At 57.2% G+C, this 115,343-nt stretch carries 100 protein-coding genes, 1 tRNA gene and 1 pseudogene (2 of these 102 cut by a window edge); 48 read left to right on the forward strand and 54 right to left on the reverse strand.

Translation table 11 applies throughout. From position 1 onward, the window contains the following. The 7 genes in view from J2887_RS09925 to J2887_RS09955 are tightly spaced (at most 33 nt apart) and all read right to left on the reverse strand, a layout consistent with a single transcriptional unit that may run on beyond the window. Window positions 1–76, reverse strand: the 5' end (the start) of a protein-coding gene (locus tag J2887_RS09925) for a WecB/TagA/CpsF family glycosyltransferase (RefSeq protein WP_227175841.1). It extends 1,415 nt beyond the left edge of the window; only the first 76 of its 1,491 coding nucleotides appear in the window; its start codon is at window positions 74–76; the stop codon falls past the left edge of the window. A 33-nt stretch (window positions 77–109) separates the two neighbouring features. Continuing rightward, window positions 110–361 (reverse strand): hypothetical protein, encoded by a 252-nt coding sequence (locus J2887_RS09930; RefSeq protein WP_227175842.1) that lies wholly within the window; start codon window positions 359–361, stop codon window positions 110–112. Next, window positions 348–1,430 (reverse strand): glycosyltransferase family 2 protein, encoded by a 1,083-nt coding sequence (locus tag J2887_RS09935; RefSeq protein WP_227175843.1) that lies wholly within the window; start codon window positions 1,428–1,430, stop codon window positions 348–350. Before J2887_RS09935 ends, J2887_RS09930 begins: the two co-directional genes overlap by 14 nt. Next, window positions 1,427–2,668 (reverse strand): glycosyltransferase family 4 protein, encoded by a 1,242-nt coding sequence (locus tag J2887_RS09940; RefSeq protein ID WP_227175844.1) that lies wholly within the window; start codon window positions 2,666–2,668, stop codon window positions 1,427–1,429. The genes J2887_RS09935 and J2887_RS09940 overlap by 4 nt, the downstream gene beginning before the upstream one ends. After that, window positions 2,655–3,941: an O-antigen ligase family protein gene (locus J2887_RS09945; RefSeq protein ID WP_227175845.1), complete on the reverse strand. Its 1,287-nt coding sequence runs from the start codon at window positions 3,939–3,941 to the stop codon at window positions 2,655–2,657. The genes J2887_RS09940 and J2887_RS09945 overlap by 14 nt, the downstream gene beginning before the upstream one ends. Beyond that, on the reverse strand, window positions 3,911–5,329 hold the full coding sequence (locus tag J2887_RS09950) for a hypothetical protein (RefSeq protein ID WP_227175846.1): 1,419 nt from the start codon (window positions 5,327–5,329) through the stop codon (window positions 3,911–3,913). Before J2887_RS09950 ends, J2887_RS09945 begins: the two co-directional genes overlap by 31 nt. Beyond that, the gene (locus tag J2887_RS09955; protein WP_227175847.1) at window positions 5,326–6,585 is read right to left on the reverse strand and encodes a polysaccharide biosynthesis/export family protein; all 1,260 of its coding nucleotides are present in this window, start codon (window positions 6,583–6,585) and stop codon (window positions 5,326–5,328) included. Before J2887_RS09955 ends, J2887_RS09950 begins: the two co-directional genes overlap by 4 nt. A 330-nt stretch (window positions 6,586–6,915) precedes the next feature. Here J2887_RS09955 and J2887_RS09960 point away from each other — a divergent pair. Beyond that, window positions 6,916–8,048, forward strand: a protein-coding gene (locus J2887_RS09960) for an IS3 family transposase (RefSeq protein ID WP_227175848.1) whose coding sequence is annotated in 2 segments (ribosomal slippage) — window positions 6,916–7,186 and window positions 7,186–8,048 — 1,134 coding nt in all. Because the reading frame shifts where the segments join, the coding sequence is not laid out codon by codon here. A 126-nt stretch (window positions 8,049–8,174) separates the two neighbouring features. Here the strand turns inward: J2887_RS09960 and J2887_RS09965 are convergent. Genes J2887_RS09965 through J2887_RS09980 form a run of 4 tightly spaced genes read right to left on the reverse strand, consistent with a single transcriptional unit; the run spans window position 8,175 to window position 11,529 of the window. Further along, window positions 8,175–9,470, reverse strand: a complete 1,296-nt coding sequence (locus J2887_RS09965; protein WP_227175849.1) for an oligosaccharide flippase family protein — start codon at window positions 9,468–9,470, stop codon at window positions 8,175–8,177. A 5-nt stretch (window positions 9,471–9,475) separates the two neighbouring features. Beyond that, window positions 9,476–9,841, reverse strand: coding sequence for an STAS domain-containing protein (locus tag J2887_RS09970; protein ID WP_227175850.1), 366 nt, complete (start codon window positions 9,839–9,841; stop codon window positions 9,476–9,478). Between the two features lie 10 nt (window positions 9,842–9,851). Then, a complete protein-coding gene (locus J2887_RS09975; protein WP_227175851.1) occupies window positions 9,852–10,256 on the reverse strand; it encodes an ATP-binding protein in 405 nt (134 codons plus the stop codon). Further along, on the reverse strand, window positions 10,228–11,529 hold the full coding sequence (locus J2887_RS09980) for a PP2C family protein-serine/threonine phosphatase (protein WP_227175852.1): 1,302 nt from the start codon (window positions 11,527–11,529) through the stop codon (window positions 10,228–10,230). Before J2887_RS09980 ends, J2887_RS09975 begins: the two co-directional genes overlap by 29 nt. A gap of 52 nt (window positions 11,530–11,581) precedes the next feature. Between J2887_RS09980 and J2887_RS09985 the strand changes: the two genes are divergently transcribed. The 4 genes from J2887_RS09985 (at window position 11,582) to J2887_RS10000 (ending at window position 17,347) form a co-directional block, all read left to right on the forward strand. After that, complete coding sequence (locus tag J2887_RS09985) at window positions 11,582–11,866, forward strand: hypothetical protein (protein WP_227175853.1); 285 nt, start codon at window positions 11,582–11,584, stop codon at window positions 11,864–11,866. Between the two features lie 67 nt (window positions 11,867–11,933). Next, on the forward strand, window positions 11,934–12,611 hold the full coding sequence (locus tag J2887_RS09990; protein WP_227175854.1) for a phosphate/phosphite/phosphonate ABC transporter substrate-binding protein: 678 nt from the start codon (window positions 11,934–11,936) through the stop codon (window positions 12,609–12,611). A 97-nt stretch (window positions 12,612–12,708) separates the two neighbouring features. Then, the gene (locus J2887_RS09995) at window positions 12,709–15,759 is read left to right on the forward strand and encodes an ATP-binding protein (protein WP_227175855.1); all 3,051 of its coding nucleotides are present in this window, start codon (window positions 12,709–12,711) and stop codon (window positions 15,757–15,759) included. A gap of 58 nt (window positions 15,760–15,817) precedes the next feature. Then, a complete protein-coding gene (locus J2887_RS10000) occupies window positions 15,818–17,347 on the forward strand; it encodes a sigma-54-dependent transcriptional regulator (RefSeq protein ID WP_227175856.1) in 1,530 nt (509 codons plus the stop codon). A gap of 242 nt (window positions 17,348–17,589) precedes the next feature. On the opposite strand, the pseudogene J2887_RS10005 reads toward J2887_RS10000, so the two are convergent. The 4 genes and pseudogenes from J2887_RS10005 to J2887_RS10020 all read right to left on the reverse strand — a co-directional run. Continuing rightward, window positions 17,590–17,802, reverse strand: a pseudogene (locus J2887_RS10005) (hydrolase); the annotation flags it as partial. 351 nt (window positions 17,803–18,153) lie between these two features. Continuing rightward, entirely contained in the window at window positions 18,154–18,963 is an 810-nt protein-coding gene (gene dkgB, locus J2887_RS10010; protein WP_227175858.1) for a 2,5-didehydrogluconate reductase DkgB, read from the reverse strand. A 3-nt stretch (window positions 18,964–18,966) separates the two neighbouring features. Next, entirely contained in the window at window positions 18,967–19,956 is a 990-nt protein-coding gene (locus J2887_RS10015; RefSeq protein WP_227175859.1) for a zinc-binding dehydrogenase, read from the reverse strand. Window positions 19,957–20,072: 116 nt separating this feature from the next. Next, window positions 20,073–21,245 (reverse strand): MFS transporter, encoded by a 1,173-nt coding sequence (locus tag J2887_RS10020; RefSeq protein ID WP_227175860.1) that lies wholly within the window; start codon window positions 21,243–21,245, stop codon window positions 20,073–20,075. 107 nt (window positions 21,246–21,352) lie between these two features. On the opposite strand from J2887_RS10020, the gene J2887_RS10025 reads away from it, so the two are divergent. Continuing rightward, window positions 21,353–22,243 carry a LysR family transcriptional regulator gene (locus tag J2887_RS10025; protein WP_227175861.1) on the forward strand — a complete coding sequence of 297 codons (891 nt, stop codon included), beginning with the start codon at window positions 21,353–21,355 and terminating at the stop codon, window positions 22,241–22,243. Between the two features lie 74 nt (window positions 22,244–22,317). Here the strand turns inward: J2887_RS10025 and J2887_RS10030 are convergent, their stop codons facing one another. After that, window positions 22,318–22,818: a lactoylglutathione lyase family protein gene (locus tag J2887_RS10030; RefSeq protein WP_227175862.1), complete on the reverse strand. Its 501-nt coding sequence runs from the start codon at window positions 22,816–22,818 to the stop codon at window positions 22,318–22,320. A gap of 98 nt (window positions 22,819–22,916) precedes the next feature. On the opposite strand from J2887_RS10030, the gene J2887_RS10035 reads away from it, so the two are divergent. Further along, window positions 22,917–23,810: a LysR family transcriptional regulator gene (locus tag J2887_RS10035; RefSeq protein WP_227175863.1), complete on the forward strand. Its 894-nt coding sequence runs from the start codon at window positions 22,917–22,919 to the stop codon at window positions 23,808–23,810. A 542-nt stretch (window positions 23,811–24,352) separates the two neighbouring features. Here J2887_RS10035 and J2887_RS10040 read toward each other — a convergent pair. Next, window positions 24,353–24,697, reverse strand: a complete 345-nt coding sequence (locus J2887_RS10040) for a hypothetical protein (RefSeq protein WP_227175864.1) — start codon at window positions 24,695–24,697, stop codon at window positions 24,353–24,355. Between the two features lie 352 nt (window positions 24,698–25,049). Here J2887_RS10040 and J2887_RS10045 point away from each other — a divergent pair, with 352 nt between their 5' ends. From J2887_RS10045 to J2887_RS10055, 3 genes are read left to right on the forward strand one after another with little or no spacing between them, the layout of a single operon-like run. Further along, entirely contained in the window at window positions 25,050–25,634 is a 585-nt protein-coding gene (locus J2887_RS10045) for a TetR/AcrR family transcriptional regulator (protein ID WP_227175865.1), read from the forward strand. 21 nt (window positions 25,635–25,655) lie between these two features. Further along, complete coding sequence (locus J2887_RS10050) at window positions 25,656–26,810, forward strand: efflux RND transporter periplasmic adaptor subunit (protein WP_227175866.1); 1,155 nt, start codon at window positions 25,656–25,658, stop codon at window positions 26,808–26,810. 1 nt (window position 26,811) lies between these two features. Then, on the forward strand, window positions 26,812–29,862 hold the full coding sequence (locus J2887_RS10055) for an efflux RND transporter permease subunit (protein WP_227175867.1): 3,051 nt from the start codon (window positions 26,812–26,814) through the stop codon (window positions 29,860–29,862). A 210-nt stretch (window positions 29,863–30,072) separates the two neighbouring features. Here J2887_RS10055 and J2887_RS10060 read toward each other — a convergent pair whose 3' ends face one another. The 3 genes from J2887_RS10060 to J2887_RS10070 all read right to left on the reverse strand — a co-directional run bounded on the left by J2887_RS10060 (window position 30,073) and on the right by J2887_RS10070 (window position 35,441). Then, a complete protein-coding gene (locus J2887_RS10060; protein WP_227175868.1) occupies window positions 30,073–31,671 on the reverse strand; it encodes a GMC oxidoreductase in 1,599 nt (532 codons plus the stop codon). A gap of 48 nt (window positions 31,672–31,719) precedes the next feature. Beyond that, entirely contained in the window at window positions 31,720–33,177 is a 1,458-nt protein-coding gene (locus J2887_RS10065; protein WP_227175869.1) for a coniferyl aldehyde dehydrogenase, read from the reverse strand. Between the two features lie 326 nt (window positions 33,178–33,503). Next, window positions 33,504–35,441 (reverse strand): acyl-CoA synthetase, encoded by a 1,938-nt coding sequence (locus J2887_RS10070; protein ID WP_227175870.1) that lies wholly within the window; start codon window positions 35,439–35,441, stop codon window positions 33,504–33,506. Window positions 35,442–35,722: 281 nt separating this feature from the next. Between J2887_RS10070 and J2887_RS10075 the strand changes: the two genes are divergently transcribed. Next, entirely contained in the window at window positions 35,723–36,595 is an 873-nt protein-coding gene (locus tag J2887_RS10075) for a LysR family transcriptional regulator (protein ID WP_227175871.1), read from the forward strand. Window positions 36,596–36,677: 82 nt separating this feature from the next. Here J2887_RS10075 and J2887_RS10080 read toward each other — a convergent pair whose 3' ends face one another. Next, window positions 36,678–37,907, reverse strand: coding sequence for an NADH:flavin oxidoreductase/NADH oxidase family protein (locus tag J2887_RS10080; protein WP_227175872.1), 1,230 nt, complete (start codon window positions 37,905–37,907; stop codon window positions 36,678–36,680). A 230-nt stretch (window positions 37,908–38,137) separates the two neighbouring features. On the opposite strand from J2887_RS10080, the gene J2887_RS10085 reads away from it, so the two are divergent. The 6 genes from J2887_RS10085 (at window position 38,138) to J2887_RS10110 (ending at window position 42,933) form a co-directional block, all read left to right on the forward strand. After that, window positions 38,138–38,599 carry a hypothetical protein gene (locus J2887_RS10085; RefSeq protein ID WP_227175873.1) on the forward strand — a complete coding sequence of 154 codons (462 nt, stop codon included), beginning with the start codon at window positions 38,138–38,140 and terminating at the stop codon, window positions 38,597–38,599. Between the two features lie 26 nt (window positions 38,600–38,625). After that, window positions 38,626–39,015 (forward strand): tautomerase family protein, encoded by a 390-nt coding sequence (locus J2887_RS10090; protein ID WP_227175874.1) that lies wholly within the window; start codon window positions 38,626–38,628, stop codon window positions 39,013–39,015. Between the two features lie 222 nt (window positions 39,016–39,237). Further along, window positions 39,238–39,870, forward strand: coding sequence for a hypothetical protein (locus J2887_RS10095; protein WP_227175875.1), 633 nt, complete (start codon window positions 39,238–39,240; stop codon window positions 39,868–39,870). Window positions 39,871–39,986: 116 nt separating this feature from the next. Next, window positions 39,987–41,261: an OmpP1/FadL family transporter gene (locus J2887_RS10100; protein ID WP_227175876.1), complete on the forward strand. Its 1,275-nt coding sequence runs from the start codon at window positions 39,987–39,989 to the stop codon at window positions 41,259–41,261. Between the two features lie 99 nt (window positions 41,262–41,360). After that, window positions 41,361–42,122: an SDR family NAD(P)-dependent oxidoreductase gene (locus J2887_RS10105; RefSeq protein ID WP_227175877.1), complete on the forward strand. Its 762-nt coding sequence runs from the start codon at window positions 41,361–41,363 to the stop codon at window positions 42,120–42,122. Between the two features lie 10 nt (window positions 42,123–42,132). Beyond that, complete coding sequence (locus J2887_RS10110; RefSeq protein ID WP_227175878.1) at window positions 42,133–42,933, forward strand: SDR family NAD(P)-dependent oxidoreductase; 801 nt, start codon at window positions 42,133–42,135, stop codon at window positions 42,931–42,933. 46 nt (window positions 42,934–42,979) lie between these two features. On the opposite strand, the gene J2887_RS10115 is transcribed toward J2887_RS10110, so the two are convergent. After that, window positions 42,980–44,041: a helix-turn-helix domain-containing protein gene (locus J2887_RS10115; RefSeq protein ID WP_227175879.1), complete on the reverse strand. Its 1,062-nt coding sequence runs from the start codon at window positions 44,039–44,041 to the stop codon at window positions 42,980–42,982. A 289-nt stretch (window positions 44,042–44,330) separates the two neighbouring features. Between J2887_RS10115 and J2887_RS10120 the strand changes: the two genes are divergently transcribed. Both J2887_RS10120 and J2887_RS10125 read left to right on the forward strand, forming a co-directional pair. After that, window positions 44,331–45,257, forward strand: a complete 927-nt coding sequence (locus tag J2887_RS10120; RefSeq protein ID WP_227175880.1) for a TauD/TfdA dioxygenase family protein — start codon at window positions 44,331–44,333, stop codon at window positions 45,255–45,257. A 946-nt stretch (window positions 45,258–46,203) separates the two neighbouring features. Further along, window positions 46,204–47,472, forward strand: coding sequence for a tyrosine-type recombinase/integrase (locus J2887_RS10125; RefSeq protein WP_227175881.1), 1,269 nt, complete (start codon window positions 46,204–46,206; stop codon window positions 47,470–47,472). Window positions 47,473–47,511: 39 nt separating this feature from the next. Here J2887_RS10125 and J2887_RS10130 read toward each other — a convergent pair whose 3' ends face one another. Then, on the reverse strand, window positions 47,512–48,105 hold the full coding sequence (locus tag J2887_RS10130) for an NADPH-dependent FMN reductase (RefSeq protein WP_227175882.1): 594 nt from the start codon (window positions 48,103–48,105) through the stop codon (window positions 47,512–47,514). 333 nt (window positions 48,106–48,438) lie between these two features. On the opposite strand from J2887_RS10130, the gene J2887_RS10135 reads away from it, so the two are divergent. Next, complete coding sequence (locus J2887_RS10135; protein ID WP_227175883.1) at window positions 48,439–50,454, forward strand: TonB-dependent receptor plug domain-containing protein; 2,016 nt, start codon at window positions 48,439–48,441, stop codon at window positions 50,452–50,454. A 52-nt stretch (window positions 50,455–50,506) separates the two neighbouring features. Here the strand turns inward: J2887_RS10135 and J2887_RS10140 are convergent, their stop codons facing one another. From J2887_RS10140 to J2887_RS10170, 7 genes are all read right to left on the reverse strand, one after another. Continuing rightward, the gene (locus J2887_RS10140) at window positions 50,507–51,307 is read right to left on the reverse strand and encodes a citrate/2-methylcitrate synthase (protein ID WP_227175884.1); all 801 of its coding nucleotides are present in this window, start codon (window positions 51,305–51,307) and stop codon (window positions 50,507–50,509) included. Beyond that, window positions 51,304–52,134, reverse strand: coding sequence for a citrate/2-methylcitrate synthase (locus J2887_RS10145; RefSeq protein WP_227175885.1), 831 nt, complete (start codon window positions 52,132–52,134; stop codon window positions 51,304–51,306). The genes J2887_RS10140 and J2887_RS10145 overlap by 4 nt, the downstream gene beginning before the upstream one ends. A 44-nt stretch (window positions 52,135–52,178) precedes the next feature. Then, window positions 52,179–53,906 (reverse strand): thiamine pyrophosphate-binding protein, encoded by a 1,728-nt coding sequence (locus J2887_RS10150; RefSeq protein WP_227175886.1) that lies wholly within the window; start codon window positions 53,904–53,906, stop codon window positions 52,179–52,181. 39 nt (window positions 53,907–53,945) lie between these two features. Beyond that, complete coding sequence (locus J2887_RS10155; protein WP_227175887.1) at window positions 53,946–55,652, reverse strand: GGDEF domain-containing response regulator; 1,707 nt, start codon at window positions 55,650–55,652, stop codon at window positions 53,946–53,948. Continuing rightward, window positions 55,645–56,121: a response regulator gene (locus tag J2887_RS10160; protein ID WP_227175888.1), complete on the reverse strand. Its 477-nt coding sequence runs from the start codon at window positions 56,119–56,121 to the stop codon at window positions 55,645–55,647. Before J2887_RS10160 ends, J2887_RS10155 begins: the two co-directional genes overlap by 8 nt. 62 nt (window positions 56,122–56,183) lie before the next feature. Beyond that, the gene (locus tag J2887_RS10165; protein WP_227175889.1) at window positions 56,184–57,638 is read right to left on the reverse strand and encodes an ATP-binding protein; all 1,455 of its coding nucleotides are present in this window, start codon (window positions 57,636–57,638) and stop codon (window positions 56,184–56,186) included. After that, window positions 57,635–58,186, reverse strand: coding sequence for a YfiR family protein (locus J2887_RS10170; protein WP_227175890.1), 552 nt, complete (start codon window positions 58,184–58,186; stop codon window positions 57,635–57,637). The genes J2887_RS10165 and J2887_RS10170 overlap by 4 nt, the downstream gene beginning before the upstream one ends. Window positions 58,187–58,402: 216 nt before the next feature. On the opposite strand from J2887_RS10170, the gene J2887_RS10175 reads away from it, so the two are divergent. Further along, on the forward strand, window positions 58,403–59,338 hold the full coding sequence (locus J2887_RS10175) for a DUF2914 domain-containing protein (RefSeq protein WP_227175891.1): 936 nt from the start codon (window positions 58,403–58,405) through the stop codon (window positions 59,336–59,338). Between the two features lie 140 nt (window positions 59,339–59,478). Further along, window positions 59,479–61,284 carry a diguanylate cyclase gene (locus J2887_RS10180; protein ID WP_227175892.1) on the forward strand — a complete coding sequence of 602 codons (1,806 nt, stop codon included), beginning with the start codon at window positions 59,479–59,481 and terminating at the stop codon, window positions 61,282–61,284. Here J2887_RS10180 and J2887_RS10185 read toward each other — a convergent pair. Then, window positions 61,250–61,840 carry an ACP phosphodiesterase gene (locus tag J2887_RS10185; protein WP_227175893.1) on the reverse strand — a complete coding sequence of 197 codons (591 nt, stop codon included), beginning with the start codon at window positions 61,838–61,840 and terminating at the stop codon, window positions 61,250–61,252. The genes J2887_RS10180 and J2887_RS10185 overlap by 35 nt on opposite strands. 147 nt (window positions 61,841–61,987) lie before the next feature. On the opposite strand from J2887_RS10185, the gene J2887_RS10190 reads away from it, so the two are divergent. Continuing rightward, window positions 61,988–63,403 (forward strand): TrkH family potassium uptake protein, encoded by a 1,416-nt coding sequence (locus J2887_RS10190; protein WP_227176095.1) that lies wholly within the window; start codon window positions 61,988–61,990, stop codon window positions 63,401–63,403. 39 nt (window positions 63,404–63,442) lie between these two features. On the opposite strand, the gene J2887_RS10195 is transcribed toward J2887_RS10190, so the two are convergent. The 3 genes from J2887_RS10195 to J2887_RS10205 all read right to left on the reverse strand — a co-directional run bounded on the left by J2887_RS10195 (window position 63,443) and on the right by J2887_RS10205 (window position 65,887). Continuing rightward, window positions 63,443–63,808, reverse strand: a complete 366-nt coding sequence (locus J2887_RS10195; RefSeq protein ID WP_227175894.1) for a PilZ domain-containing protein — start codon at window positions 63,806–63,808, stop codon at window positions 63,443–63,445. Between the two features lie 195 nt (window positions 63,809–64,003). Beyond that, a complete protein-coding gene (locus J2887_RS10200; RefSeq protein WP_227175895.1) occupies window positions 64,004–64,666 on the reverse strand; it encodes an alpha/beta hydrolase in 663 nt (220 codons plus the stop codon). A 12-nt stretch (window positions 64,667–64,678) separates the two neighbouring features. Continuing rightward, window positions 64,679–65,887, reverse strand: a complete 1,209-nt coding sequence (locus tag J2887_RS10205) for a 1-acyl-sn-glycerol-3-phosphate acyltransferase (protein WP_227175896.1) — start codon at window positions 65,885–65,887, stop codon at window positions 64,679–64,681. 243 nt (window positions 65,888–66,130) lie between these two features. Between J2887_RS10205 and recQ the strand changes: the two genes are divergently transcribed. Then, a complete protein-coding gene (gene recQ / locus J2887_RS10210) occupies window positions 66,131–67,981 on the forward strand; it encodes a DNA helicase RecQ (protein WP_227175897.1) in 1,851 nt (616 codons plus the stop codon). 1 nt (window position 67,982) lies between these two features. Here recQ and J2887_RS10215 read toward each other — a convergent pair whose 3' ends face one another. Continuing rightward, window positions 67,983–68,528: a YiiD C-terminal domain-containing protein gene (locus tag J2887_RS10215; RefSeq protein WP_227175898.1), complete on the reverse strand. Its 546-nt coding sequence runs from the start codon at window positions 68,526–68,528 to the stop codon at window positions 67,983–67,985. 117 nt (window positions 68,529–68,645) lie between these two features. Here J2887_RS10215 and J2887_RS10220 point away from each other — a divergent pair, with 117 nt between their 5' ends. Then, the gene (locus tag J2887_RS10220; RefSeq protein ID WP_227175899.1) at window positions 68,646–69,623 is read left to right on the forward strand and encodes a transporter substrate-binding domain-containing protein; all 978 of its coding nucleotides are present in this window, start codon (window positions 68,646–68,648) and stop codon (window positions 69,621–69,623) included. On the opposite strand, the gene J2887_RS10225 is transcribed toward J2887_RS10220, so the two are convergent. Further along, on the reverse strand, window positions 69,620–71,509 hold the full coding sequence (locus J2887_RS10225; protein ID WP_227175900.1) for a methyl-accepting chemotaxis protein: 1,890 nt from the start codon (window positions 71,507–71,509) through the stop codon (window positions 69,620–69,622). The genes J2887_RS10220 and J2887_RS10225 overlap by 4 nt on opposite strands. 218 nt (window positions 71,510–71,727) lie before the next feature. Between J2887_RS10225 and J2887_RS10230 the strand changes: the two genes are divergently transcribed. The 8 genes from J2887_RS10230 to J2887_RS10265 all read left to right on the forward strand — a co-directional run bounded on the left by J2887_RS10230 (window position 71,728) and on the right by J2887_RS10265 (window position 80,801). Continuing rightward, on the forward strand, window positions 71,728–73,248 hold the full coding sequence (locus J2887_RS10230) for a bifunctional GNAT family N-acetyltransferase/carbon-nitrogen hydrolase family protein (RefSeq protein WP_227175901.1): 1,521 nt from the start codon (window positions 71,728–71,730) through the stop codon (window positions 73,246–73,248). A 168-nt stretch (window positions 73,249–73,416) separates the two neighbouring features. Beyond that, entirely contained in the window at window positions 73,417–73,815 is a 399-nt protein-coding gene (locus J2887_RS10235) for a hypothetical protein (RefSeq protein WP_227175902.1), read from the forward strand. A gap of 107 nt (window positions 73,816–73,922) precedes the next feature. Next, window positions 73,923–74,615, forward strand: a complete 693-nt coding sequence (locus J2887_RS10240) for a helix-hairpin-helix domain-containing protein (protein ID WP_227175903.1) — start codon at window positions 73,923–73,925, stop codon at window positions 74,613–74,615. Next, window positions 74,615–76,891 (forward strand): selenide, water dikinase SelD, encoded by a 2,277-nt coding sequence (gene selD, locus J2887_RS10245; RefSeq protein ID WP_227175904.1) that lies wholly within the window; start codon window positions 74,615–74,617, stop codon window positions 76,889–76,891. The genes J2887_RS10240 and selD overlap by 1 nt, the downstream gene beginning before the upstream one ends. Window positions 76,892–77,011: 120 nt before the next feature. Continuing rightward, window positions 77,012–77,881, forward strand: a complete 870-nt coding sequence (locus tag J2887_RS10250) for a putative selenate ABC transporter substrate-binding protein (RefSeq protein WP_228752853.1) — start codon at window positions 77,012–77,014, stop codon at window positions 77,879–77,881. Next, on the forward strand, window positions 77,881–78,531 hold the full coding sequence (locus J2887_RS10255) for an ATP-binding cassette domain-containing protein (protein WP_227175905.1): 651 nt from the start codon (window positions 77,881–77,883) through the stop codon (window positions 78,529–78,531). The genes J2887_RS10250 and J2887_RS10255 overlap by 1 nt, the downstream gene beginning before the upstream one ends. Window positions 78,532–78,534: 3 nt before the next feature. After that, window positions 78,535–80,001, forward strand: coding sequence for a PhnE/PtxC family ABC transporter permease (locus J2887_RS10260; RefSeq protein WP_227175906.1), 1,467 nt, complete (start codon window positions 78,535–78,537; stop codon window positions 79,999–80,001). A 197-nt stretch (window positions 80,002–80,198) separates the two neighbouring features. Further along, a complete protein-coding gene (locus J2887_RS10265) occupies window positions 80,199–80,801 on the forward strand; it encodes a hypothetical protein (protein WP_227175907.1) in 603 nt (200 codons plus the stop codon). Window positions 80,802–80,906: 105 nt separating this feature from the next. On the opposite strand, the gene J2887_RS10270 is transcribed toward J2887_RS10265, so the two are convergent. Beyond that, on the reverse strand, window positions 80,907–81,203 hold the full coding sequence (locus tag J2887_RS10270; RefSeq protein ID WP_227175908.1) for a hypothetical protein: 297 nt from the start codon (window positions 81,201–81,203) through the stop codon (window positions 80,907–80,909). A gap of 62 nt (window positions 81,204–81,265) precedes the next feature. Then, window positions 81,266–81,733: a hypothetical protein gene (locus J2887_RS10275; RefSeq protein WP_227175909.1), complete on the reverse strand. Its 468-nt coding sequence runs from the start codon at window positions 81,731–81,733 to the stop codon at window positions 81,266–81,268. A gap of 178 nt (window positions 81,734–81,911) precedes the next feature. On the opposite strand from J2887_RS10275, the gene J2887_RS10280 reads away from it, so the two are divergent. From J2887_RS10280 to J2887_RS10290, 3 genes are read left to right on the forward strand one after another with little or no spacing between them, the layout of a single operon-like run. Beyond that, entirely contained in the window at window positions 81,912–82,832 is a 921-nt protein-coding gene (locus J2887_RS10280; RefSeq protein WP_227175910.1) for an ABC transporter ATP-binding protein, read from the forward strand. Between the two features lie 26 nt (window positions 82,833–82,858). Then, on the forward strand, window positions 82,859–83,620 hold the full coding sequence (locus tag J2887_RS10285; protein WP_227175911.1) for an ABC transporter permease: 762 nt from the start codon (window positions 82,859–82,861) through the stop codon (window positions 83,618–83,620). Window positions 83,621–83,622: 2 nt separating this feature from the next. Further along, window positions 83,623–84,204: a DUF192 domain-containing protein gene (locus J2887_RS10290; RefSeq protein WP_227175912.1), complete on the forward strand. Its 582-nt coding sequence runs from the start codon at window positions 83,623–83,625 to the stop codon at window positions 84,202–84,204. Between the two features lie 40 nt (window positions 84,205–84,244). On the opposite strand, the gene J2887_RS10295 is transcribed toward J2887_RS10290, so the two are convergent. Continuing rightward, a complete protein-coding gene (locus tag J2887_RS10295; protein WP_227175913.1) occupies window positions 84,245–85,069 on the reverse strand; it encodes a DUF2059 domain-containing protein in 825 nt (274 codons plus the stop codon). Window positions 85,070–85,310: 241 nt separating this feature from the next. Between J2887_RS10295 and J2887_RS10300 the strand changes: the two genes are divergently transcribed. Then, window positions 85,311–87,275 (forward strand): PA14 domain-containing protein, encoded by a 1,965-nt coding sequence (locus tag J2887_RS10300; RefSeq protein WP_227175914.1) that lies wholly within the window; start codon window positions 85,311–85,313, stop codon window positions 87,273–87,275. A 460-nt stretch (window positions 87,276–87,735) separates the two neighbouring features. Next, window positions 87,736–92,313 carry a kelch repeat-containing protein gene (locus tag J2887_RS10305; protein ID WP_227175915.1) on the forward strand — a complete coding sequence of 1,526 codons (4,578 nt, stop codon included), beginning with the start codon at window positions 87,736–87,738 and terminating at the stop codon, window positions 92,311–92,313. Between the two features lie 159 nt (window positions 92,314–92,472). On the opposite strand, the gene J2887_RS10310 is transcribed toward J2887_RS10305, so the two are convergent. The 3 genes from J2887_RS10310 to J2887_RS21840 all read right to left on the reverse strand — a co-directional run bounded on the left by J2887_RS10310 (window position 92,473) and on the right by J2887_RS21840 (window position 94,281). Then, the gene (locus J2887_RS10310) at window positions 92,473–93,372 is read right to left on the reverse strand and encodes an alpha/beta fold hydrolase (protein WP_227175916.1); all 900 of its coding nucleotides are present in this window, start codon (window positions 93,370–93,372) and stop codon (window positions 92,473–92,475) included. Between the two features lie 307 nt (window positions 93,373–93,679). Next, a complete protein-coding gene (locus J2887_RS10315; protein WP_227175917.1) occupies window positions 93,680–93,979 on the reverse strand; it encodes a hypothetical protein in 300 nt (99 codons plus the stop codon). 41 nt (window positions 93,980–94,020) lie between these two features. Continuing rightward, window positions 94,021–94,281 (reverse strand): DUF2442 domain-containing protein, encoded by a 261-nt coding sequence (locus J2887_RS21840; RefSeq protein WP_227175918.1) that lies wholly within the window; start codon window positions 94,279–94,281, stop codon window positions 94,021–94,023. Between the two features lie 263 nt (window positions 94,282–94,544). Here J2887_RS21840 and J2887_RS10325 point away from each other — a divergent pair, with 263 nt between their 5' ends. Beyond that, a complete protein-coding gene (locus J2887_RS10325; protein WP_227175919.1) occupies window positions 94,545–95,498 on the forward strand; it encodes a replication endonuclease in 954 nt (317 codons plus the stop codon). Continuing rightward, window positions 95,428–96,560, forward strand: a protein-coding gene (locus J2887_RS10330; RefSeq protein WP_227175920.1) for an IS3 family transposase whose coding sequence is annotated in 2 segments (ribosomal slippage) — window positions 95,428–95,698 and window positions 95,698–96,560 — 1,134 coding nt in all. Because the reading frame shifts where the segments join, the coding sequence is not laid out codon by codon here. Before J2887_RS10325 ends, J2887_RS10330 begins: the two co-directional genes overlap by 71 nt. A 285-nt stretch (window positions 96,561–96,845) precedes the next feature. Here the strand turns inward: J2887_RS10330 and J2887_RS10335 are convergent. After that, window positions 96,846–97,313 (reverse strand): Lrp/AsnC family transcriptional regulator, encoded by a 468-nt coding sequence (locus J2887_RS10335; RefSeq protein WP_069185031.1) that lies wholly within the window; start codon window positions 97,311–97,313, stop codon window positions 96,846–96,848. Between the two features lie 147 nt (window positions 97,314–97,460). Here J2887_RS10335 and J2887_RS10340 point away from each other — a divergent pair, with 147 nt between their 5' ends. Next, window positions 97,461–98,501 (forward strand): zinc-dependent alcohol dehydrogenase family protein, encoded by a 1,041-nt coding sequence (locus J2887_RS10340; RefSeq protein WP_227175921.1) that lies wholly within the window; start codon window positions 97,461–97,463, stop codon window positions 98,499–98,501. A 256-nt stretch (window positions 98,502–98,757) separates the two neighbouring features. Here J2887_RS10340 and J2887_RS10345 read toward each other — a convergent pair. Together J2887_RS10345 and J2887_RS10350 are read right to left on the reverse strand one after the other, a co-directional pair. Then, window positions 98,758–98,844: transfer RNA gene (locus J2887_RS10345), tRNA-Leu, on the reverse strand. A gap of 91 nt (window positions 98,845–98,935) precedes the next feature. Further along, entirely contained in the window at window positions 98,936–99,562 is a 627-nt protein-coding gene (locus J2887_RS10350; RefSeq protein WP_227175922.1) for a class I SAM-dependent methyltransferase, read from the reverse strand. A gap of 188 nt (window positions 99,563–99,750) precedes the next feature. Here J2887_RS10350 and J2887_RS10355 point away from each other — a divergent pair, with 188 nt between their 5' ends. The 4 genes from J2887_RS10355 to cydC are packed head-to-tail and all read left to right on the forward strand — an operon-like array spanning window position 99,751 to window position 105,575. Continuing rightward, entirely contained in the window at window positions 99,751–101,181 is a 1,431-nt protein-coding gene (locus J2887_RS10355) for a cytochrome ubiquinol oxidase subunit I (protein WP_227175923.1), read from the forward strand. Window positions 101,182–101,183: 2 nt separating this feature from the next. After that, on the forward strand, window positions 101,184–102,188 hold the full coding sequence (gene cydB / locus J2887_RS10360) for a cytochrome d ubiquinol oxidase subunit II (protein WP_227175924.1): 1,005 nt from the start codon (window positions 101,184–101,186) through the stop codon (window positions 102,186–102,188). Between the two features lie 14 nt (window positions 102,189–102,202). Beyond that, window positions 102,203–103,915 carry a thiol reductant ABC exporter subunit CydD gene (gene cydD, locus J2887_RS10365; protein ID WP_227175925.1) on the forward strand — a complete coding sequence of 571 codons (1,713 nt, stop codon included), beginning with the start codon at window positions 102,203–102,205 and terminating at the stop codon, window positions 103,913–103,915. Beyond that, window positions 103,908–105,575, forward strand: a complete 1,668-nt coding sequence (gene cydC, locus J2887_RS10370; protein ID WP_227175926.1) for a thiol reductant ABC exporter subunit CydC — start codon at window positions 103,908–103,910, stop codon at window positions 105,573–105,575. The genes cydD and cydC overlap by 8 nt, the downstream gene beginning before the upstream one ends. Window positions 105,576–105,583: 8 nt before the next feature. Here cydC and J2887_RS10375 read toward each other — a convergent pair whose 3' ends face one another. Next, complete coding sequence (locus J2887_RS10375) at window positions 105,584–106,819, reverse strand: saccharopine dehydrogenase family protein (RefSeq protein WP_227175927.1); 1,236 nt, start codon at window positions 106,817–106,819, stop codon at window positions 105,584–105,586. A 34-nt stretch (window positions 106,820–106,853) separates the two neighbouring features. Then, window positions 106,854–107,273 carry a hypothetical protein gene (locus tag J2887_RS10380; protein WP_227175928.1) on the reverse strand — a complete coding sequence of 140 codons (420 nt, stop codon included), beginning with the start codon at window positions 107,271–107,273 and terminating at the stop codon, window positions 106,854–106,856. Between the two features lie 266 nt (window positions 107,274–107,539). Here J2887_RS10380 and J2887_RS10385 point away from each other — a divergent pair, with 266 nt between their 5' ends. Together J2887_RS10385 and J2887_RS10390 are read left to right on the forward strand one after the other, a co-directional pair. Beyond that, window positions 107,540–107,863, forward strand: coding sequence for a hypothetical protein (locus J2887_RS10385; protein WP_227175929.1), 324 nt, complete (start codon window positions 107,540–107,542; stop codon window positions 107,861–107,863). A gap of 9 nt (window positions 107,864–107,872) precedes the next feature. After that, window positions 107,873–108,316, forward strand: a complete 444-nt coding sequence (locus J2887_RS10390; protein WP_227175930.1) for a hypothetical protein — start codon at window positions 107,873–107,875, stop codon at window positions 108,314–108,316. Between the two features lie 76 nt (window positions 108,317–108,392). On the opposite strand, the gene J2887_RS10395 is transcribed toward J2887_RS10390, so the two are convergent. Next, window positions 108,393–109,328, reverse strand: coding sequence for an electron transfer flavoprotein subunit alpha/FixB family protein (locus J2887_RS10395; protein ID WP_227175931.1), 936 nt, complete (start codon window positions 109,326–109,328; stop codon window positions 108,393–108,395). Then, on the reverse strand, window positions 109,329–110,078 hold the full coding sequence (locus J2887_RS10400) for an electron transfer flavoprotein subunit beta/FixA family protein (RefSeq protein ID WP_227175932.1): 750 nt from the start codon (window positions 110,076–110,078) through the stop codon (window positions 109,329–109,331). Between the two features lie 754 nt (window positions 110,079–110,832). Between J2887_RS10400 and J2887_RS10405 the strand changes: the two genes are divergently transcribed. Further along, a complete protein-coding gene (locus J2887_RS10405; protein ID WP_227175933.1) occupies window positions 110,833–112,485 on the forward strand; it encodes an electron transfer flavoprotein-ubiquinone oxidoreductase in 1,653 nt (550 codons plus the stop codon). A 155-nt stretch (window positions 112,486–112,640) separates the two neighbouring features. Here the strand turns inward: J2887_RS10405 and J2887_RS10410 are convergent, their stop codons facing one another. The 5 genes from J2887_RS10410 to J2887_RS10430 form a co-directional block, all read right to left on the reverse strand. Next, window positions 112,641–113,102, reverse strand: a complete 462-nt coding sequence (locus J2887_RS10410; protein WP_227175934.1) for an FKBP-type peptidyl-prolyl cis-trans isomerase — start codon at window positions 113,100–113,102, stop codon at window positions 112,641–112,643. A gap of 188 nt (window positions 113,103–113,290) precedes the next feature. Further along, complete coding sequence (locus tag J2887_RS10415; RefSeq protein WP_227175935.1) at window positions 113,291–113,842, reverse strand: DUF1285 domain-containing protein; 552 nt, start codon at window positions 113,840–113,842, stop codon at window positions 113,291–113,293. Between the two features lie 31 nt (window positions 113,843–113,873). Next, window positions 113,874–114,770: a radical SAM protein gene (locus J2887_RS10420; protein WP_227175936.1), complete on the reverse strand. Its 897-nt coding sequence runs from the start codon at window positions 114,768–114,770 to the stop codon at window positions 113,874–113,876. A gap of 68 nt (window positions 114,771–114,838) precedes the next feature. Next, entirely contained in the window at window positions 114,839–115,288 is a 450-nt protein-coding gene (locus J2887_RS10425) for a SixA phosphatase family protein (RefSeq protein WP_227175937.1), read from the reverse strand. A gap of 19 nt (window positions 115,289–115,307) precedes the next feature. Continuing rightward, window positions 115,308–115,343, reverse strand: partial view of an NAD(P)H-dependent glycerol-3-phosphate dehydrogenase gene (locus J2887_RS10430; protein ID WP_227175938.1) — the final stretch only. It continues 1,029 nt past the right edge of the window; the window shows 36 of its 1,065 coding nt (coding positions 1,030–1,065); its start codon lies off the right edge, out of view; its stop codon occupies window positions 115,308–115,310.

The raw sequence follows: 115,343 nt of genomic DNA on the forward strand, positions 1-115,343 counted from the left end.
TGTTCAGTAATCGGTCGGTTGCCGGCTCTGCTAAATAGAGCAAACTGGAGCTCATTCTTGATGATGTTGGAGTCATGCTGTTTCCCTCCGGTTACCTCTGGACTGGTGCTCATGAGGCGTTGGCTTGGTTGTATCTTATCTCGCCAGCAGCCTTTACGTTTGGTACTACAGTAAACATGCCAACTTTAGGGATTGAAAAGGGTATTTTTAGGGCTTGAAAGCGTTTAATGGCAGGATTTTCTGTTTTATAGGGCGAAGCTACGGAGAGGTTTTCAGGTTGTGATAACGCATTTTGAGAAGCAGAACCAAACGCTTTGCAATTTGCAAAGCGTTTGGCAAAGATGATTTCAGGCGTTCGCAATATCTCGCTGAATTTGCCGATTCTGGAACTTGCCAATGTTTGTCGACGCCTGAGTTTCTATAGCTCGATACAACCCGGGGGAAATAAATAGAAGGTGTGCAGCGACACCAGTCAACAGCGTTCGAGCAAGCTCGTGTTTCAGAGGGTGCAAGCTGCATTTCAATGACGCGATAAACAGATTGCGTGCCTCGCGACCGTCCCTGAGGCGTATGGCTTGCCGCGACAGGTATCGCAGCTGATAGGCTTTCGCGTACTTGTAGTTCTCTGCGACAAAGGTGGGGCGGTACCGTCTGGTTCTGTCCGCAACTGTCTCCCAGGATTCCAGCTGTTGGTATAGATTGGCGGAAAGTCCACCGGCGTTGAGCCGGTAATAGGTCAGCGGTTCGGGTATTCCCTCGATAGTCCAGTCGGTTATCAGGGCGATGCGCAGCCAGCATTCTATGTCTTCGGATCGCCGCAGATCCGAATCGAAGAATCTTATTTCAGTTTCACCCATGAAGTCTGCGAAAAAACAGATGTCCTTGAACACCTCTTTACGAATCACCGGGGCTGAGCCATTGCCAACCGGGTTTCTGCAGAACAGGTGATCCGGTGTGATGCCGGTCAGACGTGGCATCTGGTAAAATCGGGTCGGATTACCCTCCGGGTCGACGAACGCGGAACGGGAGAAAGACACACCAACGCCGGGATTGGCGTCCAGATGGGCTTTATGCTTCTCCAGTTTATGAGGGTGCCAGAAATCGTCAGAATCCAGGAACGCCATGTAATGTCCTCTGGCTGAGAGTATGCCGGTATTTCTGGCGGCAGCCAGACCACGGTTCATTTTATGCTCGACAATCTTTATTCGGGGATCATGAAATCGCCGGCAGATCGAAACGCTGGCATCAGGAGAACAGTCGTTGACGATGATTAGCTCGAAATCTTCGAAGGTCTGATCTAGCACCGACTGGACCGCCTGGGCAACAAACGCTTCTACATTGTAAATGGGCATGACCACACTGATTGCAGGCATCATCTCGTTCCTCTCATCTCTCGCGTTCATCTCATTATTGTCTGTGCTGTTTGTCATAGCATCGTCTCCTGGCTGTTAAGGCGTGGATTCTCGATAGCAAATCGATAAATGATTTCGTGACGCTCGATGATGGAAGGCCACGAGTACCTCTCAGAAACTGTTTGCTGACCGTTGATACCGAGGCTAATGGCTTCCTCGGGATAATCGAGCAGGTGGCAGATGGCGTCGCCGAGATTGGTGGACCCGCTCTTAACCAGCAAGCCATCCACGTTGTGAGTGATTACGGTTCTGAGCAGAGGGATTTCCAGGGCGATGACGGCCTTTCGGTAATGCCAGGCCTCTAGATAAACGACACCCAGTGACTCCAGTGATGACGGCACACACAGAAAGTCGCACAAGGCCAACGCCGCATTTTTGTCAGCCTGGGAGATGTGCTCAATCATGGTGACTCTCGAATCCGACAGGTTGTGGAATGACTTTGCAGATTCTGAGGTCTGTGGGCCGATGAACAAAAACTGGGTCTCAGGATGGTGTTTCCAAACCAGGGGCATTACCTGCTGAACTCGCTGGTAGCCTTTGTGTTGATCGTGCCGGCCAAGGAAAAGGACTACCGGTGAGTGGGTCAGCCCGTATCGGCGGCGGAATTCCGTCTGGGAGGCTGGGGCCTCGACCATCGGTCCCATAGGACAAACAAAAGTTCGCTCCGGATCCGCACCCTGGCAGATCAGCCAGTGACGTTCGTGGTCGGTCAACGCAATGACAGCGTCGGCCTGCCGGTAAAGCTTGCGAAACCTCATTGAAGACCAGCCGGTGCCGTTGGGCAGCGTGGTGCAGGCCAGCGGAGTCCAGATAAACGGGATGCCGAGTTCGCGTGCAGCGGCGAGCGATGACTCGGCAGTGGATGTTAGGCCGTTATAGATCGAGTGGATGACTTGGGCGTTGGAAGATGAGCGCACAATCGATTGCCGACTCAACCTGCGGACCAACACATCGAACATTGGGCGGACAATCTTGCAACTTGCATGGTATTTTGCAATCCGTTGCAAAATGCACCTTAGTCGACCGCTCGCACACACACGATGTATGTCGTAAAGCCCACTGTCGTTGATGCTCTTCGATGTCTGTTGGGTGAGAGCGAGTTCTGGCGTCGTTTTGTCATCCGATGAGTGACAGACTACCCGCAGCGAATGACCGGACCTGGCTAGTCCCAGAGCCAGGCTCCGAGAATGCATTTCCGATCCACCTCGTGCCGGCCAGAAGCGGGACACCACAATTGTCGTGTTAATCGATACCATGCGCGGACTCTCTCTGATCGCCGATATTCTTTATAGATGCTGTCTTCAATGTTTCAGCATGTGCCATGCCAATTGCCATTAATCCGGGCCAGATCAGATACGCAAGAATTTCCAGGTTTTCGCCGAAGGTGTAGAAGAACAGCAGGCCACAGCTCAGGCAGCCAGTGCGGGCAATGTCGGATGTGTGAATCTTGGGGATCAATAAGATAAAGGAGACAAACAGCGGAATTGCCAATGCAGTAAAGCCAACCACACCTTTCACAAACAGCAGCCCGTACCAACTGTGATGACTACCAATAGGCATGTATTCCACCAAGTGAGGACCGCGTTCGACGATTCCGTGGCCCCAAACGGGGGCCTCGCTTCGCCATCGCTCGATTGCAATTCGGGCAAGGGCCTCGCGTACTCGAGTAGAGTCGGCCCGTGCAGCCTTGATGTTTTCATAGACAGTGCCGATCCCTTCGATCAGCCATGGCCCGATAAATGCGAACACCTGGAAGACGGCCGCTATCATGGCAATCAGTATCCATCCCCGGAAATAGTGCAAGGTGAGCATCACGCCGATAATGAATAGCAATACGACGATTGCGAGTCGGGACTGGGACATCAAAATCATAAGAACGCTTGCGATCATGCCGATCGAGCGCCAGCGGGCCTCTTTTTCCGCCATCGCGAACAGGAAGAAGATATTGGCCACAAAGCCCAGCGCCGGCGCCCAGGGTGTAAAGATGCGCCAGCGTGGCAACCCTGAACCCGGATCGAGCTCATACAGAGATACGGCAAAGAATTCCGGCCCCGGCCCTCCAATGGCTTTGAGTGGCGAGACATAGGCAGTTTCTGGCAGCCTGAGCACCCAAGCTCCGATAAATAGCGGAAGCAGCAACAAAGTGTGAAGGCAAACCTTCATGGTGGCTCGTACGATCAGCTCCTGACGGATGTTGAGGCAGGAACCGGCAAGCATGAATAAAGCCATCAATGCCCAGCCCTTGGCCCAGCCGATAGAAGATTTGATCAGCTGTGCAGTGCTCAGATGCTGTTGCAGGTGGCCAACCACCACACAGAACAACATCACGATCATGCCCACGATCCAGATCAGAACCGGAAAAGGGAGCGCCCGTCCCTGATCCTTCCGCAGGTAGCGAAGTAACACAACTGCGAACAGAACCCAACCCAGCACCGGGCCGACAATGTAGAGGGCGCCCAGAAAGTAGAAGACGTACATCTTCGTAAGGGCAAACCAAACTATACGTTCTTCAAAATTTTCTGGAGCCATGGCTTACGAATCCACATCAGAAGGAGTCCAAAGGACGTTGCCAGAGAGGCGCCGATGCCACCGACCAAGGCGAGCTTGGTGTGGAGCCTGTCGGGGGTTTGCGGCAGCGTGGGACTAGCGAGCATCTGCACAAGAGGGTAGGAGGAGAAGCGGTCTGCGCTGCTGATATCGAGCTTGGCCAACGCTGTTGAAAACACCGCCGTGGCGACTTGCTGTTTACGCGAGAGGTTTTCCAATGCCACCGAGTCCTCCGCGCTTTGGCGAATTTTCTCCTGTAATTCGTTAATAAATTCGTTTTCCGCTTCAATCTGCTGCTGCAAACCATTCATCTCCGAATACAGTGTAAGGAGCTCGATCAGCGGCTGGTTCTGGCCGGACTGGCTGCCGAGTTCAATCAGCTCAAATGTCGACAGCAAGGCGTTCCGAGTGGTTCGTCGACCTTGTCGCATCAACTGGCGCTCGATCTCGCGGTGGGCAGCTTTCAACTGCGCCATCTGCGGGTGCTTCTCGCCCCAGATACCGTTCATTGCGGCAATTTGAGCGTGGATCTCTGCATGTCGCGCAAGCTTTTTCTGAAAAATAGTATCGTTTCTCAGAGCAATCGCTGCACGAAGGCGAGCCTCGTCCAGATACAGTCCCTCGCCGAGGGTGTAGATCCTCGCCTTAATTGCCCGATGTTCGGACGACATTTGCTGATAGTTGTGCTTGCTTTGCTCAAGGAGGGTAATCAGGCCCTCGTACTGCTCAAAGGAGACAATCTCCGATTGCACTTGGAATTTCACTTTCTCCTGCTGGGCCAATTCCAGCTTCTGATTGAAGTCGGCCAACATTGCCATGCTCGCTGCGCTGAGATGGTGGGTTTCGTCATCGCGCAATAGATCCAGTTGGGACTGCAGGGCTTCGTAAAGCGCATAGGCTTTTTGTTGCGCCTCTTCAGCGTTGGTGGCGGTCATCCGGAAATGCATCAGGGATGTTTGATCCACCAGTTTGATTTTCGGCAGACCAAACTCCTCGAGGGACATACCAAGCTGGTCCGCTGCGACCGACAGTACCGGCATGCTGCTGGCAATTGATTTGTAGTTGACCACTGGATCGACCGAACTGTTGGTGTAGGGCGATGATGATGAGGCGGTCGCCTGTCCGATGTTTTCCAGGTTCAGTGCCAGGCCATTACCAGTGCCCGGTAGAATAAGTGTCCATTCACTGGTGTACTTGGCCTGTTTGAAGGTGAGGAATGCCGTAATAGGCGCCCAGACGGCCAGCAGGCAAATCATGAGTACGCACATATAAAGCAGGTTTCGCTTCAGCGGCGTCAGTGAGGTGCCATACACGAAAAACCGGTAGATGAGACCATGTTGTTTTCCGGCCTTGACAATTGGCTGACTCATCTCAGAATCCTCGTGATCGGGGACAGTAAGTCACTGATAGTGCGTCCGATGTCGCGAACGTTGCTGATCCGGGAGTCGTAGCAAACCACACTATCGTTGGGCATCAGGTAGGGGTTGACAGAGACGTCACCGGCCTGGCTCAGGACCTGTTCGATTCGGCGCTCAACTGTGATCGGACGCTGGGTGATTGGATCTGAAGTCACTAGAACAGCGTAACGATTGCTGTTGGTCGACACGGCCCCGCCGGCGCAATTGCCGGAAACTACTGCAGTATGAAGCTGCGAACCGTAGGGAAGGCTGGTGGCATGTCGGCCAAGGGCCGAGCTGGCGTTGTTCTGCGCCGGCATTGTCAGGTTGGAAATGAAGATTCGGATGCCCGGAGCCGTGATCGCGGTTGGGCGAATGATCCGGCGATCCGGCAAACCGCGACTATGAACCCGGATGTGATCGCCGTGAACTAAGGGAATGTTAGAGGTCTGGTAACCGGCGACGGCTCCCCGCAGATTAATCACATGCACACGCTCCCCGCGGATCAGCTCAACGGCGTCAATGTTCGCATCCGGGCGCACGCCGCCGGCGGTTAGAATTGCCTTTGTCAGCAACCGGCCCAGCGAGGCGCTGCCGCCTCGCAGACTCATTTGGTCTGCTGACGCTTCAGGCAGACGGGGGTTTACGGCAAGAGTGCCGGGGAAGAACACCGCACCGGAAACCGCTACCTGAATTGGCGCCCACTGCTGGATGGAAATGTTCAACCTGGCCATACCGAGACGAAAATAGCCAGATTGCTCCAGGGTTTTGTTAACCAGCTCCTCGATTTGATCTAGAGGCTTGCCCTGAACCGGAATCGGGCTTACGTAAGGGAGCTTCAACGTGCCGTCGAAACCGATCTCGTAGACGCCGGTGAATGAGTCATCAGAGGTCTCGAACACCCCCTGAAAAAAATTCTTAGGCGGCAGATCAACCCGAACCCGATCTCCCGGTGAGAGCAGTGGCATAGAGGGCAAGTCGGTTGTGGCGGTGAGTGAGACTTCCGGCGGAGGCTCGGCAGCGCTGCGAGACCCAATGCCATAACCTACAACCGGGTCCCGAGGGCTGACGTAGGAAACGGACTTGCCGGAGACCCGAACGGCGTCCGCGAGCCAGTGCTCCTGCTGAAGCGCGGCTTCATCGGCGGTACTGCCCAAGCCGGGGGCTGCACAGCCTTGCACGAACATTGCCAGTATTGGTGCGCAAAGTATGTCTTTGGCTCTCAGCACAGATCACTCCTGGGACACGGTGTCGAACGCGTGTTGTCAGTGGTGTTTTATGGACTGATAAACAAGAGCCGTGCCAAAGAGTTTAATGCTATAAAAAATAGTGTGATACGGGTTATCTAGTGAGTGTCTGCTGGTTATTCAAGACGACGATTCGCATTATGCAAAGCCGTTTGCAGATAGCCGACTCTTAAATGCGGAGCGCGGGTTCAGTGCCGCAATTTGCGAAAGGCTTGCGATTCTATGCTCGTAACGACTTGTATAGTGAAGTGGACCCCAAATTTTGGACAGGTGCCTAAGCTCTGATTCATCATCTCCACAAGGAGGAGAATCATGAGCAAGAAACGCAAGCAATACAGCGCATCATTCAAGTCCAAAGTCGCTCTGGCCGCGCTCAAGGGTGACCAGACCACATCTGAAATCGCTGCCCGGTTCGAGATTCACCCGACCATGGTCAGCACCTGGAAACGCGAGCTGCTGGAGAATGCCCCGGACCTCTTCGAAGGTAAGAAGAAGACCGGCAAACAGTCCAGCGAGCCCAGTTCTGACGAGCTTTATCGCGAGATTGGCCGACTGACAGTGGAACGCGATTTTTTGTCGCGCAAGCTCGATCAGTAAGCCGTCAACACCGGTTGGCGATGATCGAGCGTGGTCATCCCCAAGTCAGCATTGTGCGCCAGTGCGAGCTGCTCAAACTGAGCCGTTCGTCGGTGTACTACGTCCCTTGTGAACAGCGTCAGGAGGATCTGGATCTGATGTACCTGATTGACCAGCAGCATCTGGAAACGCCGTACTATGGCTCTCGTAAGATGCGAGTCCACCTGGAACGCCAGGGCCACCGGATAAACCGCAAGCGGGTGCAGCGGCTGATGCGCACCATGGGCATTCAGGCGGTGTATCCAAGGCCCAGGACCAGCATTCCGGGTGATGGGCACAAGGTTTATCCGTACCTGCTCAAAGGGCTGAAGATCGACCGCCCCAACCAGGTGTGGGCGACTGACATCAGCTACGTTCCGCTGGCTCGGGGCTTCATGTACCTGGTCGCCGTCATCGACTGGTACAGCCGCAAGGTGCTGTCCTGGCGGGTCTCTAACACCATGGACACAGACTTCTGCATCGATGCTCTGGAGGAGGCCCTACAGCGCCATGGAACGCCGGAGATCTTCAACACCGATCAGGGAGCCCAGTTCACCAGTGAAGCCTTCACAGGCGTTCTCAAAGATCATGACATCCGGATCAGCATGGACGGCAAGGGCTGCTACCATGACAACATCTTCGTGGAACGGCTCTGGCGCAGCGTCAAACACGAGTGCGTCTACCTCACAGCTTTTGAGGATGTCCGACACTTGAAGCAAGCGCTCCACCGATACTTCCGGCATTACAATCAGACCCGGTACCACCGAACCCTTGAATACCAAACGCCCGATGAGGTGTACTACGGGCAACCCATCTCTCTGGCAGCCTGAGCCAGGGAAACAACCGAATCATAGCTTAGGGACACCATCAGGTTGTCCAACTGATTGGGTCCACCTCATAGGATGTGGCTCAACAGCTTGATAAGGTGACTTGCGCAGCTAATGTATGACAAGGCGTCAGCGGGTTTGGCGCGGTGGCCGCAGGCAATACCTGGCCATCACAACGGCACCGACCAGATAAGCTCCAAGCACCCCAACCGCTACCCCCATGAGCCCGTGGCTGACTCCCGCGAGTACGGTGGCAAGGAGGGTCACTGTCAGCGTGATATGGGCCCAAATGTCCTGAATAGGGCGATCAAGTGCTCGGAGGTACTGGCTTCCGGAATCGAACAAAGACTTGGGCAGGGCCGCGAGGCACAGGATTGCGATGAGAGGGACGCTGCCTCGGTCAGCCCAGTCCTGGCCAAAGACGATGGGAACGTAAAGGAATGCCGATGACGCCTGAACCAGCACCAACCCACCTACCAACAAGGCCACAATCTTGAGACTCGACAGAAATCGGTGTTTCACTGCATCGCTGGAATGCCTGTTTTGGCAAAGGTGGGGCAACAGGGCGCTGTTCATGGCTCCGGCAAAGGAAGTGGCGATTCCCAGGCCAGCATTGAAGGCAAAGAAATACAATCCGAGGGCTTCGATACCCAGAACGTAGCCAATGACCAGATAATCTGCGTTCTGTCTGACCACCTGCAGCGCATCAATGAGCAGCAGGCCAGAGCTGTACCGGAGGATTGGTCGCCAGGCTGCCGTCCTGCCGGTTTTTTTGTAGTTCCATTTCCTGGCGTATCGATGACCTAGAACCCAGACCATGCTCACCAGTGTCTTTGGAATGACCAGCGCCCAGATCTTGAAACCGAGCGCCAGGAGAGCTGCTATGACGCCCAGTTCAAAAAATGTCTGCAATACATCTATTCGGGCAACAATGCCCAGCTTCCCAGCGCGAATGTTCAGTGCACACTGCACCATTGCCATCGGCATGATCAGGTGGGACAGTCCCAGGACGCTGATGGGAAACCATAGTTCCGGCTGCTCATAGATGTGCGAAACAATGAAGCCTGCAAAGCACTGAGCGGCAAACAGCCCCCAGCCAAGAAGCCAGTTGAGCAAATAAATGGAGCGACAGAAATCTGGCAGTTCACGGGCGGGTGCCTGAATCAGTTTGACGGTGGTACAGCGCTGCAACAAGAAGGAGACGATCTCATGCACTGTAAAAATGAGTGCGATCTGGCCAAAGGCGTCTGGCGCGAAGTTACGGGCAACCATGATGGTGATGCCCAGTCTTATCACGCGAGTGGCCAACATACCGAGGCTCAGCCAACCGACGTTCTGCAAGAACCGGTTGCTGCGGGTAATCTCAAGAGCTCTTCCTATTACTGCCTGAGCCCCATTCATTGCGCTTGCGCTATGCCGGATCATGGAAGTTACCTGGTTGCTTGTTCGATTGCGTCGTTTACGTCTTCGTATATTTCGAAAAGTTCGTGAAGGCGGGTCAGTTCCAGCAGCGCCCGAACGGTTGGCGTCGGTTGAGCTACGAGCATAACGCCTCCGGCCTGCTGCACTTTTTTCCACGCTGATATCAGCACCGCCAAGCCGCTGGAATCCATAAACGCCGTTTCTGTCAGGTTGATTACCCAGATGTGCTCGCCTTGGTCGATTCGGCTAAGAAGCTCAACGCTAATTTCGTCGGCGTTGTTCATGACCACTTTTTCAGGCATAGATAGCACCGAAGGTGGTATCACAGTGGCATTACTACGAAGACCGGTTTTAATGGCGTTTGAAGATCGCATGGTTGTCACCTCACTTGATTGATTTGTTCCCAGGCTGAACGTTTTTGAACAGTGTCAGCTCATTGATCTCACCCAGCCGCCGAAGCCTCACGCTATCGGTCCAGGCCTTAATGATTGGCCATCCTCGCCCCTGTAACGCAAGGGGCTGGGATCTGTTATGCGAAGGGATCACATAACCTTTGCCGTTGTCTCGACACCTGAATCCGATCCAGGGTTGTCCCTGTCTTTCAAAGGCCCTCAGCCGAATGGAGAAGGTAGTTGCTCCCGAGTGTTCGACGACATTGTTCAGTGCTTCCCGAACACTGAAGAGCAATTGATGACAGAACTCCTGATCTCCCTTATGGCTGTCGAGCTTCGTGATCACCCATTCCATGGCTGCTTCAATGTCATCGCAGGTCGCTGAACGTGCTTTCACTGGCAGCTCCAGGCGGTCGGATTGAAGAACTGGGGGAATGGCGTTCGATCACTAGAACGGACACATCATCAGTCTGTTTTTGACGGTCGAGGATGTCATTCAATGAAGCTTCCCAGCGAGGTTGCAGGTTCTCCTGGCCTGCCGCCTTGAGGCGATCAAGTAGCGCAGCCACATGTCCCAGCGACATCGGCAATCCCTGCTCGTAGTAACAATCGATTAGACCGTCGGAGGACACGATAAAACGTTCGCCAATCTTCAGTTCGAACGGGTAATCTCGAAAAGTGGCCTGCTCGAGAATACCTACTGGGAACCCGCCTCCACCCAATACCTGAAAGGGGCTGGGGTCGTCGCTGGAGGGACAGATGACCGGAGCCGGATGGCCCGCCTGACACAACATACCAATACCTGTTTCGACGTTGATCGTGCCGTAGATCATGGTCATGTATTCCCGCCCATTGAACTGGCGTAGAAAGAGTGCATTGAGCCGGGATACAAGGCGGCTTGGAGTTTCCGGAATCCGCCTGCCTGATTCGGGATCCTGACGCCAGAGCAGGCTGCCGGAGAGCATCTGGGTTGCGTAAAAGGACAACATGGCAGCACGGACGCCATGCCCGGAGATATCAATTAAGTAGAAGCCGACAACGCTGTCGGTCAGGGGAATGACGCTGTAGGCATCACCGTTGACGCCTGTAGCCCCGCGGAAATAGTGGAGAAGCCTAAGCCCGCCGGGCAGCGCTTTCGGTATAGAAAGTGTGGAACGTTGCAGCTTTTCTGCTGATGCCAGATCTATTCTCAGTTGGTCAAGGATGGTGCTTTCGCGAGCCAGGGAAGACATTAGTTCGCTGTTCTGATTCGCCAAAGTTTGCCGCCCTTCTATCAGTCTCAAACCTGCATTGATGCGGGCGCGCAGTTCTTCGCCTGCAAAAGGCTTAGCAATGAAGTCATCTGCCCCTGCATCCATCGCAGCAGCAAGATCCAGCACTGTGTTCTGGCCAGTCAGTAATATGATGTAGGGAGGATAGTCCCAATCTGATCGAATGTTCTGGCATAGCTCGAAACCGGACATGTTGGGCATCCGCCAATCACTGATAACCATATCAACCGACTGGCTCTCGACAAATGCCAACGCTTCAGCGCCATCCGAAGCTTCAAGGACCTGGTGGCCAAGTTTGGAGACAATGGCGGTAAGTCGGAGACGCTCGGAGCAATTGTCTTCGGCAATGACGATTGTCTTGGACGTGTTGTTGATGTTCCTGTTTAGCTCTGCCCACATGACGTTCTCCTTCAGGCATGATGCTCAAGATCAAATCTGAGGCAATGAAAGCGTGAACAATGCCAAGGTAAAAAAAAGCGAGATAAAACAAGGAGTAATAAGAATAGAACCGGGCGGCTTGGCAATGATGTTTCATAACGCATTGCAAAATGCAAAGGTCAATGCAGTTTCTCTCTTTTATTCGCTTTTTCTGAGCATTCTGCGAATGGGTCAGCAAAGTTCTGTCACGACTGATGACAATGAACTGAATTTTAAAAGAAATTTCTTTCGGCGTGGCGTTTGCTATTTATTTTGCCCAACTGTACTAAACTCTCTTCAACATTGGAAAAAGGTATGAACCGAGTCCTCATCTCTCTGATTGCGCTTGTCTGGGGCTCCAAAGTGTTTTCCGTAGAAGAGAGCACATGCGAACTCATATTAGGTGTAGTTCCCCAACAACCAGCCAAAAAGCTCGCACAAGCCTTGGCTCCGCTGGTACGTTATCTGGAACAAGAAACCGGACAAGGCATACGGAATCGACGGCTCCATCGGTTCCGGAGTTCAAGCGACGAGTGGCCGAGGGGGTTTACGACATCGACTATATGAATCCATATCACTGCACCGTAATTAACGAAGTTCCGGGTTACCAGGCAATAGCCCGCCAGAGCGAACATTCGATTCAAGGGATTGTCATTGTGGCGAAGGATTCTGAGTTTTCAGATCTGAGCGACCTTGCAAGCTCAACAGTGGCCTTTCCCGCACCCCATACATTCGTAGCAACCCTGATCGCCAGAGCGTCTCTTGTTCAAGGCACTCCGGGTCATCGTACCGCTTTTGTGCGTTCGCACGATTCAGTTTATCGAGCCGTGTCTAAAGGGCTGTTTCCTGCGGGTGGAGGCATTTTCAGAACATCCAGTGAGCTGGAATTTGAGGTTCGGAATTCATCAAGGATTTTCTGGGTTTCCGCTCCATATGCGGGGCACGCCATTACTTCACATCCTTCCTTGCCACCAGGCATCCGGACAGTCATTCAGACTGCCATTGTCGGGTTGGCGAAACATGCGGAAGGGCAGGAGCTTCTGGCCAAACTTGGAATGAAATGATTTGTTCGGGCCTCTGATAAAGACCGGGACGATGTTCGCGCTGAATATTCCGTCTAACTTGGAATAGTATGATATTGGCTTTACTGGGAGGTTAAGCATGTCTTTCCGATGGAAGACCATTGCTGGAATAGGGTTGATCGAGGTGTTTTTCCTCTCAATTTTGGTATGGCAAGCCATATTCTTTATCCGAGAGACGTTTAATGACTCCTTGGAGCATCGGGCACGAGATACGCTGATGCTTGCCAGTTCAGTGGTGGTGGACGACCTGGTCACGAGCGATATTGCTTCTCTCAACGAACAGATTGAGAAAATACAAACATTGCAAGGCGTTGAGTATGTGCGTGTCAGTGACTATGAGCAATTGGTGGTCGCGAGCGGGATCGCTGATTCAGCAACCATTACTCCCGATAAGGGGATAGATAGTATTGATGACGGTATATACGACCAGCGCCAGACTATTGTTGTCGGTGGGCAGCAATTCGGATGGATCGAGATTGGAATGTCCGTCCGGGAATTGGAGCAAACGCTGGCCCAGGCCAAACTCCGGTTTTACAGCATTGCCGGTCTGGAGCTGGTTTTGGTTGCGCTCACATCCTTTCTGTTTGCTCGTTACCTGACTCACAAGCTTATAAAGTTACGGGATACGGCCAATCAGGTATCCAACGGTGAGGACTCGCCCCCCATTGAGGTGAATGGTACCGACGAGTTGTCGCAAACAGTACAGGCTTTCAATTACATGCTGGCAAAAGTTCAAAAACGGGAACAGAGTCTGAAAGACCTGAACGCCAAGCTAATCGAAGTAAATGCAAGGTATCAGCGAAAGGATGCCGAAACCACGGCGTTGCTCCAGGCAACACCGGATGCGATGGTGATTGTCAACAAACGCGATCAGGTCGTGTTTGCAAACCAGGCCATGGAGCTGCTTGTCAACAGACAGGATCACCCGATTCATGGCAAGCCAGTCGTTGAGTTGCTAGGAGAAAATGCGGCAGAGTTCCGCGGTTCACTGCAAAGTGACGATCCACAAATCGATGGCTGGATTGATTTTGGCTTTTATAGAAGCGATGGCTTCTGGGCGCTTACTTCAGTCAGGATCTTGTCGTTTGACTCTTACGAGGAGGGCAGTTACCTCCTAGTCATTCGGGATCGTACAGACGCCGCCAGGCTTGAGAAAAGTGCCCGGGTCAGTGAACGACTGAAATCAAGTCTGATCGACTCCAGCCTTGATGCGTTGGTGACCATTGACAAGCACGGACGGGTGACGGATTTTTCCCAGTCCGCAGAGATAATGTTCGGCTGGCGAAAAGGTGAGATGCTTGGCGAGGAAATGGCGGAATTCATTATCCCTCCGGAATTTCGAGATGCTCATCACAAGGGCTTTTCTCACTTTCTAAACACGGGTGAAGGTCCGCTCATTGGTCAGCGCATTGAAACGTTCGCGCTGAAAAAAAGCGGCGATAAGTTCCCGGTTGAGCTTGCGCTGACCGCGGTTAGGATTGATGAGGAAGTGTATGTGACCGCCACGATCCGTGATATCGCGGACCGCAAGGCAAAGGAAGATGAATTACTGGCCGCAAAGGAGAACGCAGAGGATGCGTCCCGGGCCAAATCGCGGTTTCTGTCCCACATGAGTCATGAGATTCGTTCGCCACTGACGGCGGTTCTGGGCTCCCTTTCATTGCTTGATCATCGGGTAACGCTCGCTCGCGAGGATCATCGCTTCCTACAGATGGCCCGCCGATCTGGTGATTCCTTGCTTCAGGTAGTCAATGAAATCTTGGACTTCTCCCGCATTGAAGCGGGAGAGACCGAGTATCAGAAGATTCCGTTTTCTCCGCTCCATCTCGTTAAAGAGGCTATATCGGGTATTGAGGTTCACCGTCAGAAAGAAGAAGTTTTGATTACATCCCAGGCTGCCCGGTATGTACCTGATTTGGTCATTGCTGACCGTGACCATTTGAGGCAGGTGCTCACCATCCTGTTGGATAACGGAGTGAAATTCACTGAAGAGGGCACGGTTCTGGTCGAGCTTGACTCTCTGGATGATGATGATTCGGGAAGTTGGCTGAAGATTCAGGTTCGGGACACTGGTCCTGGGATTCCAGAAGAGCTTGTGGAGTCGGTTTTCTCTGAGTTCGGTCAGGTTGATGCGGCTCGGGATCGCGGTTTCGGTGGCTCAGGGCTCGGGCTGGCGATCGCCAAACAACTAATTTCAGGGATGAACGGAACCATCAGTCTGAAAAGCTCGCTTGGGCACGGTTCGACGTTTTCTGTGACGATACCTTATACCAAGGCCACGGAGGAAGACCTGGTGAACTACCGGGATAAGGTCAATAGTGACGAATCCGCCGACCCAGCTCTATCGCCTCTGGACCAGTGGTTTATCGAAAAGCGTAAGGTTCTGTTGGTCGATGACGTAGAGGCTAACCTTGTGATCGGGGCAGAGATGCTGAGATCAAGGGGGTTCTTGGTGGAAACGGCTAAGGATGGTCGGGAAGCGGTTGCCATGGCAGCCAACGAGCCATTTGACGCCATTCTGATGGATTTGCGCATGCCGGTAATGAATGGTTTGGAAGCGACGCAGCACATCCGACAGTCAGGTGGAGTGAATGCGCAAACCCCGATAATAGCGGTCAGTGCCAACGCGGAAAAGTCTGAAATGGACCGCTGTAAAAGAACGGGTATGAACGACTTTGTCAGCAAACCGTTTAATCTTCAGAGACTGGTTAAAACCGTAAATCACAGTATTGATAACACGCTACCACTGCCTGAAGCCAATCAAGCCATTGATGCAGGTGAGCCTCTGCTGAGCAAAGTAGTTCTCAAACAGTTGTCTAAAGATACCTCCGAATCTTCAATTCCATTGATGCTTTCCGTTTTCATGAATGAAGTTAAGAAAAGATCTCATCTTATTGATATAGCGATTAACGATGAAGATTATCTGGAGTTAAGGGAGCAAGCACATGCCCTGAAGAGCTGCTCCGGAACGTTTGGTGCCATGAGGCTCCATGTCAAGGCCAAAGACTTAGAACTGGCTATCGTTAATGATCAGCTTGATGAGGCTCTGGCAATGATGAATTCTCTGAAGACTCTGATGGATAGCACCATTGAAGAATATGCTTCTCACCTGAAATCACTTACAAAGTGATCTGTGGCAGGATGATTAGACATTGGCTTGTAAAAAAATTTCGGAAGCGGAGGTGCTAGTGACGGCGCAAGAGTTACCTAAAGTTCTGTTGGTGGAAGACAGTGCATCAAACGCCCTTGTGTACCAGAGCTATTTGAAGGGGAAGTGCAGAGTTCTGATAGCCGAAAACGGTCAGTCTGCACTGGATCTTCTAACTTGTGAAACGATCAGCCTGCTGATTACTGATGTTCGGCTTCCTGATATGAGCGGGATGGACATTCTTGACCACGTCCGCTCCAGTATTCCTTCGATCCCAGTGATTGTGATCACCGCTTTCGGGTCTGTGGATTTGGTTGTTGATGCCATGCGCCGTGGTGCCACTGACTTCCTATCAAAGCCGTTTGACAAGGCCCGGCTGGAAGTAACTGTTACCAACATTCTCAAGCGACAGCATCTACAGTACGTTGTTGACGAATACCAGAAAACGTTTGAGCGGGACCGCTTCCATCAAATGATTGGCGCGTCCCTGCCTATGCAAGGAGTTTACCGAATTATCGAGAGCTGTGCCGCCAGCAAGGCCAGTGTTTTCATCACCGGTGAGAGTGGTACCGGAAAGGAACTATGCTCTGAAGCGCTTCATGAAGAAAGTAATCGATCTGGCAAACCATTTGTGGCAATTAACTGCGCCGCAATACCCCGGGAGTTGATCGAGAGTGAAGTTTTCGGTCATGTCAAAGGAGCATTTACCGGAGCGGCGTCAGCGAGGGAGGGAGCAGCCCTGCGGGCATCTGGAGGTACACTTTTCCTTGATGAAATTGGTGAAATGCCGATGGATCTTCAGAGTAAACTTCTGCGTTTTATTCAGTCTGGAACTTTTTCTCCTGTGGGTAGTAGCAAGGAAATAAAAGTCGATGTTCGATTTATCTGCGCCACCAATCGTGATCCTCTTTTAGAAGTCCGAGAAGGGCGTTTTCGAGAAGATCTTTATTATCGACTCCATGTTATTCCACTGCACATGCCGCCCTTAAGGGAGCGGGGAAAGGATGTATTGCAGCTTGCCGGAGAATTTCTTCAGCAGTACTCCAAGGATGAAAATAAGTCGTTTCGAGATTTTGATGCATGTGTTTGTGACTTTTTCATGAAGTACTCCTGGCCGGGCAATGTCAGAGAGCTTTCCAATGTGATTCGAAATATTGTGGTATTGAATGAAGGAGCCACAGTCTTACGCTCGATGTTACCGAGCACACTCGCCCAATCGGCCGATGGCCTTGGATCTAGTTATAACTCAGCACAACTTATTTATGCTAATTCATCTCATTCGAATCACACTCCAGAGACTGATACCTTAGAGACCGACACGGTGCTGAGTAGCGATCCACTAGTGGATATGAGCGGGTCGGACTCCACTGATCTGAGGCGGGATGCCGGCACCATTCTCCCGCTCTGGAAAGAAGAGCGAAGAATTATTGAGTCTGCTATCGAGAAATGTGGGGGAAATATTCCTAGAGCAGCCGCGTTACTTGAGATCAGTGCGTCGACCATCTATCGAAAAAAGCAAGGGTGGGAAAAATCAGCTTCGAAGCCTGAAAGAGAACTTGGGAGCCTCTGATTACTAATGGGGAACAAAGTAGTCGAACACTTAAATATTTCGGTAATGCATCGTCAATCAAAAAATAAAGTCAAAAAATATCAATTACTTATGGTTATCCTGCCTTTATCGGCCATTGTGTTGAGCTGTGTTCGGATACAAAGTTTCGCATTAGTAACTGATCAGTGTTAAACACGAAGGTGCCAAAAAACCATACCCACGATCCCTATGGGTATGGAGGGCAGTGCTGTTTCGATTAAGCCTTTTTGGGCCATGTAGCTCTGCATCAGGTTGACGTAGTGGCGCAGGTGATTGGCGAGAATGCCACCGAAACCTTCGATGTCATTGCGCCAATCCCGGTGCAGTTCGCAACCGACACTGAACCAGTTCATCAGTTGGGCGCCGGCCTGTTCCATGTGGCTCCAGGCCGCGTCCCGAGTGGTCTGGATAGCCGCATCCGATGCAATAGTGGCCAGAACGCCTGAACCAAAAGCACCAAAGCGATGGCCTGAAGTTCCGGAACTTCCTCCCGGGGGCCCGCGACTAAAAATCCTCACAGTGCTGCGTGGTGTGGGCCAGTAATTGGTTCTGGTTATTTATTGTCAAGTCCGAATCGCCTCTGCGCGATCTGAAGGCTGTAGATGCTAGGCGTGGTTCGCAGCCAATGGCCGCAGCCCTTGACTAGATCAAACGCCCAATGCAGACACTCATAGTGTGCTCTTCGGGGCCTTCAGGGCGATCTACACTCGCCGTTGTAACTTTTGCAAAGGCAACCGGCCTTGCTGCAAAGCCACGTTTTGAGTGTGAACCGCTTTTTGCCAGTGCCTCTAACGATCCCAGATCGGAGCAAAATCCGGATCCGCGATGCGCTCGTCGCGATCCAGCGTTTCTATTTCGGAAATTTCGTTCTCTGAGAGTACCAAATCAACACACTCCAGATTTGACGCAAGGTGCGCTCGCTTAGTGGATGATGGAATCACCACGATTTCGCGGTGCTTCAACCATGCGATGACCACCTCGGGAATACTCGCACTGCGTTGTTCGGCAATTCTGGCAAGAGTTTTATCTTCCAGCACCTTGCCGACAGCTAATGGCATGAATCCGGTAACCACGATGTTATTGCGCTGGCAGAACTCCACCACGGCGTTGTTTTGCAGGAAGGGGTGAACCTCCACCTGATTGGTCAGGATTTCACCTTCTCCAGCGATGTGAATGGCTCGTTGCATCTGCTCAATGGTGAAGTTGGAAATGCCAATGTTTCTGGCCAGCCCCAGCTGCCTGGCTTCGAGCAGCTGGCTGATGTATTCCTCCATCGGAACTTCATCATCGGGAGACGGCCAGTGGATCAGTAACAGGTCGACGTAGTCTGTCTTCAACTTGGCCAGGCTCTCTCGCACACTGGGAATGAATGCGTCCCGTGTGAGATTGGTGTACCAGACCTTGGTAGTTATAAACAGCTCGGAGCGATCAACGCCTGAGGTTGCCAGGAGGTCTCCGATTTCAGCTTCGTTTTCGTAGATCTGGGCGGTGTCGATGTGACGATAACCCAGATCAAGCGCTTCGGTGACCGCAGATTTGAGGTCCTCGCCTTTCAGTCGGAAGGTGCCAAGGCCGGGATTTGGAATAGCAGTTGTCATGGTTTACTCCTCGTTTGTGAAGTGACGGACGTCGATGACCGTCTTGAGTGGACGATCCTGAGTTGTTAGTTCCTCCAGCGCCTCAGGAAGCGCTGTCATGGGTTCGATGTGTGGTTCCGGGGCTCTCAGTTTTTCACGGGCCACCATGGTGAGAAGGTCCTCTCCGGCTTGGCGGAATTGAGCCCATTGCCGATCGCTGCCTGCCCGGAAAAGCCCGTTCAGGGCCACTTCATGGAGGGAGAGGGCCTTGTCGAACGCTGGCAAAGGCGGTGTTTCCAGGCGGTCCTGTATGCACACGATATGGCCATTGGCTTCAACCAGACCGGCCATTGACGAGGCGTGCTGCGCATTCACGGTGTCAAACACAGCGAAGAATTCGCTGTCAGACTGCTGGGTATTCCAGCCGATCGTTGTTTCTGCGCCCAACTGACGAAGCGTCTTGTGGTGCCGGGCCGATGCCATGGCTGTCACCCGGTAATTCCGCTGCACGGCCAGTTGAACCAGAAAACGGCCTACCATGCCGCCGGCACCGGTAATGAGTACATCGGCCTCTGGCATGCGTGGGATTTTTTCAATTGCCTGCCAGGCGGTCATCAACGGGCAGGGTAGCGCGACGGCTAGTGACAGCGGCAATATATCCGGGACTCTCAGTAGCGTTTTTTGAGTCACGACCGTGTGGCTGGCAAAGCTGCCATTGCGGTGCAGGTCCTGGTGATAAGCGATTCTCTGGCCGGGAACAACCCCTCTCACGTTCTCGCCCACCTCAACCACTGTGCCGGCGCCATCAACGCCGGGTATGTGTCCGGTCGCCCAGGAGACGGGCCAATTTTGGATCACTTTCCAGTCAACCGGGTTCAGCCCGATGTACTCGTTCCGGATGACGACGTCATCTGGCCCCGGAGTGGGTATTGCGTCTGTGCTTTTCTGTTGGAGAGCCTGGGTTGGCGTGCTCTTGTCCTTCACGCCCCAGGCCATAAACGTTTCAGCTTTCATGATGAAATACTCCCAGAACATCTTGAGCAATGAGCCGTAATGACTCGTCGACCGGCGCCTGATTGCGCCGCATTGGCCCCCTTCTGGGGGCCTTTGACATTTCATTCGATTAGGTGTTACGCGACTGCTGGCTGGCGGTTATCCAGCAAAGCTGAAAGTCGTGTCAGCAGCAGTGCCGCGATGACGATAACGCCGCCAATCCACGGGGTGTTCATCAGCCCCATATCGGCCACGACGTGGCCGCCGAGCCAGGCGCCCACGGCAATACCGATGTTGAATGCGGCGATGTTCAGGCCGGAGGCCACATCCACTGAATGCGGGGTGTAGCGTTCAGCCAGCTGGACGACGTAGACCTGGAGGCCGGGGACGTTGCCGAAGGCGAAAGCGCCCCAGATCAGCAGGGTGATGACTGCGGCAATCGGGTTATAGGCGGTGAACGTCAGCACAAAAAGGATGACTGCCAGCCCGCCGAAAATGATGTATAGGGCGGAGGTTGGCCCCAGTCGATCGGCCAGTTTGCCGCCCCAGATATTGCCGGTTGCCACAGAGACGCCGTACACCAGCAGCAGCAGGCTGACCATGCGGGATGCGAACCCGGTGACATCCTCAAGGATGGGCGTAAGGTAGGTGAACGCCGTGAAGGTGCCGCCGTAGCCGATGGCGGTCATCGCATACACCAACAACAGCCGTGGATGGGTAATCACCTCGAACTGCTGACGGAGGGTGGCCGGCTTGGATTGCTTCAGGTTCTTCGGCAGCAGAAGTGCGCTTCCGATCAGGGCGATTGCGCCGAGGGCGGCAACAGTCAGGAAGGTGGCTCGCCAGCCAAAGGTCTGGCCGATAAAGGTGCCCAGGGGAACACCGGTTACCAGGGCAACGGTGAGCCCGGTGAACATGATGGCGATAGCACTGGCTTCTTTTTCCTTCGGCACAAGGCTGGTGGCGATGGTTGAGCCGATCGAGAAGAACACACCGTGGGCAAGGCCGGTGAGAATACGGGCGGTAATCAGCGATCCGTAATTCGGCGCCAGCCAGGCAAGGAGATTACCAACGATAAACAGACTCATCAGCGACAATAAGACCAGTTTTCGGTTCCAGCGACCGGTCAGTGCTGTCAGCACCGGAGCGCCGACCGCAACACCGAGGGCGTAGAGACTGACCAGCAGGCCAGCGGATGGCAGGTTAACGCCCAGATCCTGGGCAATGGTTGGGACCAGACCAACGATAACGAATTCGGTGGTCCCAATTGCGAAGGCGCTCAGCGTGAGCGCGAAAAGTGCAATGGGCATAGCGGACTCCAGTTCATAGAGGAGGATTGATTGACGCTGGTAAGTGTGAGGCCGCATACTTTTGCGATAAACAGTCGTTTTCGAAAATAACTTTTGCGGTAAATGAAATGAAAAGCCGGTCGGACGATCTCAATTTCCTACTGTCAGTGGTCGATAGTGGGAGCTTCAGCAACGCGGCGGAACAGCTGGAAGTATCGGTAACGCGAGTCTCGAGGGCCGTCACTCGTCTCGAACAGTCCCTGAATACCACTCTGCTGAATCGAACCACCCGAAAAGTGGGACTTACAGAAGAGGGACGGCTGTTCGTTGATAAGGTTCGTGAGGGGCTTGCTTCCCTGGAGCAGGCAGAAGAACAGCTGGCTGTTCGAAAGCAGAGGCCGGCGGGGCGATTGCGTGTAGACGCCGCGAACCCTTTTCTGCTGCATCAGATTGTGCCCCACGTTCGGAAATTTCGGGACACCTATCCAGATATTGAGCTCGAATTAACGGCCAGCGATCAGATCGTCGATCTTCTGGAACGACGGATCGATATCGCGATCCGGATTGGCCCCCTGGACGATTCGACGCTTCATGCCAGAGCGCTCGGCCGCTCGCCACTGTCCGTGGTGGCTTCACCGGAATATCTTCAGCGTTGTGGGCAGTGCCGTTCTCTTTCAGAACTCGCCCAGCATGAAATCATCGGCTTCACTGCGCCAGAATCGCTGAATCTGTGGCATCTGGGGGAAGGCTTGAAAGTGAGCCCGACCCTTCGTGCCAGCAGCGGAGAAACCGTGCGCAAGCTCTGCCTGGAGGGAAACGGACTGGCCTACCTGTCTCATTTCATGATCCGGGAGGATCTAGCCTCGGGCAGATTGGTGGAAGTGTTGAGCGATCAACTGGTCCGTCCTAATCCCCGTGAACTGGTCAGCGCCGTTTACTATCGGAACACCTCGCTGTCGTCGCGCATTCAGGTATTCCTCGACTTCTTTGAGGAACATTGGAATGCCTGCAACGACTGATCAGGTTTCTGAACCTTGACGCTTGGTGGCGGGTCGGATCTCTCCAACCAGCCGTTCGGCGATTGCCAGTCCGGTTAATAGGCACCGGCACTGTAGATCAGCTCATAGCTGTGGCTATAGATCTCTAGAATGTTTCCGAAAGGATCTTCCATGTAAATCATGCGGTAAGGTTTTTCACCGGGATAGTAGTAGCGGGGCTCGGACATGCGTTTTTTGCCACCGGCAGCCACAATACGCTCTGCCAGGCCTTCCACGTCTGGGTCCTGTACGCAGAAATGGAAAATGCCGGTTTTCCAATACTCGAAGTTGTTTTCCGGGTTTTCCTGCCCCTGAAACTCGAATATTTCAACGCCGATCCGGTCTCCTGTGGAGAGATGAGCAATCCGGAAGCGTTCCCAGCCTGCGCCGAAAACATCGGTACACATTTCGCCAATGGCGCTGTCGTCTTCCTCAATCTCGGTTGGTTCCATGATCAGGTACCAGCCAAGCACCTGGGTATAGAACTCGACTGCGCGTTCCAGGTCCGGTACTGAAATTCCAATGTGAGAAAAGGTTCTGGGGTAGGGGTGAGTCATCGTTTGGCCTCTCCGTGTTGTAACGTGTTGCAGCAGTGTGCAACGGGCTAACGATCACGTAAAATTATCATTTAAACTAAGAGTGAGTACGAAATGTAATGATAAACCCCGTCTGGCTCAGAACTTTCTGCACCCTGGTTGAGACCGGCCATTTTACCCGCACTGCAGACAAACTGTTCATGACCCAATCCGGGGTCAGCCAGCACATTCGCAAACTGGAAAACTCGCTGTCGGTCACCCTGTTGGTCAGGGACAAAAAACGCTTCACGCTGACCGATTCAGGACGGACGCTGTACACGCGGGGCTGCGACATTCTTCAGTCGATGACAAACCTGGCGACGGAAGTGGGAGAGGACCCAGCCGATGCCGGAGAGGTTCGCCTAATGTCCCCGGGGAGCGTTGGCTTGAAACTCTATCCGCGCTTGTTGGACCTTCAGCAAGCGCATCCGCTCCTGGCACTGGACTATCGATTCGCGCCCAACCCGGATATCGAGCGAGCCTTGCTGGATGATCGTATCGATATCGGGCTCACGACCCGAAAGCCCAATGAACCCGGTTTGCATTGGGAAGCGGTTGGAGAGGAATCCCTTTTGCTGGTGATGCCAAAAAATCTGCCCCATCCCGATTGGGCAGCATTGCAGACACTGGGGTTCATTGATCACCCGGACGGCCAACACCACGCTGAGATTCTATTGGATGCAAACTTCGAAGAGTTCTCACAACATTCATTCAACTCGTTGCCACGACGAGGTTTTTCAAATCAGATCGGTCTAATTCTGGAGCCCGTCAGCCGAGGGCTCGGTTTTACCGTACTGCCTCGACATGCCGTCGAAGCTTACCCTGCACGGTCGCTCGTCTGCGTGCATGAACTTGCGTTTCCGGTCATGGAGACCCTGTATCTGGTCTCGTTGTTCGGGCGAGAACAACCTGCTCGCATTCACACCATAGCCACCGAAATCAAAAAGCAGTTAGGAACACCCCTCGAGGCGTGAACAAATCCTTGTTCCGCAGTGCCGGATCAAAGATTAGTCACATTTGGCAGCCTGTTTATCCGCACCAACAACCGCCACTCAATGCAGTTAACGCCTATCTCGATCTCGCTGCTGCCTGATCATGAGTGGCCCGGGCAGCAGCTAGCAGACATTCGTGAAGAGGTTCATTAAAGCTGGAACTCAGGGTGCCAGCGGTGATGATGTCCATGGTCAATTGCCTCTGCCCCAGCAGTTGGTTCAGTCGAACCGGGCGGACTTTGGGCGAGATTACAGAGGATTCGGGGAGTAGGGCCGATTCCACTGCGGCGTGATGCCCTAATTGCTACACGCCAACAGTCTATGCCCCAGATGCTCTCCATAGTCTGGAGAAGGCAGTATTCCGGTGGTGGCAAAAAAATACGCTCTGCGTGATGTTGTATATGCCCAGGAGGATTTCATGGCCAAACGCTTTTCGGGCAAACTGGCGATTGAGGTCGCCAATCAGAATCTCTGACCAAGAGATGAGCGAGTCCGGCGAACCTTGTGGTTGCCGGACCGAAACGTTAACGCTTTGAGGGGCCGACCAGCTCTTCGATAGCCTTAACTATCGATGCGCACTTCGCTTCATTCAGTGCGTCCGGATGCGGCGGGCCGAACTGTCCCCTGTCGTTGTCGAAATAAAGGCCTGAGGCACCGGCAAGCTCTTCTGAAAGCGCCGCTCGAACGAGGACATCTGCTCCGATCGACAGGCTTTTCCCCGCAACGCCGAAGCCCTCTTTAACCATTTTGGATGCCAGCAAGGACCCCGGATTAACGGCCACGAATACCGGTCCCTCGTGGCCGTATGATGCGGCCAGAGCGTTGTTCCACATCGTTAATGCCAGCTTGCTTTGGGCGTAGGCCTGCATGTCTTTATCGATTTTCTGGTGGAGAAGATCGGACGGGAGCCGCCTTGGCTGAATAAAAAAGATGCGGCAAGAAGCTGAAAAACGCCCTATTTGTCCATAGGATTCTGGACCGGTCCCGGGTTATCTGGCCAAGGTCAACTTCGGTTCAAATGGAGTCAGCTCTTCAGCCTCAGATATCTGGTCGCCGGATGGTCGGGTGGTTGCAAAGAGCCTGGAGACCAACCTGATTTTTGGTTGGACCCGGCAGATCCTAATGGGGCGCATACTTCGGTATGCGCCTATAATTTTGGTTTGAAAATAAGTGAACATTCATTTATTTTAGGCCGGCAAATTTGAAGCGTTGAGCAGACAAATGCGGCAAAGAGACGATTCGAAACGAATAGCTTTCCTGGAAGCTACCGTTAGGGAAGTGGCAGAACACGGTTTTTCAGCAACCTCGGTTGGCAAGATAGCCAAGGCTGCGGGTTTGTCACCAGCCACGCTGTATATCTACTACGAAGATAAAGAACGGCTTTTGCTGGCGACATTTTATTACGTCAGCGATCAGGTCATTGATGCCGCCCTGGACAGTTTTTCTCTCGGGAAGGATTTGCGTGAGGGACTGAGGCGCCAGTGGCACACACTGTTCCGGCTCGGCCTTGAGCGTCCGGAACTATTCCGCTATCACGAGTCGTTCACGCATTCTGCCCGGATGACTCCCGAGATTCAGGCGCGAAACGAAACACGAGCCGCAACGCTTTTGAAGGCAGTTGACCAGGGGAGGCAATCCGGGTTGATTAAACCGGTGCCTTTTCCTCTTCTAGAAACTTTTATGTTCCGCCCTATCTACCATCTCGTTCAACGGTGCCTGCAAGGATCGTTTGAGGGGACCGATGACCATATCGAATTAGCCTTCAATATGGCGTGGGATGCGGTTGCCGATCGTCGTAATACCTGATTTTTTAGAGAGTTACGGGTTATGAAACTAAAAATATTCAAGACAGCCGCGCCTTTGAGCGGACGGGAAGTGATTGCGATGCTTTTGAGCCTCCTGGTGATGGGGTGTTCGGCGGAGGCGCCCCCTCTGACCCAGCAAACCGTCTACCCAGTTAAGCTCATGACACTAGAGCAGGCGCAGTCAGGTACGCTCAAGCAGTATCCGGGCAGAGTCTCGGCGTCTGACCATTCAGAGCTCTCTTTCCGAGTGGGGGGAGAGCTAACAGAGCTGGCCGTTAAAGCAGGCGACACTGTAGAGAAAGGGGAGGTTGTTGCCCGTCTGGACGATCGGGACGCAAGAACCAGCCTGGAGAATGCCCAGTCAAATTTCAATCTGGCACAGGCCACCTTTGAGCGAATGCGCATATCACTGGAGCGACAGGCCATCAGTCGGGCCCGCTTCGATGAGGCCGAAGCCGAGTACCTTTCTGCCAGGGCGCAATTGGCCAGCGCTCAAGACCAACTTTCCTATACCATTCTCAAGGCACCGTTTGATGGTGTCATTTCGCGGGTACCGGTGGATGTTTTTCAGGTTGTATCAGCCCAGCAGGCCATTGCCGAATTGCAGCGGCCCGGCTCCATTGACGTCTCGTTCCAGATGCCGGAGCAACAGGTCCGCCGCCTTCAGCCTCAGAAATCCAGGAACGTTCGTGCTAATGGCACCACCATCGCCTGGGTCCAGTTCCCAGAGGTTCCAGACAAACGCTACGCCGCTAGTTACAAAGAGCATGATAGCAATGCCTCTCAGGGGTCGCTCAGTTACGAAGTCACCGTAACTCTTCCTGAACCCGAGGACATTACCGTGCTTTCGGGCATGAGCGCGACCGTTCTGCTTGATTACGGCGCATTGGCTGGAGAGAGCGCTCCGTCCTGGCTGATACCATCTGCGGCGCTGGTAACGCCTGACACCCAACCTGGAACCAGCGTGGTTTGGCGATACGTGGCTGCTGCGGACGGTGACGAAGGCGATAACACGGGTAGCGTCGAGCCAGTCGATGTCGAACCGGGCAAAAAAATGAACGATGGCGTGCTTGTTCGGGGAGAGCTCAGCCCGGGCGACAGAATCGTGGTTGCCGGCGCTCACCGGATGAACAGGGATCGTTCGGTCCGTCCCTGGGAAAAAGAGGGTGGGCTCTGAGATGGTCGATTATTTTCTTGACCGGAAGTCCATCAGCTGGATGGTCACGCTGTTGCTTGGGGTTGGGGGCATGTTCGCGTTTCTGGGGCTTGGCCAGCTTGAATTCCCCGAGTTCACGTTACGTTCCGCTTTGGTGACCACCCAATATCCCGGGGCAACGCCTCTTGAAGTCGAGGAAGAGGTCACGCTGCCTCTGGAAAAAGCGATCCAGCAGATGCCCGGAATCGATGACATTACCTCGGTGAACTCGGACGGCTTGTCGCAGATTACTGTCCAACTCAAGAAGACGGTCAGAGAAGGGGAGTTAGACCAGTATTGGGATATCCTTCGGCGAAAAATTAACGATGCCCAGGCTGGTCTGCCTCCAGGCGTGAATACATCTATCGTAAACGATGACTTTGGCGATGTCTTCGGCCTGCTGCTCACGTTGCGTGGTGACGGCTACTCACTAAAAGATCTTGGTGACCATGCAGACCTCATTCAGCGAGAACTGCGATTGCTGGAGGGCGTTGCAAAAGTCAGCATCGGTGGCCGTGTTGACGAGCAGATGATCGTGTCACTGGACCGCGACCGTATGCGTGCTCTTGAAATCTCGCCAGAGTACCTGGCCAGCCTTCTGAATGCCCAGAATACGGTGGGCAACGCGGGCCACCTGCGTAGTGAAGGGCTGTCGTTATCAGTTCAGCCAACCGGTCAGCTTGATTCCGTTGACGCCCTTGAGCAACTGGCGGTTGGAAGCGCTGATTCGGGTATTATCCGGCTCAGCGATCTGGCCGAAGTTCGCAGGGTGACCAACGACTCACCCGCCTTGCTCTACCATTCCGATGGATTGCCAGCTTTGACCATCGGCGTGTCATTTGCGGCCGGCACCAACGTTGTTGATGTAGGCGAGCGCCTTAGCGATACTTTGAAACACCTTGAAAAACAGCAGCCTATCGGAATGACACTGACCACAGTGTATAACCAGCCCGAGGTCGTCGAGGAGGCAGTATCGGCTTTCCTCATGAATCTCGCTCAGGCGGTGGGCATTGTCATAATCGTTCTACTGTTGTTCATGGGGCTGCGAAGTGGTCTGCTCATGGGGCTGATCCTGCTGGTTACCATCATGGGTACATTCGTGCTTATGGCAATACACGGTATTCAGCTCCAGAAAATTTCATTGGGTGCGCTGATCATCGCGCTGGGGATGCTGGTCGATAACGCCATCGTCGTCACCGAGGGCATGATGATTGGCCTATCCAAAGGCAAGTCCAAAAGGCAGGCAGCCAAAGAAGTGGTCTCGCAGAATCGCTTCCCACTGCTAGGTGCTACCGTGATTGCCATAACGGCCTTTGCTCCTATCGGCCTCTCACCAGACACCACCGGTGAATTCATCGGCTCCCTGTTCTGGGTTCTATGCTACTCGCTTTTCCTGAGTTGGCTGACGGCACTGACTCTGACCCCGTTTTTCTTTGATATGTTCTATCCCGACAAGCTAGAGAATGTCGATCAGTCATCCGATAACGATCCCTATAAGGGCATTGTCTTCGTCATCTTCCGCCGCCTGCTGACCTACGCAATTCATTATCGCCTCGTGACAATCACGCTCGCTATCGCGCTACTAGCTGGGGTTCTATCGTTCTCGGGACAGGTGAAGAATGCTTTCTTCCCGAACGCCACAACGCCACTCTTTTTTATTGATCTGTGGTTGCCGGAAGGCACCGACATCTTGCAAACCGAAGAGACCGTCAAGCGGCTGGAATCGCGCGTGAATGACATGGAACAGGTCGTTCAGGTGACCAGTGTCACCGGCGGCGGAGCCCAGCGTTTTACGTTGACGTATTCACCGGAGCAGCGATACGCCAGCTTTGGCCAGTTAATCGTAGAGACCCGGGACAAGGCGTCGAGAGAGGCTCGTATGGAGGAAGTCATTCAGCAACTGCGCGCAGACTTCCCGAACGTGCAGTACAAAGTGCAGGCATTACAGGTGGGGCCCTCAGCCAAAGCCAGTCTTGAAGCTCGTATCTTCGGAGAAGACCCCGAAGAGCTCCGGAAAATTGGTGCGCGCGTACAGGCGGTTTTTGAAAGTGAACCTCTGGCCGACAGCGTGCGATTGTCCTGGGCCAATCGGGAAGCCGTGATCGTACCGGAGTTCCTTGAAGAACAGGCAAGGCGCCTTGGCGTATCTCGCGAGTCACTGCACCAGGCGTTATTGCTGAACAATCAGGGGCAGCGGGTTGGCGTGTACCGTGAGGGGAGCGACCTCATCCCGATCATTATGCGGTCAAGAGAGGAGCAGCGATTTGATATCGAAAACCTCACGTCGATCAATGTATGGAGTGAAGAGCAGAGCCGTTATGTCAGCGCGGGCAACGTCATCAATGCCATCAATACGGAACTGCGGGATCCGTTGATAAAACGCAGAAACCGGGAGCGGATGTTGGCGGTTTATGCCGAACCCATGCCTTTGTCCGGAGAGACGGCGGCGAGTGTACTGGAAAGGATCCGCCCGCAGGTCGACGCGCTGGAGCTTCCCCACGGCTATTCCATTGAGTGGGGTGGGGAGCACGAGACCTCAACCGAGGCTCAGACCTCGCTTTTTTCCTCGCTGCCTCTGGGGCTGCTGGGCATGTTCATTATCTCAATGCTGTTGTTCGGCAGCTTCCGACAGGCTCTGTCTATCTGGATGATTGTTCCTCTCATGATGATTGGAATCATTGGTGGACTGGTATTGCTCGGCGCACCCTTCACATTCATGGCGCTGCTAGGGACTCTGAGTCTGATCGGTATGGTATTGAAGAATGCCATTGTGCTGGTTGAGGAGATCAAGATTCAGGTAGAACAGCAGGATGATGCATTCACTGCGGTGGTTGAGGCATCGGTGAGCCGGGTCCGACCTGTGCTCATGGCGGCCGTAACTACCATGTTGGGGATGATTCCTCTGTTCAGTGATGCCTTTTTCGCAAGTATGGCGGTGGTTATTGTGTTCGGCCTGGGCATTGCAACCATTTTGACGCTCGTAGTTCTGCCAGTGGTGTATTGCACACTGATGAGAATTTCATACCATCCTTAATCTGGAATTCTTAATCCGCAATCGGGATTCGAAAAACATCTCTGCCCACATCGCTGCTTGTTCTGGATGATCTGGAGCAAGCGACGATGTGCGAGGAGCGAGCCCGGTAGACGACCACAGAAAGTCCTAAACTTTCGCTTTCGCTCTATGGCATCGGCAATAAAGCTCCAATAATGTTGAATTAGGACACCGGTTGCCTTGGGGAGTAGGTCAGTTCCGGTGGGGAATGTGGCTCATCGCCCATTCGGATATCGCGGTAATGCTCAAAGACGGATTAACCCCGGGATTGGCAGACACCGCAGACCCGTCACACACCCACATATTGCGGTAACCATAGACCTCGCATTTATCGTTGATCACCCCTTCTTGAACAGTGGCGCCCATCACCGCCCCTCCCAGTATGTGGGCGGTCGACGGAGTGCCGAACAAGGCCTCCGTTATACCGGTGGTTGCCTTTCCATCGACCAGTTGCTCCACTTCCCGGGTGACTGCCTGCGATTCCGGGATTGTGCGTGAGGGAACGGGGCCATCACCTTCCGAGCTCTGGAGGACACCGCCAAAGCCGCGCTTCAGTTTGAGGGTGCTGTCCAAGTGCTGCATAAACAGCAGCATGATCGTCCGTTTGCCCCAATTTCTGGCAAACAACACCCGGAAATGTTGTCGGGGCTCCTTCATCATTAAGGCGATGAATGAGGCGAGCCTGGCGATAAAGCTCTCTCCCTGAACACTCGGCGCACTCAGGAACCTCATGAAGCCCGATCTCGAATTGTGGTTAATGGGCTCTACGTGGCTGTTTTCGTCGATATTCAGCACCGAGCCAATGGTCACCCCCTGGGCAAAGTTTAGGTTTTCATTGCTGGAAGTGACATTGGTGACTGTCTCGTTATTGGTCCGTATGTCGGCGCCCAGCTGAGGAGATAAATGGCGAAGGGAATGGGAGGCTTTCAAGTTAAGCAGTAGAGGGACGGTGCCAAGCACGCCACCCGCGAATACAACGCCTTTCGTGAGGATGACATCAGAGTTCAGTTTTCCATACGGTTTTGAGCTTTTTAAGGACACGAAATAACCATCGCGGCCGTCGGAGCTGCCGGCAGGCATGACGTCGGTCACCTCGCGTTCAGCGGCAATCTTGGCACCCAGCTTTTGAGCCAGATACAAGTAGTTTTTGTCGAGGGTGTTTTTTGCATTGTGCCGGCAGCCGGTCATGCAGCCGCCGCACTCTACACATCCCTTGCGTTCGGGCCCCTCGCCGCCAAAGTAGGGGTCGGCCACGAAGCTGCCCTGTTGACCCTTGTCCGAAAAGAATACGCCGACACGGCTGGGCTGAAAATTTTTTTCCTTTCCAAGCTGGATAGCCAGGTCTTCAATCACGCGATCGGCATCGGTAAGCGTCGGATTGGTGGTGGCGCCCAGCATCCTCATGGCCTCGGCGTAGAACGGCTTCAGTACCTGTTCCCAATCCTGCAGCTCTGACCAGGAGCCTGACTTGAAGAAACTGGATTTGGGTGTTGGCAATGTCGCACCATAGGTCAACGAGCCTCCACCAACGCCCACTCCCGAGTAGACAGTGACGTGGCGCAGCACGGTCATCTTCATGATTCCCCGGAGGCCGAGACGGGGCATCCACAACCACTTTCTCAGGTTCCAGGCATTCTTGGCGTAGGTGTTGTCCTTGAACCAGGCGCCTTTTTCAATAACCAGCACCCGATAGCCTTTTTGACTCAGACGCAAGGCGCTGACCGATCCGCCAAAGCCGCTTCCAACAATGACAAAGTCATAGGTTGGATGATTGTTTTTGTTATCAACCATATCAGTTCTCTTAAATTGGTCGTCAGTAATCGTCACTCCAGGGCCAACTCATCGGCGCAGCGTTTTGAATTTGAACCAGAGAAGCTTGACCAGCAGGTTGTAGGCAGGTTTATTCCATGGCGGCGCCACAAACTTGGTAGTATTGATGCGTCCTTTACGCACCACGGTTTTGGCTTTGCTGAAATTAATGAAGCCTTCTTTGCCATGGTAATGGCCCATGCCAGAAGGCCCAATGCCGCCAAATGGGGCGTCGTCTACGGTGACATGACTCAAGGTGTCATTGATACAGGCACCGCCTGAATGGGTCCTGGCCAGGACTTCGTCCGACCGCTGCTTATCCCAATCGAAGTAGTAGAGCGCCAGAGGCCTGAGGCCATGGTTTACGTACTGAATGGCCTCATCCAAGCTGTCATAGGCCTTGATCGGCAAGATCGGCCCAAATATTTCTTCTCGCTCGACGAGCATGTCCGCCGTGGTGTCGAGCACAAGGGTCATCGGGAACTTTCGGGTGCTCTCGAAGGTTTCATCCGCCGGGTTGATGGTGATGATCTGAGCACCTTTTTCTTTCGCGTCCTGCAAGTAGGATTGCAGTCTCGTCAGTTGTCGGGCATTGATAATGGCGGTGTAGTCTTCGTTGGATCTCAAATTTGGATAGTTGCGGCTCATGGCTTTAACAAAGGCTTGAGCGAACGCATTCACTTTATGGCGTGGACACAGAATGTAATCGGGCGACACGCAGATTTGCCCAGCGTTCATGCCTTTGCCAAAGGCGATCCGCTCTGCAGCTTCTTCGATCGGAAATGATTCGTGAATGATGGTTGGTGATTTTCCGCCCAGTTCGAGGGTGACCGGTGTCAGGTGCTCCGCTGCCGCCCGCATGACAATCTTGCCGACAGGGGTTGCTCCGGTGAACACAAGGTGGTCGAAGGGCAGCTTAGTGAATTCGCTGCTCACGTCCACTTCGCCAGTGAATACAGCAACCTCATCGATGTTGAATTCCCTGTCAATAATGTCCTTGACCAGGTCGGCTGTACGGGGCGCGAACTCGGACATCTTAATCATCGCCCGATTGCCAGCGGCCAGCGCCGAGACCAGGGGCGAAAGCCCAAGGAACAACGGAAAGTTCCAGGGAACGACAATTCCAATGACACCCAGCGGTTGATACATTACCGACACGCTGGCCGGCATCACCGTCATAGGCACCTTGCGCTTTTGCGCCTTCATCCATTTTTTAATTCGGGCCTTGCTGTATTCAATCGCATCAAGCAAGGGGAAGATTTCGGCCAGCAGCGTCTCTGACTCGGAGCGATTGCTAAAATCCATGCTTATGGAATAAATAATGGCATCCGAGTTGTTTATGATAATGCGCTTGAGCTTATTTAGGCTTTCAATACGTTGCTGAGCGCTCGGCATGGGGTTGGCGAGAAATGCGGCCTGCTGCGCGATCAACCGGTCATTGAGGTAGGAGTAGTCTTGCTCAATAGGGAGTTTCTCAATGGTGCTCATAATGTTACCTGACGTATTTTAGTGGCTTGACCTATGGGTCTGGTCTGGTCTGGTCTGGTCTGGTCTGGTCTGGTCTGGTCTGGCGTCTATCGTTCGTGCTTGTCTAGGGTAAGTAAAAGAATTATCTGGCGATAATTATTAGTTTGCCGAAGGGGTACGAAGAAATAGCATATCGGGCGCAGGGTACGCCGAATTCGGGGGTAAAGGTTGGGGCGGGGGATGAATTATCAGGCTGGCTCGAAAAAGGCGCCCGCCGAGATCACTGGCAGGCGCAAAGCTCCCCGTACAACCGGGCACTGCGTTGGGCGGGAAGAGATGGTTACGATTTAGTTGCAGGATGATCTGAAGGTGTACTCGCCGAGACGCTTCGCGAAGTTAGTCTTGATCTCCTCATCGGCGTTGGGCAGAGCAACTGAGGCCAGAACCCCGTGTTTCGGATCCTGCTTCACTTTGATCTCAACGGCTTGTCCAGGAATCTCCTGTTGCGCCAGCGCGGCAATGCACTTTTCAATTTCTTGCATTTCAAGTTGAGGTTTGTACACCTTGCCAATGGCCGTAACAGGCAGTTCAGGAACAATATGGACCTCCTTGGGAATCGCCGCTCTTTCTGCGATGTGCTCACCGGCAAACGCCAACAGCTCGGCCGATGTTGCCGGGTGCCCTGGTCTCGTCTGTACGTAACACACCGGAACCTCACCGGCATGGGCATCGGGTTTGCCCACTGCCGCGGCCAAGGTAACCGCGGGATGCCGGCAAAGGATTTCTTCGATCAGCTTAGGTTCAATGTTGTGGCCGCCGCGAACGATCAGCTCTTTTTTTCGTCCCGTCAGCCAGAAATAGCCGTCGGCGTCCTGCCTGGCCAGATCTCCGGTGTTAAGCCATCGATTACCCAAGTCATCATAAAGCCATAGGCCTGCATTCTGGTGATCCAGATGATACCCCTGGAACACATTGGCTCCGCGGATGGCCAGCACGCCGATTTCATCTATTTCGCACCGTCGAACGATTTTTTCGCCATCCACTTGGACGCACTCCATGTCCTGAAACGGAACACGCACGCCGATTGAGCCTACTTTTTGCTCGCCATGGACGGGGTTCAGGCTGCTGACGCAGGTGCCCTCCGTCAGTCCATAGCCTTCGAGAATTTTAATACCCGTTTTCTCCTGAAAAGTCTTGAAGGTTTCAACCGGCATTGGAGCGGCGCCACAGATTCCCGCCTCCAGAGAGCTGAGGTCCTTGCCCTCGGTCGGGTAGTTCATCAAGGCCGAATAGACCGTTGGCACGGCACTGAACGCGTTTATTCTGAAGTGCTCGACAATATCCCAGAATTTTTCCAGAACCTTTGCCCCCCGATAGCCCTGGGGCGTCGCCATGACGACGGTCGCGCCAAGAGAGAAGGGCAGTAAGCCCGTTACCAGAGCACCGTTGACGTGAAATAGCGGCAGACCCCCGAGGATCACTTTATCTTTGGTCAACAGCGAACGGTTCGCAGTGACGACAGAAAGGACATTCGACAACTCATTCTGGTGGGTTCTCCGGGCGATTTTCGGCAACCCCGTTGTGCCGCCGGTGCAGAAAAGCGAGGAGATGGTTTCGGGCGTGTAGGCCCTCTTGAAATCGAGGCCTTGCTTGTTTTGGTACCGAATCGCTCCGGTAAAGTTGTGGTAGCATTTCCCGGCAGACATTTTGATTCCAGAGCGCTTCTGCCACTGAATCGCTTTTGCAGCAAGACCTTTCACGCCCCTCACATAATGGGCGATATCTACCCCTACGACATGTTCGATCGAACTAAGCGCCGGCAGGATCTCCTGCAACTTGTCCCACAGATCAATATTGGTTATGGGGTTCATGGTGACTACGGCTTTGGCACCAACTGAGTTGACCAGTTCTTTGATCTGGCCCGGTTCCAACAAAGGATTGATTGCCAGAATTTGACACGCTGCTTCGCCTCCCCAGATCACGTAGTGAGCCTCGGGCACATTGGGTAGAATCAGGGCCACAACATCGCCACTTCCTAGGTTCAGGGAATGAAAGAAGTTTGCTGTCTGGGTAACCTTCTCTATTAACGTTTGATAGGTTATATGGTGAGCTTCCTGATACGAATCGCCGCTCAGGAAAAATGAGATGGCCGTTTTGCCTGGATACTGTTCCGCGCTGCCTCTGATGGCAGAGTAGGTACTCTCGTGCACCGGTACCTCATCTTTTGGATAGGTGCGTACGAGACGCTCTTGATCGCTGGTTGACTTCATCCCGTTGCGGTTCATCTCTGTTGTGTTCCTTGGCCTTGCCAAGCGAAGCAGTGCATGGCCTGGCTTAATTGTTCGTTAAGCAAACAATAATTTAGGCTTGGTTTAAAATTAAATGAAAAGTTTTTCCTGCAGGGGGCAAGGAATCGAATAGGTGCGGGTGTATGATTTAGCCCAGCATAGGACGCACTATTCCTCGCTGGGTAGGTCCTTCGAGAGCATTGGCACTTGGTATCCGGATATGCAGAACAACAATTTGATCAGGGTATTTTTAGGTGATTGATATATCAGACATAACAATGATTCGCGTGATCAGCGAAGTCGGTAGCATCAACAAGGCTGCGGAGCTCCTCAACGTCTCCCAACCAACGCTCAGCAAGAAAGTCAGCCGCCTGGAGCACAAGATCAACATGGAGCTTTTCAGCAGGGACAGTGCCGGTATGGCGCCTACCGAGGCGGCCAGGTTCCTGCTTCGTGAAGGGGATGAGTTGAGAACGCAGCTCAGCATCATTGAAAGAAGACTGGAATTGATGGCGAACAAGGTTGGAGGCGTTGTCAGGATAGGGGTGGGCCCGATCATCTCCCAGATCATGTTGCCCAAGGTATTGCTGGATTTTTCGGAACAGAACTATCAGTTCCGAGTGTCAGTGGTCACCCTGTCACAACAGGCACTCCTAAACCAACTCAGGCAGAGCGAGATTGATATAGCGATAGGTCCTTTCTCCGATGACGAGATTCCTGATGAGTTTTCAGTTCCATTATGCACTTCGGATAAAATTGTGGCCGCCGTCCGTGAGGGGCACGAATTGGCCTCACAAAAAGTGATCAGTCTTCAGGATGTTGTACGCTTCAAGTCTGTGCTGCCAAATATCCCTAAAAGCCTCGGCCAACAGATCTCGCCTCGGGTTCAGAGGACCAGTCTCGAGCCAGATATCCTCTGTGAAAACTACAGCACAGCTAAATCCATAGTGGCAAACTCCGATTACATAACAGCGGGCCCTGAGACACTGTTTAGGCAGGAATTCGCCAGTGGAGAACTGGCACAACTGGAGTTTCAGACTGAAGTGCTCTGGCAATGCAAGTGCCTGGTCAAACCGGAGATTTTGCTTTCGCCCATTGTCAAAGAGATTGTCGCCATCTTCTCGCAATACATGCTGCCACACGACAGGTAGGAGAGTGACGCCTGGCCAGGTCATATGCTCTGAAGCCCCGGACTCTTGCGCCCGGGGCCAGCGACAGGCGACACGCCTTTCGCTACGCTCGGACACGCTTAACCGCCTGGCCACGCCTCCAGAACTGGTAAATCGTCGCGACGGCAGAAAATGCACCGTAGACTTTGGTCTTGGGTTTGAGGCCTTCGCTCATCCGGCGAATCTGATCGGTGTACCAACTAATCTCCATAATCGCCATGTCATCAATTTTCTTGATTCCAGTCGAAATGGGTTGAACGGAGGACACATAATTGCGGCCCTTCAACAGTCTGTTGGGCATGTTTGGGTCGACCGCGAGCGGTCGTGCGAGACCGACAACGTCAATAGCCCCTGATTCAATCGCGTCATTCATTGCTCGCTGGCTTCGGAAGCCACCGGTAACCATGATGGGTGCTTTGACTGCTAGCTTGAGTTGTTCCGCAAACTCGAGGAAGTATGCTTCACGCTTCTTGGTGCTTTCCTTCAGGTTGCCTTTCCGATTGACCGGGTTCTCCCAGCTTCCGCCGGAGATCTCAATCATATCGATGCCAAGCTTGTCCAGACTCTTGCACACCTCAATGGACTCATCATTGGTGAATCCGCCTTTCTGGAAGTCCGACGAATTCAGTTTGATGCCAACGGAGAACTTCTTGCCCACTTTGGTGCGAATGGCTTTATAGATCTCGGTAACAAACCTCATTCGGTTTTCCAGAGAACCGCCCCAGTCATCTTTGCGCTTGTTGTGGTTTGGTGACAGAAACTGGCTGATCAGATAGCCGTGAGCGCCGTGGAGTTGGACACCATCGAAACCAGCCTCTTTTAGAATACTCGCTGTCTTGGCGAACCGATGAATGATGTCGTGAATTTCGGCTTCTTTCAGCTCCCTCGGAGGAACAAACATCTCACTGGCCAACGGGATCGCGGAAGGGGCAACGGGCTCGCTGTTTAGAAAACTCGGAGATTGCTTTCCCGGATGATTCAGCTGAGCCCAGATTTGCCCCCCATGTGATTTTGCTGCTTTCGCCCAGAGTTCCAGCAGCAAGGAGTCACGCCGATCCTCAACAGCCACCGCAAGCGGCTCGTTGGCATGGCGCTGATCCACCATGACGTTACCAGTCACTAACAATCCGGCGCCGCCTTCAGCCCAGGTGCGATAAAGCACTTCGAACTGACGAACCACTCGGCCTTCGCCAGTGGCGATGGCCTCATTCATGGCCGATTTGCAGATCCTGTTTTTCAGTACTGCGCCTGAACGTAGCTTCAGGTGTTTAGAGAGTGGACTGTGGTTCGACATTTTCGTTGTGTCTCCAGGTAATTGCCGTCCTGATAAAAATACCGATTAACGCTGACACCTGGGTAATGAACTTGTTTTGGTTGTGTGACAAAAAAACGGAATCTCTCGGTCTGTGGATGCCTATTCTCGAATTTTTGAGGGGGAGTAAACTTATTTCATTGTTTTTTTTGCTCTCATGGGATTTATGATGAATCCATGCTCTTACCAAATCGGACTCAAGGTCGGCAAAGATGAACATTATTCCGGTCACTTGCTCAATTCAGGATGGCTCTATTGGGCACAACAAGATAAAGCAATTGGAATCGGTGATTACGAGCACCTATCAGACACATTTTGGTTCGGGAAATAAACTGGTCTTTTTCTGGCTGAAAATCCCCTATGAGCAGTCTTATCTGGCAGGGAAGTTGTCAACCGCATCCACTGTTCAGATTCCCGTCAAGAATGGCATGCCGAATGAAATGCGACATCCATTCATGGCGGAAGTGTGTGCAAAATGGCAGCACGTCACCGGGTGTAGCAAGAATGAAATCATTCTGGCTGTTTCCGATATGTCTCAGTCAAAGGCCTTCACGAAATCGATGGCTACCCGATTTGAAAAATCAGCAAGAACCAAAACCCAAATAAAGATCCTTACGGGGTTGATCGCCGGAAAAATCAAGAAAGGGTATTTGAACTCTAGTGTAAATCTCTAATTTGAAATATTTATAAGGAGGCCATCATGCCCCTATATATGGTTTCAACGCAAGCCTCAATTCCTGTACCAAAGCGACAGGAGTTGGCAAGCCTGATCATGAATGTGCACTGTGGAATTACCGGCGCACCGGAAACGTTTGTAAATGTATTGTTTATGGAAAATGTACCGCTGGCAGGCGGAATCACATTAAATATCATTGGAAATGTAAGGAAAGGGCGAACAGGGGAGATGAATAACACTCTACGTCAGGAACAGATAAGTCAGATATCTGAGTTGATGAGAGTTCCCGAGCATCAAATGGAACTATCGCTGTTCGAGGTGCCGGCCAGTTGGATTATGGAGGGCGGAGAGGTGCTTCCCGAACCGGGTGAGGAGGACCAATGCCAATGGTTGCAGGCGGGCCATAACGCCTAGTAGTAGGCGCTATGGCTTTCATAACTTTTTAATATCATATGATATTAAATGGTGATGAAGGCTCCCCGACACTATTTTCAGGATTTCTTGTAAAAGTCGCCGGGATGGAAAAACGAGCATCTTAATCAGGGTGTCAGATGTCGGGTAGATGTTTTTTTGACCTTTCCATTTATTTGATTGCAATCTTTAAAAAGCCGTTAATGGCTATCCGGAGTAATGATGGTGAATATAATTCATAGAATAAGATTTACTTTATTGATCTTGTTTTCTTTGCCAGTAATTGGGCTTGCTCAAAGTCTGAACGTAGATAGCCTGAACTACGAGAATGTCTATAGATCTGATCAGCTTTCAATAGATCTTGCTCACTCGGGCGATGAGCAATTTGTTAGAACTTATCTTGAGACGGTAGTGCCGAACTCAAAAGTTAGCCAAATTAAAGACTTGATTTTTAATCTGGATGGTATGCCTAACTGGTTGGGTGGTGTAATAAATGCTGAGCTTATCGTGAAGATAAATGAAAGTAGTCAGGTGGCCACTCTAGTCAATGGAATGCCTTTCCCGCTTAATGATCGATATATAGTGATGATTCAAGAACTTGTTCATGAGTCACCTGATGAAGTACGGATTCGCCTAACTTCAGATTATTCTTTTTTAGAAGATTCCATGGAATTGGTGAGGGTAGACCCATATAACGGGCAGTGGACGATTAAGCAACATGGTAATGATGTTAAAGTTGAACTAAGCGATGTTTGGAATGGAAAAACAGCAGGCTTGCCTGAATTTGCTGTTGTCAATCATATAAAGTCAGTTTGTCTTGACACTATAAATCAGATGTCAGAGCTGGAATTTAAATAGCACTGAAAATAGTAATATGACCTTTTAAAAGCACCTTTTTTGATTGTAATCATACAGGTAATCTCTGTTGTCTATCCAGCAACTCTATGCATAATTCTCAGTTTTTAGGACAATCAATGAATCGTCGTAATTTGGCCTATGCAGCCACAGCATTTTTGACAGCAAATACAGAAGTAACTGCAGCTGGTTTTGAGTTGAAAGAACATAGTTCCAATGGGCTTGGAAGAGCCTTCGCAGGCCAGGCTGTAATACTGGAAAACAGCAGTATTCTGCCATCCAATGCTGCGGCAATCGCTATGTTCGATGCCAGTGAGCTAAGTCTGTTTGGCAGCTACATCGACCCAAATATCGACTCCGAGGGCGAGGTTACAAACACTGTTGGTCCGAACGAAGTCACTACGGATGCGTCGGACAGTGAAGTGTCTGACGGTGCCATTGTGCCGGCTGTTTTTTACACCACACCGCTGAACGACAAATGGAGCCTGGGACTCGGCATCTTTGCCAACTTTGGGCTGTCGACCGAATACAGTGAGGATTACAACGCCCTGCATTTTGCAGACCGGTCAGAGATTACCAGCACCGTCATTAACCCGACGGTGGCTTACAAGGTTTCTGATGATCTGAGCGTCGGTTTGGGGGTGAGCGCTACGTATGCGGAGGCCAGTTTGTCCACGTCGGTTCCTGCTTCGCTGGCTGCCGCGACTGGGGGATTGGTGCCATCGGGCGGGAAAATCGTTGATATGGAAGGCGACGATTGGGGCGTCGGCTGGAACGTTGGCGTCTTTTGGCAAGCCCTCGAGTCTACATCCCTGGGACTGAGCTATCGTTCGAAAACAAAGCTCAAGCTTAGCGGCGAGATCGAATCGGACATTGTCAGCGATTATAACCAGTCGGCGTCACTGGACCTGGAACTGCCCGCGATGGCCGAGCTGGCGATTAACCATCATCTGTCGTCATCCCTGTCTGTCCAGTCGAGTGTGGGCTGGACAGAATGGAGCAGCTTTGACCGCCTGGATATCGATCTGTCGGACGGAAACCTGCTGCCATTGCGGGAAGAAAACTTCGACGACAGCTTCCGTTACAGTGCCAGCGTGACGTACAGGCTGAACGACCTGATTACGCTCCGGGGAGGGTACGCGTTCGACGAAGGGGCGGCACCGGAAGACCATCGTTCATTGAGCATACCGGACACGGACCGCCAGTGGCTTACAGCCGGTGCGACGTTTGACCTGGATTCGGCATCCAGCATTGACGTTGGCGTAGCCTACATTAAAGGGAAGGGCACGGTGGTCAATGAGCATGCGGCCTTGGGGCCCGAAACATCGAGAGTTGAGGCTTCTCAGTCCTCAAAAGCCAACATTTTCAGTGTCCAGTACAACACCCGGTTTTAAGGGAACGCTCCGACGTTTTAGTCGCAGATGAGTATTCTTTGGGCGGGATCGGCTGGACCAACAGGAAACACCCATGCGTGCATGAGGAGTGAAAATCATATGGTATCAGAATCTGCCGTGATTATTGGAGTTGGTGCACGCCTTGGCGTTGGCGCAGCCATTGCGGTCAAAGCCGCGCGCGAAGGGTTGCATGTATTTATCGCAGGGCGAACACCCGCAAAGCTGGATTTGATTGTTGATGAGATCGTTGCTGCCGGAGGGCAGGCCACGGCGGTGATCATGGATTGCACCATAGATGAGGATATCACCGCGCTCTTTGAGCAGGTCAGCAATTCCGGCACCGTGCTCCGGCTGGTGGTTTATAACACCGGAAGGAACCTGCCCGCGCCGTTTATGGAACACGATGTGCGGTTGATTGAAGGCCATTGGCGCCGTTGCGTTTTGGGCGGCATGTTGGTGGGCCAGGCTGCGATTCGCCTGATGCAGCAACACATCGATGAAAACCACGGCGATCAACTCGGCACGATCCTGTACACCGGCGCCAGTGCCTCCATGCGAGGAAAACCGTTGTTCTCTGGATTCGCGTCAGCTAAAGCAGCGCTGCGCGCCATGGTTCAGTCGATGGCGAGGGAATTTGGCCCTCAGGGCATCCACATTGGCCACATCGTGATTGATGGCGTCATCGATGGCGACGTTATTAGAAGCGTAAAGGGACTTGGGAAGCTGGCGTTGAAGCTCAAAGGCGAGGATGGCGCGTTGCGCCCGGATGAAATCGCCCAGGCGTTCTGGATGCTTCATCGGCAGCAGCCGAACTCTTGGACCCATGAAATAGACCTACGTCCCTTCAAAGAAGCATTTTAAGGACACGGCAGTGATTATTGAAAAGATCCTGAAAAACGCGCTGAAAAACAAGGTTCGCGAATTCACGCCGGCCGCAAGAAATTCGCCCCGAGCGGCATTGATTTTTGGTGGCGGCTCTCCCTCGGGCATTGGGGGCGCAGTTGCGCAGCGCGTTGCAAGAGAAGGCATCAAGGTGTATGTCGCGGGGCGAAATAAAGAAAAGATCCAGGCAACCGCTGAAGCCATACGTGCGCAAGGTGGGGACGCGACGGCGGTCGTTGCCAACGCGACAAGCAAGGAGCAGATTGAAGGGGCATTCGAGCAAGTTAAACAAGACGGTTTTGCCCTGGATTTGGTGGTGCATAACGTTGGTACAAATCGCCCGGGTAAATTTTTGGATGTAACGGCGGAGCACCTCGAAAAAAACTGGCGTGCGGATTGTTTGTCCGGCTTCCTTATTGGTCAGCAGGCCATCAAGTACATGCAGCCCAATGGCAGGGGAACGCTCATTTTTACGGGCGCTTCCGCCTCAATGAGAGGAAAGGCCGGCTTTGCCAGTTTTTCAGCCGCCAAAGCTGGGTTGAGAAGCCTGGCCCAATCCATGGCCAGGGAATTTGGTCCCCATGGCATTCATGTGGTTCACGTAGTTATTGATGGCATGGTGAATGGCGATCGTTTGCGGAGTGTGCTGCCGGGTATGCTTGACAGCAAAGGGGAAAGTGGGAGCCTCAACCCTGACGACATTGCCGAAACCTACTGGCAGCTCTATCAACAGCACCGAACTGCCTGGACACACGAAATCGATCTTCGGCCGTGCAAGGAAGTCTGGTAGGTCAGATGGAAAGTGCGCAAAAGCCTCATCGAAACAGATACATCAACTAAGGCAGAAACTTGGCTGATTGATACAGTTTCCGGAAGTCGGCCGGAGGCATTCCAACAGCCGATTTAAAGGATTTGGAGAAGTTGGACGAATTGCTATACCCCAACTTTTCGGCAATAAACTCAAGAGTGCTTTTGCTGAACAGCAAGTGGTGTTTGGCGCATTCGATTCGCTCCTCATTTTTGATCTCCTTGAAATTCGTCCCTTCTTCTCGCAGCCGTCTTTGTAGGGTGCTAACAGAGATATTAAGTTCGGATGCAATACGCTCAATGGACGTATGATCCCAGCCAACGTGGCGAACAATGTATTTCGCGTGTTCCGTCAGGCTTTCATTTGGACCGGTAGCGAGTTCTTTCTTAAGGAGGAGTGTGAGCTCCTGAAGTTGCGTGTGGTTGGAAAACTGTATTCTTGAGTCGCCGATGTATCGTGGTATGCGGATGGCGTTAACCGATACGTTCTGTCGAACGTAGATGCCCTGGCCGCAGTCCAACGTATCGAAGTCATCCAGTTGACCTTCAATGAATAACTGAGAATCGAAGCTCTTGCTGCCTGATTCCACTGATTTCTTTATAAAATAGATGATATTAAAAAGGCTCGTTAAAACCAGAAAGTGCTCTATCGCCGGTTCGGTAAATTCTCCCAAGCCTTCATTTGGCTTCACAAAACAGTAGATGAATTCAGCATCTTTGTGAACGGAATAGAGCAGGGTGTTGGTTCTGGTCTCGCTGAACTGTTCGAGAAGTGTGATCGCGTGATAGACGTCGGGCGCATTTCGCATGGCCAACCCCAGTCGCCCATGGGCATTTTTAGACGCCAGCTGCCGCCCAAATGCCTGCCCCGTGGCGAACGGGTGGCTGGATATTTCCGCAATGTTTGCACAAATGCTGCTGAACAGTTCAAGCGGAATATATAAAGGTGGGTTGAGTACCAGGTCAGTGGACTTCCCGGCGTGAGTCAACGCAGTCATGAAATCAAGGTTGTTGTCGAAACAAAAGTCTCTCAAGGTGAGCAAATAATCTGCTGCATAGTAATACTTGGATCGTTCGGAAGCCGGGAGCATTCAACTTTCTCTTTTATAATTTTCGGACAACTTTTCCGCCGATTATAGCAGAACCCAATGCGCCCCGGTTTGCTGAATTCCGGTTGGCAGTGAGGCGGATGACGGGCTTGCCGACCACCAGGGCACCCCACGCTGACCTCAATTCACTGAATTACGACGCCTGGCCACATTCTCTCTTTTCAGCACCGTTAATAGTATGGATGTACAAGGTTTCCTGACTCGTTCAGCGGAAATCTTCGGGCTTCAGATTGCTAATAACAACATTCTTTGAGACGCATAGAGGTCAAACATGTTCAACATTCCATTGTCGATGCTGATCGCGCCAAACGCAGAAACCAACTCAGTAAAACGAGACTACCAACACATTCAGGTCAAACCTTATGCTTCGGCATTGGGGGCTGAGATTTTCGGTGTGGATCTGGCCAACCTAACCGACGAGCAGACTCAGGAAATCAAGTGGGCTCTGGCAGACCACAGTGTGGTGTTTTTCCGTGAACAGGATCTGTCCATCGAGGACCAGGAACGTTTTTCACTCCGGTTTGGCGAGTTCGGTTACGACCCCTTCGTCGACGGTATCAATGGCCACCCCAACGTTCTCCGTCTGGTCAAGGAGGCGGATGAGAAGACCGGCGCGGTATTTGGCGGCGTATGGCACACCGACTGGAGCTTTCAGGAGGCGCCGCCGTCATACACCATCCTGGTCGGCAAAGACATTCCGCCCTATGGCGGTGATACACTGTTCGCGAGCCTGTCGAATGCCTACGACTCCCTGTCACCGGCCATGAAGAAAATCTGTGAGTCACTGAAACTGATGCATAGCGCCAAGAAGGGCTACGACGACCAGATGGCCGGCGTCTACAGTGCCGTGCTGGAAAACATGAAGGTGAAAACCGGCACCGAGGACGCCAAGTCGTCGAAGCTTCACCCGCTGGTGACCGTGCATCCGGAAAGCGGGAAAAAAGTACTTTTCCTCGGCGGCGTCTATTCGATCACGATTCAGGGCATGCACTTCGACGAATCCGAAACGCTGTTGAACTACCTGCAGGAAAAAGTGGTCCAGGATCCGCTCAACCTGTGCCGTTTCCACTGGGAGAAGGGCTCCGTGGCCATGTGGGACAACCGCTGTACTCAGCATTACCCCATGGCTGATTACAAAGGGATGAGACGGGAAATGCAGCGCACGATTATTGCTGGCGAACCCCCTGTTGGCGTTTAGAAGTACGCATTGATCACCCGGGTGAGGCTCCAAGACTCCCCCGGGTGACGAGGGAGCCTCTGATTAACTCCTGAGCCCGATGGTAAAAAATCACAGACTCGGGAACAGAGAGCATCACACGAGACAGGGAATAGCACCGCTCTGGCAAGGATTGGTGTGTTCTCAAAGGCACTATTTAACATAATATACATTATGCGTAGTGTGATGGTGTAAGCCCATGTCATAAACTTGGCAGATGGCAGGCCAATCTCTTCTGGGTGTAATTCACCTACTCAGGTGCGCAATCGGTGTAGAAGGAATCCTCAGCGTCAACGCAGGCTTCTGAGCCAAGGCCTGCCTGGGTTCTATGAGTTTTGGACAACGGAGTGTCTGGCTCGAAAGCCCTCCTGGGTCGTTGGGCTGTTTTTAGATGGTGGCTCGAGCCTGTCTAGCCGCTCCAGCAGGCACGGCAAGTCATTTTTTGTTCCTTGTGTTCGGTCAGGAAGCTCCCTGTATTCGGTAAAGCTGGCCTGCGCTCGATAAAACCGGCAACGTGCACCGCACCTGCTCTTCAAGGACCTTTGGTTCTGTTGAGTTCTCCCCGCGGCTCGAACGACATGCGCTCAGAGTGTTTCTCCTGGTTGATTCGGCTAACTTCAGCGCTGGTTCTGCTGCCCAGAGAGCCGGAGCAGTCCATTGTTGAGTTGCCGGTAGATCCCGAGCGCGATGGCGGAAGTGTCGGCAGTATTCACGGGATACGAGACATGGGACATGGGTGCGGACGGCGGAGCTTGTTGTGGCTGTCAGGGCTGTTAGCGATCTCGGCGGGTACGGGGCTGTATTCGCGCATTTCGCCAATGTCCAATATTTAGGAGTATTGGGCATTGCGTGTCACCTTCATAAGTCCTTTATATTCCGTGCCTTAATCTTTAAAGTTAGATCTGAATCTAGTTTCAGGTTGTTCTTGATGAGTCACTCCACTGGTTTCCCGGGCTTTCCACTATTCGATACGGCGGAACTGATCCACGATCAGGCCACGCTTGACCGTTATCCCGGGCTGAGTTCCGGGCTCAGTGCCCTGCCGCTTGAGTTGGAATTGGTGCGTAAGGATTTTGATGTCTGTCGCAGCTTCCTGGTGAAATACTCCGATGTTTCAGGAACCTATGGCCGTTTTCGCAGCGAGGTCCAGCGCTTCCTCAATTACACCTGGGTCATTGCCCGTCGTCATCTTCATCAGGCCGATTCGGATCTGGTCACCAGTTATTTCACCTTCCTCAAGAATCCGCCGAACCATTGGATTTCCCGTGGTATTTATCCGGCCTTCCTGGACCAGGATGACTTGCGTATTTCCAATCCCGACTGGCGGCCGTTGGCGCTTCGTTCACGCGATGACGACGGCCCCTACTCCGTCAGCCAGGCCAGTCTGAACGCCAGCCGTACCGCGTTGCAGACGTTCTTCAAGCATCTGATGATTCGTGGTTATCTGGATCGCAATCCGTTGCTTGATGTGCGTCGTCGGGATCGCAGTGCCAAGCCCCGACTTGAGGGAAACGAAAGTACGGATGTCCGGCGGCTGACGGATTGGCAGTGGTCGTTTCTGCTGGAAACACTGACCGATCTGGCGGACCGGGATGAACGTTACGAGCGCCATTTGTTTGTGATTGTGACGATGAAAAGCCTGTTCCTCCGTGTCAGCGAGCTGGCTCCCCGACAGGCGGATCAGGGGCAGTGGCGGACGCCGACATTCGGTGATTTCCGGCGCACCATTGTGGATGGCGAGCCGTACTGGGTGTATACGGTCTTCGGCAAAGGCGACAAGGCCCGCCAGGTAACCCTGCCGGATGCCTATCTACCCTACCTGAAGCGCTGGCGAAGTGTGTTGGATCTCCCCTCACCTCTGCCCGTACCGGGCGATTCGATGCCGATTCTGCCATCCCGCAAGGGTGATGCGATTGGCAAGCGTCAGGTGCAGCGGCTATACGAACAGGCGATGGTGCGCACAGCGGACCGTATGGAGGCCGAGGGTTTTTACGATGAGGCCAAACAACTGTTGGCGATCAAGTCTGAAACCCACTACCTGCGTCACACCGGCGCGAGTCAGGCGATTGAAGCCGGTGGGGATATCCGCCATATCAGTGAGGAGCTGGGGCACGCCAATGCCACCTTTACGGAGTCGGTGTACGTCAATGCCGAGCAGTCCCGTCGCCGCAATGCCGGGCGTAAGCGCCGGGTCTGAACCCCGGGGAACCTGTGAGCTCCAGATCACTGTGGCGCCTCAATCGCTCTGTTCCTGTTCCCGCAGGATGGCCTCCAGGCTCACCTTGGGACAGATCGCGTCATTGATGTAATCCAACAGATTGGTAGCCGCGCGGCGGATGTTTTTTTCGGCGTTGGCGTCGGTGCAGCGGCCAGTATCGTCAAACGCCTGCTGAACATGGGCAATGGATACCGCCAGTGGCAGCGGTACCGCGCCAACATGGGCGCAGATGGCGCGTATCTGTTCCGTGGACTTGATAGCACCAATCATGCCGGCGGCAACACCAAGGATGCCGACTGGCTTGCCCGCGAGCATGCTGGGGAACCCCAGGTTGTCGATGGCCAGTTTCATCGGGCTGCTGATGCCACCGTGGTACTCCGGTGAGGCGATAAGAACCCCCGTCGCCTGTTCCACGGTCTGATGGAACTGCTTGATAGCCTCAGGGTTTCTGGCTTCCAGGCCGGGTAGCGGCAAATCCAGGCTGGTCAGGTCAATGTGGTTGACGGTGACCTGGTTGTGACGGCGCAGCTCGTCTTCCGCCAGGGCCAGGGCCATGGCGGTATAGTTACCGGGGCGAACGCTGCCACACAGGGTTACGATGTTCACAGTCATGATCGGAGCCTCCTCAATTGGCCGTGGGCTGTATAGAGAAGGTAGCGTATCTGGTGGAGCTGTGGGCTCGGAGGCGACAGCGGCGGTTCCAGGAATCTGTCAGGTGGTCGTTTTTGCTTAAATTTCAGATGGTACTAGACTGCGAGTAACTGGAATGGAACCTGTGCTACCAGGACCCGAGACCAGGAATCGGTCATCAAGGAGCTGATTCGCCTCATGCCAAGTTACTTTACTCCCCTGCCGCTGCGAGCACCTGCTTCCCTGCCCCTGGTCGTCGCTGCATCGTTGTCACTGATGCCTGCTACTGTGTTGTCTTCGGATATGGGAGACAGTTTGTGGGACATATCACTGGAGGAGTTGGGGCAGATTCGGGTGGTATCGATCGCGTCGGGCACCAGCACGCCACTGGATAAAGCCGCCGCCGTTACCTCGGTGATCCAGGCCGACGATATCGCGGCAATGGGAGCAACCGATCTCGATCAGGTGCTGGAAACGGTACCGGGGCTCCACGTCAATCACTCCGACCAGGCGTTCTCGCCGAAGTACGTATTCCGAGGCATCACCTCCAGCTTCAATCCCCAGGCGCTGATGCTGATCAATGGCATTCCCGCCACCACGATGATGTTTGGAAATCGGGGTAACGCCTGGGGGGGCATGCCGGTCAAGGCTATAGAGCGTATAGAGGTCATTCGCGGGCCAGGATCGGCATTGTACGGTGCCGATGCCTATGCCGGTGTGATCAACATCATCACCAAGCATGTTCAGGATATTCCGCAAACGGTGATTGGTGGCCGGGTTGGCAGCTTTGACACCCAGGGTGGCTGGCTGGAATCGGCCACGGAGGTTGGCGACATCGGCCTGAGCCTGGTGCTGGAGTATCAGACCACCGACGGCTGGGATGAGACCATCGATCACGATGCCCAGACCAATTTTGATTCCGTCTTCGGCACCACCGCCTCCCTGGCGCCGGGACCTGTGAATACGGGCGTCGACCAGATCGATCTGCGGTTCGAAGCGGGTAACGAGCGCTGGACCTTTCACATGGGGCTGCAGGACCGCAGCGATGTCGGTACCGGTCCGGGTATTGCCCAGGCCCTGGACCCGGAAGGGAAGTATGGTTCGACCCGGGTCAACGCCGATTACAGCTATTCCTGGATTGATGTGATGGATGGCCTGGACCTGGAAGCACGGCTCAGCGTGTTCCATATCAGCCAGGACCCGGAGACAGACATAGTGCTCTACCCCGCCGGTGCCTTTGGCGGCGCTTTTCCCGACGGTCTGATTGGCAGCCCCGGGTACGAGGAGAACCAGGCCCGGTTTGATCTGAGCTCCATTTACAACGGCTTTGATCACCACCGTGTTCAGGCCGGCATCGGCGCCTTCTGGGCCGATCTGTACGACGTGTCTGAACGCAAGAACTTCAACCCCGACCTGAGTCCCAAGGGGCATGTGGAAGATGTCTCGGATGACCCGAGCCAGGTCTGGATGCCGGAGGAAGACCGGGTCAACTACTACCTGTTCCTTCAGGACGAATGGCAGTTCGAACAGAACTGGCAGTTGGTCAGTGGCGTTCGCTATGACTATTACACCGATATCGGCAGCACGGTGAATCCGAGGATCGCGCTGATCTGGGCCACCACCGATTCGCTGACCACCAAGCTGCTGTACGGACGAGCCTTCCGGGCCCCCTCACTCAATGAGCTGTATGTGGCCAACAACCCGGTTACCGTTGGCAATCCGGATCTGGACCCGGAAACCATCGATACCCTGGAGCTAGCCTTCTCTCACCAACTCACCTCGTCGGTGTCGTACGGAGCCAATCTGTTCTACTACCGGATTGATGATCTGATCACATCCATGGCTCAGGTTGGTCAGGTTGCGGCAAAGTATGCCAATGTCGGCGAACGTGAGGGTTATGGTGTCGAAATGGAGACACTTTACGAACCACGGACCGATCTGACTCTGGCTGCCAACTACGCCTATCAACGGGCCACCGATCAGGATACCGATGAACCGGTGGGCGAAGCGCCCAACCATCAGCTTTACGGTCGGATTCAATGGCGTTTTGTGCCGGATTGGCAGCTCTCCAGCCAGGTCAACTGGGTGGGGGAACAAAAGCGGGTAGCCGGTGACAGCCGCAAACCAGTGGACGACGCCGCCACCTGGGATTTGTCTCTAAGAAGATCGGATCTTGGCTGGGTAGGGTTGGACGCCTCGCTGACCGTACGCAATCTGCTGGATGAAGACGTGCGTGACCCCAGCCCGTTCGCCAGTCCGGTGCCCTCAATTCCCAACGACTTCCCAATGGCCGGCCGCAGTGTGGTTGGCGAGTTGCAGTATCGGTTTTAGTGTCCCGTCTGGTTAATTCGTTGACTTCCAGACGGGACACTAGGCCGTTCGCCTACTCTGCGCCCCACTCCCGCTTGTCCGGACCATGGTAGACCACGCTGTCGCAGCGTACGGGCAGAAAACAACCCTCGGCCTGGTCCCGGGCGTCCAGGTAACAGGGCACCATGCCGGCGGTAAACGCCAGTGAGGCGAACAGCTGGTACTCCTGGCAACTCAGTCCCATGTCGGCAGAGAGTGCCGCATTAACGGCCGCAACGTTCATTGAGTAGCCGAAGCGGTTCTCCAGGTGGCGATGGACATCAAACGCCATGCGCACAAATCGGCCATGGGCGAGTCCCAGTTCCTGGGCCTTGTCCATGGTGTGGGCGATCCGCTCATCGGTCTTAGCCAGTGGCCGGCCGTAGCCATAAAGAATGCGGCCGGAGGCCTTCTCAGCGTCCACAAACGCTTCCAGTTCTTTCCCCTCGTCACACCAGCGCCCGGCACGGTAAAAGAAATCCAGTGCTTTGACTTCTGGCCGGCGGCCATAGATGGAGGCTTCGGAAACCGCAATGCCGGCCACCAGAGAGGTGGAGGCCGTGGCCCTTGCGCTTGCCGCCAGTGCGGTCACATGGTTGGGCCAGATCGAAGGGTCCGGGTAACTGGTGGCTACCCAGAAAAAGTTCAGCATGGCCGCGACCTGCTCACCCGGGTCCCGACCGAGGATGCTGTACAGCCAGAGACGATGCCAGTGCCAGTCCCCGAGTTCGTGGTGCAGATCCCGGCCATGCATGATGACCCGCTCAGACAGGTAAGCCTTGCCACGGTGGGTTGGCCAGGTGGATTCCGTGGCCAGCAGGCGTTGATGGCTCATGGTGAAACTCCTTCCCGGGTCGGGTCTGGCGTGTTTGGATCGTTCAGTAGCTGGATGGCGGGGCCGTAGTACGGAAACAGCTTCCAGCCGAGTCGCTTCTGCTCCAGGGCATGGACCGCCGCCCCGGGCAGACGCAGGATCAGGTACAGCATGGTGGCCTGGTCCGGCTCCAGCCCAAGATCCGCCAGGGCGGCAGACGCTACACCGACCATCGCCAGGGGGTAACCGGTTGCCTGTTCAAGGGCCTGGTATTCATTAGAGAGCCACGTCACGGCACCCTGGGCTGGGGCCTGGGTGGCAAGCGCGTCCAGGGCCTGGCAGACCGGTGTCGGTGTGCTGTCGCCATTGGGGTCAAAGCCCGGGCAGTGCTCCATTGGCAACCAGATATCAGGAATCTCCTCCACCTCCGGGTTGGCGATGCGCGCCTGCCAGGCCGGCAGATCTGCACCCAGAGCCTGCCACCACTGTAGCCAGACGGTCACTTCCTGGCCTCCGCCATACTGGCCGGAACCCGCCGCCAGGGCAGCGATCAGGGCAGAACTCGGCGTGGTGCCGGATACGCCTGCGTTCATCGCTGCCCGCACGCTGGCGTCCCGGGGACCGGGGTTGGCAAGCACCTTGGCGAGGGTTGCCAGCAACCGGCACTGCTCAGGACTCGGTCGCTGGCCCTGAAACAGCAGCAGCAAGTATTCAAACCACCCCGCCCGGGTGATCACCTGGCCATAGACATCGTAGCCATGGCAGTAGCAGTGGCGGGCGGCAAAGGGGTTGTCCGGCTCGGGTTCTTCCAGCCAGAAATGGGAATGGTAGACAAACTCCGAGGTCATCGGTGGGCCTCCCTCTCGCAACGTTTGATTTCCGGGCGGATGGCTTACGGTGTTGCTCCAGTGAGCACTTTCATGCGGGAGCCCATCGGTGGCAACTCATCCCGGTCGATACGGATATCCAGCAGACAGGGTCCAGGGCGAGTGAAGATGGCCATCAGGTCGAGGGCCAGCAGTTGCTCTGTCGATTCCACCCGATAGGACTCAATGCCCATCGCCTCGGCGATCCGGGCGTAGTTGATGTCAGGCAGATCGTGGGCAATGGACTCCCCGCCGCCGAGGGACTGGCCATGGCGCACCATACCGAGTGACGAGTCGTTCAACACGATCATCAGCAGGTTCAGGTTTTCCTGCAGTGCGGTTGTGATCTCCTGCCCGGCCATCAGATAGGAACCGTCTCCGGTGACGCACACCACAGGTTGCTTCGGATTGGCCGCGGCAATGCCAACGGAGGCACCAATGGCCCAGCCCATAGTGGCAAAGCCAATCCCCAGGTGGACCAGGCAGGCGGCGGCCGGGAGGTTGTGGGGGCGGGAGACGTTCCAGTAATGGATACCCCAGAGAAAACTGGTACCGCTGTCCAGCGCGACCCGGGTGCCAGCCGGGCAACTGCGGGCAAGGTGTGTCACCAGGGCCTGGGGTTTGATGGCGCCGGGTTGCATGTCGCATTTGCCGCGGTCGTCGTAGCTGACATCCGCTGGCAAGCCGTCATCCTCTATATGGGCGACTGAGGGCGTACGCTGGGGATCGTTGGCCAGCATTTCAGCAAACGGCTTGAGCATAAGTTCCGGTGATCCCAGGATGACCAGCCGGGCCATGTTGGATCGGGTCAGGTGTTCGGGATGGGGAGACAGATGAATCAACCGGTCGGAGAGGATGGCCGTTGGGTCCCAGCCGGCGGTGGAGACCTCGTCCAGCCCGGTGCCAACGGCAATGACCCGCTCAGCCTGGTTGACCTTGAGGGCTTCGGCGGCGCTTTCATGGCCAGCGAAGCCGAAGATGCCGCGAAACAGCGGGTGGAAATGGTCCACCAGGCCTTTGGCACGAGGTGTGGCCACGAACTTCCAATGGCGCGCTTCTATCAGCGCCATCAACTCTGACAAAGCACTGGCGGCACCCTCACCGATCACCACGGTGACCCGGTCGGTTTCCGCCACTTCCTTGAGCAGCGCCTGCAGGCAGGTTTGACTCGGCGCCACGCTGTGGTTGGTGAAGGCGCGGAGATTACCGGTATCGAGGTTTTCCGGAACCGGCAGCCGCATTACGTCGATGGGAATGCTCAGGTGGACCGGCCCCGGTGTATTGCTGAAACTCTGGCTGATGGCCTGAAGCAGTTTCGGCTCCAACTGCGCCGAGTGGGACACCAGGGTGTTGTAGCGGGTACAGCGAGCGAACATTTCGACGGTGTTGATACCGGTGCAGGAGGTTTCCTGCAGCGAGCCCTGGCCGAACTTTTCCAGCGATGTCTGGGCGGTGATGACCAGCATGGGAATACCGTCAGCGTAGGCGGACGCCACGCCGGTGATCAGGTTGGTGGCACCGGGGCCAGCGGTGGCGCAGCAAACCCCGAGGGTGCCGGTTTCCCGGGCATAGCCCTCGGCCATCAGGGCGGCCCCGGTTTCGTGGCGGGCGGTGATGGCACGAATGCCTCCGCGCCGCTGACTCCTGGCCAGGGCGTTATAGAACGGTTCAATGCTGCCGCCAGGAACACCGAAGACGCAGCGTACTCCCAAACGTTCCAGGTAGCGGAGGATGAGGTCTCCGTTCTCGAACATGACGCACTCCTTGTGCCCCGACAGGCAAAGCGCCGGGGCTTATTCCAGCATTTTGGGTTTGGCGATACCGTATCCTTGGGCGTAGTCCAGCCCCAGCTCCTTGAGGCGTTGTTTGATGTCGTCGTTCTCCACGAACTCGGCGATGGTTTTCAGACCCGCCGCGTGCCCTACCCGGTTACAGGCATCCACGATGCCAAGGTCGATGGGGTCTTCCAGCAGATTGCGCACGAAACTGCCGTCTACCTTGAGATAGTCCACTGGTAGGGTTTTGAGGTAGGAAAATGAGCTCATGCCACAACCAAAATCATCCAGTGCGAACTGGAACCCGTCCTGACGGGTCTGCTGGATGAAGCCCAGGGTGAGGTTCAGATGGGCAATGGCTGCGGTTTCTGTGATCTCGAAGCAGATCCTCGGTGGCAGAATATTGTACTGGCGTACCAGAGCTCGAATGTAATCGAACAGATCCGCCTCGCCGAGGGAGTTGCCGGACAGATTGATGAAATAGGTGCCGGTCGGTTCCCGTCCCAGGCCGGTCTGGTCCAGATAACGGAAAGCCATTTCAATAACCTGTCGGTCAATCTTCGGCATCAGGTTGAAGCGCTCTGCGGCCGGAATGAAGGCGCCGGGCGGGATGATGTCATTGCCCTGCCTCAGTCGAACCAGGAACTCGGTACGGAAACCGTCGGCGTTCTCCGGTTGCAACGGCACCATCTCCTGTTGGCAGAGGCAGAAACTCCGGCTGTGCAGGGCCTGCTGGATGCGACTGGTCCACTGCATGTCGGTCTGGCGTTGCTGCATGTCCTTGTCGTTGGACTTGTAAACCTGCACGTTGTTGCGTCCACGATCCTTGGCGGCGTAGCACGCCAGGTCGGCGTGGCTGAGCAGTTCGGCGGTAGTGTCGTAATCCCGGTTGATCACCACCATGCCGACGCTGAGGGAAACCGAGAAGGGTTTGTTCTGCCACACAAAGCGATATTCGCGCACCTCCTCACACAGCGCCTCGGCCACTTTGGCGGCATGCACTGCATCGCAGCCCCGCAGCAGCACGCCGAATTCATCGCCGCCCAACCGCGCCAGGGTATCGTCAGAGCGGATGTGTTGTGCCAGTCGCCCTGAGACCTGTTTGAGCAGTTCGTCGCCGGCAATGTGGCCGCAGGTGTCGTTGATGATCTTGAACTGGTCCAGGTCGAGATAGAGCAGCACGTGCTGGCGCCCGGTCTCGCGGGCATCTTCCAGCGCCGTGGCCAGCCGCCGCTCAAACTCCCGCCGGTTGGCCAGGTCGGTCAGACTGTCATGGAAGGCCATGTGCTCCAGGGTGGACTCGGCCTTGCGCTTGGCTTTGCGTACATAACTCTCACGAACTTCCCGATCGATGGCCGGGATCAGCCGCGACAGGTTGTCCTTCATGATGTAGTCCTGGGCCCCGGCTTTCATGGCGCTGACCGCCACACCTTCGCCGATGGTGCCGGAGACAATGATCACCGGCAGATCGTCGGAAAAGCGGCGAGTCACTTCCAATGCCTGGAAGGATGAAAATCCGGGCATATTGTGATCGGTGATCACGATGTCCCAGGGTTGCTCCTTGAGGGCGTCGGCCAGATCGAGTTCGTTATCCACCAGCTTGTAGTCTGGCTTCAGCCCTCCCTTACGAAGTTCCCGCAACAACAGCAGAGCATCGTCTTCCGAATCATCGACCAGCAACAGTTTCAGATATTCCTGATTCCGGTGTTCTTGAATCTCAGCCACTGAAGATACCTTTCGTTTGTGGCGTTTTCGGCACCAGTTCCGGTGGTGGCAGGCGATTCACCTGCAGCCAGTAGCTGGCCAGAATCCGCATGTGGTTGGTGAACTCCGAAAAATCAACGGGTTTTCTGACGTAGCTGTTGGCGCCGAGACGGTAGGCCTCAATCTGCTCCCCGGGTTCGTCCGACGACGTCACCATAACCACGGGCAGCCAGTTGGTTGTGGGTTCGGAACGGATGGTCCGCAGAACCTCAAGGCCATTGACCCGAGGCAGCTTGATGTCCATCAACACTACCCCAAGCCTGAGTACAGCGTCTGGGTCGCAGTTGGGACCAAAAAGGAAGTCGATGGCCTGTTGGCCATCCTCAAGAACAATGATCTCACTGCCGTTGCTGGCCTGTTTCAGGGCCCGTACGGTCAGAACCTGATCATCGGGATTGTCTTCTACCACCAGGATCGAGTATTCATCCATGCCCGAGAGTGTCCTTATCTGGCTAGAGAGACGACGTACTCACCTCTTCGAGCATAGTTCGCCTAAGCCGGGAGTGGCAAATTGACATGGAACGTGGCGCTCTCTCCCAGCACAGAATCCGCCGAAACGTTGCCATGATGGCGCCGAATAACCCGATACACCGTGGCCAGACCAATACCGGTGCCGGCAAACTCCGCCGGGCTATGTAGCCGGTTGAAGGCCGTGAAGAGTTTCTCGGCGTACTTCATGTCGAAGCCGGCGCCGTTATCACGGATGGAAATGGTAATGGCATGCTGGCCGGGTTCGGCGGTGATCTCGATGCGTCGCTCCGGTTTCTTGGCAGAGTACTTCCAGGCGTTCTCCAGCAGGTTCTGGAACGCAATCCTGAGCAGACGGCTGTCTCCCCCAACCCGGATATCCGGCTGGATATCGATTCTGGTCGGCGGATCTCCATTCATTTCAACCAGTTCCCGGCAGATTTCGGACGTCATCGCACTGATGTCCACGGTCTCATAGTTCAGTGGTTGGCGGCTGACCCGGGAGAGAATCAGCAGGCCGTCGATCAGATGCCCCATTCTGACGGCGGCCGAGCGGACCCGGCTGAGGTAGTCCCGGGCGGTCTGGTCCAATTGGCCCGCGCAGTCCTCCTGCATGGCCTGGGAGAAACCGTCGATTGCCCGCAGCGGCTGGCGCAGGTCGTGGGAAACGGAGTAGCTGAAGGCCTCAAGTTCGCGGTTGGCTAGGCTCAGCTCGGCAGTCCGTTCTTCTACGGTGCGCTCCAGTTCCCGCTGGCTGTTGAGGATACGGCGGTTCTGGCTTTCAATGGTGCCAATCATCTCATTGAACACCTTGCCGAGCTGGCCCAGTTCGTCGTTGCCGGCGACCGGCGCCCGCAACGAGTAGTCGTGGGCCTGGGTGATCTGGCCCGCCGTGTCCGACAGCGCGAGAATCGGCTGGGCAATCACCCGCTGCAGGCGAATGGCAACAATGGCAACGAACACCAGAATGACCAGGCCGATGCCCAGTGCCGCCAGGGCGAAGGTGCGGATGTGGTGATCCAGAACCTCCAGGTGGCACTTCAGGAACAGCTGGCCGATGGTGTCATCGTCCACGGTGATGGGGGCCAGCAGCTGGTAGTGATCGTCAGTAAAGCCAAGGCGCTGCGGCATGGCGAGATCGGGGCAGGAACCGGCGTTGCTGGTCTGCGCCAGCTCGCTGAGAAGATTGCCCGCGGTGTCGTAGATACAGCCCAGCTGAATGGTGTCGATGCGCTGCAGGCTCTTGAGAATGTTGTTGAGCTGTCCCCGGTCCTCGAACAGCACCGCAGCGGCGGATTGTTCGGCGAGAATGGAGGCGATGGTATCCAGCTCCGAGGCCATCTGGTTGCGATAGTTGCGGCTTTCCAGCGTTGCCAGGCTGAAACAGACAAGCGCAATGCCCAGAGCGCTGGTGGAGAGCGTCAGGAACAGCAGTTTTGCCTTCAATGGCCAGTCGCGCCAATGCCAGCTGAGACTCATTGGATTACTCTCACGGCCAGTTCCAGCAGTCGGGAATCGATGGTCAGATTCGATGCCTCGGCAGCCCGAAGGTTGATTTCGAAACGGATGACGTTGCCCTGCTGAACGTAGCCGATAACGCCGCCCTGGCGCGCGAAATCCGGTATATCGCTCACCGTGAGCTGATCACTTTCGCCTGCTGCGGTTATCAACTGGGGCAATCTTCGAACCTCAGACTGGCTGACAAAAACAACGCTACAGTCCGTAATATCAATAAGTTGGGATGGGTATTTGAGGTTAATTGTGCGACCCTGAGCGGAGCGCCCCTCGATCGGAGCGAGCAATTCCTCGAACGGATCGTCGCCAAACACACAGAGGTTCAGGTCCGTCTCCGCGCCATCAGGGCTCCGTTGCCAGCTGACGAAGCGGGTGAAGTTGTAGAGGAACGCCGCCTTGAGCTCATATTCCGAGCGTACGGAAGCCTGCGCGTGGGTCTGAAAAACCACCGCTAACGCACTGACCAGCAGAAACAGGCTGGCGGGTTGCCAAAGGGGGAGATGTTTAATCAATCGCTCTTCCCTGACCAAGCGCCTGTGCCAGACATGAAAAGCGCAGGCTCGACAAAAGATTAGCACTCAACCCCTTGCCGTCAATGTTCAGCCGATACGGCCATTTCAGCGTACCGGATTCCCAAAGCGTTAACGGCGGCACTGAGCCGCTGGTGGTACATATGTTCTAATCCTCACCCAATCATGATCCAACGAGACTCAGGACCCAATCCCCCAATGACACGGCAAGACGAAGCCCAGACTCAACCGCAACCTCGCCATTCTGGCAGCGCAACGATCCGTTCCAGCAAGTCCGGCTCCAACGCCCAGGACTATGTGGTCTATCACTGGGAGCGAATACTCGGAGCAATCGCTCTGCTGGTTGTGGTGGTCGCCCTCGTGACCTGGGGAATCATGCACCTGATCTATCCATCACCGGCCCGACCAGGCAGAAGCGAGAGCACCCCAGCCCCAGTGGCGCAAGCTGAGCCAGAACCGGTTGCTGTGGCAGCACCGCCGGAAACGCCGAAACCGGCGGCGGAACTGCCAGTTGCGGCCGCGGCGCCCCCGTCCGAGCCGGACTCTGAAGAAGCAGTGACTGAAGATTCAGGGACTGAGAAAACAGCAACTGAGAAAACAGCGACGGAAAAAACAGTGACGCCGCCACTGGTGGAACACGACACCGTGGATGACAATGTGTCCGAAGCCGAAGCCGAAGCCGAAGCCGAAGCCGAAGCCGAAGCCGAAGCCGAAGCCGAAGCCGAAACTCAGTCCGCTGTGGTGACGGCGACGGCGCCGGAGATTGGCCGGAACGACCAGGCACCCTCCACGGTTACTCTGCTGTCGGACCATATTGTCCGGGCCCGCCTGACCTTGGCTCTGGACAACAAGGAGCCGACCGGGGCGATACCGGCGGTGCTGCCGATGAACGCCGACGGCCTGATGCGGGTTTATCTGTTCACCGAGACCCGCAACCTGAATGGTCAGCTGCATTTCCATGACTGGTATTGGGAGGGCGAACGGGTCGCCCGCGTGCGGATCATGCCTTTCTCCGATGCGATGCGTGCCTCCTCGGGCAAGTTCATCAATGGAGACATGACCGGGCAATGGCGGGTCGAGGTGGTGACAGAAGCCAGCGAAGCCCTGGCTGAGGCAGAGTTCGAGGTGAGATGACAGGCCTTCGGAGACTGCTTTGTTTGCTACAAAATGCGCTCAAAGGTGGCTAGACTGATCGGTTTGAAGCGACAACAAAACAAAACTCGGGTGCGGCTTTCTGGCGGCATCGGTTCCAGAAGGGATACGGCAGAGACAAGATGGACGCGGATCAACGACACAACAACCGATCCGACCGCCAATGGCCGCTGAACGCGGCATTGACGGTGCTATTGATGATGCTGGCTTCGATGGTGGTGGCGGATGATGTCACCACAGAGCCCCATACACCTGGGGCCCCGGTGGTTATCGAGGATCAGCAACGGATTGATCTAGCATCTGCATTGTCGCTGTTGGAAGACCCGGAGCGCCGGTACACCTTTGAGCAGGTGAGGCTGGGCCGGACGCTGGACAGCTTCTCGCCCCTTGGTGAGCGCTCGGCCAACTTCGGGTTTACGGAAGCTGCCTGGTGGGTCAAGTTCACCCTTGCCAATCCCAGTGATCAACCCAAGCGTCTGTTCATCCGCCAGGATTACCCACTGATTGACCATTTGGACTTCTGGGCGCCGGCCTCGGACAAACACTGGCAACTGGTGTCTACCGGCGATATGCGCCCGTTTCACCTGCGGCCTGTGGAACACCGTCTGTTCCTGTTTCCGGTCACCCTGCCCCCTCAAAGTGAGTCCACCTACTATCTGAGGTTCGAGTCTCAGGGCTCAATGAACATCGGCCTGTTCGCCCACAGCCAGGTTGATCTCATGAATCTGGTCACCAAGGAATATCTGGCCCTTGGGGTGTACTACGGTGGCTTCATCGTGTTGCTGTTCTACAACCTGTTCATGTTCCTGACGGTGCGGGAACGGGCGTTTGCCTATTATCTGGTGTACCTGACCAGCTACGGCCTCTACATGTCGCTGCACAACGGCCTCTCCTTTCAGTTGCTGCTGCCGGACCTGCCGCTGGTTGCCAACAAAAGTCTGCTGGTCTTGCTGTCGATCTCCCTGTTCGGCGGTGTGCTCTTTACCCGAACCATCCTCAATACCCGTGCCCAGTCGATCCGGGCGGACCAGTTCGCCGTGGTGCTCCAGTGGGCGTCGGCGCTGATGATGCTGATCTCACTGTTGCTGAGTTATCGCTGGGTTATTGTGCCGTTGGCGGTGCTGACCGTCATCGCGTGCGTGCATATGTTTGTGTTGGGGCTGATGGCGTTGGCCCGGGGCACAGGCACCGCCCGCTACTACATGATTGCGTTCTCTGCGTTGTTGATCGGCGTCTACATCTACATGGCCAAGACATTTGGGCTGCTACCCCACAACGCGTTCACCCAGAACGCCTTCCAGATCGGTTCGCTGCTGGAGATGGTGCTGCTCAGTCTGGCCGTCGCCAGCCGGCTCAATGAGCTCAAGACCGAGTCGTTCACCGACGCCCTGACCCAGTTGAAGAACCGCCGCTTCTTCAACGAGCAGATTGCCCAGGAGTACGCCCGCGCTGGCCAGACCGATGCCCCCCTGACCCTGGCGGTGATCGACATTGACCACTTCAAGGCGTTCAACGACAGCCGTGGCCATTCCCGCGGTGATGCCGCCCTGAAGATGGTGGCCAGCCTGCTCAAGGACCGCGTACGCAAGCCCAACACCGTGTGTCGCTACGGTGGCGAGGAGTTTGTGTTGATTCTGCCGGATACTTCCGACCAGGAGGCGGCGGTGCTGACCGAGCGGGTTCGCGCCACGATTGAGAAAGAAACAGCATTTGGATTCAGCCTGACCGTGAGCATTGGCTTTGCCACCATGCATCCCGGTGAATTCGAGGACACTGATTGCCTGTTTGTGGCGGCGGACTACGCCCTCTATACCGCCAAGGCCAGTGGCCGGAACCGGGTGGTGAACTATCGCGAGTGCGATCTGAAGCGGGCGCTGGACAATGCCCACCGGCTTACCGGAAACCTGATGGCTCAGCCGTCTGACTGAACGCCAGCAGTTGGGGAAAGAATGTCAGGAAATGGGCTTCCAGAGTAGCGTCCAGGGGGCGTAGTTCCTCGATCATTCCCTCAAAACGGTTACTGAAGCGAATACGCTGGGCAATCCGGTCCAGTGCCAGGCCCACCTGGTCAAGGTCCCGGTAGGCGTTGAACCAGTCCTGCTGGACCATGCGGGCGGTGGTCCGGGCCATGGTGTCCGGCATCAGGTAGCGGCCCCGTTCCAGGTCCCGGTAGACCTCATGGATAAAAACTTCGGACGGCGTGTCGCAGAACCTGTCCCAGTGCCGCAGCAGGTAATGATCGAACAGCACGTCCAGGGCGATGCCGGCAAAGCGGCGGCGCTGGGCCGAGAAACAGCGCTTGCAGGCCAGCACCTCCGGGTGGCGATCGGTAAAGCCATCCACCGCCAGGTGGTGTTGCCAGCCAAGACGGACCTGTGTTGGCAGCGTGTCCGGGTCCACGCCACGGGCAAAATCGCCCAACAGGTTACCGATGCGGGCCTGCTGGTCGGGCGGAGACAGGAACAGGTGAGCTAGGTGGTTCAACTATGTCCTCCTGGAGCGCTGTGTTTCCGGGGCTCGCGAGTGATTGCAGAAGGGTAGCGCCAAGGGTATTCTGGCGCACGTCTTAAAGCTGGCCAATTAGGGCATCCCTTGAGAAACCTCTATCCCGTCATATTCATCATCAGCGTGATGTTTGTGCTGCTGAGCATTTTCATGACGTTGCCTCCCCTGCTGCTGTTCGGTAACGATGCCCCCAACGCCGTCGCCTTCGCGGAATCGGCCGGTTTGGTGTTTGCGCTCGGCGTGCTGGGTATTCTGCTTGCGTATGGCAAGCCAAGGGATCTCAAGCCCCGCTATATGTTTGTACTGACGGTCAGCAGTTGGCTCATTATCTCACTGATCTCCTCCTTGCCCTTCTATCTCAGTGACAATGCCGGTATTTCCCTGACCGATGCCATCTTCGAGTCTACGTCGGGCATCACCACCACTGGTGCCACGGTGCTCACCGGGCTGGATACCATGGATCAGGATCTGCTGCTCTGGCGCTCAATCCTGCAGTGGATTGGGGGGATCGGTATCATCGGCATGTTCGTGGCGGTGTTGCCGTTCCTGCGGGTGGGCGGCATGCGGCTGTTTGCCACCGAATCCTCGGAGTGGACCGACAAGGCCCTGCCGCGGATGAAAACCCTGAGCCGCGGGCTGTTGCTGGTGTACGTGGTGTTCTCCATCCTGGCGGTGCTGACCTATTGGGCCTCGGGGATGAGCCTGTTTGACGCCTTCAACCATGGCCTGACCAGCATTGCGACGGGGGGCTACTCCACCTCCGATCTGTCGATGGGCAAGTTCAATTCCGACCTGATTCTGCTGGAAGCGACCTTCTTCATGATGATTGGCGGCATGCCGTTCTTCCTGTTCGTGCGCGAGATGCATGGCCAGCATGGCGTGCTGTGGCGGGATCAGCAGGTGCGTCTGTTTGTTGCCATCCTGCTGTTGGTGCCCCTGTTCCTTACCCTGTACCGCTGGTACATCAACGACGACTTTGATCTGGCGTCCGGCTACATTTCCACCCTGTTCAATGTGACCTCAGTGGTGACCACCACGGGCTACGCCTCGGAAGATTATGCGGCCTGGGGATCGTTCTCGTTCGTGTTGTTCTTCTTCCTGATGTTTATTGGTGGTTGTTCCGGTTCCACCTCCGGGGGGATGAAGATCTTCCGCTTCCAGCTGTCGCTGATCGTACTGCGGGAGCAGTTGATGCGGTTGCTGCACCCGCGGGCGGTGCTGACGCGCAACTTCAATGGTCGTGCCGTCAGTGATGAGATCATCGCCTCAATGATCGCCTACACCTTCATTTTCCTGCTGTGTTTCATGCTGATCACCCTGGCGCTGGCGAGTCTGCACCTGGACTTCACCACCAGTCTCTCCGGGGCCCTCACATCGCTCACCAATGTGGGGCCGGGCCTGGGCAGTGTGATTGGACCGGCCGGGAACTTCGCGTCCATACCGGACGCGGCCAAGTGGATACTGTGCGGCGGGATGCTGCTGGGCCGGCTGGAGATTCTGAGTGTGGTGGTGGTGCTGTCACCGGCCTTCTGGCGGAGCTGAAGTGGCCCATTGAGCCGCTCCCGTCACCGTCAGCCGCCGTCATTCGAGGGCGGTATGGCGGCGCAGGCCCGACGGGATCAGGAAGTTGGTTTCCCGCACCCAGCGCAGCAGGGAGCGTAGCTCGGGGCCGGGGTTATCGCCCTGTTCCTTGAATTCGACGCCCAGGCCATTCGGGCTGCAGCGGACCAGCGTGGCGTCCACGCGCTGATAACCCCGGACTTCTGGATCATGAAGGTGGAACTCGATCTCGACGTCCTGATTCAGGTCGAGATTGGGGTTCCGGGTCGAGATGAACAGGCCCTGTCTGCTGATGTTTCTCAGCATGCCTGAGGCAACGAGCCGGCCCTTGCGGTAGATGAGCAGTGTCAGCCTGCCCGGAAACCGTTTGCTCTGACGTAACTCCATCGAATCCCCCCTGCCCGTCTGCCTTTCTACTTTTTATAGTTCGATCAAATCTGCGGGCATATGATTCAGGTCAAATATTGTACAGTTGACTTGGGGGAAAGGAAAAGCACTTCGCCAGGTTGTTGAAGCGGCTGGGGAAAACCGGCCGCCGCGTAGGTGCGGCCAGTCGGGGGCAAGGGACGTCTTAGGCTGGCGCTATAGCGACAGGCGCTCACCAAAGAACCGGCCAATCTCGATGATCTCTTCCAGGCACACGCTGTGATCCATCGGGAAGGTGCCGTACTCGACGGCATAGCCAAGCTGGCTCAGCTGCTCGGCGCTGCGTCGACCAAGTTGCTCCGGCACCACCGGATCGAACTGGCCGTGGTAAATGCGGATGGGAGTTTGACGATTGGCTTCGGATGGTGTCAGGGTGCCGGCGGTAGCGAAATAGGTCGACAGTCCCAGCACACCGGCAAGCGGTTTGGCGTAGCTCAGGCCGAGCTGGTAGGCAACCGCCCCGCCCTGTGAGAAGCCAGCGACGATGATGCGCTCGCTGGCAATTCCGCGTTCGATCTCCCGGTCAATCAGCCGGCCGACGGCATCTGACGACGCACAAAGTTGCTCGGTATCGACCACCCGGTCAATGTCCATTGCCTTGATGTCGTACCAGGCCGGCATGGCAACGCCGCCATTGATGGTCACCGGCATCACCGGAGCATGGGGGAAGATGAAGCGGATGGCCGCGTCGTCGGGCAGCCCCAGTTCCGGGATCACCGGCTCGAAGTCGTGGCCGCTGGCGCCCAGGCCGTGCAGCCAGATGACGGCGGCGTCGGGATTGGCTCGGGTTTCCCGTTCAATGACCTCAAGTTCCAACATCGGTTTCTCCTGTTAATCCTGTGTCGCCGGACCAGTGGCTGATTCCGGTTCGCGAGTGTTCAGCGCACTGGTGACCGGGTTGGCGTACATGTCCAGCAGATAGCTGTGGAAGGGTTCGTCGCAGCTGTTCAGGCGGCGGCTCAGTTCCTGCTCAGCAGCGTCCAGCTCGGCGGGGCTCCAGGTTTCCGCCGTTACCAGCGTGTCGGTGGTCTCCCGCAGACTGTTGTGGGAATCCGGGTGCTGGCTGCGAAGCTCATAAGCGGCAAGATTGGAGGCATGCAGGTGATAGTTGGCGTGCATGTCGGTGTCGATACGGGCAGCCAGCTCCCTGGGGGTTTCCGGGGCGTCCTTGATGGGATCGCTGAAATGCACATGAACGTGGCCCTTGAAGCCGGTGAGCCCCTTGATGATCTGGTCGGTATCCTCGCCGGGCTGCTTGGTGTAGTCGCCCGTGCGGGCACGGGTTTCCAGTTCCCGGGCCTTGTCGGTATCGCATGGATCATACTCGTAGGCGATGGACACCGGCACGATGCGCAGCCGGTCCATGGCGTCATTAAACGCCAGGCCCTGCTTCTTCAGGCTCATATAGAACATCTTGATGATGGCCGGATCGGTCAGGTCCAGGCCGTCTTTGGCGCGCCCTTCCCGTTGAGCAATCCAGACGCTGTGGCCAGTTTCAATGCTGTGACTGATGAACGACGACAGCGTCAGAAAGGTGTCCCGCATTTCCCGGGGGCTAGAGACATTGCGGCGCACCACGAAGCTCTTGTTCATCCGCATTAGCTCGGCGAACACCCGGTTCTGCAGCAGATTGTCGCCGATGGCGATGCGGGTGGTGGCAAAGCCGTGGCGGAACAGCAGGTAGTTGACCACCAGCGGGTCGAAAACAATGTCCCGATGGTTGGACAGGAACAGATACGGGGTGTTCGGGTCCAGCCTGTCCAGCCCGGTGTGGGTCACCCGAGTGGTGGTGTGGTCAACCAGTTGCTCTACGTGCTCGTAGAGCCTGGCCTGGATGTCATCAATACGGGTCAGCCCGCCAAAGGTGTCGCGCAGCCAGTTCCGCACCCGGCCGCGGATCAGGCCGGGCAGCCAGCGACTCAGGGTGGGCGATTTGAATCGGGCGATCAGGTCGAGAAACTCGGCGTCCCCCAGCAGACGTTGAATGGCTTCCTCGGTTTCCTCATCCGAGTAGGGGCGTATCGCGTCAAATTCCTGCATGGATATCCTGTAGTTGGGTTGTGCTCTTTATCGCGCTGATCCGTAACTGGTTGTGGTGTGGATCAGCGGCTGGCGGCAAGCCGTTGCGGCCAGCAAAATGCCGCTATTGTAGCCGGTTACCTATCGCAATACCTCAATTGCCTCACCCTTTTCTGATATGATAACGCCGCTTCTGGCCGGTCGCTTTCCGGTTGCCTGGAAGCCGCGCCTTTCCACCCATCGTTCAACGAAGCACAGCGCCGCATGGATTTTCAGCAACTCTCCCCCAGCCGGCCCGACTCGGCCCAGCAGTCTCCGGAACAGGTTCTTCACCAGGTCTTCGGTTACGAGCAGTTCCGTCCCTTGCAGGGGGATGTGGTGGCCGAAGTCGTGGCGGGACGCAACGCCCTGGTGCTGATGCCCACCGGTGGCGGCAAGTCGCTGTGTTACCAGGTGCCGGCGTTGGTTCGGCCAGGCACCGCGGTGGTGATATCGCCGCTGATCGCGTTGATGCAGGACCAGGTTGCAGCCCTGCAACAGCTTGGCGTGCGGGCGGCGTTTCTCAATTCCACCATGGATTTCCACGAGGCACGGGCAACCGAGAATGCCCTGATGACCGGCGAGCTGGACCTGCTCTACTGTGCGCCGGAGCGGCTGTTGCAGCCCCGTACCCTGGAGTTGTTGCACCAGGCTTCCCTGGCATTGTTCGCGATTGATGAGGCGCACTGTGTGTCCCAGTGGGGCCATGATTTCCGGGCCGATTACCTGGGCCTGACGATGCTGGCCGAGCAGTTTCCGAACGTTCCCCGGATTGCCCTGACGGCCACCGCCGATGAGCGCACCCGCCGGGAGATCGCCGAGCGCCTGTCGCTCACCGAGGCGCGGCACTTCATCAGTGGCTTTGATCGCCCGAACATCCAGTACCGCATCACTCCAAAAGTTAACGCAAACAAGCAACTACTGGATTTTATTAAATCAGAACATCAGGGTGATGCCGGCATCGTCTACTGCCTGTCACGGAACAAGGTGGAAGCCACCGCGAAGATGCTGGCGGACAAAGGCTACACGGCCCTGCCCTACCACGCAGGCCTGCCGGCGGAAGATCGGGCCCGCCACCAGGAGCGTTTCCTGCGGGAAGACGGTGTCATCGTGGTGGCCACCATTGCCTTCGGCATGGGGATCGACAAGCCGGATGTTCGCTTTGTTGCGCACCTGGACCTGCCGAAAAGCCTGGAAGCCTACTACCAGGAAACCGGTCGTGCCGGCCGGGATGGCAGCCCGTCGACGGCTTGGATGGTGTACGGTCTGCAGGATGTCATCAAGCTCCGCCAGATGCTCGAGGGTTCCCAGGGCAGCGACCAGTTCAAGCGCATCGAGCGACAGAAAATGGATGCAATGCTGGGGCTTTGCGAAGTCACCGGCTGTCGCCGTCAGGTGTTACTGCGCTATTTCGGAGATGAGCTGGATCAGCCGTGCAACAACTGCGATACCTGCCTGACCCCGCCTGAAACCTGGGACGGCGCCCTGGCGGTGCAGAAGGCCCTGTCCTGCGTCTATCGGACCGGGCAGCGGTTTGGCGTCACCTACCTCATTGACGTGCTGAGGGGCAGCGAGAACGATCGTATCCGGCAGTCTGGCCACCATAAGGTGTCGACGTTCGGTATTGGCGAGGAGCTCAGCGCCAACGAATGGAAGTCGGTGTTCCGGCAACTGGTGGCCAACGGCTACCTGCGGGCGGACCCGGAGGGCTATGGCGCGCTTCAGCTCACCGAGGCCTGCCGCCCATTGCTGCGCGGGGAGCAGCCCATCCGGCTGCGCAAGGACCCGGTGGCCAAGCGCACCCGCGGTGCCGGCGGCTCAGGCTCCAACAAAACCACCCACCACGTTACCGACCCGGAAGGCTGGGAGGCGTTACGGGCCTGTCGCAAGACCCTGGCCGAACAGCAGGGTGTGCCTCCCTACGTCATTTTTCATGACACCACATTGCTGGAGATCCTCGAGCGACGACCGGCAACCATGGCAGAACTGGCCGAGGTTAACGGCGTCGGCGCCGCCAAGCTGGAAAAATACGGCGAGACCTTCCTGGCCGAATTGGCAAGACTTGGCGCCGCCTGAATCAACGGTGCCCTTTCTTGCGGACCCGATAGTGGGCGATGGAGGTGGCAACTTCCTCTCCCCTGTCGTCCCGCATTACCCCCTCCAGAGTGAAGGCGGTCTTGCCGTCACGATCGGCCTCGGCCTGCAGACGTTCAATCTGTTCCCTCGATAGCTCAAATTCTACCGTCACATCGGAGTTTGCCGGTTGCTTGAAGCGCAGGGTCATCTCCTTGAGGATTGGCACATACGCAGGCCCCAGGTCGAACAGGGTCAGTACCCCGCCGGGGATCTCAGCAACCAGAAAATAGGCGCCGGCGTACAGACTGCCAAAATGGTTACGATTGCCCTTGAGGGTGATGCGGGCCCGTACATAGCCCGGGCGCAGCTCCTCCACCCGAAACCCGTTGCGGCGAGTGAACGGGATTGCACTGGCAATGATCCGATTGATGGCGGCGTAGCCGGAGGTTTTCCGTAACCAGGCTGTCGGGCGGGTGATGGGCGCTTTCGGATCGCTGCCGGCAACCCAGTGGCCGGCAGCGTCGATCAGTTGGTCAATCAGAGCCATACGATGTCCTTTTTAGCTGATTTGTCATTGTTTTATGGTTTTTTTACACAACTGCACTGACTTTGTCACCGAAAGCTCTAGACTGGTCGTTGCACGTGGAGACAGGATGACGGTGGAATGAGGGCAAGACGCCAGGGGCGACAATGGGCTTGGCAGAGCTGGCTGGCTTACCTGGGTGGCTTCCTTGCGCTGCTGATCACCTGCGCTCCCATCCACGCTCTCCCCCTTACACCGGAGGGATTGTCGCCCGCCGATGAACGCACCATCACCCTTTGGTACCGCAATTACGACAGCCCCGCCATTCGCGCCCTGGTGGCGCTGGCGTTGTCGAAGACTCCCGAATACGGCCGTTTCCGGCTGACCCGCAGTATTGAAATGGTTCAGGGCCGGGCCCTGCTTGAGTTGACCCGGGACCACCCCCGGGTTCTGGATCTCGCTGCGGTGGCAACATCCGTGGAACGGGAAAAGGATCTGTTGGCCATTCCGGTGCCAATCGACGGCGGGCTACTGGGATTCCGGGTCTGCGTGGTGATGGAAGATGCGCTGAGCCGGTTCGAGGGTGTGGCCTCCCTCGACGATCTTCGTGACCGCGGGCTGCGCATTGGCCAGGGCCTGCACTGGCCGGATGCCACCATCCTGCAGGTGAACGGTGTTCAGGTGGTGACCCATTCCCGTTACGAAACCCTGTTCAAGATGCTGCGGAACGACCGGTTTGACTGTTTTGCCCGGGGCGTCAGCGAAGTGCTGTTTGATCTGGAGCTGGAACAGGACCCGGAGCTGGTGATTGAACCGTCCCTACTGATTGCCTACCCCATGCTGTCCTATTTCTTTGTCGGCCCAGAAGACCATGTTCTGGCTCAGCGACTGCAGCTGGGAATGGATCGGGCGATCCAGGATGGCAGCTTCTCCCGTTATCTCAATCGATACTACGGCGAAGCCCTTGAGGTGCTGGCGCTGGACCGTCGCCAGGTTCTTCTGCTGAACAACCCCTATCTGGGGCGGGAGTCCAGTGAGATCGGGCGCAGGGCACTGGAAACGCTGCGGGTCCGGATGGGCCAGCAGCGCTCCAGCGTAACGCCGGTTAAGACGCGCTAAACCTTAAAACGCTCCACATTGTGATGCAGGGTCTGGCCAACCGTTTCGATCTGGCCGCTGTAGACATCGTTCTCGCTGGCCGCCGCTGCCGCTTCCTGGCCCTGGTCGGCGATGCGGGTGATGGAAGCATTGAGCTCTTCGGTCACCGATGTCTGTTCCTCGGACGCGGTGGCGATCTGCGTGGTCATCTGGCTGATGGAGGTAATCGCCTCGGCAATGCGGTTGAGGGTTTCCATTGCATCCTGGGCTTTCTCCATGCTGACGTTGGATACAGCCGTGGAGGCCTGCATCACGTCGACCGCGTCATTGGCCCCTTTCTGCAGCCGTTCGATCATATTGTTGATCTCCTCGGTGCTGTCCTGGGTGCGCTTCGCCAGGTTACGGACCTCATCCGCCACCACCGCAAAGCCACGACCGGCGTCCCCGGCCCGGGCCGCCTCAATGGCGGCGTTGAGCGCCAGCAGGTTGGTCTGTTCGGCAATGCCCTGAATCACCTCCAGCACGGTGGTGATTTCAGACACGTCCTTACCCAGGGTGTCGATGACATTCGCCGCCGAGGAGATCTCCTCGGACAGCCGCTGCACCGCATCCCGTGAGGCGGCCACCGTCTCCAGTGACGCCCGTGAATCCTCGTCGGCGTTGTTGGCGGCATCGGCGGTCTGCTGGGCGTTCTGGGCAATCTCGCCGGCGGCGGCAGACATCTCGTTGATCGCGGTGGCGATCATGTCGATCTCGGCCTGCTGGCTTTCCACGCTGTGGCGACTGGCGCTGGCGGTCTGACGCAGTGAGCCCACGCTGCCCCCCAGTTCCTGGGTGCCTTTCTGGACGTCCCGCACCACTTCCTGAATGTTGGAGACGAAGCTGTTGAAGTTGTCTGCAAGCTTGCCGATTTCGTCGTTGCTGCTGACTTCCAGACGCTTGGTGAGATCGGCGTCGCCGCTGGCAATATCCGCCATGGCATCGCCCAGGTTGCGGACCGGCTTCATCAACACCCGAATGCCAATGTTGAGCAGAATCAGCGTCACCACCAGGGACACGATTGCCACGATAATGCCGGTAACCCGGGCATCGTAAAGCGGACCGTTGATCAGGTCCTCATTGGCGAAGGTGCCGAGATACCATTCCACGGCCCGGGCGTCCTTGATGCGATGGAAGCTGGCCAACCAACTGGTGCCTTCAATATCATAGGCCACCTGGTCACCGCTGAGGTCCGGGTCTTCGCCCAGCAGCTCGCGGATGTGCTTGCCCACCAGTTCCCGCTGCGGGTGGTACAGCACCGTACCGTCTTTGGCGATCAGGGTGGCGTAGCCGGTGTCGGCAAGGGTAACGGTGGACAGCATGGCATCGATGCTCTCCAGGGTGACGTCGGCGCCGACCACGCCAGCGAAGTCGCCGCGGGGGGACGGCGCCAGGGACGAAATGATCACCTGGCTGGTACCGGCGTCAATGTAGGGTGCGGTGAACGACGCCCGGCCCAGGCTCTTGGCAAGCTTGTACCAGGGACGCTGGCGTGGATCGTAGTCATCCGGCAGGTCTGCGGAAACTTCGTCGTTACGCATCAGCATCACGCCGTTATCCTGGCCGATGTAAACGTCCTTGAATCCGACCCCTGCCGTGGCAGACTGCAGGATCGCCCTCACCTGTTGCTGGTTCCTGGCCGTGGCCAGGGCATCCGCAACCGCTTCCGTGGTGCTCAGGCGGGTGTTTAGCCAGTCGGCAATGCTTGCCGTACTCTGGGCAACGGTATCTTCAATCAGCGCGTTGACATAGGTATCTGTCGTGTCCTCGAGGCGCGAGTCGCTGATCAGGGCGTAGGCGCCGATGACCAGCACCAGCAGGACGCCGAAAGACGTTAACAGTTTTTGGCCAAAGGAAAGGCGATTCATGGAGGTTCTCTCTTGTTCAGGAACGGACTTCTTTATGAACGCTGCGTTCATATTTCCAAGCTAGACTATTTTTTTACGTCCGGTTTGAATTACGACGTCTGGCGGGAAATCTTTACCGGATTCCTGGAAAAAAGTTGTAAAACCTACACAAAGTGACAGTTCGTCACTTTTCTCGACCGTTTTAGCCCGATATTTGAACAATCACGGAGTTTGCATCGATGGCTCATGAAGAACTGCACCTCAACCTGCGCAACCTGACTGTGGGGGACTACAGCCAGTTGCAGACGCTGATGGATCAGATTTACGACGACATCGGCGGGGCCTGGCCTGAGGAGACCATCGAAACCCTGGTGAAACAGTTCCCCGAGGGCCAGATCTGTATTGAGGACAACGGCCAGCTGGTTGCCGTGGCGCTCACGGTGTGCGTGAAGTACGACCGTTTCAGTAACCCTCACACCTACGACGATCTGATCCTCCGCAACGAGAAAATCCTCCACAACGCCAAGGGGGATTCGCTGTACGGGCTGGATGTGTTTATTCATCCGGATTACCGGGGCTATCGCCTGGGACGGCGGTTGTACGAGGCCCGCAAGGAACTGTGCCGGTCGATGAACCTGCGGGCGATCCTCGCCGGCGGTCGCATTCCCGCCTATTACCGGTACGCGGACCAGTACACCCCGGAGGAGTACATTCAGCGGGTGGACCGGCGTGAGATCTATGACCCGATTCTGACGTTTCAGTTGGCCAACGACTTTCAGGTCACCCGGCTGATGCACAAGTACCTCCCCGAGGACGAAAAGTCCCAGGGCTATGCCACCCTGCTGGAGTGGCGGAACATTCTGTACACGCCGCCGTCAACGGTGATCAACACCCGCAAAACCCAGGTGCGGATGGGGGCGGTCCAGTGGCAGATGCGGGAGTTCACCTCGGTGGAGGAAGTACTGCGGCAGGTGGAGTACTTTGTGGACGCGTTGTCGGACTACAAAAGTGACTTTGCCCTGTTCCCGGAGTTCTTCAATGCCCCTCTGATGGGGCTGACCGATCAGGTGGACCAGACCCGCGCGATCCGCTTTCTGGCCGGTTTTACCGAACAGTTCCGGGATGAGATGTCGGAAATGGCGGTCAGCTACAACATCAACATCATCACTGGCTCCATGCCGTTGCTGGAAGATGACCGGGTCTACAACGTGTCCTACCTCTGCCACCGGGATGGTCGGGTGGATGAACAGCGCAAGATCCACATCACGCCCCACGAACGTCGAGACTGGGTCATTGAGGGCGGTAACCAGTTCGAGGTTTTCGACACCGACGCCGGGCGCGTTGCCATCATGATCTGTTATGATATCGAGTTTCCCGAGTTGGGGCGGATGGCCGCTGCGGCCGACGTCGATATCATCTGTGTGCCGTTCTGGACCGATACCAAGAACGGCTACCTGAGGGTCAGGCACTGTGCCCAGGCCAGAGCCATCGAGAACGAATGCTATGTGGTCATCACCGGCAGTGTCGGTAACCTGCCCAAGGTGGAAAACCTGGATGTGCAGTACGCCCAGTCCTCGGTATTCTCGCCCTCGGATTTCGCCTTCCCCCACGATGCCGTCATGGCGGAGACGACGCCCAACACCGAGATGATCATGTTCTCCGACATGGATCTGGAGAAGCTCAAGCTGGTCAGGAACGAGGGCTCGGTCACCAACCTGAAGGACCGCCGCCCCGACCTGTACCGCTTCGAAACCTCCTGATGGAGGCCGGTGCTGGCACAAGATGAGTTCCCGCTTGAAGCGCGAACGCTATAGGATTGACCGCGTTGCAAAATGTGGACGTGCTGTTTATTGTTTACACAGCTGTGGCAGGGCTGACAGAACGGTTTACCGTCTGACCTGCCTTCAAGGACTTTGGATGTTGATTCGATGAAAGAAGCCATACCTGACCTGATTGCCCGATTCCGAATCAAGCACGGGCTCTTCCGCAAGGAGCTGGTGGAAGCGCAGGTCTTTGATCTTGATCAGTTCGGATGTGTCCTCAAAACCGATAAAATCTTCAATCCGGGCGATACGCTGCCGTTGGATCTGGTGATGACCATGCCGTTCGACAACATCCGCGCCAAAGGGGTCAGCGGTCTTGTGACCGAACGCAGAAAGCATTGCAGCAATTTCTTCTACTCCGTTGATTTCAATATCAGTGAGTCTCCCCAGCCAGCCCTGCTGGCGGAGCAGTTGGAACGAATTCGCGAGGTGGTGGGCAAGAAGCAGTCGCTGCGCTCCCGTCGGTCCGGCGGACCGGGCCGGCGCTCAAGTCCCGCCACCTGAAGACCGCGATGGGCGGCTGGCGGGATCTGGCATTCAGTTCCGCAAATCACGAAGAAAGCCGATGCACAACGGCTCAAAACACGGATAGACCAAGGGGAACCCTAGTTATGGCGAAAAAAGAGTCAAAGAAGGACAAGGCAGGCGTCGACAAGGTCGTCAAAAAGGTGAACAAGGAGATCGAGAAAACCTCCTCACAAATCGAGAAGCTGATCAACGACGCCCTCAAGCAGTTCGACACCCTGCAGAACCAGATCCAGGAACCGGTGCGGAAACTGCTGCGGGAAGTGGACGACCTGCGTGAGCGGGAAATGCGCCGATTCCACGAAGAAATGGACCGTCGCCTGGGTGAGCTGCATGATCTGCAAAACACCGTGATGGAGCGACTTGGCCTGGCCACCAACGAAGGCGAGAGTGCTGCCAAAAAGGTCTCCAAAGACGCTGCCAAGGCCGCCAAGACCATCGAGAAAGCCGCTGAAAAGACCGCTGAGAAGACGGCCGCGCCGGCCAAGAAAAAACCGGCTGCAGCCAAGGCCAAGCCGAAAGCCAAGCCTGCCTCCAAGGGCAATGGCAAAGCGGCACCCAAGGCCGCCGCAGCCAAGGCGCCGAAAGCCGTGAACAAGAGTGACCTGACTCTGGTCAAGGGCATTGGTCCGGCTACCGCCAAGAAAATGCAGGATGCCGGCATTACCAGCATTGAGCAGATTGCCAACCCTTCCGCCGCCGAGCAGGAGAAGCTGCAGGCCTTCGCCAAGATGAAAGGCTTCAGTGACTGGTCAAGTGAGGCCAAGAAACTGCTCTGATGCGAACGACCGAGCAACCTGTTTTACAGGATATAGTCCTGGTTGGTGGCGGTCACAGCCATGTCGGGGTTCTTCGGCGATTCGCCATGAGCCCCGTTCCCGGAGTGCGTCTGACACTGATCTGCCGGGATACCCACACCCCCTACTCTGGCATGCTGCCCGGCTACGTTGCCGGGCATTATTCGTTTGACGACGTCCACATTGACCTGAGTCGCCTGGCGGAGTTCGCCGGTGCCCGCTTCTACCGGGACGAGGTGACCCTCATCGATCGGGCGAACAGTCAGGTCCAGTGTCGGAACCGTCCGCCGGTCCGCTACGATCTGCTGTCCATCAACATCGGCTCCACCCCCAGCGTCGCCCACATCCCTGGTGCCCTGGATCGCGCCGTTCCGGTTAAGCCGATCCACCGGTTTGATCGCCACTGGCAGGCTCTGCTGGGTCGCGTGCAGCAGAATCAGGCTCCGCAGGCGATTGCCGTGGTAGGCGCCGGCGCCGGCGGTGTCGAGTTGGTGCTGGCCATGCAGTACCGGCTGCGGCGGGCGCTGGCGAAGCTGGGGCGGAGCCCCGATGCGCTCCGTTTTCTGCTGCTGGACGCGGCTGACAGCGTGCTGCCAACCCACAACGACAAGGTCCGGCAGCGGTTCACCTCGGTACTGGCGGAGCGGGGAATCGAGGTTCACCTCAACACCCGTGTGGTGGCCGTGGACGACGGGGCGCTGGTGACCGATGCCGGTCAGCGCCTCGCCACGGACGAAGTGCTGTGGGTGACCAGTGCCGGCGGACCATCCTGGCTGGCCGACAGTGGTCTTGCCGTGGACGAGCGGGGCTTTGTCCGGGTTCGGGATACCCTGCAGACCGAAACCGATGAGCGCATTTTTGCCGCCGGCGACATCGCCCACATGATCAACCATCCCCGGGAGAAGGCCGGGGTGTTCGCCGTGCGCCAGGGACCGCCGCTGGCGGACAACCTCCGGCGCCTGGCGTTGGCACAGGCACCCCGGCCCTATCGCCCCCAGCGCAATTGGTTGGCGCTGATCAGCACCGGGGATCGCTATGCGGTCGCGTCCAGGGGCGGCTGGTCGGCCAGCGGCCGATGGCTATGGCGCTGGAAGGACTGGATTGACCGCCGCTTCATGGCGCGCTTCAACGAACTGGAACCGATGGCGATGGATTCGGCGGCGGCGGATACCCGTGCGGCCCGCTCCGAAGCCGATGCCCAGCAGGCGATCTCGGCGCTCGCCATGCGCTGCGGTGGTTGTGGTGCCAAGGTGGGCGGCACCGTGCTGTCGCGAGCCCTGGCGAAGTTGCAGCCAGTGGAACGGGACGATGTGCTGGTCGGCCTCCATGCACCGGATGATGCCGCCGTACTGACGGTGCCGCCTGGCAAGGCAACGGTGCACACCGTTGATTTCTTCCGGGCATTTATCGATGACCCCTATCTGCTTGGTCGCATCGCCGCCAACCACAGCCTGGGAGACATCTTTGCCATGGGGGCCGAGGCCCAGAGTGCCACCGCCATTGCCACGATTCCCCAGGGTATCGAATCGAAAGTCGAAGACGTGGTGTTCCAGATGATGTCCGGCGCGGTCGAGGTGCTCAATGAGGCCAACTGCGCCTTGGTGGGTGGCCATACCGGCGAGGGCCAGGAGCTCGCTCTGGGGTTTGCCATCAATGGCCTTATTGACCCGCAGCAAGTAATGAGCAAGGCCGGTCTGGCCGTGGGCGACAGCCTCATCCTGACCAAACCCCTGGGCACCGGAACACTGTTTGCCGCCCATGCCCAGTTGGCCGCCCGTGGTCGCTGGATCGATGGTGCCCTCGCGTCCATGGACCAGTCCTCCCAGGCGGCAGCCCAGTGCCTCCGGGCCCACGGTGCCCGGGCCTGCACCGACATCACCGGTTTTGGCCTGCTGGGCCACCTGGTGGAGATGGTGAAACCGTCAGACGTGGATGTTGAGCTTGAGATTGATCGCCTTCCCCTGCTTGAGGGCGCCGAGGAAACCGTTGCCGCAGGCATCCTCAGCTCACTGCAGCCCGCCAATACCCGGTTGCGTCGAGCCATTCGCGATCAGCAGGTCTGGCTTGCCCATCCCCGTTACCCACTGTTGTTTGATCCCCAGACTGCAGGCGGCCTGCTTGCCGGGGTGCCGTCTGAACACGCCGAGGCCTGTGTGACGGAACTCCGCCGGCTGGGCTATCAGCAGGCCACCGTTGTTGGTCAGGTTGTCGCCCGGTCTGGCGAACCGGAGCCGGTGACGCTGCTCTCTCGTACCTGACGGCTGGGCCGGCTGTACCTGTCATCGGCGATTCCGTGTATCCTTTGCGCACTTGAGCCCATCCCCGGAAGCGGACCCGAGGACCCTGTCCCGGGCCCAAAAAGAACAAGGAATCTTTCCATGCTGATTCGACATCTCCGCCGGTTCGCCTGCGCGCTGGCCATGACCGCCCTACCCCTGGGCGCCGCCCAGGCTGACACCTTCGTCTTCACCGCCATCCCCGACGAAGATGAGACCAAGCTGATTGAGCGTTTTCAGGGAGTTGCCGATTACCTGGCCGAGGAACTCGATGTCGAGGTCCGCTACGTACCGGTAAAATCCTACGCCGCCGCGGTCACCGCCTTCCGCAACAACCAAGTGCAGCTGGCCTGGTTTGGCGGGTTGTCCGGGGTTCAGGCCCGTCGCCTGGTACCGGGCTCCGAAGCGCTGGCCCAGGGCGCCGAGGACGAGAGCTTCCAGACCTATTTCATCGCCCACAGCAGCACCGGTCTGGAAGCGTCCGACGAACTGCCGGCAGCGATCAGGGATCGTACCTTCACCTTTGGTTCCAAGGGCTCCACCTCCGGCCGACTGATGCCCGAATTCTTCCTGCGGGAAAGCTTTGGTGAGGCACCTGAAGACATCTTTGCCCGCGTTGGCTACAGCGGTAACCACACCCGCACCCTGCGACTGGTGGAAGCGGGCACCTACGAAGTGGGTGCGCTCAACTTCGCGGTGTGGGAGAAGGAACTGGCCGATGGCAACATCGATACCAATGCCGTCAAGGTCATCTGGCGTACCCCCGGCTACCCGGATTACCAGTGGACCGTGCGTGGTGATGTCGATGAACGGTTTGGCGAGGGCTTCAAGGACCGGGTCCGCACCGCCCTGCTGGAACTGGATGATCCGGAACTGCTGGCAAGCTTCCCCCGCGAGGCCTTTATTCCCGCCGACAATGACGACTATGAACCGATCCGCAAGGTAGCTGAAGAGATCGGTATCCTGCAGTAATGTCTGGCCTGGAACTGTCCAATCTCACGGCCGTCTTTGACGGCCGTGCTGTCTTGGGGCCGCTCTCCCTGACGGTGGCCGAGGGTGACCGTGTCGCCCTGGTTGGCAAGAGCGGTGCAGGCAAGTCCACGCTGCTGAAGCTGGCGTTCCAGCACGGTGCCCGGCATGCCGCCCTGGTGCCCCAGGATCTGGGGTTGGTCCAGCCGTTGCCGGTGTTCCATAACGTGTTCATGGGGCGCCTGGATGAACGCTCGCTGTGGTACAACACCGCAACCCTGTTCCGGCCTTTCCGCAGGGACCGGCAGGAGATTGGCGATCTACTCGATCAGGTGGCGATGGGCGACAAGCTGTGGCAGCCCGTTGCGGCGCTGTCTGGCGGCCAACGTCAGCGCACCGCCATTGCCCGGGCACTCTACCACCGGTCCCGTACTCTGCTGGCGGATGAGCCGGTATCGGCTCTGGACGGCCCCATGGCTGCGCGAGTGATGGAGCTGCTGCGTGCCCGCTTTCCCACCAGCCTGATCGCCCTTCACGACATCGATCTGGCGCTGGCTTATTGCAACCGCATTGTCGGTATCCAGGATGGTCACATCGCGCTCGATCGGCGGGCCGATGAACTGTCCGAGTCTGACCTGCTGGCGCTGTACTGACCCATGACCCTGGCGCCCACGCTTCGTACCAGCCTGATCTTCCTGGCCATTGCCCTGGCCGGCCTGATGGTGGCCGACATATCGATCACCGCCGTAAACCCCTGGCGGGATCTGGGGCGCTTCTTCCTGGGCATGGTGACCCCGGATTTCTTCTCCTACCAGGGGCTGGCAACCGCGCTGCTGCGAACCGTGGCCTTTGCCTTTGTCGGCGTCAGCCTGGGGGCAACCTTTGGTTTTCTGCTGGCGTTGGCGTTCCGCTGGCGTGCGGTGCGAATGGGCTGTGCGTTTGTGCGAGCCATCCATGAGCTGTTCTGGGCGCTGATCTTCCTGCAGTTCTTCGGTTTTCACCCGCTGACCGGGGTATTGGCCATTGCCATTCCCTACACCGGCATCTTCGCCAAGGTGTATTCCGAGATGCTGGACGAGACCGACCCTGAACCAGGCCGGACCCTGCCGCCAGCCACCGGCGCCTGGCTGACCTTCCTCTACACCCGGGTGCCCCAGTGCTGGCAGCAGCTGTGCAGTTACACTGCCTATCGGCTGGAGTGTGGTCTGCGGTCCAGCGCTATCCTCGGCTTCGTCGGTCTGCCGACCCTGGGGTTCTATCTGGAAGCCTCGTTCTCCCAGGGGCTGTACTCCGAAGCCGGCGCAATGCTGATCCTGTTCTACGTGCTGATCGCCACCATACCGCTGTGGTTACGGCGACCGCTGTTGCCCGCCTACATCGTGGCGGCGCCGTTCTTCCTGGGAGACGGTTTTCCGATTGTCTGGGGCAACGTCACCCGGTTCTTTACCTCCGACATCGTGCCGGCACCGTTGCGTCATGGTGAGGGAATGGATGGACTGCTGGTCTGGCTGGCGGATGTGGCAGTCAGCGATGCCCTGCCCGGGCTCTGGCATACCCTAGTGCTGACTCAGGTGGCGCTGGTGCTGTCCGGTATCATCGCGCTGGTCTGCTTTCCGCTGATATCAAAACACTTCGCCGGGCCGGTGCGACGGACCGGGGGGCATGTGATGCTGGTTATCCTGCGCTCCACACCGGAATACGTGCTGGCCTACATTCTGTTGCAGCTGTGGGGGCCGTCGATGCTGCCGGCCATTGTCGCCCTGGCGCTGCACAATGGCGGTATCATCGCCCACCTGGTCGGTCGCCAGTCGAGTACGCTGCAGTTGCGGCCCGATGCACCCCGGGGCTTTGGCCGCTACAGCTACGAACTGGTACCGCGACTGTACCGCTCGTTCCTGGCACTGCTGTTCTATCGCTGGGAGATCATCATGCGGGAGACCGCCATTCTCGGCATACTGGGTATCTACACCCTCGGTTTCTACGTCGACAGTGCCATCCAGAACATCCAGTTTGATCGGGCGCTGTTGCTGATCGTCTTTACCGCCCTGCTGAACCTGGTGATCGACAAACTCTCCCGAACCATTCGGGCACGGCTGGCGCTGCAGACCCTGCCAACCTGCTAGCGCCTATTGGTTGATACGTTGACTTAGCTGCGCCACTTGCCGGCTCAGCAGTAGCGTCACGTTCTCTCTGCCACCTGGTTCACAGTTCCACACATGAGGGCGGATTCCCGCCCCAAATGGCCCCCTCGTTCGCTTGGCTGAAAGTTACGCATTGTTACAATGCAGGTAACTAATGTTACGCGGTGGGTTTAAGAGCAATGGTCGAATATCTGGCAGTGGCCATGGAACTGGGACTGGCGACCCTGTTGGGGGTATTGGCATTCAGGATGACAACTCTGGCCAGAGCCGAAGGGCCGGCCTTTGGCCGTTCGGTGGCATTGGACAACGCCGGCGTCATGTCGATGCCTTCCGCGCCTTCGTATCCGACAGCCACCAGTCAGCCCCCGGCTCGCACAACGCGCCGCCTCGGCGTGGACCGCACGGATCTGCTGACCCAGCTGCACATCCTCCTTGGCCTCCAGGATCGGGTCTGTCGTGAACAGGGAGTGGATCTGGGCGACGCCCCTGAGGCATTGCAGAGCTATGCCCTGGCCTGGCTGTACGGCGCGGCCGTGGCGTTGTGCGCGCCTCAGGATCGTCACAGCGAGGCCATCGCCGGCCTCACGGCGCAGTTGATCCATCGCAAGACTGGCCTGGCGCCGGTTAGCGCCCACCAGGCTCTGGCCACCCTCACCTATTCCTCAGTTATGCTGGCCTGCTTCCGACATGGCCTGGACGGTGCCAGCCACTGGCGTGACCATCACTTTGTCCCTTCCGACGACGCCTTGATGACCGCCATCACCAGCTACGCCTTTGTCTGAGGGTGTGACCGGTTACGTTGCGGTTTGAACGGCGGCTAAGGTGATCTGCGTACGCGGACCAAACGGGCTCTGGCGGGATTAGGGGTTGCCGGGCTGGGCTGAAGGCTATTCGGCGGCAACCAGGGTCCACTGATTGCCCAGTGGTTGCGGTGGGGTCTGGGCGGGTTCGCCCTTGGGGATGCCTGACAGAGAGGGCCGGGTGTAGCTGCCGTCGGCCTGGTGCGCCATGCTGTCAACGTCGACTGTAATGACCTGGAAGATCTGGTCACCAACCCGGACTTCCGAACGATGAGTCAGGCCAAACACGAATCGACAGTAATCGAGCTTCAGTTGCAGTAGGTCCTGTTCCGCTTTCTGAATCTTGCGCAGCAGGACGCCTTGGAGGCTGGATGCATATTCCATTCGGGTCTTCCATGAGCCATAGGTCGTAGGATGGGCCGATTCTACACCGATTTGGCCGGCTGTCACTGCCCACTGGCTTCAAAAATCAGCCGAAAAGGGACGTTCTTGAGGGGGCCACTGCGGTTTTCCAAGTCTATCCGCCAAACCATGGTGTCCTGTACCGTGCACAGCGGTGCGGTAAAGCGGGTTTCCCAGCGGCCAGCCTCGCCCGTGGCGCTCAGGGGGACCGGGTACTCGCCCAGGTACATGGATTCGCCTCTCAGCACACCGTGCAGCCGCTCCGGGTTGGCAGTGGTGGTCAGCTCAATGTGGTAGTGGTGCTGACCGTTCACGAAAGCCAGCTCCTTCAGAGCAAGCTGCCACTGGTCGCCGTCACTCTGCCACTGACAGTCTTCGGTGATCAGATTGCAACTGGAAATGGGCCCTTGACCGGTATCTTCCGGTGTCTGCCGCATGAGCCAGCGAGGCCCCAGGACAGCCGCCGCCAGAATGGCGATGATCAGCGCAGCGATTGCGATACCTCTGAGCAACGTGTCTCTCCTCTACCCCGGCCAACAGTGGAAAGCGGGGCATTATGGAGGTTTTGGGGCGAACTTCCTAGGGAGCCTACCATGGTCGTCGTCCTGTAACGCCTGGCGCCTCTTCCGCAACCACACGAAACCATGAGAAACTTTCGCCTTTTGATCGACCCAATACAGGGGTGTAACCGTGCAGCCGGATATTTCCGTCAAGAATCTGAACAAGGTCTACGCTGGAGGGTTTCAGGCCCTGAAAAACGTCAACCTGGACATTGAGCGCGGTGAAATTTTTGCCCTGCTCGGCCCCAATGGTGCGGGCAAGACCACGCTGATCAGCATCATCTGCGGCATCGTCAACCTGTCCAGCGGCACCGTTGAAGCCGCCGGCCATGACATCGTCCGCGACTATCGCGCCGCCCGCAGCAGCATCGGGCTGGTCCCCCAGGAACTGAACACCGACGCCTTTGAAACGGTCTGGGACGCGGTCTCCTTCTCCCGCGGGCTGTTCGGCAAGGCGCCGAACCCGGCTCACATCGAGAAGGTACTGAAAGACCTGTCGCTGTGGGACAAGCGTGACAACCGCATCATGGCGCTGTCCGGTGGAATGAAGCGTCGGGTAATGATCGCCAAGGCGCTGTCCCACGAACCCCGCATCCTGTTCCTGGACGAGCCCACCGCCGGTGTGGACGTGGAATTGCGACGGGACATGTGGGAGATGGTGCGGGGCCTGCGCAACAATGGCGTGACCATCATCCTCACCACTCACTACATCGAAGAAGCCGAAGAAATGGCGGATCGCATTGGTGTGATTCGCCAGGGTGAGATCATTCTGGTGGAAGACAAGGACCAGTTGATGGCCAAGCTCGGCAAGAAAGAGCTGCGGTTGCTGCTGCAACAGCCCCTGGACAGCCTACCGGGCGAACTGGCACTGGAGCCGCTGGCACTGTCGGAGGACGGCTACGAGCTGATCTACACCTTCGATGCCCAGCAGGAGCAGGCCGGCGTTGCCCGCCTATTGCGACAGCTTGGGGATCTGGGCATCGAGTACCGGGATCTGCAGACCCGGGAAAGCTCGCTGGAAGATATTTTTGTGGGACTGGTGCACGAGTAGCGTGCGGGTACGGGCAGGAGACTGACATGAATCTACACGGCGTTCGCGCAATCTACCGATTTGAAATGGCCCGCATGTGGCGCACCCTGATGCAGAGTGTGGCCTCGCCGGTGATTTCCACCTCACTCTATTTTGTGGTGTTTGGCTCCGCCATCGGTTCACGGATGGGGGATATCGATGGCATCAGCTATGGTGCCTTCATCATTCCTGGTCTGGTGATGCTGTCGCTGCTGATGCAGAGCATTTCCAACGCCTCGTTCGGCATCTACATGCCGAAGTTTTCCGGCACCATCTACGAAGTACTGTCGGCGCCGGTCTCCTACGTTGAGGTGGTGCTGGGCTATGTGGGGGCGGCAGCCACCAAGTCCGTCATCCTCGGCGCCATCATTCTGCTTACCGCCCGGCTGTTCGTGGACTACCACGTGCTCCACCCGGTATGGATGGTGGCCTTCCTGGTGCTTACCTCGATCACCTTCAGCCTGTTCGGGTTCATCATCGGCATCTGGGCCGACGGCTTCGAGAAGCTCCAGATCGTGCCGTTGATGATAGTGACGCCACTGGTGTTCCTGGGCGGCACTTTCTACTCCATCGACATGCTGCCGGAGATCTGGCAGACCGTGACCCTGTTCAATCCGGTGGTCTACCTGATCAGTGGTTTCCGCTGGGCCTTCTACGGTGTTTCAGACATCCATGTGGGCATCAGCGTGGGCATGACTCTGGTGTTCATGATGGCCTGTCTCACCGCGATCTGGTGGATCTTCAAGACCGGCTACCGTCTGCGCACCTGACCATGGGTCAGCGGCGGCATTGGCAGTGGCAATACCTCAGGCAGGCAAGCCTGGCCCTGGCGGTCGGCGGATTGCTCATTGCAACGCTGGCCGGCTGCCGGCCGCCCCAGGCCGATTCGGTTGAAGAGCCCCGCCAGACCCGGCCGCTTGAACGGACTCAGCTCGAGCTGGTGTCCCGGGATGGCCAGCGCGCAACGCTCTCGGTTGAGATCGCGGCATCTCCCGCCCAGCGCCAGAAGGGGCTGATGGGACGAGAGACTCTGGCGGCGGATGCCGGCATGCTGTTTCTCTACCCGGCCCCGAGAGCGGCTGACTTCGGCTTCTGGATGTATCACACCCTGATTCCCCTGGATATCGCGTATCTCAAGGCCAGCGGTGAGATCGTGGCCATCCGCGCCATGGCACCCTGCCCCAGTGGCGACGATTGCCCCACCTACCCGGCGGGCGCCTCGTTCTCGGTAGCCCTGGAGGTAAACCAGGGTTACTTCGAGCGACACGGTTTTGCGGTGGGTGATCGGGTGATCCTGCCGCCTGGGCTTCTCGACCGGCCATCAGCAGGTGCGCCTTCTGGCGCGTCTGATTGACTCTGGTTCAACTCTGACTTAGCGTTTGATCAACCGTTGATCAACTACGGCGCAGATCCCCGGACAGCAGCTTCGCCAGGTGACGGGCGAAGTCGGTAATGCCGGCCTGCAGAGCCTGGTTCAGGCTGTCGGCCACGGTGTCGTTGAAGCGGCGGGTGGCCGGCCGTTCCAGAAACGACTGGTACTGCGCCAGTTTGGCCATGTCCAGGTTCTGGTAAGCGTACAGGAACGACAGCACGATGCCCTGCTCCACCAGCGGCCGGGAGGCCTCAATCTCTTTCAGGATCTGCTGCTGCACCGCCTGGATGTCCACCTCGTGGTTCGGCGTTTCGCCCAGCGTAAGTGCCGAGAACACCGCCGTGCCGGTGTAGGCCTGCAGCCCGATCACCATATCCGAAGCCTGGAACAGGTCGTCCAGCTGCCTGGCAAAGGCGACCCGCTGCTGGTCCCGGTACAGGCTGGGCGCGGTGGCGAACATCTCAGCCTGGGCCTGTTCCGAGGTCACCCGCTTTTCCGCCGCAATGATTTCCCGTCCCAGATCCGACTGGTACCAGGCCAGCAGTGTCTCGATCTCCGATTCGCTCAGCGTCTGGGCCAGGGACTGTTCGACCGCCGCCAGAATGTCGTTAGCGACGATGGTGCGTCGGGCGCTGCTGATCATGGCATCAAATGTGGCTTCCGGCAGCGGATCTCCCAGGCGCTGGGCGTGAACCAGACCGGCACGGACGGAAGCCGGTATCCGCTGAACCTGCTCCGCGAGACCTGAGCGCTCCATCAGGGCGGCCACCGATGCGGTGCTGCCGTAACCGCACGGACTGAAGGCCAGCAGCAGCCAGAAACAGGCGGTGAACCTCAAAGCGGTCATGGCGGAACCTCCCGACGGTTGGGCTTGGAGTGAGTGGCCAGCGCTTCTCCAAGCATAGGCAGGAATATCGACGTTCGCCGTCAATTGGCCGCATCAGCGCGCCTGATCCGTGCCTGACTGAGAATTTTCCGATCTAAGGCTCAACTCCAAATACCAAAAAAATCCTACTTTCGACTGGCAGCGATTACAGCCTGAAACAATACTTAACAGGCGGTTCACAATACCAATCAGCGGGTGGATTATGTCTATTGCAAAGATTTCTCTACTGAGTGGCGCGGTGATACTGATCAGCGGGTGCCAGAGCTGGCATACCCGCAATATCGAAGATCTGCCACCAACCGCCGCGATTCCCGAGACCAGCGAACCTGGCAAGGTTCAGGTTTACTTTTTTGACTCACTCGACGGCGGTGACGTCATTGACATGACCAGCCAGCCCCAGTACCCCGATAACCCGGACGAAGTCGGTGAACTCACCCAGTTGGATCTGCCCAAGGACCGTGGAGGACGCTACGGCGCCCTCGTTCGAGGCTACATCCAGCCACCCGTTTCTGGGGACTATACCTTTTACGTGTCCGGTGACGATGAGACCCAGCTGCACCTGAGCAGCTCCAACTCGCCAAGCGGTGCTGTCGAGATTGCGTCGGTGCCCAGCTACAGCGGTCAGTACGAGTTCGATAAATTCAGCTCACAAACGTCCGGCCCTCAGAGGCTGGATGCCAACAGCAAGTACTACTTTGAAGTTCGCTTCAAGGAAGGCGGCGGCTCTGACCACTTTACCGTTGCCTGGGAGGGGCCTGGCTTTACCCGCCAGATCATCGATGGCTCTTATCTGCACACCTACGCCAAAACCACCACGGTTGACGACTCCCCGGTCTCTGACGAAGGGGCCTACTCGCTCGGCTACCGCGTTGGTTTCCTGGATGGTCGTGAAGGCCTGGCCTTCAGGCAGGAGTTCCCTCCACTGGATCAGGATCAGGACGGACTCTATGACAACTGGGAGGTGGTCAACGGCCTCAACCCCAACGACGCCAGTGACGCAACGTCAGATCCGGACGGTGATTTCCTGGCGGCAGCGGATGAGTTTCTCATCGGCACCTCCGAAGGCAATCCGGACAGCGATAACGATGGCATCCCCGATGGTGCCGAGTTCGCGTTTGAGATGAACCCTCTCGACGCCACCGATGCCGCCCTAGACGCGGATAACGACGGTTACTCCAATCTGGATGAATACCTCGCCGGCACCTCCCCCAATAGCGCGGAGGAAGTCCCGGTGGTTGAGGATGTAATGGTGGCCGGGTTCACTGGGCAGTACTACAACGGTCGCGAGTTCGACCAGTTCTTCGCAACCCGCGAAGACGGCGTTATCGACTTCGACTGGGATAGGGGCTCCCCGATGAACGGCATGCCCTCGGATGAGTTCAGCGTCCGCTGGAGCGGTTCGTTCACACCGCCCCATACCAGTGGTGCGGTTCGCTACAAGTTCATTGTCCGGACCAACGACGGTGCCCGCCTTTACGTTAATGGCGAGCGCGTAGTGGACGACTGGCGAGATGCCCGTGAGCGGGAGAACCACTACTACACCGATCTCAATGCCGGCGAGCCGGTTACCGTGGTCATGGAGAACTACGAAGGTTCGGGGAGCGCCTTTGCCCGGCTGACCATTGAAGATACAACCACCGACCAGCAGGTGGACCTGATGAACACGGTGCAGTCACCCGACCCAATGTCGACAAGTACCCAGGATACGGATTCTGACGGTATTCCCGACAGCTGGGAGCTGCGTTATGGCCTGAGCGCCTATGTCGCCGATGCCAGTCTGGTGAACAACACCAGTGGTATCTCCAATCTGGAGGCTTACCAGTCCGGGCTTGATCCCTACACCCTTGAGGATGTGGAAGGTGGTTCGGTCATCGTTGATCCGGAACCGGTTCCGCCACCCGATGCTAAAACCGTTACCGTCAGCTGGACCGCACCAGGCACCAGAACCGATGGTCAGGGCCTCTCCCTCAGTGAGATCAAGTCCTACAAGATCTACTACGGTCAGTCCGCAGGCAACTTGACCAGTTCGGTGCCTGCTTCCAGCGATCTCACGGAGAAAACCATTGAGGTCTCTGAAACCGGCACTTGGTATTTTGCGGTCTCGGTGGTTGATACCAAAAACAATGAGAGTGATAAATCAGATGTGGTGTCTGCAGACGTAAAATAACCCTGCAGCACCCGCCTGACACTGAAAGCCGCCCACATCAGGGCGGCTTTTTTATTATCTGTTTTTATGAAGACTCTGATTAACACGTTTATCCGGCATTTCTATTATCCCTTTCAAGAATAAGCAGATCGCCATAATTACGTTTCATTGCTTTTCCCTCCCCCTTCGGGTGACTGATATTCGGTTATGTTTACGAATTGTTTTCTGTCTTGTCAGAGAATCTTACATATTCGATGAGCAGGTTTTTAAATGCCCTCCATATTTGTTGGTATTTCCATAATTAAACAGTCTCTGGCACCAAATATGCGTAGGCATCAGTGAATGAATACGTACTGCGGTTATTTATATTATTACCTGTTTTTTATTATAAGCGGGTACGAGCTTGACGCTGTCGGGGAAGTGAAGGCCAGGCTCGGCTCCTTTTGCCACGGTGCTGCTGCGCCGGTGAGGAGATGTTCCGATGAATTACAACAAACACAACGATCTCAACGGCAGGCATTTGCGGATGTCGACCGTATTTCGGATGCTTTGGCTCGGCATGATTCAACCAGGGCCCGGGTTGTTCGCCCGGGCCCGATACGGGGTGGCACTGGCCCTGATGCTTCTGGCGACGCTGCCTGCACTTGCCCTGGCGGTGCCCACCCTGCTGGTCAGCTACCTGCCTGACCGCTCCGCCTCGTTTGCGTTGAACGGCAGCGAAGTGGCGGGCGACCTCTATATTCACGCCAGTCCGGCGTCTGGCGTCAAGCGGGTGCGCTTCTATCTGGATGCCCCGCCCCCGGCGAGTGCCTGGAAAACGGAGAACCTGGCGCCGTACGACTTCAACGGTACGGCGAGCAATGGCAACGGCAACGCCTTCGATTCAACCCAATTGGCGGATGGTCAGCATGCGGTGTACGCCGAGGTCACTTACACTGACGACAGCCTGGAGACGCTGTCTGCGGCGTTTACCGTCAATAACGCCAATCCGTCCCTGACCTTCAGCGACAGCAGTGCCTCTTTCACGACGCTGGAAAGCGACAGCGGTACCCAGACCACGTCGGTCACGGTGGATGCGACCTCGGCCTTTGCGGACACGGTGTTCCTGTCAGACGACGCCAGTTGGCTGACCGTTGACCCCACCTCCGGTACGGTTCCCCTATCGGTCACCCTGACCATGGACCCGGCTGGCCTCGCCCCGGGCAACTACACCGCCACCGTGACAGCCACCGGCAGCGGAGCAAATAGCGGCTCCATGCAGGTTGAGCTGGAGGTGATCCCGGACCAGCCCAGCCAGTTTGAGCTGATGCTCAGTCCGTCTCCGGATCGCAGCAATCCGACTGCACTCAACGGCGCGACGGTCGTGGGCGACATCTATGTGTTTGTGCCGGACCTGGGCAACGTCTCCCAGGTGCGTTTCTACCTGGACAATCCCCAGGCAACCGGCACACCCACCCAGACCGAGAACCTGGCGCCCTACGATCTTGCAGGTGGCTCCAGTACCCAGGCCCAGCCGTTTGATACCACCACACTGGCCGATGGCAGCCATACCCTGACCGCGGAGGTGGTCACCACCGACAACGGCACCCATGTGCTGTCGGATTTCTTCAGCGTCGCCAATGACACCCCAACGCTGTCGTTCAGTCAGGGCAGTCTCGCCGACTCCCGCCACGTGGACAACGCCACGGTGGCGGAGCACACCGTGCAGTTGACCAGTTCCGATGGCAGCAGCCCCACCTTCACCCTGAGCTCGGACGCACCCTGGTTGAGTGCCACCGGCGACTCCGGCACCACCCCGGCCACCATCACCGTGATCGCCGATCCCGCCGGCCTGGCCGCCGGCACCTACAATGGCACGGTGACTGCCGAAGCAACCGGACTGAATCCGGCCTCGCTGGCCTTCACCTTTACCATCACCGAAGGCAACCACGGCATTCTGGTCGCGCCCACCAGCCTCACCTTCACCGGCGCGCCGGATGCCGCCATCGCCAGCCAGACTCTTGACGTCAGCCATTCCCAGAGCAGCAACGAGCCGTTCACCGTGAGCACCAATATGCCGTGGCTCTCGGCCACGCCCACGTCCGGTACCACGCCGGAGCTGGTGGAGGTCAGCGTGGACAGCACCGGCCAGGCCTCAGGCAGCTACAGCGCAATCCTGACCATCACCCCGGCATCGGGCCCTTCGGTTGATGTGCCGGTCACCATGTCGCTGTCCAGCAGCGGCAAGTGCGCCCCGGTTCAGTGTTCAGACGTGCGAGTGGATCTGCCCTACCAGCTCACCTTCACCGAGGGCCAGGGCTACTTTGCCGACAAGAATGGCTGGGGCACCGGCTTTACCTGGCTGGACAAGCCCTCCAACGGCAGCGGCTACATCCCCGGCAACCTGGAGATGAAGTTCCTTGAGGGGGTGCTGGAATTCACCACCACCGAGGGCATTCAGTACCGCACCGAGAACGATCTGGATAATGCGCTCGGGGTGGGGTTTGCCGCTCCCAACCAGATCACCCTGATCACCGCCCAGATGCTGGATGTGCCGGTCGGTACCGGCAACTACGAGCAGGCCGGGCTGTGGTTTGGCAACGACGAGGATCACTACATCAAGCTGGTGGTGATGTCGACGCCCCGGGGACTGATCCTGCACTACCTGATGGAGCTGGGTGGTGTCACCGAGGCCACCAAGAACATTCGGGTTGACGGCCTCACCGACGCCGACATCACCCTGTTTCTGGAGGTGAATCCGTACCAGCGCAACGTCGATCTGGGGTACAAGATCGAGGACGGCAACGCCATCCAGGTGGGCACACTGTCGCCCCCGGATGAGTTCTTCAGCTTCGACGCCGCCGGTATCGATCCGGAAATCGGCACCCGCAGCTTCACCGGCATCTTTGCCACCCATCGCAAGGCGCCACAGCCTGCGGTGTACCGGTTCGACGAGTTCACCCTGCAGGTGGGCGGTACCACGCTGTCGCCCAACTCGGTGGTGGACTTCATCCGCCGCAACTACAACGTCAGCTTCCCCACCTCGATGGTTTGGGGCCCGGACGACCGGCTGTACGTGACCGAGCTGTTTGGCACCATCCACGCGCTCACGTTTGATGCCAACATGAACGTGGTGGACGACGAAGTGATTGATACCCTGGTTAACAGTGTCGGTAACCGCCTTACCCTCGGCATTACCGTCTCGCCCTTCTCCACCGCCTCAAACGTGGAACTCTGGGTGGCCCACTCCAGCCCCTCCGTCAACAACGGTGAGGCCAACTCGGGCATGGTCTCCACTCTGGGCGGTGCTGGGTTTGCCGATGTGAACCATGTCATCACCGGCCTGCCCCGGGCGATTGCCAACCACTCCATCAATTCCATTCACTTCGGCCCGGACGACAACCAGCTGTACATCGCCATGGGCGGCAACACCGGCGCCGGGGCGCCCAACAACTCCAACTCGGAGTTTGGTGATCGCGCCGAGCAACCGCTGAGCGCGGCGATCCTGGTGGCCAACGTGTTCTCGGCGTCGTTCGATGGCAGCTGTGCCAACACCTCCGACATCTACGGGCCACCGCCGTGTGATGTGGTGACCTACGCCACCGGCCTGCGCAACAGCTATGACTTTGTGTTCCACACCAACGGCAACATGTACGCCACCGACAACGGCCTGGGTGTGACCGGTACCTACCCGCCCACCCCGCAGCCCCAGTGCCTCGGGTTTGGCGATACCGCAAGCTACCTGGATGGCGGCCACAACCCCGGTACCCAGCCCGATCTGCTGCTACTGATCGAGCAGGACCACTACTACGGCCACCCCAACCCCTACCGTGACGAGTGCGTGTTCAAAGACGGCTCCTACCAGCAGGTAGCGCCGCTGCCCAACTACGTGCCGCCGCTGTTCAACCTGGGAGATCACAAGTCGTCCAACGCTATTGTCGAGTTCCAGGGTGGCACCGGCTGCGTGGGCGAGTATCTCAACGGCCAGTTGCTGATCACCAACTACTCGGTGGGTGACGATGTGTTCCGCGTCGAGTTGGGACAGGCCGGTACGGTGGCCGTGGACGGCAGCCCCCTGATCACCGGCTTCAACGATCCACTGCCAATGACGGTGGGCCCGGGTGGCACTCTGTTTGTGGGTGAATTCGGCGGCAACAAGCTCACCACCCTGGTGCCCGTGAGCCTGGGTTGCTGGAGCACCGTGGCCAATACGCCAGTGCCACTGCTGGACGCCTCAGGCGCCGCCATTGGCGACCGGGTCTACGCGGTGGGCGGCAAGAACAACACCGGCCATCTCAACAGTCTGTGGATCTACGACACCGGCACTGACAGCTGGAGCCAGGGCGCGGACCTGCCCGGCGTTGGCGTTGAGAACCCGGCGGTGGTTGCCCACAACGGCCAGCTGTACGTCTTTGGCGGCTCCACCGGTCCGTTCTCCGGTGCAGTGACCAACGCCGCGGTGTACAACCCCGGCAGCAACAGCTGGACCTCACTGCCGCCGATGGCGGTGGGCCGCTCCGGCCCCACCGCCCAGGTGATCAATGGCCAGATCTACGTGGTTGGTGGCATGGACGACAACGGCGCGTCCCTGGCCTCGGTGGAGGTCTATGACCCCGGCAGCCAGAGCTGGAGCAGCGTTGCGCCCATGCAGACCCGTCGCGACAATCCGGGCTCTGCGGCCGTGGATGGCAAGCTGTACGTCTTCGGTGGCCGTACCCGCGATGCCGGTGGCGCCAGCGCCGATCCCACGCTGACCTCGGTGGAGATCTTCAACCCCGGTACCGGCAACTGGAGCGCGGGCGCGCCCATGCCCACCGGCCGCCGGGCAATGAGCGTCGGCACCCTGGACAACAAGGTGCAGGTGATCGGTGGCGAGCAGGACCCGAACGCCGCCTCCGGTGTGTTTGAGGAGGCCGAGGAATACGATCCGGCCACCAACAGCTGGCGCAGCCTGACCAAGTCGCCGGCACCCAAGCACGGTGCCGCCACCGCCACCCTGGGGGATCGGCTCTACATTGTTGGCGGTGGCATCTCCTCGGGCACGTCCTTCTCCCAGACCGTAGAGGTGATGCAGTACTGATCAGGCGTGGAGATAAAACGTGATGCACGGAATGCATCACAACAAGCAGGGGCAAGCGAGTGGCGTCCCCGACCCGGCGGGCCGATGGTCCGGATGGCCGGGTCGGGAAAGGCGTTCAGTGCCCCGTCTTGTTGGAGCACCTCGGATCAGTTCGCTGAGCTACTGACAAAACGGCTGCAGTGACCGGAACATGCGGCGCTGCACCTCCGGCGCCATGGGCATCAGATGGCCGTACTCGTCAGCCAGTGTGAGCTGCGCCCGCGGCAGGGCGCCCATCATGTGTTCGGCAAACGGCCAGGGAACAAAGGTGTCGGCCCGACCCTGAAACAGCTGCACCGGTACCTCCACCTCACGCAGGCTGAACGGCCATGGCTGCCACTGCATCTCCAGATCCAGCATGGCGCCTTCCACACCTTGGTGCAGCGCTTCCTGCTGAATGCGGATGAACAGGTCGGCGCGGGCATCGTCCTCCAACTGCTGGCGGTCGCTGGGGGCCATCTCTCTCCTGGCCAGCTTGAGGTAGAAGTTGGGCAACTCCAGATCCGTCCAGCGCACCACAGACAGTACCCGGTTTGCCAGAGTCGGGCGATCTTCAAGCCACACCAGACCACGCAGCTGGAAGTCGTCCAGCAACTCCTTGCCTTCCGGCCAGTCGCCAAAATTGGTGTAGCTGGCGACCACCGCCACTGCCCGCACCCGTTCCGGCAGAGCGTGAGCGGCTGCCAGTACCATTGGCCCACCACTGGACCAGCCCATCAACGCAAAACCAGCCAGCCCCAGCTCGTCAGCCAGCCGCTCGGTGTCGGCGGCAAAGCGGGTGAGATCGTAGGGCTGAACCAGCGAAGAGCCGCCAAGACCGGGCCGGTCCATGGTGATCAGCCGAAAGCCATGGGCCTTGGCTGACAGGTGCAAAAACTCAAGCTCCAGCCGACAGCCGGGATTGCCGTGGGCGTAAATCAGCGGAAAACCACCGGGGTCCCCTGCCTCCATCCAGGTGACGGTGCGCCTTGCGCCCGCAGGTGTCTGCCAGTGCAGGGTCTTCGTTGGTATCGGGTCCATCCGTACTCCTTGTATCGGCGCCAGACGGCCTACCCGACTGGCGAAACGGTCCCCGGCGGGACCAAAACCGACATTGAAGCAGGTGTTGATGACCTCGTGAAGTCCTGTGCAGTTTGAACAGGTTGCTTGTCACACTTGTTGCGGCAGGAAGGCCGGGGTTCTTGACTCTAACGGGCCCATTGCCGAGTATCTCGCTGGAGCGTGCCTCTGTGCCCCTCCTACCGCAATTGGAGCGGATGGAGTCGGGCGTGGAGGTGCGCTCTACCGTTTCAGTCTTCAGCCTGGTCGATCTTGATTCGCTTGCAGTTCATCGACCAAGCAGCGCCAGCCAATCGTCCGGGTTGGCGACAATGAACTGATACGCGCTCCCGTCCTCCAGCGTCAGCTCGATACCATCGGAGGTGACCGGAAGGATTCCACCCCCCTTGCCCCAGCATTTTTTAACCTTTACCACCGCGTTCCGGTCCAGTTCGTATGGACCAAGCCCAAATTCCTTGTTGTAAGGCTCGAAATGGATACTGCTTGTAGTGACTGAGAGCTTGCCGTCGGCTTTTGCCACGCCATTCTGCACTGTTGCGGTGGCAGATTTGATGTAACCGTCATCCATGTCTTTATCTCCTGAAACCGGTTGCCACCCGACTAAGGCGTTTATTCCGGGAGTCGGATGATTCGATTCTGATAAAGGTCAGCTACTGGAAATATCATCGTATAGTCATCCCAGTTTAAGTTGCCATCCACAATGTCGAAGTTCAGGAACGTTTCAATCGACTGGTAAGGCTCATAGTCTGGATGTTTGGAAGAGAATATGAATGGTTCAAAATCAACAACCGAAGAATAACCATCGTTAAACTTTATCTCCAATACATGGCCAATTATATGTCTTGCAGATGTAATCAAAAGCTCTGACATTGACCACCTCTTAATCGCTTAGGAAGCGATACGATTTATACCAAGAAGTCGGAGAAAATCTATACGGCATGACTCGATGTGGCAAGAGTGAACGCGCAGCGACCGCGAAGGCTCAGGAAAACTGCGAGGATGTCGAGGACTGGTATGGAATCCTGACCAAAGACGTTGCCGCCCGTATTCGTGCCTGGGCCAAAGTCTATGGAATCCGTCAGTTTTAACAGGTCGGCGGACCACCCTTAACCGTCTGGCGTGAGTTGCGCCGCTTGGAGCATGCCGATGATGAGGTTGTAGAGAAGGCCCGACAAGCAGTGGATAAAAGCGATTGGGCTGGCTTTATTGAGGCGATGAATGACCCCTGTGCCAAACGGGCGGACCAGCCTATCAAAACCGCCAACTGGACAACTGGGTTGAAAATCGCCGCAACTAGGCTGACAGAGGGGGCTCGCGTACGTGCGGCTCTGCAACGAAAAGGTATTGATTGGTACGGAATCAGAACGGTAGAGCCCCACCACGACGGCACACCTCACTGGCACCTGCTCATGTTCATGGATAAGGAAGCTATTCCAGTAGCAAATCAGGTATTCCGCGAGCACGCACTCCAGGAGGATGGAGAAGAACATGGCGCCGCCGAGAACCGATTTGTGATAGAGGAAATTGACCCGGAAAAAGGTCGAGCCACGGGCTACGTAACGAAATATATCTCCAAATCGATCGACGGCTATGAGGTAGGCGAAGATTCCTACGGCAATGACGCTGTTGAATCGGCTGCCCGAATCAGAGCCTGGGCTAGTATCTGGGGTATTCGCCAGTTCCAGTTCATGGGTGCTCCAAGCGTAACGGTATATCGCGAACTCCGGCGCCTAAGGAATACGGAGCAGCTAAAAGAAGGGCTACTCGCAGATTTGGAACAGGCCGCCGACAACGGAGAATGGAAACGCTACGTAGAGTTGATGGGCGGTGTTTGCCTTCCTCAGAAGGACATGCCTTTACGAGCTCTTATGATCCCGAGGCCCAGCGAGACCAAATATTATGAAGTCGCGCAAAAGCTCCACGGCTTGATTGGTTCTGCTGGGAGAGTTGAGGTGGACCCCAAATTTTGGACAGGTGCCCAAGCTCTGATTCATCATCTCCACAAGGAGGAGAATCATGAGCAAGAAACGCAAGCAATACAGCGCATCATTCAAGTCCAAAGTCGCTCTGGCCGCGCTCAAGGGTGACCAGACCACATCTGAAATCGCTGCCCGGTTCGAGATTCACCCGACCATGGTCAGCAACTGGAAACGCGAGCTGCTGGAGAATGCCCCGGACCTCTTCGAAGGCAAGAAGAAGACCGGCAAACAGTCCAGCGAGCCCAGTTCTGACGAGCTTTATCGCGAGATCGGCCGACTGACAGTGGAACGCGATTTTTTGTCGCGCAAGCTCGATCAGTAAGCCGTCAACGCCGGTTGGCGATGATCGAGCGTGGTCATCCCCAAGTCAGCATTGTGCGCCAGTGTGAGTTGCTCAAGCTGAGCCGCTCATCGGTGTACTACGTCCCTCGTGAGCAATGTCAGGAGGATCTGGATCTGATGTACCTGATTGACCAGCAGTATCTGGAAACGCCGTACTATGGCTCTCGTAAGATGCGAGTCCACCTGGAACGCCAGGGCCACCGGATAAACCGCAAGCGGGTGCAGCGGCTGATGCGCACCATGGGCATCCAGGCGGTGTATCCAAGGCCCAGGACCAGCATTCCGGGTGATGGGCACAAGGTTTATCCGTACCTGCTCAAAGGGCTGAAGATCGACCGCCCCAACCAGGTGTGGGCGACTGACATCAGCTACGTTCCGCTGGCCCGGGGCTTCATGCACCTGGTCGCCGTCATCGACTGGTACAGCCGCAAGGTGCTGTCCTGGCGGGTCTCTAACACCATGGACACAGACTTCTGCATCGATGCTCTGGAGGAGGCCCTACAGCGCCATGGAACGCCGGAGATCTTCAACACCGATCAGGGTGCCCAGTTCACCAGTGAAGCCTTCACAGGCGTTCTCAAAGATCATGACATCCGGATCAGCATGGACGGCAAGGGCTGCTACCATGACAACATCTTCGTGGAACGGCTCTGGCGCAGCGTCAAACACGAGTGCGTCTACCTCACAGCCTTCGAGGATGGACACCACTTGAAACAGGCGCTCCACCGGTACTTTCGGCATTACAATCAGACCCGGTACCACCAAACCCTTGAATACCAAACGCCCGATGAGGCGTACTACGGGCAACCCATCTCTCTGGCAGCCTGAGCCAGGGAAACAACCGAATCATAGCTTAGGGACACCATCAGGTTGTCCAACTGATTGGGTCCACCTCAAGTAGTTACCAGAATCTATGAGTGGACAATCAGTCGCAACACTCAGTCTGAGGACCGCGACCAGGCTATCGAGCTTGGGGGAGTTGCAGTAAGAGGCGCGAACGCGCCTCCTTGGAGTTCTGTCAATAACTGTACGCTGCACAAGCAACCTGCGTGAACCAGTCTTCGATCACTATGGTCGCAAAGCGAACATTGAGACCTCTTCAATTTCCGCCATCTAAATCGGTATCGGTAGCCTGTTGGACGACTTTAGTTCGCGCAGGGAGACGTTGGATCGGATGCTCGTAACACCTGGCAATCGCCGCAATACACGTTCGACGAAGCGACTGTAATCATCCAGATCTTTAGCAACGACTTGGAGAAGAAAATCAGCCTCGCCAGTCGTGTTGTGGCAAGAAAGAACGTTCGGGCTGCATTGAATAATCCGTTGAAATTCCTCTGTTGTTTCCTCGCTATGCTCATTACACCCTAGCTGGACGAACGCCAAGACACCCAGACCTAGCGCTCGCCGATCCAGGACTGCCTGATACCCGGCGATTACTCCGCTCTCCTCAAGTCGCTTTAATCGACGCCAGCATGGCGTTTCGCTTATCGAAAGTCGCCCCGCTACCTTGGCATTGGATAGCCTTCCATTCTCTTGGAGCATATCGAGAATATCGGCATCCACTCTATCAATTTTGAACATTTAGAAAGATCCATTTATTAAGAAACTATCTATTGAAAGACTATTTCATTTTGTCTCAATTTTGTAGTGTGAATAGCAAGGTATTTTCAGGCTGTCGGAATTAACATAGAGAATCCGAAGCATTCACTGAAAAGAGGAAAGCACCCCATGAAGGCCGTTCTGATTGAGAAGTTTCAGGAGCTACCCAAGCTCGTTGAGGTGAACGATCCAACCCCCGAAACACATGGCGTGGTCATTAAAGTAGAGGCCACCGGTGTATGCCGATCTGATTGGCACGGCTGGATGGGGCACGACAAAGACATCGATCTACCCCATGTGCCCGGACACGAACTGGCTGGAGTGATCACTGCGGTTGGCAAGAACGTCTCCAACTGGAAAACTGGCGATCGTGTGACCGTCCCTTTTATTTCCGGTTGCGGTTCATGCTCGGAATGCCATGCTGGTCATCAGCAGGTTTGCCACAATCAGGAACAGCCAGGTTTTACTCATTGGGGTTCCTTTGCCGAGTACGTCGGTATCCACCAAGCTGATTTAAATCTTGTGGCCTTACCCGAAAATATGGACTTTGCGACAGCAGCCAGTCTTGGGTGTCGGTTTGCCACCTCGTTCCGGGCCGTTGTCGATCAAGGTAAGGTAAGTGCCGGACAATGGGTTGCGGTCCATGGCTGTGGCGGAGTCGGTCTATCTGCGATCATGATCGCAAATGCTGTTGGCGCAAATGTGATCGCAATCGATATAGATGACAAAAAGCTCGCATTGGCAAAGAACTTGGGAGCAGTTGCAACCCTGAACGGGGCAGCTGTGGCAGACGTGCCTGAGGCTGTCATTGAATTGACCAAAGGCGGGGCTCATGTGTCTTTGGATGCCCTCGGCCATCCCATGACCTGCTTCAACTCAATTCAAAATCTTCGACCACGCGGGAAGCACATCCAGGTTGGCCTGATGCTGGGAGATCACACCACACCGCAAGTCCCGATGGCCAAGGTGATTGGTAAGGAACTGGAAGTTCTTGGTTCCCATGGCATGCAAGCATATCGTTATGGTGCGATGCTGGACATGATCAGCTCCGGCAAGCTCGATCCGTCCCGCCTTGTCGGCAATAGGATTTCTTTGGAAGAAGCTCCAGAGGCCCTCATTAACATGGACAAGTTTCAGTCTCTCGGCGCAACTGTAATCACGAGTTTCTAACTGCAAGGATCCAATGTGTCGTGAGTAGTTAAACATGATCAATGCACTCAGAAAGCAGCGGAAATAGAGATCTTCGAACGCTGAGACTATGAGAAGGGTTCATCGAGTGTGGTGCGAATGTTCGCTTTTGTTTATAAGGGAAAGTACACGCTAATTTTGGGCGGCCAGAAGGTGGCGCTTTGTCTACATAGCGTCTACACAGGAAATGTCGGGTGAATCAGCCAAAAAACGAAACACTTTAACTGATTGATTTTTTTGGTGCCCGGAGCCGGAATCGAACCGGCACGGCCTTGCGGCCGAGAGATTTTAAGTCTCTTGTGTCTACCAATTTCACCATCCGGGCGTACTTCGAGGAAGGTGTGGGAGGCGTCGTTGCTCCCAGGGGGCCGAATTGTATAAGGCCTTGCTGGGGAACGCAATTCGTCGCCGCGTTTTCACGGTTTGGGCAGGCTGGCGCGGCCCTGGTAGATGTAGCTGGCGATTTTCGGCGATTTGGGGATGTAGAGGTTGTTCAGCTCATCCACCTGGAAGCCGGCCTGCTCCAGCAGCCGGCTGATGGGACGGTCGAGGTTGCAGCCGCCGGCGAATCGTCGCCAGACCGGGTTGATGCGGTGTTGCCAGATTTCCACGCGGCGGTCCGGCGCCAGTCCGTGTTCCAGAAACAGCAGGGTGCCATCGGGTTTCAGAACCCGGCGCATTTGCGCCAGGGCGGCACCGGTGTCGGGGATGGTGCACAAGGTGAAAGTGAGCAGCACGGTGTCTACCGAATTGTCCGGCAATGGGATCTGTTCGCCGGGCAGATCGAGCCATTCCACGGCGACCGGCGAGCGGCTCAGGTTGTGTGCGGCCTTTTGCCGCATCCCCGCTGAGGGTTCCAGGCCGTACAATTTCGTCACCCTTTGCGGACGATAGAATTCCAGGTTAATGCCCGAGCCCATGCCGACTTCCAGCACGGTTCCCCTGGCATGGGGGACAACCTGGCTACGCAGTTTCATCATCTGCCCCAGGGAGCAGGCCTTGTCGATCAGGTGAGGCAGTATGTTCTGTTCGTAGAACCCCATGGCACCATGTTCCGTAAGTTGGAATAGGCACATGTTGGGGCTAGCCGGAATCCGGCGCAAGGGTCAAGTTGGGCCGGTTGATGTTGATCATTTGCGAGATGCCATGATTAATATCAAGATACCCCTGCTTTCCAAACGGGCATTCCCTTGCCTTGCCATTCTTTCGGTTCTGTCCAGCGGAGGTTGCTGTGGAACTCGATCCTGTCTTTCTCTCGCGAATCCAATTCGCGTTTGTGGTTTCCTTTCATGCCATTTTTCCGGTGTTTACCATCGGTCTGGCATCGTTCATCGCGGTCCTGGAAGGGCTGGCGTTCAAGACCCGCAATCCGGTATGGATGAAGCTGTCCACGTTCTGGACCAAAGTGTTTGCGGTGGTGTTTGGTATGGGCGTGGTGTCGGGCATTGTGATGTCCTTCCAGTTCGGCACCAACTGGAGCAACTTTGCCCAGGCATCCGCCAACTTCCTTGGCCCCATGCTCAGCTATGAGGTGTTGACGGCGTTCTTCCTGGAGGCGGCGTTCCTCGGGGTGCTGCTGTTCGGCCGGGACAAGGTGCCACCCGGCGCCCACCTGGCTTCGGCCATTCTGGTGGCCACCGGTACCTTTATCTCCGCCTTCTGGATCCTCGCAGCCAACAGCTGGATGCAGACCCCGGCCGGGGTGGAGCTGAGGGATGGCATGTTCCATGTGGTGTCCTGGAGCGAGGCCATCTTCAGCCCGTCGTTCCCCTTCCGCTTCATGCACATGGCGCTGGCGTCGTTCCTGACCGGCAGCTTTGTGGTGGCGGGCGTCAGTGCCTGGTATCTGCTGCGGGGGCGCGAGGTGGAAGCCAACCGCAAGGCTCTGTCGATGTGTCTGTGGCTGATCCTGTTCATTGCGCCGGCGCAGGCGGTGGTTGGCGACTTCCACGGTCTCAGCACTCTGGAGCACCAGCCCATGAAGGTGGCGGCGATGGAAGGCCACTGGGAAACCTCCGGTGATGTGCCGCTGTTGCTGTTTGCGATTCCGGACCAGGAGAACCAGACCAACCATTTCGAGATTGGCATCCCCAACCTGGCAAGCCTGATCCTCACCCACGACTGGCACGGCGAGATCAAGGGTCTGGAAGAGGTGGCTCCGGAAGAGCAACCGCCGGTGGCGGTGGTGTTCTGGGCGTTCCGCATCATGGTGGGTATTGGCATGCTGATGGTGCTGTTTGCGCTGGCGGGTCTGTTCCTGAGGGCCGGTGGCCGTTACTGGCGTACCCGCTGGTTCCTGCAGGGGCTTCGGGGCATGAGTATTGCGCCGTTCCTGGCGGTGCTGACCGGCTGGTTTGTGACCGAGACCGGTCGCGCGCCCTGGCTGGTGTATGGCCTGATGACCCAGGCAGAGGCTGTCACCCCGTCACTGACCGGTGGCATGGCCCTGTTCACGCTGATTGGCTACGTGGTGGTGTACGCCATGGTGTTTACCGCAGGCGTCTACTACCTGATGCGGGTGCTGTTTGTGGGGCTTGAAGACCCTCATGCCGAAGATGCGGTGGAAAGCGACCGCCCTGCCCGTCCGCTGTCTGCCGCCCATGTGCCGTTTGAGATCGACGACGATGCTCACGGCAATCCCGTCAACCAGGGAGGTCACTGATCATGCAAGAACCATTTGACCTGGCCCTGATCTGGGCCTTCATTATCGGCTTCGGCATCATCATGTATGTGCTGATGGATGGGTTTGATCTGGGTGTGGGGATTCTTTTCCCCTTCGCTCCGGACGAGGAATCCCGCGACATCATGATGAACTCGGTGGCACCGGTGTGGGACGGCAACGAAACCTGGCTGGTGCTTGGCGGTGCCGGCCTGCTGGCCGCGTTCCCGCTGGTCTACAGCATCTTCCTGCCGGCGCTGTACATCGGCGTGTTCCTGCTGGTGGCCGGGCTGATCTTCCGAGGCGTGGCGTTCGAGTTCCGCTTCAAGGCGCGGACCTCCCGTTACCTGTGGAACTGGGCGTTCGCCGGTGGTTCCACCGTTGCCACCTTTGCCCAGGGCGCCGTGGTGGGTGCCTACATCCAGGGCTTTAACACCGCCGATGGTGTGTTCGTGGGCGGCCCCTTCGACTGGCTGACACCGTTCACCCTGCTCACCGGGGTGGGCATGCTGGCAGGCTACACCCTGCTCGGCTCCACCTGGCTGATCCTCAAAACCGAAGGTGAACTGCAGGCCTGGGCCTATCGCCTGACAACCCCGCTGCTGTTGGCTGTGCTGGTGATCTTCGGGGTGATCAGCGTGTGGACGCCGTTCGTGGACGATCTGGTGCGTGAGCGCTGGTTCTCCAACCTGAGTGTGATCTGGATTCTGCCGGCGTTTACCCTGTTCTTCGCCTACCAGATCTTCCGTTCGGTGCGGAACCGGGCCGAGGGCATGCCCTTCGTGGCCACCATTGGCCTGTTTGTCACCACCTACCTGGGGCTGCTGGTCAGTCGCTGGCCTTATGTGGTGCCGCCGGAGTACACCCTGTGGGACGCTGCTTCGGCGTACAACTCCCAGCTGTTCCTGCTGTTGGGCCTGCTGTTCGTGATTCCGATCGTGCTGGCCTACACCGCCTGGACCTACTGGGTGTTCCGCGGCAAGGTGCGGGCCGACGCCGGTTATCACTGAGCGGCCTGGCCCTAATGGAAGCCGTTGAATCCCGGCCAGATGCCGGTGCCTCCGCGGAGGCGCCGCTGGCCGGCCTCACCCCTCGCCGCTGGCTGGCCGGCCTGGCCGTCGTTGGTCAACGCCAGATTCGGCTGACGATTCTGGCGGGCACCCTGGCTGGTCTGGCAACCATCGCACAGATGGGCCTGCTGGCCTGGCTGGTGCATCAGACGGTGATCGTCGAAGCGCCGCTGTCACAGCTGATGGCGGTGATAGCGGCGCTGGTGCTGATGATTGTCCTGCGGGGTGCCCTGCTGGGTCTGCAGGGCCGCTTTGCGGCCGACAGCAGCCGCGCCATTCGGGGCGCCGTTCGCCGTCAGTTGCTGGCGGCCTGGCAGCAGGCCGGCCCCGGTCGGCTGCAGGGCGAGTCCGCCGCGACCCTGGCCAGCGAGTGGCTGGACCAGGTGGAGGCGCTCCATGGCTACTTCGCCCGTTTCCTGCCCCAGATGATGCTGTGTGTGCTGGTACCGCTGGCCATTCTCGCGGTGGCGGCCTGGCTCGACTGGCTGGCCGCCCTGCTGCTGCTGTTCTCGGCGCCGCTGATTCCGTTGTTCATGGCCCTGGTGGGGATGGGCGCGGAGAAGGTCAACCAGCAGCACTTCCAGGTGATTGGCCGGCTTTCCGGCCAGTTTCTGGACAAGGTGCGGGCGCTGACCACGCTGCAACTGTTTGGGGGTGTTGAACGGGCTACCGACACCCTGGCGGCACGTTCTGAGGAATACCGCGACGTCACCATGAAAACCCTGCGGGTCGCGTTTCTGTCGTCCGCGGTGCTTGAGTTTTTCTCGTCGGTGGCCATCGCGGTGGTGGCCATCTATATCGGTTTTGGTCTGCTGGGCTACATCAGCTTCGGCCCGTCGGACAGCCTCACCCTGTTCAGTGGATTGTGGATTCTGCTGCTGGCGCCGGAGTTCTTTCAGCCTCTGCGGCAGCTGGCCCAGCACTATCACGACCGGGCGGCAGCCCTGGGGGCGTCCGCACAACTGATGGATCGCCTGCAGTCAGCGCCAACGGCCAACCCGGCTCACGCCCCCGTCACCGGGCCTCCGGACCGGATTGATCTGCACTCGGTGACCCTCCGCTATGAAGACCGGGGCCCGGTGCTGAACCGGCTGTCGCTGTCTTTGCCCCGTGGTGTTTGTGTGGCTCTGGTCGGGCCGTCCGGTGGCGGCAAGTCCTCGCTGTTGCACGTTCTGGCCGGTTTCCTGCCACCGGACGGCGGTATGGTCTCGGTGTTTGGGGAAGCGCCCGGCCACCGTCCGTTCGGTTGGCTGGGGCAATCGCCGTTCCTGTTGCAGGGGTCCTGGGCGGACAACCTGAGACTGGTGGCACCGGCGGCCACCGAGGCCGACATGCAACAGGCCCTGGCCCGGGTGGGCCTGGGAGATTTACCGGGCCAGCGGGCAGCGGGTCTGGACAGCCCTGTCAGCGAACAGGGCAGCGGCCTTTCTGGCGGCCAGGCCCGGCGTTTGAGCCTGGCGCGGATCTTCCTGGCGGATTACCCGCTGGTGCTGCTGGATGAGCCCACCGCCGGTCTGGATGCCGACAGCCAGACGGTGATCATCGAGGCACTGGCGGCGCTGAAGGCGGAAGGCCGGACGCTGGTGCTGGCGACCCACCACGACAGCCTGCTGGCCCTGGCGGACCGCTGTCTGCACGTCGAGGGAGGTGACGTCCGTGATGTCTGAACTGCTTCCCTGGCTCAGAGTGATCCAGCGCCGCCGTTCGCGACTGCTCGTCGGTGCCGGCTTGATTCTGCTGACGCTGCTCTCTGGCCTGGGTCTGCTGGCGCTGTCGGGCTGGTTCATCACCGCCACTGCGGTGACCGGGTTGCTGCTTGCCGCCGGCATCCAGGCCAGTCTCGACATTTACACCCCCGGCGGCGGTATCCGCGGTTTTGCGGTGACGCGGACGGTGGCGCGCTATCTGGAGCGACTCTACAACCATGACACCGTCCTGCGACTGTTGGCGGATGTCCGGATTCAGCTGTTCCGGGGTCTGGCGCGACAGTCCTACCGCCATCTGCGATCGCTGCGTGGCGCTGACTGGCTGAATCGACTGACCACGGATCTGGATGCGATGGACAGTCTCTATCTGCGCCTTATCGCCCCCACCGCGCTGGCGCTGTTGGTCAGCGTGGGTCTGGTGCTGGTGGCCTGGTGGCTGGTGTCACCGGTGCTGGCATTGGCGCTGGCGGTGCTGTTGGCCGCCGGTTTCCTTGTTGCCACGGTGCTGCTGCACCTGCGTACCGGTGACCATGCCGCTGCCATGATGGCGCAGCAGGCAGATCTGCGGGCAGCCACCATCGAACACCTGGAGGGTCAGGCGGAGCTGCGGGCCGCCGGTTTGCTGCCTCAGCAACAGCAGGCGCTGTCAGCCCGGGGGGACGACTACATGGCCGGTCAGGTGGTGGTGGATACTCGCACCGCCTGGCATCAGGCTCTGACCGGGGCGCTGGTGAACCTCGCGGCACTGACCGCGCTGGTGCTGGGGCTTCAGCAGATGGCGGCGGGTGCGATTACCGGGCCGGTGGCGGTGATTCTGCCTCTGGCACTGCTGGGATTGGTGGAGGTCTATGGCCAACTGCCGGAAGCGTTCGGACGCCTGGGCGCCACCGTAACATCCGCGGCGCGGCTGAATCGCGACAGTGGCACCCTTGTTCCCAGCCCCAGCCCCAGCCCCAGCCCCAGCCCAGACCCAGACCGAGAGCGGGCTGACGCTGGCAAAGACCAGGCCCGAACCGGAATCTGCCTACGCAATGCCGATATCAGTCCTGCGGGGCTGGAGCCGGTCCTGAAGGGGCTGACTCTGACGCTTGAGGTGGGGGACTGGCTGGGGGTTGTGGGTCGCTCCGGTAGCGGCAAGTCGTCGTTGGCGGATGCCCTGGCCGGATGTGCGCCGCTGGCAGCGGGCCAACGAGAAGGCGTGCCGGCGGCCCGGGTCGCCTATCTGACCCAGCAGACCACCCTGCTGGACGATACGCTGAGGGCCAATCTGGTGCCGGATGGCCGTCCGGTATCGGATGAAACCCTGTGGCGGACGCTGGAACTGGTGGGGCTTGGCGAGCGGATTGCAGCCAGTCGCGGGCGCCTGGATACCTGGCTGGGGGCTTACGGCAGCAAGCTGTCTGGCGGTGAGGCCCGGCGGGTGGCGCTGGCGCGGGTGCTGCTGCATCCGGCGGATCTGGTGATTCTGGATGAGCCCTTTACCGGCCTGGACCGGGCCACCCGGGAGCGGATCTGCCAGCAGCTACCCGCCTGGCTGGAAGGTCGAACCGTGGTGGTGCTGGCCCATGACGAGGACGCGCTGGTCCCGGTGCGGCAAGTGCTTCACCTGGACCAGCGCTGACCCTGCCCTCAGTTGTTCTCCAGCAGTTCGAAGCGCAGGCCCGCACGGGTGGTCAGCCGGTCCAGCAGAGACTGGCCCAGCAGACTGGCTGGAGTCCAGAAGCCGCCGGGGGCGTCCGGGTCGAGGTCGAACGCCAGACAGGCGCCGGCCTCACCCAGCATTTTGCCGGTGGAGCCATAGCCCGGGTCCCGGTCGCCAGTGACCCGGGTGCGGATGCTCTCGCCGGCCTCGGTATGGCCCACAAACCGCAGATCGTAGAAGCCGTTCTGCTGCGCTTCCGGGCTCGGGCCCTCGCCGGGTTTGGGCACCACAAAGCGCTCCAGGGCCCAGCGGGTTGGCTTGATGGCCGAGGCTGCCAGGAATCCACCGAGGGCCGCGGTGATGGCGTAGGCGGTCGCCCTGCCCTTGAGTCCGCGCCCGGTGAGCATGGCTTCGTCGTAGAGAAACTCCTTGCCATAGCCGGTCGCCATCAGTGCGTTGCTGCGATGAACGATGCGGGTGTTGATCGCCGCCATCACGAACGGTGCTGTCCAGGCGTCGAAGTCTTTGTCGTAACTAGCTGATTTTACGTTGGGCTGGCGCTGGCTTGAGCGGTGTCCCGGCGGGCAGATGGAGAACGGATTGGCCAGCTCCTTGCGCAGGGCCGGATCGGCTGCGGCCTCTTTGGCAACGTTCATCAGGCTGGCGACGGTGCCACCGGAGAACTCGCCCTTGGCAGCCTTGACCCGCATCTTGACCTGGGTGCAGTAATGACCAAAGGTCTGCTGCGCCTGTTGCTGCAGGAACAGCACGCCAAGGTCAGAGGGAATGGAATCAAAGCCGCAGCAATGCACGATGCGGGCGCCGGAGGCCTTGGCCTGGTCCTCGTAGCGCTCGATCATGGCGCGAATCCACTGCACTTCGCCAGTGAGGTCGCAGTAGTCGGTACCGGAGCTGACACAGGCTTTGATCAGCGGTTCACCGTACAGCGCGTAAGGGCCGACGGTAGAGATGATGACTCGGGTCTGCAGGCACAGTTCGTCGAGGGATTCCGGGCGACTGGCATCGGCCAGCAGGATAGGAAGCTCCCGGGCCCTTTCGCCCAGCTCATTCTTGAGGGTTTCCAGCTTGTGGCCGGAGCGGCCGGCGATGGCCCAACTGACGGTGCCGCCGACGCCGTAAGTTTCTGTCAGGTAGCGAGTGAGAATCTGTCCCACAAAACTGGTGGCACCAAACACCACCAGGTCGAACTGTTGCTTTTCCATAGTGCTCCCTTAGCCATTAGAGCGAAGTGAAACGTCAAGAGATCGGATCAGGCGGGCGCCGTGCCCCCATCAGGGCCAGGAAAACCGCCACCCCTAGCCCCCAGAATCCGTTAAGCAGCAAACCGCCCAGCCAGGTCGTCTGGGTAACGGCCAGACCTTTGAGTGGGAAGACCACCAGCATCGCCACCGCGGTTGGGAAGATCGCCCCCAATACCACCGACAGAGCCCAAAACGGTTTGGTTGCCAGGCGCCCAAGCAGGGCCCACAGCACCAGCCCCCATAGGCCACCGAAGAACGACAGTGACACCACAGCGGGAATCCCCAGGGGCGGAACAGGCTCGAAGTTGAACGGTTCGGCGGCAACCGCACCGGCGACGTGAAACAGGGTAAACAGACCCTGATGAAAAATCAGTGTCGCCAGGAAACCACTGACAAAGGCTTTCAACCATATCATCGTTCTATCCATCCGTTGGGCGGTAACGCCGAAAAGTGTGGCGCGATTCGCGATCTGGCGCAAATATCGGCAGTGGCCTGCAACTGCCTGGACGCTTTCTGTTTTTTGCGAAAGGGCTGATGCTTCTGCGGCAAAGGAAGCTGTCTGTTTTTCGGCGAGGGGGCTGTCTGGGCGGCCAATCGCATTCCCGGCCGGCTACTGCACACTGTGCCTGATATTCAAACATTGGGTCGGATAACGACAATGACAGCGATGAGGAACCTGGTGTGAGCTATCTACTGCTGACTGCGTTTGTAGCGCTGGCTGTGGTGACAGGCCTGCTCTATGTGGCCCTGCGCCGGCAGCAGCGCCTGTTTGCACGAACGCTGGCCCGACGTGGCGAAGAGAATCTGGAGCCGGAGATGGTGCTGACCCTGAAGGTCCGCGATCCTCTGGTGCTGGCCAAGCGGGAATCCCGCTCGGCGCGAATGGTGGCGGACCGGCTGCCGGTGATGGTCACCCGCATGGTGTACCAGCAGGTCCAGGAAGAGCTAGCGCTGGAGTTGAAAGAGCGGGACATCGACGTCGACCTGCAGATCGAGTACCGCTGAGGAGATGCCATGTCACTGATTCAAGGCGTAACCCTGATTCCTGCACTGGTGACCCTGGCGTTGGTGGCTCTGGCTGTGCGAGCGGCGTGGCGCAATCATCTGCTGGGCCGGCAGCTTGAGTGTGCCCTGCTCCGGGATCGCAGCGAGGCCGGGCGGCGGCGACTGGAGCGGCTGGAACGGCGTAACCGCAAGAAACTGATGGAAGAGAGCGTCCACGGCGGTACCACGGCGGTGGAGGCGCTGCACCGGACCATAACCGGGGTGACGTTTGATCTGGTGGACCGCTACTCCACCTCCGATGAGTTCCGGGCCAAGGCCCGCCGTGCCCGGGAGGTGCACGACGACACCACCCGCAGCCTGTATCGAGCCATCCGCTCCACCAACCGTGTACTGCATGTCTTGGGGGATATGGTTGGCCAACGCGGCAAGGATGAGGACAAGTCGGAACGCTGAGTGGCCATCAGTTTTTGACCAACAACAGGCAAAAAAAAGAGCGCCAATTGGCGCTCTTTTTGTGCTCGGGAAGAACTTACTTCTGCAGTTCTTCCTTGAGCTGGGGTACCGCTTCGAACAGGTCGGCAACCAGGCCGTAGTCCGCTACCTGGAAGATCGGTGCTTCTTCGTCCTTGTTGATCGCAACGATCACTTTGGAGTCAGACATACCCGCCAGGTGCTGGATGGCGCCGGAGATACCGACGGCAATGTACAGCTGCGGAGCAACGATCTTACCGGTCTGGCCTACCTGCATGTCGTTCGGTACGAAACCGGCGTCAACAGCGGCACGGGAGGCACCAACGGCCGCACCCAGAACATCAGCCACTTCTTCAAGCATCTTGAAGTTGTCGCCGTTCTGCATGCCACGGCCACCGGAGATGACGATTCCGGCGCTGGCCAGGTCCGGACGATCGGATTCGGCTTTCTCTTCGCCAACGAAGGAAGACAGACCGGCATCCTTAACAGTGTCCAGGGCCTCAACCGCTGCGGAACCACCTTCGGCCGGTACGGCGTCGAACGCGGTCGGACGAACGGTGATGACCTTCACGCTGTCGCTGCTCTTGACGGTCGCGATGGCGTTACCGGCGTAGATCGGACGAACGAAGGTGTCTTCAGATTCAACACGGATGATGTCGGAGATCTGGGCAACGTCCAGCAGCGCAGCAACGCGCGGCATGAAGTCTTTGCCAGTAGTACCGGCAGCCGCGAGAATGTGGCTGTAGCCTTTGCCTGCTTCGGCAACCAGCTCGGACAGGTTTTCAGCCAGGAAGTGGCCGTAGGCTGCGTTGTCGGCAACCAGAACCTTGTTCACGCCATCAACTTTGGCAGCTGCTTCGGCAACACCGCCGCAGTTTTCGCCGGCAACCAGAACGTCCACATCGCCGCCGATGGCCTTGGCCGCAGCAACCACGCTTTGGGTAGCCTGTTTCAGGCTGCTGTTATCGTGTTCAGCAATTACCAGGATGCTCATTTAGATCACCTTCGCTTCGTTCTTCAGTTTATCAACGAGTTCCGCAACGTCAGCCACCTTGATGCCCGCCTGGCGTGCTGCCGGAGCTTCAACTTTCAGGGTGGACAGGCGCGGGGCGATCTCAACACCCAGATCGGCCGGGCTGATAGCCTCGAGCGGCTTCTTCTTGGCCTTCATGATGTTCGGCAGAGAAGCGTAGCGCGGCTCGTTGAGACGAAGGTCGGTGGTGACCACCGCCGGGAGGTTCAGGGAGACAGTCATCAGACCACCGTCAACCTCACGGGTAACGTTTACTTTCTCACCGTCAACAACAACTTCGGAAGCGAAGGTGCCCTGACCCATACCGGTCAGCGCGGCCAGCATCTGGCCAGTCTGGTTGTTGTCGGAATCGATGGACTGCTTGCCCAGGATAACCAGCTTGGGCTCTTCCTTCTCGACAACAGACTTGAGCAGCTTGGCCGCTTCGAGAGACTGAACCTCTTCTTCTGTTTCGATATGGATACCACGGTCGGCACCCAGTGCCAGAGCGGTACGGATCTGCTCTTGGGCGGCCTTGGGACCAATGGAAACCACGACGATTTCAGTAGCAACGCCCTTCTCTTTCAGGCGAACCGCTTCTTCTACCGCGATTTCACAGAAAGGGTTCATTGCCATCTTGACGTTGGCGAGATCAACGCCGGTGTTGTCCGGTTTTACCCGCACCTTAACGTTGTAGTCGATTACTCGTTTTACAGCGACCAGAACCTTCATAGATTCCTCGTTCTTCTACGATGGGTTTAATGACTCGCAATCAGAAATACTCGCGAATGGCTTCGCTTGGAGTTGGTCAGCACGGCGGCAGAGTATTCATGATTCCTGTCGTACCGGTGAACCCGCGGGTACAAACCGGCTGTTCAAACAGTACCTAAGCGCAGGACTCACGGTCAGGGCGCCCTAATACTGAAGGCAAAGCCCGGGCGGGTCAATAGTCCCCAACGACGCCCGAAAGCCGCTATATAGGCCAACGGAAGGGTGTATTGACGTCCACGGTGCGATGAGACGATACTAAAAAACGACTCAAATTACACCCGTGTTGGCCCTCCCCGGTTTCAGGCGTCTTCTATTAAGGAAGCGCCCGATCGCAAGAGACGGAACTCCGCCCGTGATTTCCCTGGCCGCAGTCAGTGCAGGCCTGGGGTCACGCGCTCAAACGCTGTGAGCCAGCTAACAATGCCAAAGGAATCGGCAAAATTCAAACAAACGTTTGTTTGATTCTGCGATTGTTATATCCTAGAGGGCCATAAGGCCAGCCAAAGTGGCCTTCGGGAGTCGTGTAGGCGGCCAGAGTCCGCTATTATTACGCCCCCTGAGCGGCCTGGTGGCTGCCAGCAAAAATAGAGAGACAGGATTTTTCTTCGCAATTCGAAACAGCTTGCTCTGTTATTCCGGTGGCCGCGCGCGCCGGGCGGTTGAGCGACCGAGCGTCGAAGTCCTTATATCCACTAAGAAGTTTGAGGAGACCAACGTGGAACGCGAATCGATGGAATTTGATGTTCTGATCGTCGGCGGAGGCCCTGCCGGCCTGTCAGCGGCCTGCCGCGTCATGCAGTTGGCGCAGGAAGCTGGCGAAGAACTGACCGTCTGTGTTGTCGAAAAAGGTTCGGAGATCGGCGCGCACATCCTCGCCGGTACCGTATTTGAGCCGACGGCCCTCAATGAACTGTTCCCGGACTGGAAAGAAAAAGGCGCCCCGCTGAACACGCCGGTAACCCGGGACGATATCTTCCTGCTCAAGAACCAGGAAGCCGCCACCAAGGTTCCCAACGCCTTTGTGCCCCGCAACATGCACAACCATGGCAACTACATCATCAGTCTTGGCAACCTCTGCCGCTGGCTGGCCGAGCAGGCCGAAGCCCTGGGCGTTGAGGTATACCCCGGCTTTGCCGCTTCCGAGACCATCGTTGAGGATGGCCAAGTCAAAGGCATCATCACCGGTGACATGGGTGTTGCCCGTGATGGCAGTGAGAAAGACGGCTTCATGCCTGGCATGGAACTGCGCGCCAAGTACACCCTGTTCACCGAAGGCTGCCGTGGTCACCTGGGCAAGCGCCTGATCAAGGATTACAACCTCGATGAAGGCAAAGACCCACAACACTACGGTATCGGTATCAAGGAACTGTGGGATATCGATCCGGCCAAACACGAGCCGGGCCTGGTGGTTCACACCACGGGCTGGCCGCTGAACGAGTCCGGCTCTACCGGTGGTTCTTTCCTGTACCACCTGGAAAATGGCCAGGTTTACGTTGGCCTGATTACCGACCTGTCCTACAGCAACCCGCACCTGAGTCCGTTTGAGGAATTCCAGCGCCTGAAGCTGCACCCAGAAGTGAAGAAATATCTGGAAGGCGGCAAGCGCGTGGCCTACGGTGCCCGGGCTATCGCCAAGGGCGGCTTCAACGCCCTACCGAAGATGAGCTTCCCGGGCGGCCTGCTGCTGGGCTGTGATGCCGGAACGCTGAACAGCTCCAAGATCAAAGGCTCTCACACCGCCATGAAGTCTGGTCTGCTGGGTGCTGAAGCGGTCTTTGAAGCATTGAAGGAAGGCAAGTCTGGCGAAGAGATCACCAGCTTCGGCGATCGCTTCAAGAACAGCTGGCTGTACAAGGAGCTCTACGACGAGCGTAACTTTGGCCCGGCCATGCACAAGTTCGGCAACATCGTCGGTGGCGCTGTGGCATTCTTCGAGCAGAACATCCTGCGCGGTAGCCTGCCCCTCACCTTCCACGACACCACACCGGATTACGCCACCCTGAAGCCGGCATCCGAGGCCAAAAAGATCAATTATCCGAAGCCGGACAACGTGCTGACGTTTGATCGACTGTCATCGGTGTTTGTATCCAACACCAACCACGAGGAAGACCAGCCGGTTCACCTCAAACTGACAGACGCCGAGATTCCGCTGAAGGAAAACCTGCCCAAGTACGACGAGCCTGCGCAGCGTTACTGCCCGGCGGGTGTATACGAGGTGGTGGAAGCGGACGATGGCAGCGGCAAGAAGTTCCAGATCAACGCCCAGAACTGCGTGCACTGCAAAACCTGCGACATCAAGGACCCGGCCCAGAACATCACCTGGGTAACGCCGGAAGGCGGCGGTGGCCCCAACTACCCGAACATGTAATTACCGCTGTTCGTAAAAAGCGGCCCTTCGGGGCCGTTTTTTTATGTCTCCTGTTCGCGCGCAGAGATCAAAAAAAACGGCCCCGACCAGAAGGCGCGCAATGCGCCTGCCGGACGGGGCCGTCGCGTCCGTTAAGGACGGTTGCCTGTCGGCAATCAGTGCACGTGACCGTGCTCCTGCTCTTCGTCGGTGGCGTCGCGGGTTTCTACGACTTCCACGTCAAAGTGCAGGGTCTGGCCAGCCAGCGGGTGGTTGGCGTCGATGGTGACGGTTTCGTCAGCCACTTCAACAACCCGTACGATCTGGGGGCCGCCTGGGGTCTGGGCCTGGAACTGCATGCCTGGCTCGATGGTTTCTACACCTTCGAAAGCGGTACGCGGTACTGGCTGGATCAGTTCTTCATTGACCTCGCCGTAGCCATCTGCCGGAGCGACTGTCACCTTCAGCTGGTCACCGCTGCTTTTCTCGTTCAGGGCGCTTTCCAGGCCACTGATGATGTTTTGGGCACCTTCCAGGTAGGACAGGGGCTCACGACCTTCTACACGGGAGGAATCCAGTTCTTCTCCCTGGTCGTTGGTCAGAGTGTAGTGAATGGAGACAACGCGAGGTTGGGCCATGTGTTCTCCTTGCGGGTCGCAATGACTGTTAGTTGGTTTGCGGGCGATCGAAAGTGATCGTGAACAGCCGGACTGCACAGAGGGACTAACGACCACCAAGCCTCGTTATTGAGCTTGGCTCGGTAACAAGATCGAACGGACAGTTTAACAGGCCGAAGACGGCCAACGCCACCGTGCACGCCGGGATTTCAGCCCAGCGGGAAAAACTCCCCGCCGCTCCAAATGCCGTAGCCTTGTCCGTCATCCTCAACTACCTGCTCTGCCAGGTCGTAGAAGGTGGCGGTTGTCAGCCGGGCTTCCAGTCCGTGGCGGACCCGGATCACCGGCCGGGGTTCTTCGCTGTTGGGGTAATGGCCGACGGACAGGGGGTGGTCAGCCCCAACCGGCAAGCGCTCATCCATGTTGGTGGTCAACCAGAGTTGCTGCTTGCTGCCCTCGCCTTCCCGCTCCAGCCCGTGGGCCAGAAGTGGCGCGTCCTCAACCTGGATGCGCCATTTCTCCACCGGGGTTACCAGGTAGTAGTCGCCGTCGTCCTCGCGACGCAGGATGGTCGAGAACAACTGGGCGATGGCCGCTCGTTTCAGGGGCTCGCCCTGGTACAGCCAGGTACCGTCGCGCAAGATGCGGATATCGATGTCGCCGGACAGCTCTGGATGCCACGTCTCCAGCGGCGGCCGGCTCCGGCCGCTGTCGGCGGCGGCCTGGATCTGGTCGGCCAGTTGCTTGGGATCACGACTCATGGTGCCTCTCCTGATTCTGGACGTTCCGGTGTCACAGTCCGCGCATCCACTCCGGGCGCAAGGCAGCAGCTCCCGGATTGGCGATAGCCAGGTTCACCTGCTCCAGCAGGCGCTCCTTGTCGCGCCCCAGGGTGCCCTTGAGCACCAGGTAGTTGGAGGCGTGGTCACTGCGGAAGATGGTTTTTTCCAGCTCCAGATGCTCGAGGAACAGGCGGATCTCGTTGAACAGGCCGTCCTGGTTGAGCATCTCAAAGTCGCCACCGAAACCTTCCCGGAAGCGCTCCTCTCCCTGCGGAAAGCTGACCACCAGCGTGGACAGGTAATTGGGCTGGGTGTCGTTGCACAGCCGTGCGGTGTTGATGGCGTGCTGCTCGGACAGTTCGGTGCCCCCCAGTCCGTTCAATACCATGACCGAGCTGGTCAGACCGGCGGCGTGGATCTTGTCGAGGGCGGAACGGGTCGACTCGTAGGTCTCCCCCTTGTTGACTCGGCGCAACACCTCGTCGTCGCCGGATTCCATCCCCACGTACATGAAGTGCAGGCCGGCGGCTTTCAGCTCGGCCAGCTCCTCCACGGTTTTCTTCGCCAGGTTGCGCGGCAGGCAGTAACTCGATACCCGCTGCAGGTCCGGAAATGCCTGATGCAGATCCCGGAGGATCGCCAGCAGGCGCCGGGTGGGCAATACCATGGCATCACCGTCGGCAAGGAATACGCGACGGACACTGCCGAAAGCTCTGGCAGCCCGTTCGATGTCCTGGCGGATATCCTCGTCTTTGCGGGCACGAAACTTCTTCTGCGGCTGGGTGTACATTTCGCAGAAGGTGCAGCGGTTCCAGGAGCAGCCATTGGTGACGGGAAGGATCAGCGACTTGGCCTCGCTGGGCGGCCGGAAGACCGGCTCGATGTAATCAATCGGAAACTGGTTCATAGCAAATTCGACGGTTGTTGGTGACGCTCTTCAATGGAGCGTTCTGGTTATCAGCGTGGGTTGTCCGCTCACGGCAGGAACTGGGCCCGCAGATCGGCGCACCCCGGGCCGGCAATGGGCATGTCGAGCATGACGGCCTGGCTGGTCATAAAGGGAATGCCGTGTCGGTGGCCGTCCACCAGCAGTGTCGACAGTGCGCCGACGAACGGCATGTGCGACACCAGCATCAGGGCGTCGGGTGCCGAGCGGATCAGTTCGTCCAGGCATTCGCCCGGATCGTCATCGGGGGTGATGAAGGGCTTTTCGATCACCGGGCAGTTGAGGATTTCGGAAACGATGGTGGCGGTCTGGTGAGCCCGCACCAGCGGGCTGGACCAGATCTCACTGGGCCGCCAGGGAGAGTCCGCCAGCTTGCGGGCAACGGCGGCCGTCGCCAGTCGACCGGCTTCGGTCAGCTCCCGCTGCTGGTCCAGGGTATGCCAGCCGGCTTCGCCGTGGCGCATGATCAACAGGTTCATCGGCATACCACCCTGGTCATCAGTAGGTCAGCGTTCGCGGCAGTATAAACTCCAC

It is taken from the genome of Marinobacter sp. CA1, assembly GCF_020546665.1.
GTDB classification, from domain to species: domain Bacteria; phylum Pseudomonadota; class Gammaproteobacteria; order Pseudomonadales; family Oleiphilaceae; genus Marinobacter; species Marinobacter xestospongiae.

Excerpts from the sequence above, each read along its gene's own strand:
- J2887_RS09935 (WP_227175843.1), bottom strand. The coding sequence starts at position 1,430 with ATGACAAACAGCACAGACAATAATGAGATGAACGCGAGAGATGAGAGG.
- J2887_RS09940 (WP_227175844.1), bottom strand. The coding sequence starts at position 2,668 with ATGGTATCGATTAACACGACAATTGTGGTGTCCCGCTTCTGGCCGGCA.
- J2887_RS09945 (WP_227175845.1), bottom strand. The coding sequence starts at position 3,941 with ATGGCTCCAGAAAATTTTGAAGAACGTATAGTTTGGTTTGCCCTTACG.
- J2887_RS09950 (WP_227175846.1), bottom strand. The coding sequence starts at position 5,329 with ATGAGTCAGCCAATTGTCAAGGCCGGAAAACAACATGGTCTCATCTAC.
- J2887_RS09965 (WP_227175849.1), bottom strand. The coding sequence starts at position 9,470 with ATGATCCGGCATAGCGCAAGCGCAATGAATGGGGCTCAGGCAGTAATA.
- J2887_RS09970 (WP_227175850.1), bottom strand. The coding sequence starts at position 9,841 with ATGCGATCTTCAAACGCCATTAAAACCGGTCTTCGTAGTAATGCCACT.
- J2887_RS09980 (WP_227175852.1), bottom strand. The coding sequence starts at position 11,529 with ATGTGGGCAGAGCTAAACAGGAACATCAACAACACGTCCAAGACAATC.
- J2887_RS09990 (WP_227175854.1), top strand. The coding sequence starts at position 11,934 with ATGCGAACTCATATTAGGTGTAGTTCCCCAACAACCAGCCAAAAAGCT.
- J2887_RS09995 (WP_227175855.1), top strand. The coding sequence starts at position 12,709 with ATGTCTTTCCGATGGAAGACCATTGCTGGAATAGGGTTGATCGAGGTG.
- dkgB (WP_227175858.1), bottom strand. The coding sequence starts at position 18,963 with ATGACAACTGCTATTCCAAATCCCGGCCTTGGCACCTTCCGACTGAAA.
- J2887_RS10015 (WP_227175859.1), bottom strand. The coding sequence starts at position 19,956 with ATGAAAGCTGAAACGTTTATGGCCTGGGGCGTGAAGGACAAGAGCACG.
- J2887_RS10020 (WP_227175860.1), bottom strand. The coding sequence starts at position 21,245 with ATGCCCATTGCACTTTTCGCGCTCACGCTGAGCGCCTTCGCAATTGGG.
- J2887_RS10025 (WP_227175861.1), top strand. The coding sequence starts at position 21,353 with ATGAAAAGCCGGTCGGACGATCTCAATTTCCTACTGTCAGTGGTCGAT.
- J2887_RS10030 (WP_227175862.1), bottom strand. The coding sequence starts at position 22,818 with ATGACTCACCCCTACCCCAGAACCTTTTCTCACATTGGAATTTCAGTA.
- J2887_RS10035 (WP_227175863.1), top strand. The coding sequence starts at position 22,917 with ATGATAAACCCCGTCTGGCTCAGAACTTTCTGCACCCTGGTTGAGACC.
- J2887_RS10040 (WP_227175864.1), bottom strand. The coding sequence starts at position 24,697 with ATGCAGGCCTACGCCCAAAGCAAGCTGGCATTAACGATGTGGAACAAC.
- J2887_RS10045 (WP_227175865.1), top strand. The coding sequence starts at position 25,050 with ATGCGGCAAAGAGACGATTCGAAACGAATAGCTTTCCTGGAAGCTACC.
- J2887_RS10050 (WP_227175866.1), top strand. The coding sequence starts at position 25,656 with ATGAAACTAAAAATATTCAAGACAGCCGCGCCTTTGAGCGGACGGGAA.
- J2887_RS10055 (WP_227175867.1), top strand. The coding sequence starts at position 26,812 with ATGGTCGATTATTTTCTTGACCGGAAGTCCATCAGCTGGATGGTCACG.
- J2887_RS10060 (WP_227175868.1), bottom strand. The coding sequence starts at position 31,671 with ATGGTTGATAACAAAAACAATCATCCAACCTATGACTTTGTCATTGTT.
- J2887_RS10065 (WP_227175869.1), bottom strand. The coding sequence starts at position 33,177 with ATGAGCACCATTGAGAAACTCCCTATTGAGCAAGACTACTCCTACCTC.
- J2887_RS10070 (WP_227175870.1), bottom strand. The coding sequence starts at position 35,441 with ATGAACCGCAACGGGATGAAGTCAACCAGCGATCAAGAGCGTCTCGTA.
- J2887_RS10075 (WP_227175871.1), top strand. The coding sequence starts at position 35,723 with ATGATTCGCGTGATCAGCGAAGTCGGTAGCATCAACAAGGCTGCGGAG.
- J2887_RS10080 (WP_227175872.1), bottom strand. The coding sequence starts at position 37,907 with ATGTCGAACCACAGTCCACTCTCTAAACACCTGAAGCTACGTTCAGGC.
- J2887_RS10085 (WP_227175873.1), top strand. The coding sequence starts at position 38,138 with ATGAACATTATTCCGGTCACTTGCTCAATTCAGGATGGCTCTATTGGG.
- J2887_RS10090 (WP_227175874.1), top strand. The coding sequence starts at position 38,626 with ATGCCCCTATATATGGTTTCAACGCAAGCCTCAATTCCTGTACCAAAG.
- J2887_RS10100 (WP_227175876.1), top strand. The coding sequence starts at position 39,987 with ATGAATCGTCGTAATTTGGCCTATGCAGCCACAGCATTTTTGACAGCA.
- J2887_RS10105 (WP_227175877.1), top strand. The coding sequence starts at position 41,361 with ATGGTATCAGAATCTGCCGTGATTATTGGAGTTGGTGCACGCCTTGGC.
- J2887_RS10115 (WP_227175879.1), bottom strand. The coding sequence starts at position 44,041 with ATGCTCCCGGCTTCCGAACGATCCAAGTATTACTATGCAGCAGATTAT.
- J2887_RS10120 (WP_227175880.1), top strand. The coding sequence starts at position 44,331 with ATGTTCAACATTCCATTGTCGATGCTGATCGCGCCAAACGCAGAAACC.
- J2887_RS10125 (WP_227175881.1), top strand. The coding sequence starts at position 46,204 with ATGAGTCACTCCACTGGTTTCCCGGGCTTTCCACTATTCGATACGGCG.
- J2887_RS10130 (WP_227175882.1), bottom strand. The coding sequence starts at position 48,105 with ATGACTGTGAACATCGTAACCCTGTGTGGCAGCGTTCGCCCCGGTAAC.
- J2887_RS10140 (WP_227175884.1), bottom strand. The coding sequence starts at position 51,307 with ATGAGCCATCAACGCCTGCTGGCCACGGAATCCACCTGGCCAACCCAC.
- J2887_RS10145 (WP_227175885.1), bottom strand. The coding sequence starts at position 52,134 with ATGACCTCGGAGTTTGTCTACCATTCCCATTTCTGGCTGGAAGAACCC.
- J2887_RS10150 (WP_227175886.1), bottom strand. The coding sequence starts at position 53,906 with ATGTTCGAGAACGGAGACCTCATCCTCCGCTACCTGGAACGTTTGGGA.
- J2887_RS10160 (WP_227175888.1), bottom strand. The coding sequence starts at position 56,121 with ATGGATGAATACTCGATCCTGGTGGTAGAAGACAATCCCGATGATCAG.
- J2887_RS10165 (WP_227175889.1), bottom strand. The coding sequence starts at position 57,638 with ATGAGTCTCAGCTGGCATTGGCGCGACTGGCCATTGAAGGCAAAACTG.
- J2887_RS10175 (WP_227175891.1), top strand. The coding sequence starts at position 58,403 with ATGACACGGCAAGACGAAGCCCAGACTCAACCGCAACCTCGCCATTCT.
- J2887_RS10180 (WP_227175892.1), top strand. The coding sequence starts at position 59,479 with ATGGACGCGGATCAACGACACAACAACCGATCCGACCGCCAATGGCCG.
- J2887_RS10190 (WP_227176095.1), top strand. The coding sequence starts at position 61,988 with ATGTTTGTGCTGCTGAGCATTTTCATGACGTTGCCTCCCCTGCTGCTG.
- J2887_RS10195 (WP_227175894.1), bottom strand. The coding sequence starts at position 63,808 with ATGGAGTTACGTCAGAGCAAACGGTTTCCGGGCAGGCTGACACTGCTC.
- J2887_RS10200 (WP_227175895.1), bottom strand. The coding sequence starts at position 64,666 with ATGTTGGAACTTGAGGTCATTGAACGGGAAACCCGAGCCAATCCCGAC.
- J2887_RS10205 (WP_227175896.1), bottom strand. The coding sequence starts at position 65,887 with ATGCAGGAATTTGACGCGATACGCCCCTACTCGGATGAGGAAACCGAG.
- recQ (WP_227175897.1), top strand. The coding sequence starts at position 66,131 with ATGGATTTTCAGCAACTCTCCCCCAGCCGGCCCGACTCGGCCCAGCAG.
- J2887_RS10215 (WP_227175898.1), bottom strand. The coding sequence starts at position 68,528 with ATGGCTCTGATTGACCAACTGATCGACGCTGCCGGCCACTGGGTTGCC.
- J2887_RS10220 (WP_227175899.1), top strand. The coding sequence starts at position 68,646 with ATGAGGGCAAGACGCCAGGGGCGACAATGGGCTTGGCAGAGCTGGCTG.
- J2887_RS10225 (WP_227175900.1), bottom strand. The coding sequence starts at position 71,509 with ATGAATCGCCTTTCCTTTGGCCAAAAACTGTTAACGTCTTTCGGCGTC.
- J2887_RS10230 (WP_227175901.1), top strand. The coding sequence starts at position 71,728 with ATGGCTCATGAAGAACTGCACCTCAACCTGCGCAACCTGACTGTGGGG.
- J2887_RS10235 (WP_227175902.1), top strand. The coding sequence starts at position 73,417 with ATGAAAGAAGCCATACCTGACCTGATTGCCCGATTCCGAATCAAGCAC.
- J2887_RS10240 (WP_227175903.1), top strand. The coding sequence starts at position 73,923 with ATGGCGAAAAAAGAGTCAAAGAAGGACAAGGCAGGCGTCGACAAGGTC.
- selD (WP_227175904.1), top strand. The coding sequence starts at position 74,615 with ATGCGAACGACCGAGCAACCTGTTTTACAGGATATAGTCCTGGTTGGT.
- J2887_RS10250 (WP_228752853.1), top strand. The coding sequence starts at position 77,012 with ATGCTGATTCGACATCTCCGCCGGTTCGCCTGCGCGCTGGCCATGACC.
- J2887_RS10255 (WP_227175905.1), top strand. The coding sequence starts at position 77,881 with ATGTCTGGCCTGGAACTGTCCAATCTCACGGCCGTCTTTGACGGCCGT.
- J2887_RS10260 (WP_227175906.1), top strand. The coding sequence starts at position 78,535 with ATGACCCTGGCGCCCACGCTTCGTACCAGCCTGATCTTCCTGGCCATT.
- J2887_RS10265 (WP_227175907.1), top strand. The coding sequence starts at position 80,199 with ATGGTCGAATATCTGGCAGTGGCCATGGAACTGGGACTGGCGACCCTG.
- J2887_RS10270 (WP_227175908.1), bottom strand. The coding sequence starts at position 81,203 with ATGGAATATGCATCCAGCCTCCAAGGCGTCCTGCTGCGCAAGATTCAG.
- J2887_RS10285 (WP_227175911.1), top strand. The coding sequence starts at position 82,859 with ATGAATCTACACGGCGTTCGCGCAATCTACCGATTTGAAATGGCCCGC.
- J2887_RS10290 (WP_227175912.1), top strand. The coding sequence starts at position 83,623 with ATGGGTCAGCGGCGGCATTGGCAGTGGCAATACCTCAGGCAGGCAAGC.
- J2887_RS10295 (WP_227175913.1), bottom strand. The coding sequence starts at position 85,069 with ATGACCGCTTTGAGGTTCACCGCCTGTTTCTGGCTGCTGCTGGCCTTC.
- J2887_RS10300 (WP_227175914.1), top strand. The coding sequence starts at position 85,311 with ATGTCTATTGCAAAGATTTCTCTACTGAGTGGCGCGGTGATACTGATC.
- J2887_RS10305 (WP_227175915.1), top strand. The coding sequence starts at position 87,736 with ATGAATTACAACAAACACAACGATCTCAACGGCAGGCATTTGCGGATG.
- J2887_RS10310 (WP_227175916.1), bottom strand. The coding sequence starts at position 93,372 with ATGGACCCGATACCAACGAAGACCCTGCACTGGCAGACACCTGCGGGC.
- J2887_RS10315 (WP_227175917.1), bottom strand. The coding sequence starts at position 93,979 with ATGGATGACGGTTACATCAAATCTGCCACCGCAACAGTGCAGAATGGC.
- J2887_RS21840 (WP_227175918.1), bottom strand. The coding sequence starts at position 94,281 with ATGTCAGAGCTTTTGATTACATCTGCAAGACATATAATTGGCCATGTA.
- J2887_RS10335 (WP_069185031.1), bottom strand. The coding sequence starts at position 97,313 with ATGTTCAAAATTGATAGAGTGGATGCCGATATTCTCGATATGCTCCAA.
- J2887_RS10340 (WP_227175921.1), top strand. The coding sequence starts at position 97,461 with ATGAAGGCCGTTCTGATTGAGAAGTTTCAGGAGCTACCCAAGCTCGTT.
- J2887_RS10350 (WP_227175922.1), bottom strand. The coding sequence starts at position 99,562 with ATGGGGTTCTACGAACAGAACATACTGCCTCACCTGATCGACAAGGCC.
- cydB (WP_227175924.1), top strand. The coding sequence starts at position 101,184 with ATGCAAGAACCATTTGACCTGGCCCTGATCTGGGCCTTCATTATCGGC.
- cydD (WP_227175925.1), top strand. The coding sequence starts at position 102,203 with ATGGAAGCCGTTGAATCCCGGCCAGATGCCGGTGCCTCCGCGGAGGCG.
- cydC (WP_227175926.1), top strand. The coding sequence starts at position 103,908 with ATGTCTGAACTGCTTCCCTGGCTCAGAGTGATCCAGCGCCGCCGTTCG.
- J2887_RS10375 (WP_227175927.1), bottom strand. The coding sequence starts at position 106,819 with ATGGAAAAGCAACAGTTCGACCTGGTGGTGTTTGGTGCCACCAGTTTT.
- J2887_RS10380 (WP_227175928.1), bottom strand. The coding sequence starts at position 107,273 with ATGATATGGTTGAAAGCCTTTGTCAGTGGTTTCCTGGCGACACTGATT.
- J2887_RS10390 (WP_227175930.1), top strand. The coding sequence starts at position 107,873 with ATGTCACTGATTCAAGGCGTAACCCTGATTCCTGCACTGGTGACCCTG.
- J2887_RS10395 (WP_227175931.1), bottom strand. The coding sequence starts at position 109,328 with ATGAGCATCCTGGTAATTGCTGAACACGATAACAGCAGCCTGAAACAG.
- J2887_RS10400 (WP_227175932.1), bottom strand. The coding sequence starts at position 110,078 with ATGAAGGTTCTGGTCGCTGTAAAACGAGTAATCGACTACAACGTTAAG.
- J2887_RS10410 (WP_227175934.1), bottom strand. The coding sequence starts at position 113,102 with ATGGCCCAACCTCGCGTTGTCTCCATTCACTACACTCTGACCAACGAC.
- J2887_RS10415 (WP_227175935.1), bottom strand. The coding sequence starts at position 113,842 with ATGAGTCGTGATCCCAAGCAACTGGCCGACCAGATCCAGGCCGCCGCC.
- J2887_RS10420 (WP_227175936.1), bottom strand. The coding sequence starts at position 114,770 with ATGAACCAGTTTCCGATTGATTACATCGAGCCGGTCTTCCGGCCGCCC.
- J2887_RS10425 (WP_227175937.1), bottom strand. The coding sequence starts at position 115,288 with ATGAACCTGTTGATCATGCGCCACGGCGAAGCCGGCTGGCATACCCTG.